This is a genomic window from Caballeronia sp. LZ032, from assembly GCF_031451315.1.
Classification (GTDB): Bacteria; Pseudomonadota; Gammaproteobacteria; order Burkholderiales; family Burkholderiaceae; genus Caballeronia.
The window spans coordinates 448,127-563,020 of the sequence record NZ_JARUXP010000001.1 but is presented as its reverse complement, the minus strand read 5'-3'; the positions used below and the strand labels follow the sequence as shown (position 1 = coordinate 563,020).

99 protein-coding genes, 1 tRNA gene and 1 pseudogene (2 of these 101 only partly in view) are annotated in these 114,894 nt (G+C 65.9%); 47 read left to right on the top strand and 54 right to left on the bottom strand.

Annotated features, from left to right (window positions below; genetic code table 11):
- The 4 genes in view from QCE69_RS02605 to pdeM are tightly spaced (each overlapping or abutting the next) and all read left to right on the top strand, a layout consistent with a single transcriptional unit that may run on beyond the window.
- Positions 1–387, top strand: the final stretch of a protein-coding gene (locus QCE69_RS02605; RefSeq protein ID WP_309914155.1) for a ligase-associated DNA damage response exonuclease. 669 nt of this gene lie to the left of the window's left edge; the window shows 387 of its 1,056 coding nt (coding positions 670–1,056); its start codon lies beyond the left edge, outside the window; the stop codon is at positions 385–387.
- On the top strand, positions 384–2,051 hold the full coding sequence (locus QCE69_RS02600; protein ID WP_309929326.1) for an ATP-dependent DNA ligase: 1,668 nt from the start codon (positions 384–386) through the stop codon (positions 2,049–2,051). Before QCE69_RS02605 ends, QCE69_RS02600 begins: the two co-directional genes overlap by 4 nt.
- Complete coding sequence (locus tag QCE69_RS02595) at positions 2,048–4,666, top strand: ligase-associated DNA damage response DEXH box helicase (protein WP_309929323.1); 2,619 nt, start codon at positions 2,048–2,050, stop codon at positions 4,664–4,666. The genes QCE69_RS02600 and QCE69_RS02595 overlap by 4 nt, the downstream gene beginning before the upstream one ends.
- Positions 4,667–5,356 carry a ligase-associated DNA damage response endonuclease PdeM gene (gene pdeM / locus QCE69_RS02590; protein WP_309929321.1) on the top strand — a complete coding sequence of 230 codons (690 nt, stop codon included), beginning with the start codon at positions 4,667–4,669 and terminating at the stop codon, positions 5,354–5,356.
- On the opposite strand, the gene QCE69_RS02585 is transcribed toward pdeM, so the two are convergent.
- Positions 5,319–5,762, bottom strand: a complete 444-nt coding sequence (locus QCE69_RS02585; protein WP_309929319.1) for a hypothetical protein — start codon at positions 5,760–5,762, stop codon at positions 5,319–5,321. The two genes, pdeM and QCE69_RS02585, sit on opposite strands and share 38 nt — an antisense overlap.
- 310 nt (positions 5,763–6,072) lie before the next feature.
- On the opposite strand from QCE69_RS02585, the gene QCE69_RS02580 reads away from it, so the two are divergent.
- Positions 6,073–7,245, top strand: coding sequence for an MFS transporter (locus QCE69_RS02580; protein ID WP_309914141.1), 1,173 nt, complete (start codon positions 6,073–6,075; stop codon positions 7,243–7,245).
- 19 nt (positions 7,246–7,264) lie between these two features.
- The gene (locus tag QCE69_RS02575) at positions 7,265–8,431 is read left to right on the top strand and encodes an MFS transporter (protein WP_309929317.1); all 1,167 of its coding nucleotides are present in this window, start codon (positions 7,265–7,267) and stop codon (positions 8,429–8,431) included.
- Positions 8,432–8,462: 31 nt separating this feature from the next.
- Here the strand turns inward: QCE69_RS02575 and QCE69_RS02570 are convergent, their stop codons facing one another.
- The 4 genes from QCE69_RS02570 to hmgA all read right to left on the bottom strand — a co-directional run bounded on the left by QCE69_RS02570 (position 8,463) and on the right by hmgA (position 12,816).
- The gene (locus QCE69_RS02570) at positions 8,463–8,744 is read right to left on the bottom strand and encodes a hypothetical protein (RefSeq protein ID WP_309914135.1); all 282 of its coding nucleotides are present in this window, start codon (positions 8,742–8,744) and stop codon (positions 8,463–8,465) included.
- Positions 8,745–8,844: 100 nt separating this feature from the next.
- A complete protein-coding gene (locus tag QCE69_RS02565; RefSeq protein WP_309914132.1) occupies positions 8,845–10,182 on the bottom strand; it encodes an MFS transporter in 1,338 nt (445 codons plus the stop codon).
- A 25-nt stretch (positions 10,183–10,207) separates the two neighbouring features.
- Positions 10,208–11,494, bottom strand: coding sequence for a fumarylacetoacetase (gene fahA / locus QCE69_RS02560; RefSeq protein ID WP_309929315.1), 1,287 nt, complete (start codon positions 11,492–11,494; stop codon positions 10,208–10,210).
- The gene (gene hmgA / locus QCE69_RS02555; protein WP_309929314.1) at positions 11,491–12,816 is read right to left on the bottom strand and encodes a homogentisate 1,2-dioxygenase; all 1,326 of its coding nucleotides are present in this window, start codon (positions 12,814–12,816) and stop codon (positions 11,491–11,493) included. Before hmgA ends, fahA begins: the two co-directional genes overlap by 4 nt.
- A gap of 272 nt (positions 12,817–13,088) precedes the next feature.
- On the opposite strand from hmgA, the gene QCE69_RS02550 reads away from it, so the two are divergent.
- On the top strand, positions 13,089–13,910 hold the full coding sequence (locus tag QCE69_RS02550) for an EAL domain-containing protein (protein ID WP_309914123.1): 822 nt from the start codon (positions 13,089–13,091) through the stop codon (positions 13,908–13,910).
- Positions 13,911–13,933: 23 nt separating this feature from the next.
- Here the strand turns inward: QCE69_RS02550 and QCE69_RS02545 are convergent, their stop codons facing one another.
- Positions 13,934–15,478 carry an FGGY-family carbohydrate kinase gene (locus QCE69_RS02545; protein ID WP_309929313.1) on the bottom strand — a complete coding sequence of 515 codons (1,545 nt, stop codon included), beginning with the start codon at positions 15,476–15,478 and terminating at the stop codon, positions 13,934–13,936.
- Between the two features lie 393 nt (positions 15,479–15,871).
- Between QCE69_RS02545 and dalD the strand changes: the two genes are divergently transcribed.
- From dalD to QCE69_RS02530, 3 genes are all read left to right on the top strand, one after another.
- Positions 15,872–17,260: a D-arabinitol 4-dehydrogenase gene (dalD, locus tag QCE69_RS02540; protein WP_309929311.1), complete on the top strand. Its 1,389-nt coding sequence runs from the start codon at positions 15,872–15,874 to the stop codon at positions 17,258–17,260.
- Between the two features lie 195 nt (positions 17,261–17,455).
- Entirely contained in the window at positions 17,456–18,937 is a 1,482-nt protein-coding gene (xylB, locus tag QCE69_RS02535) for a xylulokinase (RefSeq protein WP_309807410.1), read from the top strand.
- A gap of 115 nt (positions 18,938–19,052) precedes the next feature.
- The gene (locus tag QCE69_RS02530; protein ID WP_309807407.1) at positions 19,053–20,000 is read left to right on the top strand and encodes a sugar-binding transcriptional regulator; all 948 of its coding nucleotides are present in this window, start codon (positions 19,053–19,055) and stop codon (positions 19,998–20,000) included.
- Positions 20,001–20,004: 4 nt separating this feature from the next.
- On the opposite strand, the gene QCE69_RS02525 is transcribed toward QCE69_RS02530, so the two are convergent.
- From QCE69_RS02525 to QCE69_RS02495, 7 genes are all read right to left on the bottom strand, one after another.
- The gene (locus QCE69_RS02525) at positions 20,005–20,856 is read right to left on the bottom strand and encodes an MOSC N-terminal beta barrel domain-containing protein (protein WP_309929309.1); all 852 of its coding nucleotides are present in this window, start codon (positions 20,854–20,856) and stop codon (positions 20,005–20,007) included.
- A 139-nt stretch (positions 20,857–20,995) separates the two neighbouring features.
- The gene (locus tag QCE69_RS02520; protein WP_309929307.1) at positions 20,996–22,132 is read right to left on the bottom strand and encodes a sn-glycerol-3-phosphate ABC transporter ATP-binding protein UgpC; all 1,137 of its coding nucleotides are present in this window, start codon (positions 22,130–22,132) and stop codon (positions 20,996–20,998) included.
- On the bottom strand, positions 22,125–22,853 hold the full coding sequence (locus QCE69_RS02515) for an HAD-IA family hydrolase (RefSeq protein WP_309929305.1): 729 nt from the start codon (positions 22,851–22,853) through the stop codon (positions 22,125–22,127). Before QCE69_RS02515 ends, QCE69_RS02520 begins: the two co-directional genes overlap by 8 nt.
- A gap of 10 nt (positions 22,854–22,863) precedes the next feature.
- Positions 22,864–23,727: a carbohydrate ABC transporter permease gene (locus QCE69_RS02510; RefSeq protein ID WP_404987219.1), complete on the bottom strand. Its 864-nt coding sequence runs from the start codon at positions 23,725–23,727 to the stop codon at positions 22,864–22,866.
- On the bottom strand, positions 23,724–24,662 hold the full coding sequence (locus QCE69_RS02505; protein WP_309807402.1) for a sugar ABC transporter permease: 939 nt from the start codon (positions 24,660–24,662) through the stop codon (positions 23,724–23,726). The genes QCE69_RS02510 and QCE69_RS02505 overlap by 4 nt, the downstream gene beginning before the upstream one ends.
- Before the next feature lie 101 nt (positions 24,663–24,763).
- Entirely contained in the window at positions 24,764–26,128 is a 1,365-nt protein-coding gene (locus QCE69_RS02500) for a sugar ABC transporter substrate-binding protein (RefSeq protein ID WP_309914099.1), read from the bottom strand.
- Between the two features lie 288 nt (positions 26,129–26,416).
- Complete coding sequence (locus QCE69_RS02495; RefSeq protein WP_309929302.1) at positions 26,417–27,190, bottom strand: L-iditol 2-dehydrogenase; 774 nt, start codon at positions 27,188–27,190, stop codon at positions 26,417–26,419.
- 455 nt (positions 27,191–27,645) lie between these two features.
- Here QCE69_RS02495 and QCE69_RS02490 point away from each other — a divergent pair, with 455 nt between their 5' ends.
- The 13 genes from QCE69_RS02490 (at position 27,646) to QCE69_RS02430 (ending at position 38,715) form a co-directional block, all read left to right on the top strand.
- Positions 27,646–28,149 (top strand): DUF1566 domain-containing protein, encoded by a 504-nt coding sequence (locus QCE69_RS02490; protein ID WP_309929300.1) that lies wholly within the window; start codon positions 27,646–27,648, stop codon positions 28,147–28,149.
- A gap of 274 nt (positions 28,150–28,423) precedes the next feature.
- The gene (locus QCE69_RS02485) at positions 28,424–29,905 is read left to right on the top strand and encodes an asparagine synthetase B family protein (RefSeq protein ID WP_309929297.1); all 1,482 of its coding nucleotides are present in this window, start codon (positions 28,424–28,426) and stop codon (positions 29,903–29,905) included.
- A 69-nt stretch (positions 29,906–29,974) separates the two neighbouring features.
- Positions 29,975–30,751, top strand: coding sequence for an enoyl-CoA hydratase/isomerase family protein (locus tag QCE69_RS02480; protein ID WP_309929294.1), 777 nt, complete (start codon positions 29,975–29,977; stop codon positions 30,749–30,751).
- Between the two features lie 8 nt (positions 30,752–30,759).
- A complete protein-coding gene (argJ, locus tag QCE69_RS02475) occupies positions 30,760–31,956 on the top strand; it encodes a bifunctional glutamate N-acetyltransferase/amino-acid acetyltransferase ArgJ (RefSeq protein ID WP_309929292.1) in 1,197 nt (398 codons plus the stop codon).
- A gap of 44 nt (positions 31,957–32,000) precedes the next feature.
- Complete coding sequence (locus tag QCE69_RS02470; protein WP_309914081.1) at positions 32,001–32,867, top strand: TauD/TfdA family dioxygenase; 867 nt, start codon at positions 32,001–32,003, stop codon at positions 32,865–32,867.
- Positions 32,868–32,973: 106 nt separating this feature from the next.
- Positions 32,974–33,729: an enoyl-CoA hydratase/isomerase family protein gene (locus QCE69_RS02465; RefSeq protein ID WP_309929289.1), complete on the top strand. Its 756-nt coding sequence runs from the start codon at positions 32,974–32,976 to the stop codon at positions 33,727–33,729.
- Entirely contained in the window at positions 33,720–34,181 is a 462-nt protein-coding gene (locus QCE69_RS02460; RefSeq protein ID WP_309929286.1) for a hypothetical protein, read from the top strand. The genes QCE69_RS02465 and QCE69_RS02460 overlap by 10 nt, the downstream gene beginning before the upstream one ends.
- Before the next feature lie 57 nt (positions 34,182–34,238).
- Complete coding sequence (locus QCE69_RS02455) at positions 34,239–35,039, top strand: hypothetical protein (RefSeq protein ID WP_309929284.1); 801 nt, start codon at positions 34,239–34,241, stop codon at positions 35,037–35,039.
- 3 nt (positions 35,040–35,042) lie between these two features.
- The gene (locus QCE69_RS02450; protein WP_309929283.1) at positions 35,043–35,459 is read left to right on the top strand and encodes a hypothetical protein; all 417 of its coding nucleotides are present in this window, start codon (positions 35,043–35,045) and stop codon (positions 35,457–35,459) included.
- A 147-nt stretch (positions 35,460–35,606) separates the two neighbouring features.
- Entirely contained in the window at positions 35,607–36,083 is a 477-nt protein-coding gene (locus QCE69_RS02445; RefSeq protein WP_309914068.1) for a Fur family transcriptional regulator, read from the top strand.
- Positions 36,084–36,141: 58 nt separating this feature from the next.
- Positions 36,142–37,023: a metal ABC transporter solute-binding protein gene (locus QCE69_RS02440; protein ID WP_309929282.1), complete on the top strand. Its 882-nt coding sequence runs from the start codon at positions 36,142–36,144 to the stop codon at positions 37,021–37,023.
- Positions 37,020–37,934 carry an ABC transporter ATP-binding protein gene (locus QCE69_RS02435; RefSeq protein WP_309914065.1) on the top strand — a complete coding sequence of 305 codons (915 nt, stop codon included), beginning with the start codon at positions 37,020–37,022 and terminating at the stop codon, positions 37,932–37,934. The genes QCE69_RS02440 and QCE69_RS02435 overlap by 4 nt, the downstream gene beginning before the upstream one ends.
- Positions 37,927–38,715 (top strand): metal ABC transporter permease, encoded by a 789-nt coding sequence (locus tag QCE69_RS02430; protein WP_309914062.1) that lies wholly within the window; start codon positions 37,927–37,929, stop codon positions 38,713–38,715. Before QCE69_RS02435 ends, QCE69_RS02430 begins: the two co-directional genes overlap by 8 nt.
- Positions 38,716–38,743: 28 nt before the next feature.
- Here the strand turns inward: QCE69_RS02430 and fghA are convergent, their stop codons facing one another.
- The 3 genes from fghA to QCE69_RS02415 are packed head-to-tail and all read right to left on the bottom strand — an operon-like array spanning position 38,744 to position 41,963.
- Positions 38,744–39,592 carry an S-formylglutathione hydrolase gene (gene fghA / locus QCE69_RS02425; RefSeq protein WP_309929280.1) on the bottom strand — a complete coding sequence of 283 codons (849 nt, stop codon included), beginning with the start codon at positions 39,590–39,592 and terminating at the stop codon, positions 38,744–38,746.
- Positions 39,593–39,606: 14 nt separating this feature from the next.
- Entirely contained in the window at positions 39,607–40,713 is a 1,107-nt protein-coding gene (locus QCE69_RS02420; protein WP_309929278.1) for an S-(hydroxymethyl)glutathione dehydrogenase/class III alcohol dehydrogenase, read from the bottom strand.
- A 35-nt stretch (positions 40,714–40,748) separates the two neighbouring features.
- A complete protein-coding gene (locus QCE69_RS02415; protein ID WP_309929276.1) occupies positions 40,749–41,963 on the bottom strand; it encodes an AGE family epimerase/isomerase in 1,215 nt (404 codons plus the stop codon).
- A 571-nt stretch (positions 41,964–42,534) separates the two neighbouring features.
- Between QCE69_RS02415 and QCE69_RS02410 the strand changes: the two genes are divergently transcribed.
- Positions 42,535–43,926 (top strand): nucleobase:cation symporter-2 family protein, encoded by a 1,392-nt coding sequence (locus QCE69_RS02410; protein WP_309807377.1) that lies wholly within the window; start codon positions 42,535–42,537, stop codon positions 43,924–43,926.
- 134 nt (positions 43,927–44,060) lie between these two features.
- On the opposite strand, the gene QCE69_RS02405 is transcribed toward QCE69_RS02410, so the two are convergent.
- From QCE69_RS02405 to QCE69_RS02380, 6 genes are all read right to left on the bottom strand, one after another.
- Positions 44,061–45,512 (bottom strand): efflux transporter outer membrane subunit, encoded by a 1,452-nt coding sequence (locus tag QCE69_RS02405; protein ID WP_309929274.1) that lies wholly within the window; start codon positions 45,510–45,512, stop codon positions 44,061–44,063.
- The gene (locus QCE69_RS02400) at positions 45,506–48,694 is read right to left on the bottom strand and encodes an efflux RND transporter permease subunit (protein WP_309929271.1); all 3,189 of its coding nucleotides are present in this window, start codon (positions 48,692–48,694) and stop codon (positions 45,506–45,508) included. Before QCE69_RS02400 ends, QCE69_RS02405 begins: the two co-directional genes overlap by 7 nt.
- An 18-nt stretch (positions 48,695–48,712) precedes the next feature.
- Entirely contained in the window at positions 48,713–49,909 is a 1,197-nt protein-coding gene (locus QCE69_RS02395) for an efflux RND transporter periplasmic adaptor subunit (RefSeq protein ID WP_309929269.1), read from the bottom strand.
- Positions 49,910–50,487: 578 nt separating this feature from the next.
- A complete protein-coding gene (locus tag QCE69_RS02390) occupies positions 50,488–52,011 on the bottom strand; it encodes an efflux transporter outer membrane subunit (protein ID WP_309914039.1) in 1,524 nt (507 codons plus the stop codon).
- Position 52,012: 1 nt separating this feature from the next.
- A complete protein-coding gene (locus QCE69_RS02385; RefSeq protein WP_309914036.1) occupies positions 52,013–55,201 on the bottom strand; it encodes an efflux RND transporter permease subunit in 3,189 nt (1,062 codons plus the stop codon).
- 15 nt (positions 55,202–55,216) lie between these two features.
- Complete coding sequence (locus tag QCE69_RS02380; protein ID WP_309929267.1) at positions 55,217–56,515, bottom strand: efflux RND transporter periplasmic adaptor subunit; 1,299 nt, start codon at positions 56,513–56,515, stop codon at positions 55,217–55,219.
- 448 nt (positions 56,516–56,963) lie between these two features.
- Between QCE69_RS02380 and QCE69_RS02375 the strand changes: the two genes are divergently transcribed.
- The gene (locus QCE69_RS02375) at positions 56,964–57,608 is read left to right on the top strand and encodes a TetR family transcriptional regulator (protein ID WP_309914030.1); all 645 of its coding nucleotides are present in this window, start codon (positions 56,964–56,966) and stop codon (positions 57,606–57,608) included.
- Between the two features lie 7 nt (positions 57,609–57,615).
- On the opposite strand, the gene QCE69_RS02370 is transcribed toward QCE69_RS02375, so the two are convergent.
- From QCE69_RS02370 to QCE69_RS02335, 8 genes are all read right to left on the bottom strand, one after another.
- A complete protein-coding gene (locus QCE69_RS02370) occupies positions 57,616–58,233 on the bottom strand; it encodes a cysteine hydrolase family protein (protein ID WP_309914028.1) in 618 nt (205 codons plus the stop codon).
- Between the two features lie 81 nt (positions 58,234–58,314).
- The gene (locus QCE69_RS02365) at positions 58,315–59,115 is read right to left on the bottom strand and encodes an SRPBCC domain-containing protein (protein ID WP_309929264.1); all 801 of its coding nucleotides are present in this window, start codon (positions 59,113–59,115) and stop codon (positions 58,315–58,317) included.
- 75 nt (positions 59,116–59,190) lie between these two features.
- Positions 59,191–59,568 (bottom strand): DUF427 domain-containing protein, encoded by a 378-nt coding sequence (locus tag QCE69_RS02360; RefSeq protein WP_309914022.1) that lies wholly within the window; start codon positions 59,566–59,568, stop codon positions 59,191–59,193.
- 167 nt (positions 59,569–59,735) lie between these two features.
- Positions 59,736–60,230 carry a carboxypeptidase regulatory-like domain-containing protein gene (locus tag QCE69_RS02355; protein WP_309929262.1) on the bottom strand — a complete coding sequence of 165 codons (495 nt, stop codon included), beginning with the start codon at positions 60,228–60,230 and terminating at the stop codon, positions 59,736–59,738.
- 165 nt (positions 60,231–60,395) lie between these two features.
- On the bottom strand, positions 60,396–61,898 hold the full coding sequence (locus QCE69_RS02350; RefSeq protein WP_309914016.1) for a DegQ family serine endoprotease: 1,503 nt from the start codon (positions 61,896–61,898) through the stop codon (positions 60,396–60,398).
- A 245-nt stretch (positions 61,899–62,143) separates the two neighbouring features.
- Positions 62,144–65,491 carry a YadA-like family protein gene (locus tag QCE69_RS02345; RefSeq protein ID WP_309929259.1) on the bottom strand — a complete coding sequence of 1,116 codons (3,348 nt, stop codon included), beginning with the start codon at positions 65,489–65,491 and terminating at the stop codon, positions 62,144–62,146.
- Between the two features lie 457 nt (positions 65,492–65,948).
- A complete protein-coding gene (locus tag QCE69_RS02340) occupies positions 65,949–67,250 on the bottom strand; it encodes an ATP-binding protein (RefSeq protein WP_309807362.1) in 1,302 nt (433 codons plus the stop codon).
- On the bottom strand, positions 67,250–67,912 hold the full coding sequence (locus QCE69_RS02335; protein ID WP_309807361.1) for a response regulator: 663 nt from the start codon (positions 67,910–67,912) through the stop codon (positions 67,250–67,252). Before QCE69_RS02335 ends, QCE69_RS02340 begins: the two co-directional genes overlap by 1 nt.
- Before the next feature lie 247 nt (positions 67,913–68,159).
- Between QCE69_RS02335 and dacB the strand changes: the two genes are divergently transcribed.
- Both dacB and QCE69_RS02325 read left to right on the top strand, forming a co-directional pair.
- Positions 68,160–69,776 carry a D-alanyl-D-alanine carboxypeptidase/D-alanyl-D-alanine-endopeptidase gene (dacB, locus tag QCE69_RS02330; protein ID WP_309914012.1) on the top strand — a complete coding sequence of 539 codons (1,617 nt, stop codon included), beginning with the start codon at positions 68,160–68,162 and terminating at the stop codon, positions 69,774–69,776.
- 301 nt (positions 69,777–70,077) lie between these two features.
- Positions 70,078–71,181: an SGNH/GDSL hydrolase family protein gene (locus QCE69_RS02325; protein ID WP_309914010.1), complete on the top strand. Its 1,104-nt coding sequence runs from the start codon at positions 70,078–70,080 to the stop codon at positions 71,179–71,181.
- Between the two features lie 81 nt (positions 71,182–71,262).
- Here the strand turns inward: QCE69_RS02325 and QCE69_RS02320 are convergent, their stop codons facing one another.
- The 9 genes from QCE69_RS02320 to QCE69_RS02280 all read right to left on the bottom strand — a co-directional run bounded on the left by QCE69_RS02320 (position 71,263) and on the right by QCE69_RS02280 (position 80,929).
- A complete protein-coding gene (locus QCE69_RS02320; RefSeq protein WP_309914006.1) occupies positions 71,263–72,294 on the bottom strand; it encodes an L-threonylcarbamoyladenylate synthase in 1,032 nt (343 codons plus the stop codon).
- Positions 72,295–72,315: 21 nt separating this feature from the next.
- On the bottom strand, positions 72,316–73,503 hold the full coding sequence (locus QCE69_RS02315; RefSeq protein ID WP_309914004.1) for a 5-(carboxyamino)imidazole ribonucleotide synthase: 1,188 nt from the start codon (positions 73,501–73,503) through the stop codon (positions 72,316–72,318).
- Positions 73,504–73,603: 100 nt separating this feature from the next.
- A complete protein-coding gene (gene purE / locus QCE69_RS02310) occupies positions 73,604–74,125 on the bottom strand; it encodes a 5-(carboxyamino)imidazole ribonucleotide mutase (RefSeq protein WP_309914002.1) in 522 nt (173 codons plus the stop codon).
- Between the two features lie 83 nt (positions 74,126–74,208).
- On the bottom strand, positions 74,209–75,099 hold the full coding sequence (locus tag QCE69_RS02305; protein WP_309929257.1) for a phosphoribosylaminoimidazolesuccinocarboxamide synthase: 891 nt from the start codon (positions 75,097–75,099) through the stop codon (positions 74,209–74,211).
- 158 nt (positions 75,100–75,257) lie between these two features.
- On the bottom strand, positions 75,258–76,322 hold the full coding sequence (gene fba / locus QCE69_RS02300) for a class II fructose-bisphosphate aldolase (protein ID WP_309929254.1): 1,065 nt from the start codon (positions 76,320–76,322) through the stop codon (positions 75,258–75,260).
- Positions 76,323–76,454: 132 nt separating this feature from the next.
- The gene (gene pyk, locus QCE69_RS02295; RefSeq protein ID WP_309919567.1) at positions 76,455–77,891 is read right to left on the bottom strand and encodes a pyruvate kinase; all 1,437 of its coding nucleotides are present in this window, start codon (positions 77,889–77,891) and stop codon (positions 76,455–76,457) included.
- A gap of 355 nt (positions 77,892–78,246) precedes the next feature.
- Entirely contained in the window at positions 78,247–79,443 is a 1,197-nt protein-coding gene (locus QCE69_RS02290) for a phosphoglycerate kinase (RefSeq protein ID WP_309913992.1), read from the bottom strand.
- 389 nt (positions 79,444–79,832) lie between these two features.
- Positions 79,833–80,156, bottom strand: coding sequence for an AzlD domain-containing protein (locus QCE69_RS02285; RefSeq protein ID WP_309807350.1), 324 nt, complete (start codon positions 80,154–80,156; stop codon positions 79,833–79,835).
- Positions 80,153–80,929: an AzlC family ABC transporter permease gene (locus QCE69_RS02280; protein WP_309929252.1), complete on the bottom strand. Its 777-nt coding sequence runs from the start codon at positions 80,927–80,929 to the stop codon at positions 80,153–80,155. The genes QCE69_RS02285 and QCE69_RS02280 overlap by 4 nt, the downstream gene beginning before the upstream one ends.
- A 372-nt stretch (positions 80,930–81,301) precedes the next feature.
- On the opposite strand from QCE69_RS02280, the gene QCE69_RS02275 reads away from it, so the two are divergent.
- The 6 genes from QCE69_RS02275 to QCE69_RS02250 all read left to right on the top strand — a co-directional run bounded on the left by QCE69_RS02275 (position 81,302) and on the right by QCE69_RS02250 (position 86,059).
- Positions 81,302–82,222, top strand: a complete 921-nt coding sequence (locus QCE69_RS02275; RefSeq protein ID WP_309807347.1) for a branched-chain amino acid transaminase — start codon at positions 81,302–81,304, stop codon at positions 82,220–82,222.
- Between the two features lie 114 nt (positions 82,223–82,336).
- Positions 82,337–82,534 carry a zinc-finger domain-containing protein gene (locus QCE69_RS02270; RefSeq protein ID WP_309807346.1) on the top strand — a complete coding sequence of 66 codons (198 nt, stop codon included), beginning with the start codon at positions 82,337–82,339 and terminating at the stop codon, positions 82,532–82,534.
- Between the two features lie 116 nt (positions 82,535–82,650).
- Entirely contained in the window at positions 82,651–83,724 is a 1,074-nt protein-coding gene (gene waaF / locus QCE69_RS02265; RefSeq protein WP_309913984.1) for a lipopolysaccharide heptosyltransferase II, read from the top strand.
- A 184-nt stretch (positions 83,725–83,908) separates the two neighbouring features.
- On the top strand, positions 83,909–84,355 hold the full coding sequence (locus QCE69_RS02260) for a nuclear transport factor 2 family protein (RefSeq protein WP_309913981.1): 447 nt from the start codon (positions 83,909–83,911) through the stop codon (positions 84,353–84,355).
- A gap of 42 nt (positions 84,356–84,397) precedes the next feature.
- Positions 84,398–85,471 (top strand): YheT family hydrolase, encoded by a 1,074-nt coding sequence (locus tag QCE69_RS02255; protein WP_409017773.1) that lies wholly within the window; start codon positions 84,398–84,400, stop codon positions 85,469–85,471.
- 6 nt (positions 85,472–85,477) lie between these two features.
- Entirely contained in the window at positions 85,478–86,059 is a 582-nt protein-coding gene (locus QCE69_RS02250; protein WP_309929249.1) for a DUF2946 family protein, read from the top strand.
- On the opposite strand, the gene QCE69_RS02245 is transcribed toward QCE69_RS02250, so the two are convergent.
- Complete coding sequence (locus tag QCE69_RS02245; RefSeq protein ID WP_309929247.1) at positions 86,060–88,117, bottom strand: M48 family metalloprotease; 2,058 nt, start codon at positions 88,115–88,117, stop codon at positions 86,060–86,062.
- Positions 88,118–88,310: 193 nt separating this feature from the next.
- On the opposite strand from QCE69_RS02245, the gene moaC reads away from it, so the two are divergent.
- Positions 88,311–88,787, top strand: a complete 477-nt coding sequence (gene moaC, locus QCE69_RS02240) for a cyclic pyranopterin monophosphate synthase MoaC (RefSeq protein ID WP_309929244.1) — start codon at positions 88,311–88,313, stop codon at positions 88,785–88,787.
- Between the two features lie 64 nt (positions 88,788–88,851).
- Here moaC and QCE69_RS02235 read toward each other — a convergent pair whose 3' ends face one another.
- The 8 genes from QCE69_RS02235 to recA all read right to left on the bottom strand — a co-directional run bounded on the left by QCE69_RS02235 (position 88,852) and on the right by recA (position 97,672).
- Positions 88,852–90,663 carry a Wzy polymerase domain-containing protein gene (locus tag QCE69_RS02235; RefSeq protein ID WP_309929241.1) on the bottom strand — a complete coding sequence of 604 codons (1,812 nt, stop codon included), beginning with the start codon at positions 90,661–90,663 and terminating at the stop codon, positions 88,852–88,854.
- A gap of 202 nt (positions 90,664–90,865) precedes the next feature.
- The gene (locus QCE69_RS02230) at positions 90,866–91,435 is read right to left on the bottom strand and encodes a pilin (RefSeq protein WP_409021193.1); all 570 of its coding nucleotides are present in this window, start codon (positions 91,433–91,435) and stop codon (positions 90,866–90,868) included.
- Between the two features lie 143 nt (positions 91,436–91,578).
- Complete coding sequence (locus tag QCE69_RS02225; RefSeq protein ID WP_309913968.1) at positions 91,579–92,289, bottom strand: TerC family protein; 711 nt, start codon at positions 92,287–92,289, stop codon at positions 91,579–91,581.
- A gap of 130 nt (positions 92,290–92,419) precedes the next feature.
- Positions 92,420–93,301, bottom strand: a complete 882-nt coding sequence (sucD, locus tag QCE69_RS02220; protein WP_309807333.1) for a succinate--CoA ligase subunit alpha — start codon at positions 93,299–93,301, stop codon at positions 92,420–92,422.
- Positions 93,302–93,398: 97 nt separating this feature from the next.
- Positions 93,399–94,580: an ADP-forming succinate--CoA ligase subunit beta gene (sucC, locus tag QCE69_RS02215; protein ID WP_309919563.1), complete on the bottom strand. Its 1,182-nt coding sequence runs from the start codon at positions 94,578–94,580 to the stop codon at positions 93,399–93,401.
- Between the two features lie 106 nt (positions 94,581–94,686).
- Positions 94,687–95,361: a DUF2889 domain-containing protein gene (locus QCE69_RS02210; protein ID WP_309913967.1), complete on the bottom strand. Its 675-nt coding sequence runs from the start codon at positions 95,359–95,361 to the stop codon at positions 94,687–94,689.
- A 129-nt stretch (positions 95,362–95,490) separates the two neighbouring features.
- Complete coding sequence (recX, locus tag QCE69_RS02205; RefSeq protein WP_309929239.1) at positions 95,491–96,021, bottom strand: recombination regulator RecX; 531 nt, start codon at positions 96,019–96,021, stop codon at positions 95,491–95,493.
- Between the two features lie 580 nt (positions 96,022–96,601).
- Positions 96,602–97,672 (bottom strand): recombinase RecA, encoded by a 1,071-nt coding sequence (gene recA, locus QCE69_RS02200; RefSeq protein ID WP_309807330.1) that lies wholly within the window; start codon positions 97,670–97,672, stop codon positions 96,602–96,604.
- 291 nt (positions 97,673–97,963) lie between these two features.
- Here recA and QCE69_RS02195 point away from each other — a divergent pair, with 291 nt between their 5' ends.
- The 4 genes from QCE69_RS02195 to QCE69_RS02180 all read left to right on the top strand — a co-directional run bounded on the left by QCE69_RS02195 (position 97,964) and on the right by QCE69_RS02180 (position 102,338).
- Complete coding sequence (locus QCE69_RS02195; RefSeq protein WP_309929236.1) at positions 97,964–98,698, top strand: response regulator transcription factor; 735 nt, start codon at positions 97,964–97,966, stop codon at positions 98,696–98,698.
- A gap of 5 nt (positions 98,699–98,703) precedes the next feature.
- Positions 98,704–100,284: a sensor histidine kinase N-terminal domain-containing protein gene (locus tag QCE69_RS02190; protein ID WP_309929234.1), complete on the top strand. Its 1,581-nt coding sequence runs from the start codon at positions 98,704–98,706 to the stop codon at positions 100,282–100,284.
- A gap of 237 nt (positions 100,285–100,521) precedes the next feature.
- Complete coding sequence (locus QCE69_RS02185; protein WP_309913957.1) at positions 100,522–102,180, top strand: MFS transporter; 1,659 nt, start codon at positions 100,522–100,524, stop codon at positions 102,178–102,180.
- Positions 102,181–102,261: 81 nt separating this feature from the next.
- A tRNA-Met gene (locus tag QCE69_RS02180) sits at positions 102,262–102,338 on the top strand.
- Between the two features lie 288 nt (positions 102,339–102,626).
- Here QCE69_RS02180 and QCE69_RS02175 read toward each other — a convergent pair.
- Complete coding sequence (locus tag QCE69_RS02175; protein WP_309929232.1) at positions 102,627–102,953, bottom strand: hypothetical protein; 327 nt, start codon at positions 102,951–102,953, stop codon at positions 102,627–102,629.
- Between the two features lie 217 nt (positions 102,954–103,170).
- On the opposite strand from QCE69_RS02175, the gene QCE69_RS02170 reads away from it, so the two are divergent.
- Positions 103,171–103,839 (top strand): glycine zipper 2TM domain-containing protein, encoded by a 669-nt coding sequence (locus QCE69_RS02170; protein ID WP_309929229.1) that lies wholly within the window; start codon positions 103,171–103,173, stop codon positions 103,837–103,839.
- A 138-nt stretch (positions 103,840–103,977) separates the two neighbouring features.
- Positions 103,978–104,457, top strand: a complete 480-nt coding sequence (locus tag QCE69_RS02165) for a hypothetical protein (protein ID WP_309913948.1) — start codon at positions 103,978–103,980, stop codon at positions 104,455–104,457.
- Positions 104,458–104,835: 378 nt separating this feature from the next.
- Here QCE69_RS02165 and QCE69_RS02160 read toward each other — a convergent pair whose 3' ends face one another.
- The 4 genes from QCE69_RS02160 to QCE69_RS02145 form a co-directional block, all read right to left on the bottom strand.
- Positions 104,836–105,222, bottom strand: coding sequence for a hypothetical protein (locus QCE69_RS02160; protein ID WP_309929227.1), 387 nt, complete (start codon positions 105,220–105,222; stop codon positions 104,836–104,838).
- Between the two features lie 17 nt (positions 105,223–105,239).
- Positions 105,240–105,800: a hypothetical protein gene (locus QCE69_RS02155; protein ID WP_309913943.1), complete on the bottom strand. Its 561-nt coding sequence runs from the start codon at positions 105,798–105,800 to the stop codon at positions 105,240–105,242.
- Positions 105,801–105,835: 35 nt separating this feature from the next.
- Positions 105,836–106,795, bottom strand: a complete 960-nt coding sequence (locus QCE69_RS02150; RefSeq protein WP_309929225.1) for a peptidoglycan DD-metalloendopeptidase family protein — start codon at positions 106,793–106,795, stop codon at positions 105,836–105,838.
- A gap of 202 nt (positions 106,796–106,997) precedes the next feature.
- The gene (locus QCE69_RS02145; protein WP_309913937.1) at positions 106,998–107,660 is read right to left on the bottom strand and encodes a DedA family protein; all 663 of its coding nucleotides are present in this window, start codon (positions 107,658–107,660) and stop codon (positions 106,998–107,000) included.
- A gap of 190 nt (positions 107,661–107,850) precedes the next feature.
- Between QCE69_RS02145 and mutL the strand changes: the two genes are divergently transcribed.
- The 4 genes and pseudogenes from mutL to QCE69_RS02130 all read left to right on the top strand — a co-directional run bounded on the left by mutL (position 107,851) and on the right by QCE69_RS02130 (position 111,387).
- Positions 107,851–109,833, top strand: coding sequence for a DNA mismatch repair endonuclease MutL (gene mutL / locus QCE69_RS02140; RefSeq protein WP_309929222.1), 1,983 nt, complete (start codon positions 107,851–107,853; stop codon positions 109,831–109,833).
- Complete coding sequence (gene miaA, locus QCE69_RS02135; RefSeq protein WP_309929220.1) at positions 109,830–110,777, top strand: tRNA (adenosine(37)-N6)-dimethylallyltransferase MiaA; 948 nt, start codon at positions 109,830–109,832, stop codon at positions 110,775–110,777. The genes mutL and miaA overlap by 4 nt, the downstream gene beginning before the upstream one ends.
- A gap of 45 nt (positions 110,778–110,822) precedes the next feature.
- A pseudogene (locus QCE69_RS39475) lies at positions 110,823–111,066 on the top strand (nucleotidyltransferase family protein).
- A gap of 45 nt (positions 111,067–111,111) precedes the next feature.
- Positions 111,112–111,387, top strand: coding sequence for a DUF86 domain-containing protein (locus QCE69_RS02130; protein ID WP_409021192.1), 276 nt, complete (start codon positions 111,112–111,114; stop codon positions 111,385–111,387).
- Positions 111,388–111,472: 85 nt separating this feature from the next.
- Here the strand turns inward: QCE69_RS02130 and purM are convergent, their stop codons facing one another.
- Complete coding sequence (gene purM, locus QCE69_RS02125) at positions 111,473–112,528, bottom strand: phosphoribosylformylglycinamidine cyclo-ligase (protein ID WP_309929217.1); 1,056 nt, start codon at positions 112,526–112,528, stop codon at positions 111,473–111,475.
- Positions 112,529–112,802: 274 nt separating this feature from the next.
- On the opposite strand from purM, the gene hda reads away from it, so the two are divergent.
- The 3 genes in view from hda to pcnB are tightly spaced (at most 11 nt apart) and all read left to right on the top strand, a layout consistent with a single transcriptional unit that may run on beyond the window.
- Positions 112,803–113,582 carry a DnaA regulatory inactivator Hda gene (gene hda / locus QCE69_RS02120; protein WP_309931523.1) on the top strand — a complete coding sequence of 260 codons (780 nt, stop codon included), beginning with the start codon at positions 112,803–112,805 and terminating at the stop codon, positions 113,580–113,582.
- A gap of 11 nt (positions 113,583–113,593) precedes the next feature.
- Entirely contained in the window at positions 113,594–114,280 is a 687-nt protein-coding gene (locus QCE69_RS02115) for an HAD family hydrolase (protein WP_309807314.1), read from the top strand.
- Positions 114,273–114,894, top strand: the 5' portion of a protein-coding gene (gene pcnB / locus QCE69_RS02110) for a polynucleotide adenylyltransferase PcnB (RefSeq protein WP_309929214.1). Its footprint extends 971 nt past the window's final position; the window shows 622 of its 1,593 coding nt (coding positions 1–622); its start codon is at positions 114,273–114,275; its stop codon lies beyond the right edge, outside the window. The genes QCE69_RS02115 and pcnB overlap by 8 nt, the downstream gene beginning before the upstream one ends.

The following is a 114,894-nucleotide window of genomic DNA, read 5'->3' as shown; positions in this document are numbered from 1 at the left end:
GCCGCAAAGGACAAGGCCGCCTTCAAGGGCGCGCTGATCGTCGCGCCGCCGTCCGCGCAAGGCAGCACCTGGATGCGCCGCTTCGGCGACTACAGCGACGCCTTCGCGTCCGGCTGGATGCGCCTGCGCGGCACGCGGCGGCGCAAGGGCGTGGACCGCGGCTTCGTGCTGTCCGATCACGCCGACTGGCCGGGCCTGCAACTCGCGATCGGCGCGAGCCGGGCTGAACGCGTGATCGTCACGCACGGACAGATCGAGCCGATGGTCCGCTGGCTCACCGAGCAAGGCCTCGAAGCCGGCGCGTTCACGACCGAATACGGCGACGACGCCATCGAAGCCGACACCGCTCAACCCGAACCCGCTCCTGCCGGAGCCGACGCGTCATGAAGCGCTTCGCGACGCTCTACACCGCGCTCGACGCCACCACCTCGACCAACGAAAAGCTGGAAGCGCTGATTGCCTACTTTTCGGCAGCGGAGCCGGAAGATGCGGCATGGGCCGCATATTTCCTCGCGGGAGGCAAGCCGCGCCAGTCGGTGCCGGCGCGCCTGCTGGCCGAATTCGCCCGCGAGCGCGCGGGTCTGCCGGACTGGCTGTTCGAAGAGTCGTATCAGGCCGTGGGCGATCTCGCGGAAACCATCGCGCATGTGCTGCCGCCCGCGACGGGCGAATCGACGCTGGGGCTCGCGCAATGGATCGAGGAGCGCGTGCTGACATTGCGCGGCACGGATCCCGCGGAGCTGCGCGCGCGCCTGCTCGCCTACTGGGACGAACTCGACTGGAGCGAGCGCTTCCTGCTGACGAAGCTGATCGGCGGCGGTTTTCGGGTGGGCGTCGCGCGCCAGCTGGTCGTGCGCGCGCTGGCGCAAGTCGCGGGTGTCGATCACAAGCGCGTCGCGCAGCGCATGGTCGGCTGGACCGATTCGCGCCAGGCGCCGAGCGCCGCGCGCTATTTGCGGTTGATCGCGCCCGCCGCCGAGGGCGACGACGTCGATACGCCGCATGAAAGCGATCTCGGCCTGCCCTACCCGTTCTTTCTCGCGCATCCCTTGCAGGCCGATCCGGAGACGCTGGGGCCGCCCTCCGGCTGGCTCGCGGAATGGAAGTGGGACGGCATCCGCGCCCAGCTGGTGAAACGCGGAGGGCGTGTGTGGGTCTGGTCGCGCGGCGAGGATCTCGTCACGGACCGCTTCCCGGAACTCGCGTCGCTGGGCGCGGCGCTGCCCGACGGCACCGTGATCGACGGCGAAATCCTCGCATGGGAACCGGGCGCCGCCGCGCCCTTGCCATTCGCGCGCCTGCAGCCGCGCATCGCGCGCAAGTCGCTGACGAAGAAAGTGCTCGCGGATTCACCGGCCGCGCTGCTCGCCTACGACCTGCTCGAAGCGGACGGCCGCGATCTGCGCACCGAACCGCTGCACGCGCGGCGGGCGCGGCTCGACGCGCTTGCCCAGTCGATGTCCAGTACGCTAGCGGTCGACCTGCTGCGCGTGTCGCCGCTGGTGAGCGCGTCCGACTGGAGCGCGCTCGCTGCGTTGCGCGACGAGAGCCGTGCACGCGGCGTCGAAGGGCTGATGCTGAAGGAGCGCGAATCGATGTATGGCGTCGGGCGCACGAAGTCTTCGGGAACGTGGTGGAAATGGAAGATCGATCCGTATTCGATCGATGCGGTGCTGCTCTACGCGCAGCGCGGCCATGGACGGCGCGCGAGCCTCTACACGGATTTCACCTTCGCCGTCTGGGATGAAACCGGCGGCGTGCGCACGCTCGTGCCGTTCGCGAAGGCCTACTCGGGCCTCACCGACGAAGAGATGCGTCGCGTCGATGCCATCGTGCGCAGGACGACCATCGAGAAATTCGGCCCGGTGCGCAGCGTCACGCCCACCCTGGTCTTCGAGATCGGCTTCGAGGGCATCCAGGCGAGCCCGCGCCACAAGTCGGGCATCGCAGTGCGCTTTCCGCGCATGCTGCGCTGGCGCACCGACAAGGCGATCGAAGACGCCGACACGCTGGAGATGCTCAAGGGTTTCCTCAATGAGGTCACGGCATGAGCGAGACCGATGCAAGCGGCAAGGACCGCCGCCGCGCGCCCCGGCCGCGCCGGATTCCGCGCACGCGCGCCGCGCAGGCGAAGCTCGATGCCGCGGCCGAGCTGTTCGTTCCCGCGCCGTTTGCCGTCGACGAGAATGAGGCCGCGCAGCCCTTCGATGTCCGACTCGCGCGCTGGTTCGACGCACGTGGCTGGCAGCCCTTCCCCTTCCAGCGCGAAGCGTGGCGCGAGATCGCACGGGGCGCGAGCGGCCTGCTCCATGCGACGACCGGCGCGGGCAAGACCTGGGCCGTGTGGCTCGGCGCGCTGGCCGCCTTCGCGGACAAAGCGCCGAAACCGCAGCACAACCTGCAGCACAACCCGCAGCCCGCGCCGCTCACGGTGCTGTGGATCACGCCGATGCGCGCCCTCGCCGCCGACAGCGCCCGCGCGCTGCAAGCGGCGGTCACGGCGCTGGCGGTGCCGTGGAGCGTCGGCCTGCGCACCGGCGATACCACGTCAACCGAACGTGCGCGCCAGAACCGCCGCATGCCGTCGGCGCTCGTGACCACGCCCGAGAGCCTCACGCTGATGCTGACGCGCGCCAACGCGCAGGAAGAGCTCAGGCATCTGCGCATGATCGTCGTCGATGAATGGCACGAACTGCTCGGCAACAAGCGCGGCACGCAGACGCAACTGGCCATCGCGCGCCTCGCGCACTGGCGTCCGGACCTGCAGATCTGGGGACTTTCCGCGACGCTCGGCAACCTCGCGCTCGCGCACGATGCGCTGCTGCATCCCGTCAGGACGCCGCGCGTCGTCGTGCAAGGCGCGCAACCGAAGACGCTGGTCGTCGATACGCTGATTCCCGACACCATCGAACGCTTTCCGTGGGGCGGGCATCTCGGCGTGCGCCAGGTCGGGCCGGTGGCCGCCGAGATCGATCAGGCGCAAAGCTCGCTCGTCTTCACCAACACACGCTCGCAGGCGGAAATCTGGTATCGCGCGCTGCTGGAATTGCGCCCGGATTGGGCCGGCCTGCTCGCGCTGCATCACGGCTCGCTCGACAAGGAAGTACGCGACTGGGTCGAACTCGGCCTCAAGAACGGGCAACTGAAGGCGGTGGTGTGCACGTCGAGTCTCGATCTCGGCGTCGACTTCCTGCCGGTGGACCGCGTGTTCCAGATCGGCTCGCCGAAGGGCGTCGCGCGGCTGATGCAGCGCGCCGGGCGCTCGGGCCACGCGCCCGGACGCGTGTCGCGCGTGACCATCGTGCCGACTCACGCGCTCGAACTCGTCGAGGCCGCGGCGGCGCGCTGGGCGATCGGCGAGAAACGCATCGAGGGCCGCGACATGCCGCTCAAGCCACTCGACGTGCTGGTCCAGCATCTCGTGACGGTGGCGATCGGCGGCGGCTTCACGGCGGCCGAGATGTACGACGAAGTGCGCCGCGCCTACGCGTATCGCGATCTCACGCAGGCCGAGTTCGACTGGGCGCTCGCGTTCGTCGAGCGCGGCGGCACTTCGCTCGGCGCGTATCCGGATTTTCATCGCGTCGCACAGGGCGATGACGGCGTGTATCGCGTGCCGCGCGAAGACCTCGTGCGCCGCCATCGCAACAACGTCGGGACGATCGTTGCGAATGCAACCATCAACGTGGCGTACATGACGGGCGGACGGATCGGCGCGATGGAGGAGTCGTTCATCTCGCGCCTTAAACCCGGCGATGTCTTCACCTTCGGCGGACGCTCGCTCGAACTCGTGCGCGTGCGCGACATGACCGCTTACGTGAAGCGCGCAACCTCGTCACGCGGCGCGATGCCGCAATGGGCCGGCAGCAAGATGCCGCTGTCGTCGGAACTCGCGGAGGCCGCGCTCGTGATGCTCGCCCGCGCCAGCGACGGCATCCATGACGAGCCCGAGATGCGCGCCGTCGAACCGTTGCTCGACTTGCAGGCGAAGTGGTCGGCGCTGCCGGGACCGGGCGTGCTCGTGGTGGAATGCGTGCGTTCACGCGAAGGACATCACTTCTTCTGCTATCCGTTCGCGGGACGCATGGCGCACATTGGCCTGGGATCGCTGATCGGCTGGCGCGTCGCGCGCGACCAGCCGAGCACCTTCTCCATCTCGATGAACGACTATGGCTTCGAGTTGCTGTCCGCGCGGCCGTTCGACTGGGAGACGCTCATCGCCGAAGGGCTGTTTTCACCGGACAACCTGGAGCACGACATTCTCGCCAGCCTCAACGCATCAGAGTTGTCGTCGCGGCGATTCCGCGAGATCGCGCGGGTGTCGGGGCTCATTTATCAAGGGCATCCCGGACAGCAGAAGAGCGCGCGTCAGTTGCAGGCGTCGAGCGGCCTGTTCTATGAAGTCTTCCGCAAGCACGACAGCGGCAATCTGCTGCTCGCGCAGGCGGATCAGGAAGTCATGCTGCAGGAACTCGAACTCGGACGCATCCGCGCGGCGCTGCAGCGCATGAGCGAGAGCCGCCTCGCGCTGACCCATCCGAAGAAGCCGACGCCGTTCGCCTTCCCGTTGATCATCGCGCGGCTGCGGGAAAAGGTCAGCACGGAAAAGTTGTCGGATCGCGTGGAGCGTATGCTCGCGGATCTGGAGAAGGCAGCGGACAAGTAAATGGCAATTGAGGCACTGACCATCGATGTGAACGGCCACGCGCTTGTGCTCTCGGCAGACCGCGCGGCATTCGATCCCGTCCTCGGGAGTCTGTTCATCGCCGATGCGCATTTCGGCAAGGACGCCGTGTTTCGCGCGCGCGGCATTCCGGTGCCGGCCGGCACCACCGGCGAGAGCCTCGCGCGGCTCGACGCGCTCGTCGCGGCGCATCGGCCGGAATCCGTGGTGTTTCTCGGCGACCTGCTGCATGCGCGCGAATCGCACGCGCAGGAAACGCTCGAGGCGCTCGGCGCCTGGCGGGAGAGACATCGGGGCTTGCGGCTCGTGCTGGTCGAAGGCAATCACGACCGGCATGCGGGTGCGCTGCCCACGGCGTTCCGCGTCGAACTCGTGAAGGAACCGTACCGGCTCGGCCCATGGGCGCTGTGTCATCACCCGCAGACGGTGGACGGCGCGTACGCGCTCGCGGGCCATGAACATCCGGTGTACCGGCTCGCGACGCGCCTCGACCGCGCACGCCTGCCGTGCTTCCGGTTCGGCGCGCGCGCGGGCGTGCTGCCGGCGTTCGGCGCGTTCACCGGCGGCTTCGAGGTAAACCACGAGGTACGCCGCGAAGCGGTCTACGTGATCGCCGGCGAGCGGGTGCTGCAGGTCAGTGATAGATCCTCGTCGATGACTGGAGCTGCGTGAGCTTGCCGCGCGTGAAGCCGTACCAGCCGAGATTCGACTGCATCACCACTTCCTCGCCCTGCCAGAACACGCGCTTGACCGTCATGCGCTGGCCGGTGCGCTGCACCAGCGGCGGATTGCGGCGCAGGTCGTACAGAATCGGTCCGGTGTCGGTCTGCACCAGCATGCGCGCAACGGTAACGCCCGCGCCCGGCGTGTCATCGAAATGGACGATGCGCTTCGCGTCGTAGCGGTCGAACACCTGCGTGTCGATGAGCGCGGCCATGCCGGACTCGTCCTGCAGGAAATGCAGCGTGCCCGCCGGCGTGGGGATCGGCCCGGCGGCGTTGCTTTGAGCGAACGCCTGTGCGGCGACCATAAACGTGGCCGCCACGGCGGCGCCAATACAGAATTTTGTCGGTGACATCGTTATTCAGTAGTTGCTGCGTTTTTCCAACAGTGGCCGGGTCGTGCGATCCGCAACGAATGCGCGGCAGCGACACTGTTACCGGAAACATCTGACGCAAGCCGGCGCGACATTCGCAAGACTCATGCGCCGGGATGCTCGACAAAAGAATTTCCATGCGGCGCCAGGCTTCATCCGGGACAGCCGACCTAGGGTTTATACCAGCATCGCAAAAAGCCTTTCGGTACAATTCGAGCCTTCAAACCGCCCCGGCGCCGGCATCGCTCAGTCCGACGATGCGCGCGCGGCGTGACCCCGCTCCGTCTCCACCATGCCCCTGCCTCTTTTCGCTCTCGCCATTGCCGCGTTCGGCATCGGTACGACCGAGTTCGTCATCATGGGCCTGCTGCCCAACGTCGCACGCGATCTCGCCGTATCGATCCCCGCAGCCGGCATGCTCGTCTCCGGCTACGCGCTCGGCGTCACCATCGGCGCGCCGATCCTCGCCGTGGTCACCGCGAAAATGCCGCGCAAGAAAGCGCTGATGGGACTGATCGGCGTGTTCATCGTCGGCAACATGCTGTGCGCGCTGGCCCCGAACTACTGGGTGCTGATGGGCGCGCGCATCGTCACCGCGTTCTGCCATGGCGCATTCTTCGGCATCGGCTCGGTGGTCGCCGCCGATCTCGTCGCGCCGAACCGCCGTGCCCAGGCCATCGCGCTGATGTTCACCGGGCTCACGCTCGCCAACGTGCTCGGCGTGCCGCTCGGCACCGCGCTCGGCCAGGCGGCCGGCTGGCGCTCGACCTTCTGGGTCGTCACGCTGATCGGCATTGCGGCGGCCGGCGCCCTCGCCGTCTGCCTGCCGAAGCACATCGAGATGCGCGAAACCAGCATCCTGCGCGAATTCGACGTGCTCAAGAATCCGCAGGTGCTGATGGTGCTCGGCATCAGCGTGCTCGCCTCGGCCAGTCTCTTCTCGGTGTTCACGTATATCACGCCGATCCTCGAAGACGTAACCGGCTTTACGCCGCATGCGGTCACCTACGTGCTGCTGCTGTTCGGCCTCGGCCTCACGGTGGGCAGCACGCTGGGCGGCAAGCTGGCGGACTGGAAGCTGCTGCGCTCGCTGCTGTCGTTCCTGCTGGCCATCGTCGTGATCCTGACGATCTTCGCCGGCACGATGCACGAGCCCGTCCCGGCGATGGTGACGATTTTCTTCTGGGGCGTGCTCGCGTTCGCGATCGTGCCACCGCTGCAGATCCTCATCGTCAACCGCGCGAGCGACGCGCCCAATCTCGCCTCGACCCTGAACCAGGGCGCCTTCAACCTCGGCAACGCGACCGGCGCGTGGCTGGGCGGCTGCGTGATCGGCGCGGGCGCGCCGCTCACCGCGCTGCCCTGGGTCGGCATCCTGATGGCGGCGAGCGCGTTCGGCCTGACGCTCGTGTCGGCGACGCTCGACAAGCGCGCCCGCCGTCTGGCGATCGGCCAGGCGGCCTGAACGCCGCCCACGGCAATGCATGAAGGGCATCCTCTCGCGTGATTTTCTTGCGCTGATCCTGAGCGTCGCGGTCGTCGGACTGGGACTCGGCGCGACGCTGCCGCTGACCGCCCTCGCAATGACGCAGTCGGGTCACGGCAGCGGCGTCGTCGGCCTGATGACGGCGATGCAGGCAGGCGGCGGCCTGCTGATCGCGCCGTTCGCGGGCCGCGTGACGACGCGTTACGGCGCGCGCGAGATCATCGTCGTGACGGTACTGCTCGCGGCGTGCGCCACCATCGCGATGCAGTTCACCTCGAACCTGTGGCTGTGGGCCGCGCTGCGCCTCGTGTTCGGCGCGGCGCTGATGTTGCTGTTCACCATCGGCGAAGCCTGGGTCACGCAACTCGCCGACGATGCCACGCGCGGCCGCGTCGTCGCGATCTATGCGACGAACTTCACCCTCTTCCAGATGACGGGCCCGGTGCTGGTCAGCGTGATCGGCGGCTGGCCGGCGTGGCGCTTCGCGATCTGCGGCGCGATCTTCCTGCTGGCGCTGCCGGCGCTGGCGTCGATCCGCGGTCAGCCGCACGCGCTCGCGCCGGACCCGGACGAAAGCGGACACGGCGACTGGCGCGACGTGCTGCCGCGCATGCCGGCGCTCGTGATCGGCACGGGCTTTTTCGCGCTCTTCGATACGCTCGCGCTCTCCCTGATGCCGCTGTTCGCGATGGCGCACGGCGTGAGCCAGGATCTCGGCGTGCTGTTCGCGTCCGCGATCCTGCTGGGCGACACGACCATGCAGTTTCCGATCGGCTGGCTCGCCGACCGTTTCGGGCGCGCAAAGGTCCACGCCGGCGCGGGGGGCGTCGTCGTGGCGCTGCTGCCGGTGCTGCCGTGGGCGGTGGCGACGCCGTGGCTCTGCTGGCCGCTGCTGTCCGTGACCGGCGCGGCGGCGGGCAGTGTCTATACGCTTTCGCTGGTGGCCTGCGGCGAGCGCTTTCGCGGACCGTCGCTCGTGTCCGCGACGGCGATCGTCGGGGCGTCCTGGAGCGTCGCGAGCTTCGGCGGGCCGATCATCGCGGGAACGCTGATGCAGCGCGTCGGCGCGGATGCGCTGGTCGGCGTGCTGACGACGGCGGCGGGCGCGTTCCTGGTCGCGGCGTGGTGGGAAAGGCGGCGCGGGACGGAACGCGTGTCAGGTTGACGTCAGTTCAACACCGACAACCCGACGTTCGCTATTTTCGCGTTCGATAAGGCCGTTTGAACTCGACGTGATCCGCATATTTCCGCTTGGCTGCCACCGTCAGCGCGATCACGACGATCAGGCCTACGACCATGGCCGCAGGCGCATTGTTCGAGATTTTCCAGCCCAGGAAGACAGTGACCCCGGCGGCAAACAAGATCGCCAGGGACTGTTGCTTCGGCAAGCCGTAGTACACCTCGGCCTGACAGCCCCGACAGACGCGGGCTCCGCGGGGTACGCCGTAAAGACAGTGCGGACAAGTAAGGTCGCTCATTCGGTCTCCGGTTCGAGTATTTTGCGATGCATGTTTCTATCGCGACTCGAACCGCGGAGACCATACGATTCGTCCTAACTCGGCGCGGCGGAGTGAATCATCACACCGCCTGCACCGCCCCGCCCTTTTCCCGCCGCACGAACGCGAGCACCATCACCAGCCCCGCCGAGCACAACACCGGCAGCGCTGCCGCATGGAACAGCGCGACGTTGCTCCAGCCAAGCGCGATCATCTGGCCGCCGACGAGCGGTCCGATCACCGAGCCCACACGCCCGATACCCAGACTCCAGCCGATGCCGGTCGAGCGCAGCGCCGTCGGATAGTAATGGCCGGCGAGCGCATTGACCGCCGGCTGTCCGCCGACGATGCAAAACCCGCTCGCGAACACCGCCACGAACAGCCAGGTCTGCACATGCGCGACGCCGCCGATCATCCCGACGCACAGCGCGCCGAGCGCGAAGCACGCGAGCAGCACGCGCACGAATCCGAGCCGTTCGATGAACCAGCCGAGCGAAAGCGTCCCGATCACGCCGCCGGTCTGCAACAACGTGCCGACCAGCACCGCCATGCCGGGTGAATAGCCGGCGTCGCGCATCACGGTGGGCAGCCAGTTCGACAGAAAGTACAGGTCGATCAGATTCATGAAGCTGATGGCCCACAGGATCAGCGTGACCGGTCCGCGGCCAGCGCGGAACAGTTCGGCCACGGGCGCGCCGCCGCTGGCCTTCTCACGCACGACGAGGCGCGTCGAGGCGTCGATGCGCAGCGTCGGATCGAACTTGGCGAGCCAGTCCCGCGCACGCGCCTCGCGGCCCTTCAGCACGAGGAACTGGAGCGACTCCGGCAGCGCGGCGATCATCGCGAACGCGAGCAGCAGCGGCACTGCGCCGCCGACCCAGAACACCGCGCGCCAGCCGAACGCCGGAATCAGCGCGGCGCTGACGAAGCCGCCGAGCGCCGCGCCGAGCGTGAAGCCGCACGACACGAGCATCATCCGCTTGACGCGATGTTCGGGCGTCGAGAACTCGCCGACCAGCGCCATCGCGTTGGGCATGATGCAGCCGAGACCGAGCCCCGTGACGAAGCGCAGCACGGTCAGCACGGTCAGGTCGTTGGTGAACGCGGTGGCGATCATCGAGAGCCCGAAGAACAGCGTCGCGCCGATCAGCACCGGACGCCGCCCGATGCGGTCCGCCAGCACCGAGAGTCCGAGCGCGCCCAGCAGCATGCCGAACAGGCTCGCGCTGAACACCGGCCCGAGCGCCGCCTTCGATACATGCCAGTCCGCGATGACGGCGGGCGCGACATAGCCCATGGCCTGCGCGTCGAAGCCGTCGATGACGAGACACAGCCCGCACAGCGCAAGCAGCATCCACTGGAAACCGGGCCGGTGCGCGCTGCCCAGCGCGCGCTCGACGTCGATGGTCGTCTCACTCATGTCCTTGTCCTTGTTCATTCCGATATCAACCGCGCGCCGCCAGAATCCGGCCAGCGCATTCGCCAAAACCGACGCGATAGCCGTCGCCCTGACACCAGCCGGTGATCACGACTTCATCGCCGTCCTGCAGGAAAGCGCGTTCGCCGCCGCCTTCCAGCCGCAGCGGCCGCTGGCCGTTCCACGTGCTCTCCAGGAGGCTGCCGCAGGAGTCCGGCGTCGGGCCGCTGATCGTGCCCGAGCCCATCAGGTCGCCGACGCGCGTATTGCAGCCGCTCACCGTGTGATGCGCGAGCTGCTGCGCCATCGACCAGTACATCAGCCTGAAGTTGGTGCGCGAGATCGTCGTGGCCTCGCTCGCGCCTTCGGCTTGCAGCGTCACGCGCAGGTCGATATCGAAGGCGTGATCGCCGGCATGGCGCAGGTAGTCGAGCGGCTGCGGGTCCTGTGCCGGCGTCGCGGTGCGGAACGGTTCGAGCGCGTCCAGCGTGACGATCCACGGCGAGATGGTGGTCGCGAAGCCTTTCGAGTTGAACGGTCCGAGCGGCACGTATTCCCATTGCTGGATATCGCGGGCGCTCCAGTCGTTGAGCAGCACCATGCCGAAGATGTGCGCCTCGGCCTGCTCGCACGCGATGGGTTCGCCCAGCGCATTGCCGCGCCCGATGATGAAGCCCGTCTCCAGTTCGAAGTCGAGCTTGCGGCACGCGGCGAACACGGGCCGTTCCGCGTCGGGCAGCTTGATCTGGCCGTTCGGCCGGCGCACCGGCGCGCCGCTCACGATCACCGACGACGCGCGTCCGTTGTAGCCCACCGGCAGCTCCGACCAGTTCGGCAGCAGCGCGTTCTTCGGATCGCGGAACATCGAGCCGACGTTGGTCGCGTGCTCCTTCGACGAATAGAAGTCCGTGTAGCCCGGAATCTCGACCGGCAGATGCAGCGTCGCGTCCGCCCGCGGCACCAGCGCGCGGCGACGCAGCGCCGGATCGTCGCGCAGCGTAGCGTTGCCGTGCGCCAGCAGGCCGCTCAGCGCGATGCGCACCGCCCGCCAGTGCTCGCGGCCCAGCGCGATGAAATCGTTCAGGCGCGGTGCATGCAGCGTGCCGTGCGCGTCGAGCAGGCGCGCGTCCTCCAGCGCGGCGAGATCCACGATCCAGTCGCCGATCGCGACGCCCGCGCGCGGCTGCGTGTTCACGGCGTCGCTGAAAATGCCGAACGGCAGGTTCTGGATCGGGAAGTCGCTCGCCGGATCGTTCGCGGACTCGATCCAGCTCTTCAGCGAGGGCGCGAGGGTGGCTTGCAGCGCGTCGTTCATCGTTGCTCCGGGTTGAAATGTTTCGTGAGGCCTTGCCAGCACTCGTAGTAATGGGCCTGCAGCTGCGCGGTGTCGAGCGCGAACTGCGTCGGCCGGATCAGCGTGCGGGTCTCGAACATGAAGGCCATGGTTGCGCCGACCTTGGCCGGTTGCGTCGTGTCGCCGTGCGAGGCCTTCTCGAAGGTCTCGGCGTCCGGACCATGTCCCGACATGCAGTTGTGCAGGCTCGCGCCGCCCGGCACGAAGCCTTCGGCCTTCGCGTCGTAGACGCCCTGCACGAGGCCCATGAACTCGCTCGCCACGTTGCGGTGAAACCAGGGCGGACGGAACGTATCCTCGGCCGCGAGCCAGCGCGGCGGGAAGATGACGAAGTCGATGCTGTCGACGCCCGGCGTATCGCTCGGCGATTGCAGCACCAGGAAGATGGACGGATCCGGGTGGTCGAAGCTGATCGAGCCGATGGTGTTGAAGTGCCGCAGGTCGTACTTGTACGGCGCGTAGTTGCCGTGCCACGCGACGACATCCAGCGGCGAATGGCCGATCTCCGCGCGCCACAGCACGCCGTTCATCTTCGTGACCAGCTCGAAGCGTCCTTCGCGGTCTTCGTAGGCAGCGTGCGGCGTGAGGAAGTCGCGCGGATTCGCGAGACCGTTCGAGCCGATCGGACCCAGATCCGGCAGTTGCAACAGCGCGCCGAAGTTCTCGCAGATGTACCCGCGCGCCTCGCCATCCGGCAGCGCGACCGTGAAGCGCACGCCACGCGGAATCACGGCGATCTCGTTCGGCTCGACATCGACGTTGCCCAGTTCCGTGCGGATCGCGAGACGGCCTTGCTGCGGCACGATCAGCAACTCGCCGTCCGCGTTGTAGAAGAAGCGGTCCTGCATCGGGCGGTTGGCCGCGTAGACGTGGATGGCGCAACCGCTCATCGACTCGGCGGCGCCGTTGCCGGCCATCGTCACCCAGCCGTCGATGAAATCGGTCGGCGCGGACGGCATCGGCAGCGGATCCCAGCGCAGCTGGTTGGGCGGCGTCGGCGGCACCTCGGCGAAATTGGCGACCAGCCTGCCCCGGCCGATCTGCGTGAAAGGCAGGTGCACCGCCGCCGGCCGGATGCGGTACAGCCACGACCGGCGGTTGTGCGCGCGCGGCGCGGTGAACGCGGTGCCCGACAACTGCTCGGCGTACAGGCCATAGGCCACGCGCTGCGGCGAATTGCGGCCGATTGGCAGCGCACCGGGCAGCGCCTCGGTGGCGAAATCGTTGGCGAAACCCGACTGGTAGTGCCGGCTGGCGTCCGTGTGGGTGTCGAACGTTGACATGGTCGAAGTCCTCGGCGAATGAACGCGATCGAATACAGCAGGGCGAAACGGCACGGCGTAAAGCCCGCGCCCGTGACGCGATTTACGAATGGTAAAACCAATTACGTTTAGTGAAATTGATCGTAAACCCTAGGCACCGCACTTCATCCGGCATATCAATATGTGAATTTGGTGGTGGACGCGGCATGACGCGCTGATACCATCGACCATTCCATCGAAGCTATTGCGTATCTGCCTTCAGCCACGCCCTTATAAAAACCGACGCCGCTTTCATGATCTCCCCATCGCTGCCTGAACTCGTTGCCCGCGCCAAGGAACATCCCTTTCTCGGGGCGCATATCGTGCTGGGCGACGACGACAAGACGGAGGAGGCGTTCGCGCACTATCGGGACGTGTGCATTGCGAGCGCGTACGAGCCGATCTTCGATGTCGGCACGCACAGCTTTCCGCAGACGCTGAGTGCGTCGCCGGAGAGCGCCGAGCGTTTCGGCGACGAACTCGGCGTGCAGGCGCTGACGCTCATCCGCGGCGATGCGCCACGCGATCCCTTCGGGCAACTGGAAGACGATCAGGAGCTGGTGACGCTGGACCGGCTGTCACGGGCGCTGCACGCGTTCAATTTCTTCGGGCCGCATCGGCCGGGGCTGCTGTTCCTGCGCGTGCATGAACGGCTGCTCAAGAGCGTGAAGTACGACCACGGGCTGCACTTCTCGTCGGTGCTGATGGAGTTCGGCATGAGCCCGTCGCGCGTGGTGATCGAACTGCCGGCGGCCGCGGTCGCGCACAAGACCTTTCTCGGCTATCTCACCAAGAGCTATCAGCACTACGGCTTCAAGGTCGCGGGCAACCTGCCGAATGCCGGGCAGATCATGGCCGTGTCCGACATGGCGCGCCTCGACTTCATCAAGATGGATGCGGGCGCGGCCCTGCGCGATTCAGTGGTGAAGCATCTCGTCGCGTATGCGCATCGGCTGCGGATTCCGCTCATTTTCTCGAACGTCGCCGACGAGGCGCAGTTCGACGCCCTGCAGCAGTTCGATGTGCATTTCGTGCAGGGGCCCGTGTTCGATGCGCATCCGGTGCATGGGCGTTAAGAAGCGGCGCGCCCTGCACGGCGCTACGTGCTGCGCAACCGATGCATCAGCGGTTTCAGCGCCGGATACAGCTCGCGATACACCTCGAACCGGTCCGCATAGACCCGCTGTCTTTCGGCATCCGGCTGCGCCCGTTCGACGAGCGTGACCCAGCCGCCCTCGGCCGTTTCGCGCGACACCAGTCCTGCCCCGAGCGCCGCCAGCAACGCTGCACCCATCGCCGCTTCCACATCCTGTTCGATCGACAGCACCGGGTAGTTCGTCACATCCGCGATGATCTGCATCCACAGATCGGAATGCGCCGCGCCGCCCACGACGATCAGCCGGTCATCCAGCGACTGCGCCCCGCGCCGTCCCGCCTCCATGTTGTGCTTCAGCGCGAACGCGACGCCTTCGAGCACCGCGCGGTACAACGTGGCGCGCGTATGGAACAGGTTCAGCCCGACGAACGTGCCGCTCGCGCGCGCATCCCATACGGGACTGCGTTCGCCCATCAGGTAAGGCAGGAACACGACGCCGTCCGAACCCGCCGCGATCTTCGATGCCGCCTCTTCCAGCAGGCGGTGCGGGTCGCCATGCGGCAGCTGCTTCGCGGCTTCGATCTCGGCCTGGCAGAACTGGTCGCGATACCACGCGACGCATTGCCCCGCCGTGCTCGCCCCGCCGAATACGTAGAGATCGCGCGTGCCGTTGTAGACGTGCGGCATCGACACGAGGCCATGACGCGCATCCACCGTCTGGTTGATGTAGCCCCAGCACATGCTCGTGCCGATCATCGCGACGTGATGGCCCGCCTGCGTGACGCCCGCGGCGAAGGTCGCCACGGCGGCATCCACGCCGCCCGCGACGACCGGCGTGCCGGCCGCGAGTCCGAGCGCATCGGCCCACTGCGACGACAGGCCGCCCACGATCTCCGATGACTCCACCAGACGCTTCGGCATCATCGACGCTGGAATGCCGAGCATGTCGAGCGCCTGCGCCGACCATGCGCGCTGCGCGACGTCATACACGCCGCCGATATTGCCCGCCGAGCTGTGATCGACCGCGAGTTCGCCCGTCAGGCGCTGGATCACGAAGGCATTGGGCGGCAGGAACCAGCGCGTCTTCTGCCACACCTCCGGACGATGCTCGCGCAGCCAGAGCATCTTCGTGAAGCCGTAATAGCTGTCCACGCCGTTGCCCGTGATCTTCTCCAGGCGCTCGACGTCGACGTTCGCGCGCACCCAGTCCACTTCAGCCGTCGCGCGCCGGTCCATCCAGATGAGACAGGGATGCAGCGGCTCCATGTGCTCATCGACGGGAATGCCCGAACCGCCGTACAGGCTGCTCACGCAGAGCGACTTCACGTCGGCGGCGGTTACGCCCTTCTCGCGCGCCTTGGCCGTGACGCCCGCGATGCACGCGGTCACCGCATCGAACCAGACCGACGGCCATTGCTCCGCCCACAACGGCTTCGGCGTGTCCGGGTGATACGCGCTCGCATGCTGCGCGACGATCGCGCCGTGCGTATCGACGAGCAAGGCTTTCGTGCTCTGCGTGCCGATGTCGATGCCGATCACGTAATTCATCTCTGTCTCCTGCATGATGTTTTTTCGCCTATCGTCTGATGTGCCGCTCAGGGCCCGCGTCAGGCCCCGGCGAGGCGCTCACGCACCTTCGTCCAATGGCCGCCGGCTTGCCTATCCGGGTTATTCCGGAGACGCGTATGCGTGCCGTCTTGTTGCGGCGCAGCGTCGTCTCCGTTCATGCGTTGCCGCCTTCTCACCCATGCCGAGGCGCGCGAATTGCGCCGCGTTGCACGACACATCACGCCTTGACATTCCCTCGAGCGAATACGATTATTCGATCATTAGATCATCAAACGAGCAAATGCTCACTCCACCGCAATGTCTCGCGCACGCGCGCCGTTGCGACCAGCGTCCGCGAAGAACGGCGCGCAGCCCATCAGAGGAAGAGACAACATGACTAGCGAAGCCAACGTGATCCTGCACATCGGCGCCGGGTCTTTTCATCGCGCGCATCAGGCGTGGTACCTGCACCGCCTTATCGAGACCGGTGATGCGAACGACAGGCGCTGGTCGCTCGCGGTGGGCAACATCCGCGGCGACATGAACGCCGTGCTCGACGCGCTGGCGGCCCAGAATGGCGAATACACGCTCGAGACCGTGACGCCGAAAGGCGAGCGCGAATACGAGCGGATCAAGGCCATCAAGAAGGTTCTGCCGTGGTCGGCGGACCTCGATGCGCTGATCGCCACGGGCGCCGATCCGTCGTGCAAGATCGTGTCGTTCACGGTGACGGAAGGCGGCTATTACCTCGACGATCACGATCGGCTAGATCCTTCGAACCCGGATCTCGCCGCCGACCTGAAAGGCGGCCGGACGACCATCTATGGCGCGATCGCCGCGATTCTCGCCGCGCGCATGAAGAACGGCGCGGGCAAGGTGTCGCTGCAGAATTGCGACAACCTGCGCAGCAACGGCGATCGTTTCAAGAAAGGGATGCTCGAATTCCTGAGCCTGCGCGGCGAGACCGACCTGCGCGACTGGATGCTCGCGAACACGTCGTGCCCGAGCTCGACGGTCGACCGCATCACGCCGCGCCCGACGCCCGACGTCGCCGAGCGCGTCAAGGCCGCGACCGGCTTCGATGACCGCGCGCCGGTGATGGGCGAGAAGTTCATCCAGTGGGTGGTCGAGGACGACTTCATCGACGGCCGCCCTGCATGGGAGAAGGTTGGCGCGGAGATGGTCGACTCGGTGCATGCGTACGAGGAAGCGAAGATCCGCGTGCTCAATGCTCCGCACAGCTGCATTGCGTGGGCGGGGACGCTGGTCGGGTTGCAGTACATCCATGAAGGCACGCAGGACCTGGAGATTCGCGCGCTCGCGGAGGCGTATGTCACCGACGACGTGATTCCCTGCCTCACGCCGAGTCCGATCGATCTCGCGAAGTATCGCGACATCGTGCTCGACCGTTTCAGCAATCCGTATATCAAGGACACGAACCAGCGCGTCGCGGCCGACGGTTTCTCGAAACTGCCGGGCTTCATCGCGCCGACGCTGTCTGAGTGCTTCGCGCGCAACGTCGATCCCGCGTCCACCGCCATCCTGCCCGCGCTCTTCCTGCGCTTTCTCGAACGCTGGCACGAAGGCAAGCTGCCTTATGCCTATCAGGACGGCGTGATGGATCCGGCCGTCGCGCATGGCTATTTCACGTCGCCCGATCCGGTCACGGCCTTCGTCGCGGACAAGCAGCTCTGGGGCAAGATGGCCGGCAGCGAGGGACTCGAACGCGTGATGCGCGACGCCGTCGCCAAGGTCGACGCGTGGCTCGCCAACCGTCCGTGAGACGTTCCATCCGCGCGCGGTTATCGCGAACGTAATCGCAGCGTCAACTGCGCGCCGCGCCGCTCGGGTAATGTGCCCATGGCGCGGCGCCGCGCGTGGCGTTAAATTAGCGCCTCCCGCTGCGCGGGACTCACACGTCGCTCATTCCTCGTTTTCCGCCGGGCGCGAACCTGGCCACGACCCAAGGGTACGTTCATGTACTTAGGCATCGACCTCGGCACCTCCGAAGTGAAAGTCCTGCTGCTCGCCGCCGACGGCAGCGTGATCGGCACGGCGGGCACGCCCTTCACCGTGTCGCGTCCGAAGCCGCGCTGGTCAGAACAGAATCCGCTCGACTGGTGGGAAGGCACGCGCGCCGCACTGTTCAAGTTGCGCGAGAAATTCCCTGCCGAATTCGCCCAGGTGCGCGGCATCGGGCTCTCGGGTCAGATGCATGGGGCGGTGCTGCTCGATTCGCAAGACCGCGTGCTGCGCCCCGCGATTCTGTGGAACGACATGCGCAGCGACAAGGAGTGCGCCGAGTTGTACGAGCGCGCGCCCAATCTGCATGAAATCGCCGGCAATCTCGCGATGCCCGGCTTCACCGCGCCGAAGCTGCTCTGGGTCGCGCACAACGAACCCGACCTGTTCCGCCAGACCGCGTGCGTGCTGCTGCCGAAGGACTATCTGCGCATGCATCTGACCGGCACCAAGGTGTCCGATCCCTCCGATGCCGCCGGCACGCTCTGGCTCGATGTCGCGCGGCGCGACTGGTCGGACGAACTGCTCGCGGCCTGCGGCATGTCGCGCCAACAGATGCCCGCGCTGGCCGAAGGCAGCGCGCCGTCCGGCACCCTGCTGCCGGCGCTCGCGCGCGAACTCGGCCTGCCGGAAGGCGTGGTGGTCGCAGCGGGCGGCGGCGACAATGCCGCGAGCGCGGTGGGTATCGGCGCCACCGATCCGGGCGACGGCTTCCTGTCGCTCGGCACCTCGGGCGTGCTGTGCGTGATCGGCGACCGTTTCCGGCCCAATCCGGCGTCCGCCGTGCATGCGTTCTGCCATGCCATTCCGGATCGCTGGCACCAGATGAGCGTGGTGCTGTCGGCGGCGAGCTGCCTGCGCTGGGTCTGCAAGCTGACCTCGACCGACGAGCCCACGCTGCTCGCCGAGATCGAAGCCCTGCCCGCAGACATCCTGTCGTCCGCGCCGCTGTTCCTGCCGTATCTGAGCGGCGAGCGCACGCCGCACAATGATCCCTACGCGCAGGGCGTGTTCTTCGGCATGACGCACGCGACCGATCGTGCGCTGCTCGGCTATTCGGTGCTCGAAGGCGTCACGCTCTCGCTGACCGATGGTCTCGACGCGCTGCAGTCGGCGGGCACGCAGGCGCGCGCATTGTCGATGCTCGGTGGCGGTGCACGCAGCGCGTACTGGGCGCAGATGTTCGCCGACGCCTTCGATACCCCGACCCGCACTCACGGCGGCGGCGAAACCGGTGCGGCGCTGGGCGCGGCGCGGCTCGGCTGGCTCGCGGCGGGCGGCGACCCGGCAACGGTGCTCGCGAAACCCGAGATCAAGCAGGAGTTCACGCCGGATGCACAGCGCCATGCGCTGTTGAGGCAGCGGCTGAAGAGTTTCCGGGAGCTGTACCAGCACGTGCGGCCGCTGTTCGATCCGGCGCGGCCGAGGCTGGCATAACGTCGGCCCCAAGAGCGCTCGTGAGGGCGATCGAGTCCATGGGTGGTTCTGAATTTGGCATCACGTTGTCCAAAATAAGAACTAAAACTTAAGAGCAGACAGCCGCGCAACCACAGTGCCCAAATCCACCGAAAAACTCGACCTCGCCACGCGCGCAGCCTGGCTCTACTACGTCGCCGGCAATACCCAGAACGAGATCGCCGAGAAATTGCAGATCTCGCGCCCGGTGGCGCAACGGCTCGTCGCGTTTGCCGTCGAGAAAAACCTGATCCGCGTGCGGGTCGATCATCGCATCGCCGATTGCCTGTCGCTGGCGCGCGCGCTCAGCGACCGCTACGGCCTCGCGATGTGCGAAGTCGTGCCCGTCGACGGCGACGCGCCCGAGCAGGTCGACCGCAAGCTCGCCGTCGCGGGCGCGCAAGTGATGGAGCGCTATCTGCTCGACGAGAAACCGCTGGTCGTGTCGATCGGCAGCGGGCGCACGTTGAAGGCCTGCGTCGCGCAGATCGGGCAGATCGAGCGGCCGCAGCATCGCTTCGTGTCGATGGTCGGCGCCATCGCGCAGGACGGTTCGTCGAACCGCTATGACGTGGCCCAGCAGCTCTCGGAGAAGACCGGCGGCAAGCACTTCATGCTGCCCGCGCCGCTCATGGCCGACAGCGAATCCGAGCGCGCCCAGTGGGTCAATCACCGGCTGTATCGCATCGTCGATGAACTCGCGCAAGGCGCGGACGTGGCCTTCGTCGGCATCGGCAACGTGGCCGTGAACTGTCCGCTGCATGAAGACGGCTTCATCACGCGCGCGGAAGTGGAGGAGATGATCGAGGCCGGCGCGGTGGCCGAATGGCTCGGGCTGCCGATCGACGCCGCCGGCAAGCGCGTGCAGTCGAGCACCGGCGCGCGCGTGACGAGCCTCAAGCTCGACTCGCCGCCGCGGCGTCCCACGATCGGCTTCGCGGGCGGCCAGCGCAAGCTCGATGCGTTGATCGCAGCGTTGCAGGGGCAATGGCTGTCGGGTCTCGTCACCGACGAACTCTGCGCGAAGGCCGCGCTGGAAGCGTAACGCCTCAGAAGTCGATCTCGGCCTCGACGTCCTGACCCACGTGCAGCGCCATGCCCTCGCCCGCGAGGACAATCGCGTTCTTGCCGAAGGTGAGCTTGCCGCCCATCTGCTCGCTGGCGCGGTAGGCGCTCATCGTGTCGAGCGGCTCGTGCGGCCACGCGGGGTCCGCCGCGCCCGTGTCCTGGTCGATGGTCGGCATCGGGCAACGCGAGCAGAGCTTGACGAGCTTCAGTTGCGCCTCGCCGATCCGCATCTCGCCGACGAAGTCTTCCTCATACGCATCGAGTCCGCCGACCACCAGGTTCGGCCTGAAGCGGTTCGCGGGAATCGCGGGCGCGCCCTTCGCGACGAGACGCGCGTTCAGATCATCGAGCGAGGCCTGGCTCATCACCAGCAGCGGAAAGCCGTCAGCGAAGCGCGTATGCGTGCTGAGCGGCGCGGTCCAGGTTTCATCGACGACGCGGCGCACCTGCGGCGCAAAGCGGGTCAGCCGCGCCGGCATGTCGAGGAACGTGCTGCACCATTGCGCCGTTTCCTCGCCGGTATCGAGCGCATCGAAGGTGTCGCGCCAGACGGTCGTGCGCAGCGGCTTCGGATCGACGAGCGCTTCGGCGCGCAAGGGCGTGCGCAGCGTCGGCATGCCGGGCGCGTCGAGCACGAGTGAATCGTCGGCGAAGGCTGTCCGGATCAGCGCCATGCGCGGATGCGCGCGCTGCGTGAGCATGGCGCCGGACGGCTCGGTGATCATCCAGTGGCGGTCGTATTCGAGACCGGTTTCGAGCAGCGTCGCGCGCTTCAGGGCGATGCCCGCGCAGGACTTGACCGGATAGACAAAGAGTTCATTCAGGACGGGCATGGCGATGTCGGTGGGAGCGCGCCGGCCGTCGGACGCGGCCGGTCGTACACGCGATTATCCTACGTCGGCTAAAAAAATACGGCGCCGTTCCTGCGAACGGCGCCGTCGTCATGCCCCTGTGCCGCGATGGTGCGACGCTTCAGGCGGCCGTCGCGTGCTCGCGCTGCCAGCCATCCACGACCTTGCGCGTGAACGCCTGCCCTTCCGCGTTGAACAGATGGCAGTGTTCCGGCGCGGCGCCGAGCTTGAGCTTCTCGCCGCGCGCATGCTTTTCTAGCGGCGGAATGCGCGAGATCAGCCCATCCGGCGCGACATCGGTTTCGGCGTAGAGATAGGCCGCGTCGCCGAGCGTCTCGACCGTCATCGCCGAAGCCGACACGCCGTAGTCGCCCGCTTCGGGCGAATTCGGCTGCAAGTGCTCGGGGCGGACGCCGACCGTCACGGTATCGCCCGGCTTGGCATTGCCCGGCAGCACGCCGGCCAGTTGCGTCTCGCCCGTCGCGTACTTGACCAGCACGCCGTCGTTCTGCACGGCGGCCACCGTGCCGGACATGAAGTTCATCTTCGGCGAGCCGATGAAGCCCGCGACAAAGCGGTTCGCCGGCGCGTGATACAGCGTGTTCGGCGTGCCCACCTGCTCGATGTTCCCCGCCGACAGCACGACGATCTTGTCGGCGAGCGTCATCGCCTCGACCTGATCGTGCGTCACGTAGATCATCGTCGTCTTGAGGTCGTCGTGCAGGCGCGCGAACTCGAGCCGCATCTTCACCCGCAGCGCGGCGTCCAGGTTCGACAGCGGTTCATCGAACAGGAACACCTTCGGCTTGCGCGTAATGGCGCGGCCAATCGCGACGCGCTGCCGCTGGCCGCCCGAGAGCGCCTTCGGCTTGCGGTCGAGCAGATGATCGATGTGCAGGATCTTCGCGGCGTTCTTCACGGCGGCGTCGATGGCGGGCTTCTTCTCGCCCGCCAGCTTGAGGCCGAACGCCATGTTGTCGTACAGCGTCATGTGCGGATAGAGCGCATACGACTGAAACACCATCGCGATGCCGCGCTTGGCGGGCGCGAGTTCGTTGACGCGCGTGTTGTCGATCATCAGCTCGCCGCCGCTGATGTCCTCCAGCCCGGCGATCATGCGCATCAGGGTGGACTTGCCGCAGCCCGACGGACCCACGAACACGACGAACTCGCCGTCGTTGATGTCGAGGTTGATGTTGCGCATCACCTCGGTTTCTTCATAACGCTTGCTGATGTTGCGCAGGGTCAGGCTAGCCATGATGTGTGTCTCCCATGTCGAACGACGCGTCTTGCAGCCAGTGCGCCACGAGCGCCGGCAAGCGCGTCATGTCGTCGAATACCACGTGTGCGCCCGCTTGCTGGAGCGCGCCAATCTGTCCTTCAGTCGCATGTCCGCCGCCGATGAAACCGAGCACCGGCATGCCCGCCGCGCGCGCCGCCGTCACGCCCGTCACGCTGTCCTCGACCACCAGGCAGCGCAGCGGATCGATGCGCATCGCGCGGGCCGCCGCGAGATACACGTCGGGCGCGGGCTTCGGGTTCTCGACCATGTCCGCGCAGAAGCGCCGCGCGCCGAAGAAGCGCACGAGGCCGGTGCGTTGCAGCACCGCATCGACATAGGTCGAAAAGCTGTTGCTCGCGCAGGCCTTCATGAACGGCACGGCCGCGAGCGCCTCGGCGATGCCCGGCACCGCGGGCGCCTGGATCGCCGCCGCCTCGACCGCGCGCCGGATCGTGACCACCTGATCGTGCGTCAGCGTGCGGCCGACCGTGTCGGCGGCGCTCGCGAGCACCGCCTCGATGCGCAGCCCGAGCAGCGGCATCACGACCGGTTCGACATCGACGCCCGGCCACAGCGCCTGCAGCTCGGTGACGAGCATGCGCGCGGCGACGGCCTCGCTGTCGATGAGTACGCCGTCGCAGTCGCAGATCAGCAGGCGATCGTCGAGATTGGCTTCGTTGGAGGGTGTGAGATTCACGAGCGCGCCCTCACTTCACCGCGCCAAACGTGAGACCGCGCACGAGTTGCTTCTGCGACAGCCAGCCGACGATCAGGATCGGCGCGACCGCCAGCAGCGAAGCCGCCGAGAGCTTGGCCCAGAACAGCCCTTCCGGACTCGAATACGACGCGATGAACACCGTGAGCGGCGCCGCGTTCGAGCTCGACAGGTTGATGCTCCAGAACGCCTCGTTCCACGACAGGATGATGAGCAGCAGGCCGGTCGAGGCCAGTCCGGGAAGCGACATCGGCATCAGCAGGAAGACGATTTCCTGCCAGGTCGACGCGCCGTCGATGCGACCCGCTTCGAGAATGTCCTTCGGCACTTCGTTGAAGTACGTGTAGGCCATCCAGACGGCGATCGGCAGGTTGATCAGCGTGTAGACGATGATGAGGCCGGACACCGTGTCCAGCAGGCCCGTGTTCTTCCACAGCAGGTAGATGGGCACGAGCACGCCGACCGACGGCATCATCTTGGTCGAGAGCATCCACAGCAGCACTTTCTGCGTCTTCCTGGTCGGGAAAAAGGCCATCGCGTAGGCGCAGGGCACGGCGAGCAGCAGGCAGATCACCGTGACGCCGACCGAGATCAGCACCGAATTCCACGCGAAGCCGAAGTAATTGCTGCGCGCGAACACTTCGCGGAAGCTGTCCAGCGTCGGCGTGAAGAACAGCGACGACGAATACGCCTGCTGCTCGGTCTTGAACGCCGTGATCGTCATCCAGAAGATCGGGAAGAACAGCAGGATCGACGCGATCCACGCCACGATGCCGGGCACGATGTTCTTCACATGCTCGAGCGCGGACGTGCGCGGCGCGCCGCTCATGGCTTGAGTGCGGACGGGTGTGCTCATGACTCGTACTCCCCCTTGAGGTTCTTCGCGAGCATTCTCACGAGGAAGAACGCAACGATGTTGGCGAGAATGACCGCGAGGATGCCGCCCGCCGAAGCCAGGCCGACGTCGAACTGCTGCAGGCCGAGTGCGTAGATCAGGTAGGACAGGTTGGTCGTCGCGGTGCCGGGGCCGCCGCCCGTGGTCGTGTAGATTTCCGCGAAGATCGACAGCAGGAAAATGGTTTCCATCATCACGACGACCGCAATCGCCCTTTTCAGGTGCGGCAGCGTGATGAAGAAGAACATGGCGAACGGACCCGCGCCGTCGATGCGCGCCGCTTCCTTCTGTTCCTGATCGAGCGACTGGATCGCCGTGAAGAGGATCAGGAACGCGAACGGCAGCCATTGCCACGAGACGATCACGATCACCGCGAAGAGCGGATATTCGGCGAACCAGTCGATCGGCTGCATGCCCAGCGAGCGCATCAGTCCCGCGATCAGGCCGTACACCGGATGCAGGATCATGTTCTTCCAGATGAGCGCCGAAACGGTCGGCATCACGAAGAACGGCGCGATCACCAGCAGCCGCGCAATGCCTTGCCCCCAGAACTTGCGGTCGAACAGCACCGCGAGCAGCACGCCGCCGACCACGGTGATGACGAGCGTCGAGATGATCAGCGTGAGCGTGTGGGCGATGGACGGGCCGAACGCCGGATCGGTGACCAGGAACTCGAAGTTGTCGAGACCGGCGAAGCCCTTGACGTCGGGATTCAGCAGGTTGTAGCGCGAGAACGAAAACCAGATCGTCATCGCGAGGGGGATCGCCATCCACAGGAACAGCAATCCGGTGGACGGCGAGATCAGCCAGCGCACCGACTTCGCGCGCCGCTTGTCGCGCTCGGCGGCGGACTCCTCCAGATGATGATCGGTGATGGGGGGATTCAGTTGACTCATCGTGTCACCTCTCGATGATTGACGCCGGCGGACCGCCCCGTGACGGGACGGTCCGTGTACCGCGATGGATGAAGCGCGTTACCGCATGCAGCGTGCTTCTCTTACTTCTGATACCCGGCCTGCTTCACCGCGCGATCGGCGGCGGCGTTGCCGGCCTTCAGCGCGGCATCGACGCTCGTCTGGCCCGCGACCACGCCTGCAATCGACTGGCCGACCACCGTGCCGAACGACTGGAACTCCGGAATGCCGACGAACTGGATGCCGGTGTAAGGCACCTTGTGCAGCGTGGCGTCGTTCGGATCGGCGGTTTCGATCGCCTTCAGCACGAAGTCGCCGAACGGCGCGGCCTGCTTGTACTCGGGCCGTGCGTAGGTGGACTTGCGCGTGCCCGGCGGCACCGAGGCCCAGCCTTCATCCTTGCCGACCATCTCGATGTATTCCTTCGACGTCGCCCATGCGGCGAACTTCTTGGCGGCGTCCTGCTGCTTCGAGGTCTTCGGAATGGCGAGCGACCACGACCACAGCCAGTGCGAACCCTTCGGCGTGACGGCCACCGGCGCCGCCGCGAAGCCGATCTTGTCCGACACCTGCGACTGCGCCTTGTTGTAGAGCATGCCGGCGGCGACCGTGGCGTCGATCCACATCGCGCACTTGCCCGACGACATCAGCGTGAGGTTCTCGTTGAAGCCGTTCGAGCTGGCTCCGGGAGGGCCGTCGTTCTTCAGCAGGTCCGCGTAGAAGCCGACCGCCTTCTTCCATTCCGGCGTGTCGAGCTGCGCCTGCCACTTCTCGTTGAACCACTCGCCGCCGTAGGTGTTCACCACCGTCGACACATACGCCATGTTCTCGCCCCAGCCCGCCTTGCCGCGCAGGCAGATGCCGTACTGGCCCTTCGACTTGTCGGTGAGCTTGTCGGCGAACTGCTTGATCTGGTCGTAGGTCGGCTGGTCCGGCATCTTGAGGCCGGCGGCCTGGAACAGGTCCTTGCGGTAGTACGTCATCGAGCTTTCGACGTAGAACGGCAGCGCGAACAGCGTGCCGTTGTAGGAGAGGCCGTCGCGGGCCGTCTTCACGACATCGTCGAGATCGTAGTTGGCGGGCAGGTTCGTCATCGGCGAGAGCCAGCCGCGCTTGCCCCACTGCGGCGCCTCGTATGTGCCGATGGTCACCACGTCGAACTGGCCGCTGTTGGTCGTGATGTCGGTCGTGGCGCGCTGGCGCAGCACGTTTTCCTCGAGGATCACCCAGTTCAGCTTGATGTCGGGATTGGCTTTCTCGAACGCCGGCGAGAGCTTCTTCAACTCGATGATGTCCGGATTGTTGAGCGTCGCGATCGTGATGGTCGCGGCATGCGCCGACAGCGGCACGAGCGCGGCGGCAGCCAGCGCCGCCGACAGCGCCCCGCTCGCGAACGGTGCGCGGCGCGCGCGCGGTTGGGTTCGAACGATGCGTTGAGTGCGTTTCATGAGGTTCGTCTCCTTTTTGTTGGCACGGACGCCGTGGAGGGTCCCGCTGCAATGACCGCGGGCGCCGTGGTTGCCGCTGACTGCTTTTGAGGGTGCGCGACCGGAATCGCGCGTTTGTCGTTGCGTTTTTTCGTTGCGTTTTTTCGTTGCGTTTTTTCGTTGCGTTTTTCGTTGCGTGTGCTATCGGGTGTGCAGTTGCGTGTGCCGCGCTTCGTGTCTGCTGTGACGCCGTTTCACTATAGACGGTGCTTCCTGTGCTTCAAGCCGCATGCAGCGCGCCGCGCCGCGTCAACTCATCCAGTTGCCGCCATCGACGTTGAGCGTCTGCGCCGTGATGTAGTCCGCATCCGCCGAGGCCAGGAACAGCGCCGCGCCCGTCAGGTCGGCGGGCAGGCCCATGCGCCCGAGCGGCACTTCTTCGCCGACGAGCCGCTTCTTCTCGCCGATCGGCCGGTTCTCGTAGCGCGCGAACAGCGCGTCGACGTCCTTCCACATCGGGGTATCGACGACGCCCGGCGCGATGCCGTTCACGTTGATGCGCTCTTTTGCGAGCGCGAGCGCCGCCGATTGCGTATAGCTGATCACCGCCGCCTTGGTCGCGCAGTAATGCGACACGAGCGCCTCGCCGCGCCGTCCGGCCTGCGATGACATGTTGATGATCTTGCCGCCCCGGCCCTGTTCGACCATGCGCTGGGCGACGGCCTGCATCAGGAAGAACATGCCCTTGACGTTGACCGCGAAGAGGCGGTCGTAGATGTCCCAGGATTCGTCGAGCAGCGGGCGCATGTCGAACAGCGCCGCGTTGTTGAAGAGAATGTCGATGCCGCCGAAGCGCTCCACCGTGCGCCCGACGATCTGCGCGATGTCCTCGCGGCGCGTGACGTCGGCCTTGAGCGCGAGCACGCGCGTGGCGTCTTCCGTGAAGCGCCGGGCGAGTTCGCTCTCGTCCCGCACGTCGACGACGACAACCCGTGCGCCTTCTTCCAGATAGCGCTGCGCGACCGCCTCGCCGATGCCACCGCCGGCGCCTGTGATGATCGCGACCTTGTCTCTCAGTTTCACCGATGTCTCCGATTTCTTCCGCTTCACTCACGCGGGTGAGCGAACGCTCCACGAGTGAGCAATTGCTCTTAGTTTGATCGAATGATCGGCGCTGCGCGGGATCGTGTCAAGGCATCCGGCACAGGTTTCGATGCTGCGACGCGCAATCAGCCGGTTTGCTCGGGGAAACCCCATCTGGCATGGCGCGAAACGAGCAACGCACGTTCCCGTACGAGCATTTTTCGCTTGCTTGTGCGGGACGGTTCGGTTCAGCCGTTTGTTGATTTGTGACTCTTGAATGCTTCCAAAACAAGATTGATGTCGCTTAGGCTGGTTTGCTTGGATTTGGCCTTAACTCGAACCGACAGCTTAGCTTCCTGTTGGCAGTCATTTGCCAAGACAAGGCAAATGATCTCTTTGATCCGTTAATCAACAGCAGCAACTTCAATCATACGACAATGACATTATCCAGCAGCATGAAACGAAATATCGGATTAGTGTGCACGACACTCCCATTGGCGCTCCATTCCGTTTTAACTTCCGCATCTTGCGTTCAGGCAACCGACAGTTCATGGAGCATCAACGCGAGTGAAGCAACCGATCCCGGAAGGCGGCTGGTCTGGAAGCGTTGCGCCGTGGGGATGGAATGGGACCAGCGCAGCGGACGTTGCACGGGAGATCCGTTGGGCCTGAGTCATGACGAAGCGAAAAAGGCCGCGAAACGAACCGGACCCGGCTGGCGCCTGCCGACAGCCGAAGAACTGGGCAGTCTGAGACGCAGGACCTGCAGCGGTCCGAAGATCGACGCCAAGGTGTTCCCCGCCGTCGCCGCCTCGGATTTCGGCGAGGGCGCGAATTTCTGGAGCGCCACCGCCGCGGAGATTCCGGGCACGCTCTATTACGTCAATTTCACCGATGGCGCCTACGACTTTCACAGCGCTGGTTTCTCGCTATCGGTTTTCCTCGTCAAGAACTTATAGCTGACCATTTGCAGTCGTTAGCTCGGTCGAATGCATTAGTAGCAGTCAAATCCTGACATACCTTCGTTAAGGCTAATTAACTGCTATTTCCAGCAGTGAATTTGTTTGTCTGAAAACAAAACTTTACGAACACTTAGCGAGAAATCAGGATTGCCTCGTGATTTAATTTTTACGGACAAGGTGCTTGCCCCGTCATTTTCGGCGCAGCAGTTTTTCATCGATGTTCAAACAATCGCGGCGGACATCACGCCCCCCCTTTTCTTGGCGACCGTTCATGACCTTCTCATTCATCGCGGTACCTCATTCAGGACGCAAGCCTTCACCTTCTCTCGCGAATCTGCAGAGCGAAGGCGAATGCTTCGAAATTGCAGGCTGGCAACTCTGGCTGAAGACCTGGCGCGCCGAATCGTTTGCGGCGCTCTCGCATGTGGAACGCCACCAGACGCATGTGCTGATCGGAAGCGTCACGAACATCGACGAACTGCGCGTGCTCGCCGCCACGATTACCGCGGAGGCGCTCACCGCGAACGACGCCGCGGTCCTGCACACCCTGCACCAGGTGTACGGAGACGCCGTCTTCGCCATGGTCGAAGGGCCGTACACGTTCCTGACCTTCGGCTCGCGCGGAACGCTGGCGGTGAAAACCGACGCCCACGGCCTGCAACCGGTGCATGCGGTGAGCGGGCGCAGCGCGTTCTGGCTGACCTCGGAACTGAAGAACGTCGCGCGTTGCCGGCGCGATGAACTGGACTTCCTCCCCGAGGATGACGTGCTCGCCCATGACAACCGGGCAGACACCTTCCTGCCGCTGCGCAACGGCGCACGCCTGCGGCCGGGCTCGGCGTATTCGTTCGGGTCCGATGGCCGCGAACATCCCGTCATGCATTCCGTCAGCTATCTGGGCCATCGGCTGGCCGCGCCGCAGCGCTTGCGCCGCGAGCACGCCCGCGAACTGACCTGTTCGCTGCTGTCCGACTCCATCCGGTCGCTGTCGCGCTGTTCCGGGCCGCTGTCCATTCCGCTGTCCGGCGGGCTCGATTCGAGCATGGTCACGGCCATCGCGGCACGCCACCGGGACGACGTCCGAACCCTGGCGATCGGCACCGGGACAAGCAACGAATTTCCGTTTGCCCGCACCGTCTCGCGCCACGTCCGGACCACGCACAGCGAACAAACCTTCACGGACCAGGAAATCCTGCGCGGCGCGCACGAGGCCATCTACTACAACGAGATCTTCGACGGCCTTTCCGCCGAGATCCAGGCCAGCCTGCTGTGCCTCTATCGAACGCTTGAGGGCATCGGCGGACGCGTCATCACCGGCTATGGCTCCGACCTGCTGTTCGGCGGCGTTCTGAAGCCAGGCAGCGCGCCGGCCGACGTGAACCCCGAACTCTGGCGGCAGATCTATCGCACGCGCTGGACCGGCGAGTTCTCGCCGTTCGGGGCGAATCGCTACGGACTGGACGTGCATCACCCGTTCTGGACGCCGCGGCTTGTCGCGTTCGCACTGAACCTCGCGCCCGACATGAAGGTGGCCACCGATGAAGTCAAGGTGATGTTGCGCGAGTGCGCCGCGGAGCACGCGCTGCTGCCGGACGAGATCGTGTGGCGCAAGAAGATCGGCATTCATGAGGGCTCGTCGGTCAATCAGATCTACGCGTCCCATATCGGCGTCGAGACCGGCGACTACGTCGGCAAGACCCGCTACACCTATCGCCGTTATCGCGCGTTGCTCAGCGGAGAAGACGCGCTTTGAGGCATGCGCCGTGACGCGAGTCACTTCAAGGAAGCTCAAGGAACCGCAAGGAAGCGAAGGAGGACAGGCATGGCAGCAGTTTCCGAAGCAGACGAAGGCAGCATCCGCGTCATCACGTTGCGGCACGCCAATCGCAACAACCCGTTCAGCGCGGAACTCGAAGACAGCGTCAAGGCCGCGCTCGCCCGCGCCGACCGCGACCCGAAGGTCGGCGCGGTCGTCGTGACCGGCGGCCAGGACCGCTCGTTCAGCGCCGGCGGCGACTTCAACGAAGTGCGCCTGCTCAAGGGCGGCACGGATGTCGACGACTGGATCGATCGCGTCACAGAGCTGTACCTCAGCGTGCTGAACGTAGAGAAGCCCACGGTAGCGGCCATCGACGGCTACGCCATCGGCATGGGCTTCCAGTTCGCGCTGATGTTCGACTGGCGTCAGGCCGCGACCACGGCGGAGTTCCGCATGCCCGAACTGCGTCATGGCATCGGCTGCTCGATGGGCGTCGCCATTCTGCGGCATGCCATCGGCCATGCGGCCATGCAGGACATCGTCTTCGCCTGCGAGCCGATTTCCGCCGAACACGCCGTGGACTACCGGATCGTCAACCGCCTCTCGCGGCCCGATGCGCTGCTGCGTGATGCCATCGCCCGCGCGGAAACGCTCGCGAGCTACCCGCAAGTGCCGTATCGCGCGACCAAGGCCACCATCGTCGCCGGCATGCGGGCGGTGCTGGAGCAATCGGCCGAATCGTCCCGGCGCGTGCATCGCGCCGCCTTCGCCGCGCGCAGTCCTCACGCGCACTTTGCCCGCGTACTGGGCGACGAACACGTCGAGGCCGCCAAACGATGAGCCACGCGATGAAACCCGGCGCCTTCCTGTCGCGTCCGCTGGATGCCCGCTCACCCGTTCCGCAAGGCTTCGCGACCTTCGTCGCGAGCGCCGGCATCCGGAATCACGCGCGCGACATCGCCGTGGTGCATGCCGATGCGCCGTGCGCCGTGGCCGGCGTCTATACGCGCAGTCACTTTGCCGGCGCGGCCGTGCGGGCGTCCCGCACGCAACTGGCGAAGGGCAGCGCCCGCGCGTTGCTGGTCATCTCCAAGAACGCGAACGTCGCGACCGGCGTCCAGGGCGAGGCGGATCTCGATGTCTTGCTGGAGACGCTGTCGCAGCAGCTTTCCATCTCGCGCGATGACATCCAGACGGCGGCGACCGGCGTGATCGGCAAGCGGCTGCCCGTCGGGCGCATCGCCGCCTGTCTCGCGCAGACGCGGGAACGCCTGTCGCGGCCACCCGACTTCCTGTCCTTCGCCGAAGCGATCATGACCACCGACACCACGCGCAAGGCCGTCGCGATGCGCGTGGGCAAGAGCGTGCTGGTGGGCATCGCGAAGGGTGTCGGCATGATCGAGCCGGACATGGCCACGCTGCTCGTCTACTTCTTCACCGACGCGCGCATCCCCCAGCCCGCCCTCCAGTCGATGCTGACCCAGGTGGCGGACCGCACGTTCAACTGCATCACGATCGACTCCGACACCTCGACGAGCGACAGTTGCGTCGCGTTTTCGAGCGGGCTTGCCGGACCCGTCGAAACGAACGCTTTCGCCGACGCGCTGCTGGACGTCGCCTCGCACCTGGCCATGCTCGTGCTGCGCGACGGCGAAGGTGTCACCAAGGTATTCACCACGATCGTCGAGCATGCCGAGTCGGATGCCGTCGCGCGCGCCGTCGCGAAATCCATCGCCAATTCGCCGCTCGTCAAGACGGCCATCCACGGCGCGGACCCGAACTGGGGCCGCGTCGCGATGGCCATCGGCAAGTGCGACCGGAAGTACCAGATTGATCCGCAGCGCACCCGCATATCGATCTGCGGCACGTGCGTGTATCCCGCCGTCATCGACGAAGCCACGCTCTCGGCGTTGCGCGAGACGATGGCGGCGGCAGAGCACATCGATATCCGCGTCGACCTCGCGGCCGGACACGGCCGCGCCGAGGCATGGGGCTGCGACCTGTCGCCGGCCTATGTCGCACTGAACAGCCACTACACCACCTAGTGCGTCAAGACATCCCGTTGTTTGTCATCAGCATGGAGCATTGAATGGATACACGCGTACGGCTTTACGAAAGGGAATCGGTGCTGGCGTCCGGTTTCGGAGCGATCCTCAACCGCGAGGCGTTCCTTGCGGCCGACCCGGAAGACATCAAGTCGATCCTGATGGAGAAGGGCTTCGTGCTCGTCCGCGATCTCGACTTCGAACGACAGGACTTCCTGAACCTGTATGCGCGTTACGGCAACATCGTCGCGTATGTGAACGAGCGGGAAAAGGTCGGCTATGGCTATCGGGACACGCTGGAACTCGACGGCGATCAACGCAAGATCGTCACCGGCCGCGGTCAACTGCCGTTTCATGCGGACGGCGGCCTGCTGCTGAGTCAGGTCGACCTCGTGTTCCTGTACGGCGCGCGCATCGAGAACATGCGGTTTCGCGGCGCCACACTGGTCACGGATCACGTCCTCGCGTGCGAGGAACTGCCGCTCCATTTGCGCAACGTGCTGGAGGAGGAAACGTTTGAAGTGCGGGTGACCGAGCGCGGCTATTACGTCGACGTCTCGCCCGAGGGCTGGTTCAAGGTGCCGGTCTTCACGGATCTCGGCTGGGTCAGGAAGATGCTGCTCTACTTCCCGTTCGACGAGGGACAGCCCGCCAGCTGGGAACCGCGCATCGTCGGCTTCACCCCTCACGAGACGAAGAGGTTCTTCACCGAGCTTTCGCAATTCTTCAAAAACCCGCGCTACACCTATACGCATTTCTGGCGCCGCGGCGACCTGCTCATTACCGACAATCGCCGCAGCATTCATGAGCGCGAGGAATTCAACGACCCCGCCATCGAACGCGTGCTCTGGCGCGGACAGACAGCGGAGACAGGTGCATCCGGCCCGGTGCGCGATATCGGTCTGGGCTGATTTGCACGCTTCTCAGCGTGACTTTTGCCGCACTTCGCGCCATGCCCCGGCCCATCGATGATCGGCCGGCGCGTGGCGCTTTCTGGCTCACCTGTTCAGAGGACGCATGGAAACACTTGGCACAATCGACATGACGCAGCGCCTGGTTCCGCTGGATGACTCGCGTTCGGGCATCGTGCAGTTGACGCTGCACGGCGCGACACCGGCCAATGTTCTCGATACGGCGGTGCGGCGGCGCATCGTCGCGACGCTGGAAGCGGCGGCCACGGACCCGGAGATAGCCGCATTAATTCTGTCAGGTCCGACGGGCGGCGCATTTTGCGGCGGCGGCGATGGGCAGGAAGTGTCGAACCTGAACAGCGAGTCGGACGTCGATGCCTGGCTCGACAGCATCATGGCGCTGTATCACGCCGTCCTGAGGTTTCCGAAGCCGGTGATCGCCGCCATCGACGGTCAGGTGAAAGGACAAGGCCTGCAACTCGCGCTGCTGTGCGACATCCGCATCGCGGCTTACGGCGCGCGCTTTTCCGAGCCAGAACTCGCGCAGGGCGTGAGTTGTGCTGTCGGCGCGGCGATGTTGCGGCACTTCGTGCCCCATGGCGTGGTGTCGGAAATGGTCTATGGCTGCAAGGAGTTTGGCGCCATCACCGCGCTCGAACACAGTCTGGTCAACTTCGCGGTGCGCGAACACGAACTGATGCCCATGGCCCTGCATTGGGCTCGCCGGCTGGCGGATCATGCACCGGCCGCGTTCGCGCACACCAAGGGCATCATCGCGCACACCCTGCTGCAGGCGCTGACTGCTTGCCTGCCCGCTGCCCGCGCGACCCATCGGCAACTGCTGGTGCGTCCATGCGCATGACACTGCACGCGATCCTGTGCGGCCTGTGTCTCCTCGCGACAGCGACCGCGAACGCGGCGCTTTCGCAGGCAGCGGCTCCCTGCGCATCGGAAGGCAAGTTCCTGCGCTCCGTCGCGACTTGGCCGGACGTCAGAAGCGCCATCGATGCACGCCTTCCGTATGAATCGAACGCGTCGCAGGCATCGCCGACGCCCTCGCCATTCATGGAAAGCACCCGGGCGCTGCTGAGCGAATCCAGCCAGGGCGAAGTGCAGGACGCTTTTCGCTCACTCTCGCAGCTTGCGCGGGACGGTGATCCGGAGGCGGCGTTGCTCGTCGGCTTCATGCATGCCCAGGGCATGGGCACGCCCACCAACTACTGCGCCGCCCAGGCGTGGTTCTGCCGGGCGGGCGACGGCGGTATCGAGGAAATCAAGCACGCGATGCGAAACCGCTGCCCCGAATCTCAATGACGTTTTTCCACTACCGCGCCGAGCGATGTCCGCTCGCCCCACTTGCCTGACCAGAACATGAAATCGCTGTTATCGAGTTTCGGTGCCATCGCCGTCGGTGTCTTCCTGAGCCTTTCGTCGCCGCTGCATGCAACGGCGCCCGGCCGCTGGATCGAATCCTCCAATCCACCCTACGTGGCGCGTGTCTCAGATGGCACGCTGCTGTCGATCCAGCTTCAGCCCATGCGCCTGAAGCTCGACATGAACGCGCACAACTCGGTCCGATCCGAAACCGACGACTTCAAGCCCGCCCGCTATTCGTTCCCGCGCGCACACGTTCCGCAAGCCGTGCTGCATCGCCTGACGGACATCTATCGCTACGAGCGCCGCAGGGACGTCCCGATCGTCTCCTCCGGCGGCAACTGGGTCATTGCCGAATACTTCCCCGCTCGTTCGCACATTCCGGTCGCGCGCTTCCAGTTGCTGGGCGGGCGCGTGCAGCGTCAGGAACGGCTTGATTCAACCGGCCGCACGACGCAGATCGTCGTCATCGGCTGGGCGCGTGTTGCCGCGTCCGCCGACGAGGAAGCCAGCGATCTCACCGCGCTCGGCGAGCGTCCCGCGTGGATCCGGGTCTTCCGTGTGTCGCCCTCCGGAGCGAAAACCCTGGTGGCGGTCGCCAGGCGCAAGCGCAGTTTCACCGCACCGCCCGACCCCGACCACGTCCCGCAAGACGACGATCTGACGTTCGGCTCGCCGAAGGGCATGCCCGAATGGCGTTCGATGGCCGAGTTCGTCGCCGCCCAGGAAATCGACCTCGACGCCGCCACCCTGTCCGGGAAGTCCGGCACGGCGCAGCGCGCGGGTTCGCGCGTCTGACGCATGTCTCATAAGAACGCCATGCGCGCGTCCGGATCGAGACTTCGCTGGCTGGCCGCCGCGCTCGTCCTGCTGGGCGCGGACGCCCGCAGTGCGGACGACGCCGCGCAAGCTCACTACTACATCGGACGCCAGGGCGACGCGTTCGAATACGCCCGGATGTCCGCCGGCGAAGGCGCGGCCGAACGTCGCGTGCTCGTCTGGTATCTGGGCAACCGGACCGGCAGGACGCCGTCGGTCCGCTATCAGGACGGCGCGAGCGGCGGAACCCTGACCTGCTATGACGATTGCCAGTTCGTTCGCGGCGTGACGACCGTCGCGGGAAAAGTCGTGCATGTGGGACGCATCCGCGTGACGAACGACCCGCTCATCTACGCCATCATGCACGACGCACTCGCCGGGCATCTGTCGAAACGTTGACGGCGGAGGGCCGCGGAGCACGGTCGCTCTTGACCCCGCGTGCATCTTCCGTTGATACGTTATATCATCGCCGGATTGCATTGCGAGCGGCTGGTCCGCTCCGCATTCACCCCTTGCCTGGCTCACGCTCCGCGTGGCCCGAATGTCATGACTGATTCCGTCGAAACCAAGCTCGCGCGCGCCGAGGTGCTGGCCACCGAGCGCGGCGTCGCGCTGACGCCGCTGCGCCGCCACGTGTACGAACTCGTCCTTCAGGCGCACAAGCCGATCGGCGCCTACGATCTCATCGACGCCATGCAGCCCCAGCGCGGCTCGCGCGTGCCGCCCACGACCGTGTACCGGGCGCTTGAATTCCTGGTCGAGAACGGTTTCGTGCATCGCATCGAATCGAAGAACGCGTTTGTCGCCTGCTGCGATGCGGGCAAGCCGCACGAAAGCCAGTTTCTGATCTGCGACGAATGCGGCGCGACGCTCGAAATCCAGGGCCGCGAACTCGCGTCGTCGCTGTCGGCGAGTCCGCCCGCGCATGGCTTCAAGGTGCATCACCAGGTCGTCGAACTGAGCGGCCTGTGCGCCGACTGCCAGAAGAAACATCGGGCGCAGCATCGCCCGCAAGGCGCCTGAAGCGCCCGCCAGCAACGACACCCATCCCGGCTCTGACCGCCACCACACGAGGAAATCGATGAAATTCGCGCACGTCCTGACCTGCTTCGCGCTCGCGCTCGGCTTTTGCAATACCGCTTCCGCGCAGGCGGCGCGCGTGCCGGTCGTCGCGGCAGAAAACTTCTACGGCGACGTGATCCGCCAGCTCGGCGGCGACCACGTTCAGGTGACGAGCATCCTCAGCAATCCGGACGAAGACCCGCACTTGTTCGAGGCCAGCCCGAAAACCGCACGCGCGTTGCAGCATGCGTCGCTCGTCGTGTACAACGGCGCGGACTACGATCCATGGATGGACAAGCTGCTCGCGGCATCGAAGAGCAACGACAAGCGCACGGTGATCGTCGCGGCGCAACTCGTCGGCAAGAAGGCCGGCGACAATCCGCACCTCTGGTATGACCCGGCGACCATGCCGGTCGTCGCGCGCGCGGTGAGCGCCTATCTCGTGAGCGCCGATCCGTCGCACAAGAGCGACTACGACGCCCGTCTCGCGACCTTCCTCGACTCGCTGAAGCCGATCGACGCCAGCGTCGCGCAACTGAAGGCGCACTACAAGGGCGTGCCCGTGACGGCCACGGAACCGGTGTTCGGCTATATGGCCGATGCCATCGGCTTCGAGATGCGTAACCTGCGCTTCCAGATGGCGTCGATGAACGAGACCGAACCGAGCCCCGCCGACATCGCCGCCTTCGAGAAGGACTTGCGCGAACGCCGCGTGCACGTGCTGATCTACAACAGCCAGGCCACCGGCGCGCTGACGAAGCGCCTGCTGGGCGTCGCCAAGGACGCGCACGTGCCGAGCATCAGCGTGACGGAAACGCTGCCGGCGAAGAAGACCTACCAGCAATGGATGCAGTCGCAACTCAACGCACTCGCGGGCGCGCTGCAAGGATGGCAGCAATGAATGCAGCACGACCCGCGCTCGAAGTCGAACACGTCACGCTGGAACTCGGCGGTCGCGAGATCCTGAACGACGCGAGCTTCACGGTCCACAACGGCGAGTTCATCGGCGTGCTCGGACCGAACGGCGCGGGCAAGACCACGTTGATGCGCGCGCTGCTCGGCCTCGTGCCGTTGAAGAGCGGTGCGATCCGCGTCAACGGCGAGGCCGTGGTGCGCGGCAATGCGTCGATCGGCTATATGCCGCAGATCCGCAGCGGTCTCGCCAACCGCCGCGTGCTGGGCCGCGATTTCGTCGCGATGGCCGCGGACGGGCATCGCTGGGGCCTGCCGCATCGCGATGCGCGCGTGCGTGCCGAAGTCGAGCGCGTGCTCGACCTGGTCGGCGCACGGCAGCTTGCGTCGCGGCCGCTGTCGGAACTGTCGGGCGGCGAGCGGCAGCGCCTGCTGCTCGCGCAATGCCTGCTCGGCAATCCGCGTCTCCTGCTGCTCGACGAACCGCTCATCAGCCTCGATCCACGGCATCAGACCGGCGTGGTGGAACTGGTGCGGCGCGTGCAGCGCGAACTGAACATCACGGTGCTGTTTTCGGCGCACGAACTCAATCCGCTGCTGAACTCGCTTGACCGCGTGCTCTATCTCGGCAGCGGCCGCGCGGCGCTCGGCACCGTCGACGAGGTCATCTCGAAGCCGGTGCTGTCACGGCTGTACGGCTCGCCGATCGACGTGATGCGGGTGAACGGGCGCATCTTCGTGATGTCGGGCGATGTCGAGATCGACAAGCTCGATCACGCCCACGAGGAAGACGGCGAACACACGCACGATCATGACCACGGGCACGGGCATGGCCATGCGCATCATCATGAGCACGCCGGCGCTCAGGGCAAGAAGGGAAGCCACACGCACAATGTTTGAATACGACTTCATGGTGAATGCATTCGCGGCGTCGGGAATCGTCGCGGTGCTGGCGGGCATCGTCGGCTATTTTCTGGTGATGCGCGGGCAGACCTTCGCGGGCCACGCGCTCTCGCACGTCGGCTTCACCGGCGCGACCGGCGCGGTGCTGATCGGCATGCCGCCGCTCTGGGGCATGGTCGGCTTCACGCTCGCGGCAGGCATCGGCATGGGCGCGCTCGGCGAAAAGCTCTCCGGCCGCGACGTGGCGATCGGCGTGATTCTCTCGTTGTCGCTGGGCTTCGGCCTGCTGTTCCTGCACTTCTTCACCGCCTATGCCACCCAGGCCACCGCGCTTCTGTTCGGCAACGTGCTCGGCGTCAGCCATGACACGCTGATCGTACTGCTCGGTCTCGCGCTGGTGAGTCTCGCGGCGCTGGCGTTCATCATGCGGCCGCTGATGTTCGCGTCGCTGCAACCGGAACTGGCCGAGGCCAAGGGCGTGTCGCTGCGGCTCGTGTCGGTGCTGTTTCTTGCGATCACCGCGCTCGCAGTGGCAGCGTGTACGCAGATCGTGGGCGTGTTGCTGGTATTCGCGCTGATGGTCGGTCCGGCCGCTGCCGCGCAGAACGTCACGACGCGGCTGTCGTCAGGGCTGTTGCTGGCCGCCGCGTTCGCGCTCGGGCAGGCGTGGCTCGGGCTGACGCTCGCCTACTACACCGACTGGCCGACGAGCTTCTGGATCACCATGCTCGCCGCCGTCGTCTATGGCGCGAGTCTGATCGGACGGCGCGGCGACTGAGTTCTCTCGCCGGCGCCGTCCTGCAAACTCACTTGCACAACACCCGCGCGTGATGCGCGACATGCTCGCCAACGAAGGTCGAGATGAAGAAGTAGCCGTGATCGTAGCCTTCGTGCCGCCGGACGTTCACCGTGTGTCCGGCTTCACGCGCATTGCGCTCGAACACGTCGGGATGCAACTGTTCGGCGAGGAACTGATCCGCCAGCCCCTGATCGATCAGGATGCCGCCCTCGAAGCGCGCGGCCGCATCGCCCTTGATGAGCTCGCTCGCGTCATACTGCTTCCACGCCTCGCGATCGTCGCCGAGGTAGCCGGAAAACGCCTTCACGCCCCACGGACACTGCGACGGCGCCGCGATGGGCGCGAACGCCGACACGCTGCGATAGATGTCCGGATTGCGCAACGCCAGCACGAGCGCGCCGTGCCCGCCCATCGAATGACCGAAGATGCCGATGCGGTCCTCGCGCACCGGCAGTTCCGCGATCACCGTCTTGCGCAATTCCTGCGTCACATACGAGTCCATCCGGTAGTGCTTCGACCATGGCTCGCGCGTCGCATCGACATAGAAGCCCGCTCCCGCGCCGAAGTCCCACGCGTCCTTCTCGCCGGGAATGTCGGCGCCGCGCGGCGACGTATCCGGCGCGATCAGCGCAATGCCGTGCTCCGCGGCGTAACGCTGCGCGCCCGCCTTGATCGGAAAGGTTTCTTCGGTGCAGGTCAGGCCGGCGAGGTAGAACAGCGCCGGCACCTTGCCCGACGCGGCCTGCTTCGGCAGGAAGACCGAGAAGCGCATCGGCAGGCCGATGCTTCGGGCGTCGTGCTTGTAGATGCGCTGCACGCCGTCGAAACAGCGGTGCTCTTCCACGAGTTCCAGCATGAAGGCCTCCGGGTTCAGTAGACCACGACCGAGCGGATCGACTCGCCTTTCTTCATCAGGTCGAAGCCGTCGTTGATCTGCTCGAGCTTGAGATGGTGGGTGATCAGGTCGTCGATATTGATCTTGCCTTCCATGTACCAGTCGACGATCTTCGGCACGTCGGTACGCCCGCGTGCGCCGCCGAACGCCGAACCTTTCCACTCGCGGCCCGTGACCAGCTGGAACGGCCGCGTGCTGATTTCCTGCCCGGCCGCCGCCACGCCGATGATGAACGACTGGCCCCAGCCCTTGTGCGTGCATTCGAGCGCCTGGCGCATCAACGTCGTGTTGCCGACGCATTCGAACGAATAGTCCGCGCCGCCGTCGGTCAACTGCATGATGTGATCGACGACGTTCTCCACTTCCTTCGGGTTGATGAAGTGCGTCATGCCGAACTTCTTCGCCAGCTCGATGCGGCCCGGATTGATATCGACGCCGATGATCTTGTCCGCGCCGACCATCTTCGCGCCCTGGATCACGTTCAGTCCGATGCCGCCCAGCCCGAACACGACGACGTTCGCGCCCGCCTCGACCTTCGCCGAATACACCACCGCGCCGACGCCCGTGGTCACACCGCAGCCGATGTAGCAGATCTTGTCGAACGGCGCGTCTTCACGCACCTTGGCCACCGCGATTTCTGGCACGACGATGTAGTTCGAGAACGTCGACGTGCCCATGTAGTGGAACAGCGGCTTGCCGTCGAGCGAGAAACGCGAAGTGGCATCGGGCATCAGGCCCTTGCCCTGGGTCGCGCGGATCTTCTGGCAGAGATTGGTCTTGCGCGACAGGCAGAATTTGCACTCGCGGCATTCCGGCGTGTAGAGGGGAATGACGTGATCGCCCTTGCGCAGCGTGCCGACGCCCGGTCCGACATCGACGACCACGCCCGCGCCCTCGTGCCCGAGGATCGCCGGGAAAATGCCTTCCGGGTCCGCGCCCGACAGCGTGTAGTAGTCGGTATGGCAGATGCCGGTTGCCTTCACTTCGATCAGCACCTCACCGGCGCGCGGACCTTCGAGATCGACCTCTTCGATCGTCAGCGGCTTGCCTGCTTCCCATGCGATTGCGGCTTTCGTCTTCATCGTTCAGCTCCTCGGTTTTGATTGGCGGATTCGGTTCAGCGCACGACGTTCAAGACTTCGTAGCATGCGCCCATCGTGTGATAGTCGGTCTTGCCGGCGGGACTCTTTTCGTCGCTGTACTGGCGGTTGTCGCGCGTCAGGATGCGATACCACGCGCCCCACTTGTGATCGACGAAATGCTCCCAGGAATAGGCCCACAGGCGGTCGTAATCGTTCCAGTAGCGCGCGGCGAGCGTCGTGTCGCCCGCGCTGCGCGCGTGCTCCGCGAGCAGCGCCGCCGCCGCGAGCGATTCCGCCTGCACCCAGAAATACTTGTCCTCGTCGTAGAACTGGCCTTCGGGGTCGAAGCCATAGACCATGCCGCCGTGCTCGTGATCCCACGAGCGCTCCAGCGCCCGGTCGAACAGGTCGCGCGCGCGCACGGCATGCCAGGCTTCCGGACGATGCCGGTCGAGGATCAGCAGCAGCTTCGCCCATTCGGTCTGGTGTCCCGGCTGGAAACCCCACGGCCGGAAGATGTTGCTGCGGTCGCCCTTGTTGTAGTCCCAGTCGACGGACCAGTCCGGCTTGTAGTGCTCCCACACGAGCCCGCCCGCGAGCGCCGCCTGACGGTTCACCATGTTGTCGGCGAGCAGCGCGGCGCGGTCGAGATAGCGCGCGGCGCCGGTGGCCTCGAACGCGGCGAGCAGCGCCTCGCAGGTGTGCATGTTGGCGTTCTGGCCGCGATACTCCGACACTTCCCAGTCCGCGCTCGCCTCGTCCTTGTAGAGACCATGCGGCGCGTCCCAGAAGCGGGCTTCCATCAGGTCCCAGGTTTCGTCGAGATAGGCGCGCGCCTCGTCGACGCCGGCTTCGACCGCCTTCGCATACGCGAGCATGACGAACGCCAGTCCGTAGCAATGATTGGTCGCGTCCGTCACCTCACGGCCGTTCAGCGTCCACGCGTAGCCGCCCGTCTGCGGATTGCGGTGAAACTCGCGCAGATAGTCGATGCCATGCACCACGCCGCCGCGATATTCGTCCATGCCCCAATGCTTCCAGGCCATCGCGTAGTTGAAGACGAAGCGCGTGCTCGACACCAGATGCCGCGAGGTGCGGTCGTAGATCGTGCCGTCGTTCTTGTAGTAGTGGAAAAAGCCGCCCGCCGGGTCCATGCAGTGCGGGTGATAGAAGGTCATCGTGCGCAGCACGTGGTCCAGCAGGAAGGCGCGCGAACGGAAGTCAGGATGGGACGGCGAAGGTGCGGGCATGGCGGATTCCGGAGTGAGCTGGACGATAGCGGGCATCATGCGCCGCTCATATGAAGCGTCGCTTCATGATGCGCGGCGCGCGTTGCATCGGCTTCGAGGGTACGCAAGTTTAAGCGCTCTCGCGGCGGACCGTGAACCCGCCGTCGGACCGCGTGTCCGGATCGAGGACGCGCAGGAAGCGTTCGTCGAGCGACAAACCGGCGATGTAAAGCGCATCGATTCCAGGAAAAACCATGGGACGGCGGAGCGAAAAAAGGCCTTAGGGAAAACGCGCAAAACGGGGGTTTACCCCTGCGCCGCGCGACCCGCGTCAAAAATCGACTATACGCACGGGGTAATGCACATCATAACGAGCACCGCAGGAAGTGCGCCTTGCACGACCCGACGAATTTCCCTTGCAATGCGCCAAACCCCTTGTAGCCGGGACCTGCGCACGTTTGCGTCCGCGCCGCCGCGCCCGATCCATATCGGCGGGCGAACGCGACGTATAGCGCCGCGTGGTCTTGTTCATGCATTTTGATGCACTTAACGTGGAGGCCATTCTTGTTAGAAGGCAATAAAGGAGAGAGACATGGCATCAAGTTCGGTGAATCCGTCCGTGCATCCGTGCGACGAGCGGCTGCCTGCCGGTCAGTTGCTGACCCTCGGCATCCAGCACGTGCTCGTCATGTACGCCGGCGCGGTCGCGGTGCCGCTGATCCTCGGCGCCGCAATGGGCTTGCCGAAGGACCAGGTCGCGTTCCTCATCAGCGCTGACCTGTTCTCCTGCGGCGTCGCGACGCTGATCCAGACGCTCGGCCTGTGGATCTTCGGCATCCGCCTGCCGGTCATCATGGGCTGCACCTTCGCCGCGGTCGGCCCGATGGTCGCCATCGGCACGAATCCCTCGCTCGGCATTCTCGATGTCTTCGGCTCGACCATCGCGGCCGGCGTGATCGGCATCCTGCTCGCGCCGATGATCGGCAAGCTGCTGCGCTTCTTCCCGCCGGTCGTGGTGGGCACGGTCATCGCGGTGATCGGGCTCTCGCTGATGGGCGTCGGCATCAACTGGGCGGCGGGCGGCGTCGGCAATCCCGACTACGGCAACCCGGTGTTCCTGCTGCTCTCGCTCGTCGTGCTCTCGCTGATCCTGCTCATCAACAAGTTCGCGCGCGGCTTCATCGCCAATATCTCGGTGCTGCTCGGGATCGTCGCGGGCTTCGTCATCGCCGCGCTGCTCGGCCGCGTCAACATGGACGGCGTGGCCCATGCGCCGTGGGTCGGCATCGTGCTGCCGTTCCACTTCGGCCTGCCGCATTTCGATCCGCTCTCCGTCGCGACGATGGTCATCGTCATGTTCGTCACGTTCATCGAGTCGACCGGCATGTTTCTCGCGGTCGGCGATCTGGTCGAACGTCCCGTCGATCAGAAGTCGCTGGTGCGCGGACTGCGCGTCGATGGCCTGGGCACGCTGATCGGCGGCATCTTCAACTCGTTCCCGCATACGTCGTTTTCGCAGAATGTCGGGCTGATCGGCGTGACCGGCGTGAAGAGCCGCTTCGTCTGCGCGACCGGCGGCGTCATCCTGGTCGTGCTCGGCCTGTTCCCGAAGATGGCACAGGTCGTGGCTTCCGTGCCGCCGTTCGTGCTGGGCGGCGCGGGCATCGTGATGTTCGGCATGGTCGCGGCAAACGGCATCAAGACGCTGTCGCGCGTGGACTTCTCGACCAATCATCACAACCTGTTCATCGTCGCGGTCAGCGTGGGCATGGGCATGGTGCCGGTCGTCGCGCCGAAGTTCTTTACCCAACTGCCGCACGCGCTCGAACCGATCCTCCACAGCGGCATTCTGCTGGCCTCGGTGACGGCGGTGATTCTGAACATCGTGTTCAATGGCGTGCGCAAGGAACGCGAGGCGCGGCGCGAGATCCGCGAAGCCGCGCACGATTTCGATGGCGCGGCGCACGCAGGCGACGCGCATTGATGATGGAGTAGTCCCAGGAAGTGCTTGCGTTGAGCGCCGCGACGAAAGTTGCGGCGTTTTTTTTTGTGTGCTCGCGTGACCCGCAGGCGTAGCGCGGCGTGTAAGCGGCAGGCGCCTCACGACGCCTGCGCCCATCACGAACTCGCGTCCGCCGGACGCGGCGCGTCTCCCGTCTTCTCAATCCACCCGCCGCCGAGCGCCTGATACAAACTCACCAGATTCGCCAGCCGCTGTGTGCGCGCGGAAACGAGCGTCTGCTGCGCGGCATAGAGATCCTGCTGCGCCGTCAGCACGTTCAGATAGCCATCGACACCTTGCCGGAAGCGCAGCGTCGAAAGATCCAGACGACGCTGCTGCGCAGCCGTATCGCGCTCGAGCGCCGCGATCTGCTGATCGAAGGTGCCGCGCGCGGCCAGACCGTCGGCGACGTCGCGGAACGCCGACTGGATGGTTTTCTCGTAGCGCGCCACCTCGATGCGCTTGCTGACGTTCGCCAGGTCCAGGTTCGCGACGTTCTGGCCGCCCGAGAAGATCGGCAGGGTGATGGTCGGCGCAAAGCTCCACGCCGCCGAGCCCGGCTTGAACAGCCCGCCGAGCGACGGACTCAGCGTACCGAAGCTGCCGGTCAGCGAGATGCTCGGAAAGAACGCCGCGCGCGCCGCGCCGATGTTCGCATTGGCGGCAACCAGGTTCTGCTCCGCCTCCATGATGTCCGGACGTCGCAGCAACAGGTCCGACGGCAGTCCCGCCGGCAGGTCGGTCAGCATCGGCTGGCGAGCGAGCGGCTGACCTTCCGGAAGATCGTCCGGCACGGGTTCGCCGAGCAGCAGCGCGAGCGCGTTCACCGCCTGGGCCCGCGCGCGTTCCTGCGCCTGCAGATTGGCCGCCGCGGTTTCCATCACGGTTTGCGACTGGCTCAAATCCAGCTCAGACGCCGTGCCGTTGTCGAACTGCAGCTTGACGATGCCGAACGAATCGCCCGCGCTCTTCAGTGTCTGGCGCGTGACGGCGAGGAGATCGTCGGCTTGCAGCACTTGCAGGTATTGCGTCGCCACCTGTCCGACCAGCGAAATCTCGGCCGCCTTGCGTGCATAGGCAGTCGCGAAATAGGTGGCGAGCGCCTGGTCCTTCAGGCTCTGCACGCGGCCGAACAGGTCAATTTCCCACGACGCGTTCAGGCCCACGGAGTAGCTGTTCTGGATCGTCTGGTTGGCGAACGCGAGATCCTGCGGCGTGCGCTGCTTCGTCTGTCCGCCCTGCGCGCTCACCGACGGCAGCAGCCCGGCGCGGGCGATGCGGTATTGCGCCTGCGCCGCCTGCACGTTCAGCACCGCGACGCGCAGATCGCGGTTGTTGCGCAAGGCGATGTCGATGAGTTGCTGCAAGCGGACATCGATGAAGAAATCGCGCCAGCCGACATCGGCGGCGGGCGTGGCGGACGCGTTTTGTGCAGCCTGCGCCGCATATACGCCATCGGCGGGATAGCCCGCGGGCACCGGCGACGCCGGCTGCGCGTACTTGGGCGCGAGCGTGCAGCCGCCGGCAAGCCACGCGATGGCGGCGGCAATCAAGGTCAGTCTCAGCATGTCAGTGTCCCTCCTTTGCCGGCTTCCGCGCGGCGCTTCTGGTCGTAGTGCGCGAGCGCGGCTTGCGGGTCCTCCTTGTCGCCGCCGAAGCGCGAACGCACGACGACGAAGAACATCGGCACCATGAAAATGGCCAGGAAGGTCGCGGTGAGCATGCCGCCGATCACGCCCGTGCCGATCGCGTGCTGGCTGCCCGAGCCCGCGCCGTTGCTGATGGCGAGCGGCAGCGTGCCGAGAATGAAGGCCAGCGAGGTCATCAGGATGGGCCGCAGACGCAGGCGCGCCGCTTCCATCGCTGCTTCGACCGGACCCATCTTCTGGGTGAGCTGCAGGTCGCGCGCGAATTCCACAATCAGGATGGCGTTCTTCGCCGACAGCCCCACCGTGGTCAGCAGGCCGACCTGGAAGAACACGTCGTTTTCCAGACCGCGCAGCGACACGGCAAACAACGCGCCGATCACGCCGAGCGGCACGACCATGATCACGGCGAACGGCACCGACCAGCTCTCGTACAGCGCCGCGAGACACAGGAACACGACGAGGATCGAGATGCCGTACAGCACGGGCGCCTGCGAGCCCGACTGGATCTGCTGATAGGACAGCCCGGTCCATTCGAAGCCGATGCCCGCCGGCAGCTTCGCCGCGAGCGCTTCCATGGCGGTCATGGCCTGCCCGGTGGATTTGCCGGGCGCGGCAACGCCCTGGATCTCGATCGACGAACGGCCGTTGTAGCGTTCGAGCTTCGGCGAGCCGTAGCTCCAGTTGCCGGTTGCGAACGACGAGAACGGCACCATCGCGCCCGACGCATTGCGCACGTACCAGCTGTCGATGTTCTCCGGCGCCATGCGGAACGGCGCATCGCCTTGCAGGTAGACCTTCTTGATGCGGCTGTCGGTATCGAGGAAGTTATTGACGTACTTCGACGCCCACGCAATCGAGAAGGTCTGGTCGATCGCCGACGGATCCACGCCCTGCGAAAGCGCCTTCTGGCGGTCGATGTTGACGCGGAACTGCGCGGTATCGTTGAGGCCATTCGGACGCACCTGCGCCAGCGACGGATCCTTCGCCGCCATGCCGAGCAACATCGCGCGCGCCTGCATCAGCTTCTCGTGACCGAGACCCGCGCGATCCTGCAACTCGAAGTCGAAGCCCGCCGCCGTGCCGAGTTCCGGAATGGACGGCGGATTCACCGGGAACACCAGCGCATTCTTGTAGCCGGCGAAGTGCCCGAAGGTCCGGCCGACCAGCGCCTGCACCTTCTCCTTCGCGCCGGTGCGCTTGGCGAAGTCCTTCAGGCGCACGAACACGAGGCCCGCATTCTGGCCGCGGCCCGCGAAGCTGTAGCCGTTCACGGTGAAGGCTGATTCGACGATCGCGCCTTCCTGCTTGAGCAGATAGCCCGAGACGTCGTCGAGCGCGCGCTGCGTCAGTTCCTGCGTGGAGCCGGCTGGCGTCGCGACGAGCACGAACATCGTTCCCTGGTCCTCGTCGGGCAGGAAGGCTTTCGGCAGCCGCGCGAACAGCAGCGCGACCGCCGCGATGATCACCAGATAGACGATCATGAAGCGGCCCGAGCGGCGGATCACCTGATACACGCCGTCGTGATACTTCTCCTGGCTGCGAGCGAACACGCGGTTGAACCAGCCGAAGAAGCCGGTGGTCTTCGGCCCGTGTCCCGGCGGCAGCGGCTTCAGGAGCGTGGCGCACAGCGCCGGCGTGAGGATCATCGCCGTGAGCACGGAGAGGCCCATGGAGGCCACGATCGTCAGCGAGAACTGCCGGTAGATGGCGCCCACCGAGCCGCCCGAGAACGCCACCGGCACGAACACCGCCGCCAGCACCAGCGCCACGCCGACCAGCGCGCCGGTGATCTGGCTCATCGCGCGGCGCGTGGCCTCCTTCGGTCCGAGACCCTCCTCGGTCATCACCCGCTCGACGTTCTCCACCACGACGATCGCGTCATCCACCAGCAGGCCGATGGCGAGCACCATGCCGAACATCGACAGCGTGTTGATCGAGAAGCCCGCCGCCGACATGATCGCGAAGGTGCCGAGCAGCACCACCGGCACGGCAAGCGTGGGGATCAGCGTGGCGCGCAGGTTCTGCAGGAACAGGTACATCACGAGGAACACCAGCACGATGGCCTCGAACAGCGTCTTCACCACCTCGCTGATGGACTGTCTGACGAACGGCGTCATGTCGTAGGGATACTCGACGACCAGCCCCGGCGGGAAGAACTTCGAGAGCTCGTCGATCTTCGCGCGCACGGCGTTGGCGGTGGCCAGCGCGTTCGCGCCGGTCGCCAACTGGATGCCGAAGCCGGCGGCCGGCTTGCCGTTGTAGCGCGTCTCGAAGATGTAGTTCTCACCGCCCAGGCCCACGCGCGCGACGTCCTTGATGCGCACCTGCGAGCCGTCCTGGTTCACCTTCAGCAGCACGTTGCCGAACTGCTCGGGCGTGCGCAGCAGCGTGGCTTCCGTGATGGTCGCCTGCATCGCCTGGCCGGGCACGGCGGGCGTGCCGCCCAGTTGCCCCGCCGCGACCTGCACGTTCTGCGTCTGCAGCGCGTTCTGCACATCGACCGGCGTGAGGCTGTACTGCGTCAGCTTGTTCGGGTCGAGCCAGATGCGCATCGCGTATTGCGTGCCGAACAGCGTCACCGTGCCGACGCCGTTGAGACGGCTCACCGGGTCCTGCACGTTCGACGCCACGTAGTTCGCGAGGTCCTCGCGGCTCATGCTGCCGTCCTTCGACACGAACGCGAGCACCAGCAGGAAGCTGCTGCTCGACTTCGACACGCTGGTGCCCAGTTGCTGCACGACCTGCGGCAGGTTAGGCGTAGCCAGTTGCAAGCGGTTCTGCACCTGCACCTGTGCGATGTCGGCATTGGTGCCGGCGGCGAAGGTCAGCGTCACGGTGGCGGTGCCGCTGTCGTCGGAGGTGGAGGACAGGTACAGCAGATGGTCGAGACCGCTCATCTGCTGCTCGATCACCTGTGTCACCGTGTTTTCAACGGTCTGGGCCGAGGCGCCCGGATAGGTGGCGGAAATCTGGATGGCGGGCGGTGCGATCGTCGGATACTGCGCGACCGGCAAGGTCGCGACCGACGCCGCGCCCGCCAGCATCAGGATGATGGAGATCACCCACGCGAAAATCGGGCGATCGATGAAGAAATTGGCCATGGCGCGTGTCTCCCTTCCTTACGCACCACCGGCGCCGGAACCGCCGGAAGCGGCAACCGGCGTTGCGGCGGACGCGCCCGGCAGATGCGCCGGCTGCGTCTTCACCGTCATGCCGGGACGCACCTTGTCGATGCCCTCGACGATCACGCGCTCACCCGGCTGCAGCCCGCTGTCGACGATCCAGTTCTGTCCGTAGGTGCCGCCGGTGACGAGCGGACGCAGCGTGACCTTCTCGTCGCGGCCGACGACCAGCGCCTGCGCCCCGCCCTTCTGGTCGTGCGACACGCCCTGCACGGGCACGACCAGCGCGTTCGGATTCACGCCTTCCTCGATGCGCGCGCGCACGAACATGCCCGGCAGCAGCACGCGGTCCTTGTTCTCGAACATCGCGCGCACGGTCACGGAGCCGGTGGACGGGTCCACGGTGACGTCGCTGAATTGCAGCTTGCCCTGCTCGGGGTACACGCAGCCGTCTTCCAGGATCAAGCTCACTTTCGCCGCGTTCGGGCCATGGGTGGCGAGCCGCCCTTCCTGGATCTGCCGGCGCAGCCTGAGACCGTCGATGCTCGACTGGGTCAGGTCCACGTACATGGGGTCGAGCTGCTGGACCGTCACCATCAACGTGGCTTGGGCGGCCTGCACATAGGCGCCCGGCGTGACCTGCGAGATGCCGGCCTGGCCCGTGACGGGCGCGACGACATCGGTATAGCCGAGGTTGATCTGCGCGGCGTCGATCGCGGCCCGTGCCGATGCGACATCCGCCGCGGCCTGCGACTGCGCGGCGACGGCGTTGTCGTAGTCCTGCCGGCTGACCGCGTTCGATGCAACCAGCACCTTGTAGCGCGTGGCCTGCGCGGTGGTCGAGTCGAGATTGGCGCGCGCCTTCGCGAGCGACGCCCGGGCGTTGTTCAACTGCACGATGTATGGCGCCGGATCGATCTTGTACAGACGCTGCCCGGCCTTGACGACGCTGCCTTCGGTGAACTCGCGGCGCAGCACGATGCCGTCGACGCGCGCCCGCACCTGGGCGTCGAGGTAGGCGCTGGTGCGCCCGGTCAGTTCGGTCGAGACGGGCACCGTGACGGGCGCCAGCGTGACGACGCCGACTTCCGGCGTGTGCGGCGTCATCGCGGGACGCTTTTCCCCGCAGGCGGCGGTCAGCATGGCGACCGTCGCGACACCGATGAAGCGATATGGAATCCGTGTGAGACGCATGGAACGCGAACCTCTTTGATGACTGAAATTGAAATGACGCAGGGCACCCAGGGGCACCCGCGGGCACCCGCGAGGACCCGCGCGTGCGCAGCCACGCGCGCCGGACACGATGGCCGTGCGCACGCTGTGCAAGATGCGATGCGAGGGCCGCTCAGGCAGCCCCGATGGTGGGAATCACTGGCACTTCGGACTGGACCTCGCGCTGGAAAGGCGCCGTGCAGAGCGCCGCGCGTCGTGTCGGAAAGCGGATCGGAATATTTCGGGATGACTAATCTTTTTGCTTGCTCGCATCGCGGGATTTCAGCGTTTCGATACAGCCCGCCGCGTTGTTTCGACTGGCGCTCAACACACGCCGACGACCCCACGGACAGGCCACAGAGACTGACGCAGTAGTTGCTGCGGCAAGCAATTGATTATAGTGAGCGCGCGCGTTCAGTCCGCCCGATCATCGGGCAGATCCGTCAACGTTTGTCGTTGCTTGTTGAATTTCAACAAACGCTGTCATCGCCGGCCCGTTATGGGCGAAAAAAAGCCCGGCGCAAGGCCGGGCTTCATTGCATCGAGCGGAACGGAAGGCGTCAGCCCGCCGGCGCCGAGGCCGGCTGCGGCGCGCTCTGCGAACCGTAGTCCACGGGCGCGTCCGCGGGGCGCGGGGCATCGCCGGAATGCTCGATCCAGCCGCCGCCGAGATACTGATACAGATCGACGAGGTTGGTCAGGCGATTCAAACGCGCCGTAATCAGCAGCTGTTGCGCCGAGTAAAGGTCGGTCTGCGCCGTCAGCACCGTCAAATAGCTGTCCACGCCGTTGCGGTAACGCAGGTCGGACAACTCCAGCCGGCGGCTTTGCGATTGCACGAAACGCTCGAGCGACTTGATCTGCTCGTCGTAGGTGCCGCGCGCCGCCAGACCGTCCGCCACTTCGCGGAAGGCCGTCTGGATCGCCTTTTCGTAGTTCGCGATCTCGACACGCTTCTGGATGTTCGCCAGATCCAGGTTCGCCACGTTCTGACCGCCTTCGAAGATCGGCAGATCGATCGTCGGCGCGAACGACCACGCGGCGGAGCCCGGCTTGAACAGACCGCCGAGGCTCGGCGAGAGCGTGCCGAAACTGCCCGTCAGCGACACCTTCGGGAAGAACGCCGCGCGCGCCGCGCCGATGTTCGCGTTCGCCGCGAGCAGCGACTGCTCGGCGGCCGCGATATCCGGACGACGCGTCAGCAGATCCGACGGCAAGCCCGCCGGGATGTCCGAGAGCAGGTTCTGCGTGTCGAGCGGCATGCCCTTCGGCAGCCCTTCCGGCAGCGGTTCGCCGACCAGCAGCACGAGCGCGTTCTCGGCCTGGGCGCGCAGACGCGCCTGGGCCTGCAGATTCGCCTGCGCCTGCTGCACGACGCCTTCCGACTGGCGCAGGTCGAGTTCCGAACCCGTGCCGTTGTCGAACTGCAGCTTCGTGATGCGATACGACTCCTGCGCCGTCTTCAGCGTGTTCTGCGTGACAACGAGCTGATCGTCGTAGGCGAGCATCGTCAGATACTGGTCCGCCACCGAGGACACCAGCGAGATCTCCGCCGCCTTGCGCGATTCCGCCGTCGACAGATACTGCGCCAGCGCCTGGTCCTTCAGGCTCTGTATGCGGCCGAAGAAGTCGATTTCCCACGAGGCGTTCAGACCCACGCTGTAGGTATTCGAGATCGTCTGGTCGAAGAACGACAGGTTCCTCGGCGTGCGCTGCTTGCTTTGCGACGCAGCCGCATCGAGCGTCGGGAACAGGCCCGCGCGCGTGATGCGGTATTGCGCCTGCGCGGCCTGCACGTTCAGCACCGACACGCGCAGGTCACGGTTGTTCTTCAGCGCGAGCGCGACGATCTGCTGCAGTCGTGCGTCGGCGAAGAAGTCGCGCCAGCCGATCTCCGGCGCGCTCTGGCCGTTGGCCGTGCGGCCGTTGCTCGCCGTGGAGTTCGCGTCGGGCTGGGTCGCATAGACGCCGCCCTGCGGGAACTCCTGCGTGACCGGCGCGGCCGGGCGCTCGTATTTCGGCGCCATGGTGCAGCCGGCGGCGAACAGCGCCACGGCGGCCGCGATCAAGGAATGTTTAAGCATCTCAATGTCCTTCCTTATTCGATGCATCCGGGCCGTGCGAGTCGCCATGCGGACCATCGAAACCGCCCGAACCCGGCGAGGCCACATCCTTGCTCTTGCTGAACTTCGAGATCACGACGAAGAACATCGGGATCATGAAGATGGCAAGGAAGGTCGCGGTCAGCATCCCGCCGATCACGCCCGTGCCGATCGCGTGCTGGCTCGCCGAACCCGCGCCGTTGCTGATCGCGAGCGGCATCACGCCGAGAATGAACGCGAGCGAGGTCATCAGGATCGGGCGCAGCCGCAGCCGTGCCGCTTCCATCGCCGCTTCCACGGTCGACATGCCCTGCATGCGCAACTCCCGCGCGAATTCCACGATCAGAATCGCGTTCTTCGCCGACAGACCCACCGTCGTCAACAGGCCGACCTGGAAGAACACGTCGTTCTCCAGCCCGCGCAGCGTCGCGGCAAGCAGCGCGCCGAGCACGCCCAGCGGCACCACCATGATGACCGAGAACGGGATCGACCAGCTTTCATACAGCGCCGCGAGACACAGGAACACGACGAGGATCGAGATGCCGTACAGGATCGGCGCCTGCGAACCCGACTGGCGTTCCTGATACGACAGGCCCGTCCACTCGTAGCCGATACCCGCCGGCAGCTTCGCCGCGATCGCTTCCATCGCCGTCATGGCCTGGCCGGTCGACTTGCCCGCCGCGGCCGCGCCCTGGATTTCCATCGCCGAGATACCGTTGTAACGCTCGAGCTTCGGCGAACCGTAGATCCATTCGCCGGTCCCGAATGCGCCGAACGGCACCATGGTTCCGGAGGCATTGCGCACGTACCACTTGTTCAGGTCGTCCGGCGTCATGCGGAACTGGGCATCGCCCTGCACGTAGACCTTCTTGATCCGGTTGTCGACGTCGAGGAAGTTGTTCACGTACTGCGACGCCCAGGCAATCGAGAAAGTCTGGTCGATGTCCGTCACCGCCACGCCCAGCGCGTTCGCCTTCTCCCGGTCGACGTTCACCTTGAACTGCGGCGTGTCGTTCAGGCCGTTCGGACGCACCTGCGCGAGCATCGGGTCCTTCGCCGCCATGCCGAGCAGCATGTTGCGCGCTTCCATCAGCTTCGCGTGCCCCATCCCCGCGCGATCCTGCAGCTCGAAGTCGAAGCCCGCCGCCGTGCCGAGTTCGGGAATCGAAGGCGGATTGACCGGGAAGATCATCGCGTCCTTGTAGGGCGCGAAGTGCATGAACATCCGCCCGACCAGCGCCTGCACCTTCTGGTCGCTGTGCTGGCGGTCCGCGTAGTCCTTCATCCGCACGAACACGAGACCGGAGTTCTGGCCGCGGCCCGCGAACGAGAAGCCGTTCACCGTGAACACCGACTCGACGATCGACTTCTCGTCCTTCAGCAGATAGTCCTGCACGTCCTTCAGCACGTGCGCGGTGTACTCCTGCGTGGAACCGGCCGGCGCCTGCACGAGCACGAACATCGTGCCCTGGTCTTCATCGGGCAGGAACGACTTCGGCAGACGCAGGAACAGCATGCCCACCGCGACGATCACCACGATATAGATGATCAGCCAGCGGCCCGAGCGCCGGATCACGTGCTGCACGCCCTTGTGATACTTGTCCTGGCTCTTGTTGAAGTTGCGGTTGAACCAGCCGAAGAAACCCTTCTTCTCGCCCGTGTGCCCTTCCGGATGCGGCTTCAGGATCGTCGCGCACAGCGCCGGCGTCAGCACCAGCGCGACCATCACGGACAGCACCATCGCGGCCACGATCGTCAGCGAGAACTGCCGGTAGATCGCGCCCACCGAGCCGCCCGAGAACGCCACCGGCACGAACACCGCCGACAGCACCAGCGCCACGCCGATCAGCGCGCCGGTGATCTGGTCCATCGCCTTGCGGGTGGCCTCGCGTGGAGACAAGTGCTCCTCGGACATCACCCGCTCGACGTTCTCCACGACCACGATCGCATCGTCCACCAGCAGGCCGATGGCGAGCACGAGGCCGAACATCGACAGCACATTGATGGAGAAGCCCACCGCCGACATGATCGCGAAGGTGCCGAGCAGCACCACCGGCACGGCGATGGTCGGGATGATCGTGGCCCGCAGGTTCTGCAGGAACAGATACATCACGAGGAACACCAGCACGATGCCTTCGATCAGCGTCTTGACCACTTCCTCGATCGACAGGCGCACGAACGGCGTCGTGTCATACGGATACTTGACGACGAGACCGTGCGGGAAGTACTTCGACAGCTCGTCGACCTTCGCGCGGACCGCCTTCGCCGTGGCCAGCGCGTTCGCGCCGGTGGCGAGCTGGATACCGAAGCCCGCCGTCGGCTGACCGTTGTACTTGGTGTCGAAGTTGTAGTTTTCGCCGCCGAGCTCGATGTGCGACACGTCCTTCAGGCGCACCTGCGAGCCGTCCTGGTTCACCTTCAGCAGGATGTCGCCGAACTGCTCGGGCGTGCGCAGCAGCGTGGCTTCCGTGATGGTTGCCTGCAACATCTGCCCCGGCACCGACGGCGTGCCGCCGAGCGCGCCCGCCGCCACCTGCACGTTCTGGTTGGTGATGGCGTTCTTCACGTCCACCGGCGTGAGCGAGTAGTTCGTGAGCTTGGTTGCATCGAGCCAGACGCGCATCGCGTACTGCGAGCCGAACAGCGTGGTGGTGCCGACGCCGTCGAGACGCGAGAGCGGATCCGCTATGTTCGACGCCACGTAGTTCGCGAGGTCGTACTTGTTCATGCTGCCGTCTTCGGACACGAAGGCGAGCACCAGCAGGAACGAAGAACTTGACTTCGTGACCTTGGTGCCGAGCTGCTGCACGACCTGCGGCAGGAGCGGCGTCGCGAGCTGCAGCTTGTTCTGCACCTGCACCTGCGCGATGTCGGGGTTGGTGCCCGCCGCGAAGGTCAGCGTGACGGTGGCCGTGCCCGAGTCATCGGAAGTCGACGACAGATACAGCAAGTGGTCGAGGCCGGTCATCTGCTGCTCGATCACCTGCGTCACGGTGTTTTCCACCGTGCTCGCCGATGCGCCCGGATACGACGCGCTGATCTGGATCGCGGGCGGCGCGATGGTCGGGTACTGTGCGACCGGCAGCGTGAAGATCGAGGCCATCCCCGCCAGCATCAGGATGATCGCGATCACCCACGCGAAGATAGGTCGATCGATAAAAAACTTTGCCATGTAACAGGCTCCCTTTTATTGCGCGCCTGACGCAGCGGAGGCGGCCGAGGCCGAAGCCGGCTGTGCGCCGCTGCCGTTTGCCGGAGCCGACGCGCCCTGCGTGCCTTGTGCGCCTTTTGCGCCTTGTGCATCGGACGCCGCCGGCGCCGATGCCGCCTGCGCACCGGATGCCGGATACGGGAACTGGGCGGCGACCGGCTTCACCTGCATGCCCGGCTTGGCCTTCTCGACACCGTTCACGATCACGCGGTCGCCCGGGTTCAGGCCGCTGTCGACCACCCAGTTGTTGCCGCTGGTGCCGCCGGTGACGAGCTGGCGCAGTTCGACCTTGTCGTCCTTGTTGACGACGAGCGCGGTCGGCGTGCCCTTCTGGTCATGCGTGATGCCGATCTGCGGCACGACCAGCGCGTGGTCGTTCATGCCTTCCTGGATGCGCGCGCGCACGAACATGCCCGGCAGCAGCACGCGGTCCTTGTTCTGGAAGATCGCGCGGATCGTGACCGAACCGGTGCTCTGGTCGACGCTCACGTCGGAGAACTGCAGCTTGCCCTGCTCGGTGTAGTTGCGGCCGTCCTCGAGCACCAGCGTGACCTTCGCGGCGTGGATGCCCTCGGTCTGCAGACGCCCTTCCTGGATCTGCCTGCGCAGCTTGAGACCCTCGACGCTCGACTGCGTCAGATCGACGTAGATCGGATCGAGTTGCTGCACGGTCGTGAGCAGCGTCGCGGCGCTCGCCTGCACGTACGCGCCCGGCGTCACCTGCGACAGGCCGGTGCGGCCGGAGATCGGCGAAAGCACGTCGGTGTAGCCGAGGTTGATCTGCGCGGTATCGACGGCCGCCTTGCCCGCCGCGACATCCGCGACGGCCTGGCCTTGGGTCGCCACGGCGTTGTCGTAGTCCTGCTTCGACACCGCGTTGGCCGCGACCAGCACCTTGTAGCGCTGCACCAGCGCGTTCTGCGTCGCGACGTTCGCCTGCGCCTTTGCAAGCGTGGCCTTGGCGTTGTTCAGCGCGGCGATGTAAGGCGCCGGATCGATCTTGTAGAGACGCTGGCCGGCCTTGACGTCGGAGCCTTCGGTGAATTCACGGCGCAGCACGATGCCGTCGACCCGCGCGCGCACTTGCGCGACCAGGAAAGCGCTGGTGCGGCCCGGCAGGTCGGCGACGACCGGCACGCTCGTCGGCTGGACGGTGACGATGCCGACTTCCGGCGTCTGCGGAGGAGGGGCTGACTGTTTTTGCCCGCACGCTGCCAGGAACATGGCAGCCGTCGCGGCGGTGATTAAGCGGAGTGGTACCCGTTCGACACGCATGGAGCGACCTCTGTCTAAGACTGAGAGTGAAGTGGGTGCGCGGCGGCCTTCCCCGGGCAATGCCGCGCACGAGCGTCGCAAGACGCTGACCAATAACCAACCAGTGAGACCAGTGAGCGCAACCGCCGGCCAGCGGCCGGGCTTTCACAATTCCGTGCGCGACGCTCGTGGAGCGCCGCCTCGAGGCCATGGACGGCCAGAACGGCAATCGAAATGAAAGCTAGGTTCGGATACTACTCGCGGTCTGCTACTTGGGCTATCGGTCGACGGGTGGTATTGTATATACATTCACGAATGAATGTAAAAAACTGTACGTGTTTCTCCTGATAAGCCGCGAGAGAAATCCGCTCGGGGAATCGATTACGTACGACAAACCTTCGACATCGCCGCGTTTCGTGCGCGGCTTTCATGGCAGCATCAGGAGCACACGGTCCACGGACCGGACGATATGGTCAGACGAACCAAGGAAGAAGCGCAGGCCACGCGCAATCGCGTTCTGGACGCGGCCGAGCGGGTCTTCTACGAAAAAGGCGTGTCGCGTACGACGCTCGCGGACATCGCGCAGGCGGCGGGCGTCACGCGCGGCGCAATCTACTGGCACTTCGCCAACAAGGGCGACCTCTTCAACGCGATGTTCGACCGCAGCCTGCTGCCGCTCGACGAACTCATCGAAGCCACGCTGGACGGCAAGGAAGAAGATCCGCTCGAGCGCCTGCGGGCTTTGTTCGTCTGGTGCATGCACAACATCACGACGGACGCGCAGCGCCGCCGCGTCTTCGACATCCTGTTCATGAAGTGTGAATTCGTCGAGGAGATGGGGCCGGTGCGCGAGCGCCATCAGAACAACATGCGCGACGGCATGGAGCGCATCGAGCGGGCGCTGCGCAATGCCGTCGACAAGCAGCAGTTGCCCGCCCGGCTCGACACCCGCCGCGCCACGACCATGCTGCACTGCCTCTTCACGGGCATCCTGCACGACTCGCTGATGTTGCCCGACCTCGTCGATCCGGAGCGCGATGCCGAAGCGCTCATCGACGCCAGCTTCGACGCTTTGCGCTCCAGCGCGGCCCTGCTGCTGCCGGCCAGCGCCTGAGGTCGCGTTACCTCGCGGCGCGCGCCCGCTGGTTCGACGCGTAGATGTTGTCGCGCGCGGGCGGCTCGCCGCTTTCCAGCGCGGCGAGCCACTCGGCGGTATCGAGCACGGCGGCGAAACGCGACTGCATCACCACCGTGAAGACCCGATGGATCTCCTCCGCGCTCGCCCTTCCCGCGCGGTTTTCGTAGGGCACGGCGCCGGTGGCGTCAGCGAGAAACTCCACGGCAAGGCCTGCATGCACCGCGTGCTTGACGGTGGAATCGTCGCAATTGTGGGTCATGTAGCCCGCGATCACGAGCGTGTCGATCTCACGGGCGCTCAGCCAGTCGGCGAGATCGGTGCCGGCGAATGCGCTCGGCAGCGACTTCTCGACGTAATGCGCGCGCGGCCGCGACGCCACCGTCTCGTGCAGGTCGGCCAGCGCGGAACCGCGCGCGAAGATGGGCGCGCTGGCAGGCGCAAAGTTCTGCACGACGACGACCGGCACGCCGTGCTTTTCGGCGGCATCCATCGCCCGGCCGATGTTGGCGAGCGACACGTTCACATCGGGATATTCGATCGGCAGATTGCCGGTGACGTACTCGTTCTGCACGTCGATGACGATCAGGGCGCGGCGCGGCATGTTCGGCTCCTCGGCGGATAAGCGCGGGTTGGACCGGCGCATTGTCGCCGATGCGTCCGATCGGCGCTCATGCGGCCTGCCTTACTGCAGCCCGACATACTGCGCCACGAACGCGAACAGCGCGACGCACACGAGCATCGCCGCCCAGGCCCAGGCAGGCAGGCCGAGCGGATGCGGATCATGCGAATGGTCGCGCTCGCGATGCCCGAACGCCTGACCATGCAGACGATGCCGCAGCACGCCGCTCGCGTGCGGGTCCGCGGCGAGGCTGCGTGTCGCGCCGGGGCGTCGCGACAATACCGTCGACATCGCGCCCGGGCGCAGGAACACGTGGCGTCGCGGCGTATCGCCGTCCGCCGCGCGCAGCGACGCAAAGCCGTGCTTCGCCCGCACCACTTCGCAGAATTCAGCGAAGAAATCGTCGGCGCCTTCGCGCAGCGCATTCTCGATCTGCCGCGGCGGCAGGCCCGCGAGCGGACCCGAAATCGTCGCCCAGACCGTGTATTCGATCCAGGTCGAACGGCCCTCGTCCTCCGGATTCAGCGTCACCGCGATCTGTCCGCGCAGCGAGCCCACGCCCTCTCCGCGCGCCTTGAAGCTCAGCGTGCGCGCGTAGCCGGCGCCCGCGTCTTCGTTGCCGCCGGTGGGCGCGCCTTCCTCGTGAGCCGCTTCACGCGTGCGCCCGGCCAGGTGCGCGCGAATCGCGTAACGCGCACGCAACGCGCCAAGCGGCACGATCAGCGTCAGCGCGTACTCGCCGCCCGGAGTGCGCGTGAAGGATTCGCAATTGTCGAGACTGGCGCGGACCAGCGCGAGATCGCCCAGCGCCTCCCGGACGTGATCCGGGTCGAGCGGAACGCGAAACGCATCGGTGACTTCCATGCAAGCCTCCGGGCCGGGAAACGCATGCGTCCGTTATCGCCGAGTGGATGGAAAGCTGTCTGTACGGATGCCCGCCTAGGACGTTTCGTCGATGCGATCGACACGTCCGTGATAGAACGCAAGATAGCCCTTGATCTTCGCTGCGGCGTCGAGCGGCGCCTCGTAACTCCAGGCGGCGTTTTCGACCGGACCGTCTTCTGTCAGCAGATGATAGTGCGTGGCCTCGCCCTTGAACGGGCAATGCGTCACGTGAATCGAGCGCTCCAGCCGCGCCATGTTCACGTCGGCGCGCGGGAAATAATGCACTTTGTCAGTGCCGCCTTCATGGAGCGTGAAAGAAGCGTGCGTATCGGCGTACGTGACGCCCTGATGGATCACGCGACAGCGCCGGCTGTTCGGCGTGATCTCGATGCGATGCGCCGCGTCATGTGCGTCGTTCAGTTCCGTGCCCATCGTGATGCGCCTCCTGCGTGGCGTCCGAAAACGAAAAAGCCACGAGCGCCCGCCTGCTGACCGACGCTCGTGACTTCATTATGGGACAAACTGCCCCGGCCGGGTGGCGCGCGTTTTCGACGGCCTGTCTCCCTCCTGCAGCTATCCCGGGCAGCTGTCCTGATCGCTTACTGAATGCTCCAGTGGAAGGCCGCCTTGGCCTTGCCCGGACCCGCCACGCTGACGGACTGCTTCTTTTCCTGATCCTTGTACTTCGCGTACACCGTATAGCTGCCCGGCGGCAGTTTTACGAGCATGTAAGGGCCCATCGATTCGGTGTTCAGCACCTCGCCGCCCTTCCCGCCGACGATGCGCACACGCACGCCCGAAAGGTAATCGGCGGTCGGTCCGGTGAAGCGCAGCGACAGCGGCCAGTGCGCCTGCTCGCGGATCAACGCGTGCGATTCGTCGAGCCCGACGCCGCCTGACGTGTAGGACACGTCGCCCTGCTGCTGGACTTGCGGCAGGCCGCCGCCGTTGGTATTGCCGGCGCTCGATTGATCGGCCGTGGTGCCGCCCGTGGTTGCGCCCGGAGTTTGCGCCCACGCGCCACCTGTCATGCCTGCGCCCAAGGCCGCCGTGAGCAGCGCAGCGGTGAGTTTGCCCGTGATTTTGCTCGTCATGTCTTGCTCCTTTTTGTCGATGTCGCGACGCCCGAAGACTGCACTGGTGTCATGGCGACGTCACGCCCGATGCGCCGGTTTCAACCGGTTTCACGCGATAGGGCACCGGGGAACAGGTGAGCATGCATCGTGCCCGCGGCGCGGACACGATGCTGGAGCGCGGGCTCAGCCGAGGTCGACCGGCACGAAGATCTGCGCGTTGTCGCGCTGGATCAGGAGCGCGATGCTGTCGCCGGCGTGCGACACCATGGTCTTCAACTGCTGCACCGACGTCACCGGCTGGCCGTTGACGGCCAGGATCACGTCGCCGGCCTGAATGCCCGCATTGGCCGCCGCGCCGTTCGATTGCTGCACGAGCAGCCCGCGCGAGAGCGAATCGCTCTGCTTTTCGTCCGGCGTGAGCGGCCGCACCGCGACGCCCAGGCGGGCATCCTGCGCACCGGCGTCGTCGTCGCCCTTGGTGTCCGCGCTGGCGGTCTTGGCGTCCTTCAGCGCGCCGATCGTGACGCTCAGGTCCTTCGATCCCTTGTCGCGCCACACCGTGACCTTCGCGGACGTGCCCGGCGCAAGGCCTGCGACCTGCGACGGCAGCGACGTCGAATCCGAGACGGCCACGCCGTTCAGCGCGGTGATCACGTCGCCCGGTTGCAGGCCGCCCTTCGCGGCCGGGCCGCCCGGTTCCACCGAGCTCACCAAGGCGCCTTGCGGCGACTTCATGCCGAACGAATTGGCCAGGGTCTGGTTCATGCCCTGCACCGTCACGCCGAGCCGGCCGCGATCGACGTGACCCGTCTTGATGAGCGCGTCCTTCACCTTGATGGCTTCGTTGATCGGGATCGCGAACGAAAGGCCCTGGAAGCCGCCGGTCTGCGAGTAGATCATCGAGTTGATGCCGATGACTTCGCCCTGCAAATTGAAGAGCGGTCCGCCCGAGTTGCCCGGGTTCACCGGCACGTCGGTCTGGATGAACGGCGTGTAGTTCTCGTTGGGCAACGCGCGCGACTTCGCGCTGATGATGCCCGAGGTCACGGTGTTGTCGAAACCGTACGGCGAGCCGATCGCCACGACCCACTGGCCGACCTTGCTGCCGTTCGGATCGCCGATCTTGACGGTGGGAAGGTTCTTCGCGTCGATCTTCAGCACGGCGACATCGGACTGCTTGTCCGCGCCGATGACTTTCGCGCGGTACTCGCGCTTGTCCGTGAGCTTGACGGTGACAATGTTGGCGTTGTCGACGACGTGCGCGTTCGTCAGGATGTAGCCGTCGCTCGACACGATGAAGCCGGATCCCAGTCCTTCGCTCGGACGATCGGCGCCCTGGCCGCCGTCGCCGCCGCCCATGCCGGGCACGCCGCCGAAGCGCTTGAAGAACTGATAGAAAGGATCGTCGGGATCCATCGGCACCTGGTTCATGTTGCGACGATTGGACGTCTGCTTCACGACATGCTTGGCGCTGATGTTCACGACGGCCGGGCCGTAAGTCTCCACGAGACCCGAGAAGTCGGGAATGCCGGTCTTGGCGGCGGCTTCGGCGGGCATCATGGCCGCGGAAGCCGGCGAAATCACCTGCGGAGCAGGCACGTTGTTATGGCCGGCCACATAGCCCGCTGACAAGGCGACGGCAACCGCCGCTGCAACGGCGCTACGGGTGAGGATCTTTGCGTTCATCGTGTGCTCCTGACGAGGGATGCGCTCTTCTGGAGCGCGCTATTTCGATGGAGCAAGATTACGGGGTGTCGCTTAAAGCTTTCTTAAAGTTCATGAGGGGCTGGGCGTGGTTGTGTCCGGCTTGGAATTGCATCAGAAAAGGTTCGGACGGCAGCCCGTCAAGGCTGCCGTCCTTCGCACCGCCGACCGTTTGCTTCGAACTGCTTTACTGTCTGATTACAGCCGACTGTTTCATGCAACGATGCTCAGAACTCATAGCCCACCTGCCCCCGTACGCCGGTGTCGCCGTGCGGTGTGATCGACGCGGCGCCGTTCACGAGCCAGCGATTGTTTTCCGAACGATACGTGCCGCCGAGCCCGACTGCCGTGTAGCCCTTGTAGTTGCCCACGCCCACTGCAACGACGGTCTTGCCTGGCGCGCTCGGCGTCAGGTTCGGCATGGCCATCGCGGCGGCGACGCCGGCGAAAGCCTGACGCGCCACGGTGTTGACGCTGTTCTGCACTGCGCCCAACTGGTTCATGTTGACGGCATCGGTTCCGTTCACGCCCGGCGCCACGTTGGTCACACGGCGTTCCTTGCCCTGTGCGCCGATCGACACGGTGTTGTCCTGATCGGCAACCGAACCGCTGCCCAGTGCGACCGCATTGTTGCCGGAAGCATTGGCGCCGTTGCCGATTGCGGTGGAATCCGTGCCGCTGGCGACAGCGGGTGTGTCGTTGGTCTGCGCGGCGATCACCGTGCCGCTGCCGCCGCCCGCAAAGTTTTGCACTCGCGACGTGATGTCGGCGATTTGCTGGTTCGTCGTCCACAACTGGGAGCCGTTCACGGCCTCGGTGCTGTCGGCGGAAAGCGTGCCTGCCGATACGCCCGTGACCGTGCGCGTGCCTTCGCTACCGGTCACGTCGACGACCGTGCCGTTGGCGTTCTGCGCCACCGTGATCTTGCGCGAAACCGGATCCTGCTGGACAAGACCGACGGTGCCGCTGTTGATCTGAGTGGTGATGTCGGCGATATCGGTCGTGTTTTTCTCGATGGCGGCGGTGTTGTTCGCGACGTTCACCTGCAAGTTTGAAATGTTCGACGTGTTTTGCGACGTGCGGCCGTCGAGGTTGGTGAATGCGGCTTCTACGCCTTGCACGGATTGGCCACTGAGGGTGTAGGCTGGCTGACTGACCGCGCCGTTGGCGTCCACGGAGGAGCCTCCGCCCAGCGCTGCGGCCGTGGAATTCGCGAGACCGTGGAGTTGCGAACCGTTCACGGCTTGCTTGCTCGCGCTGTCCACTGCACCGTTCGCCACGCCCGTCAGCGTGCGCGCCCCGCCCATACCCGTGAAATCGACCACGGTGCCATCGGTGCTTTTCGCCACCGTGATGACGCGCGAGACGGCGTCCTGCTGCACCAGTCCGATCGTTCCGTTGCTGATCTGCGTGTTGATCGTGCTGATGTCCGTGGTGTTTTGCGTCGTGCGTCCGTCGAGGTTCGTGAATGCCGCCTCCACGCCTTGCACGGATTGACCGTTGAGGGTGTAGGTCGGCATCGTGACCAGGCCGTTGGCGTCTACAGATGCGCCGCCGCCCAGCGCGGCTGCGGCCGAATTGGCAGTTGCGAAGAGTTGCGACCCGTTCACGGCTTCCGTGCTTCCGCCATTCACCGAGCCGTTCGCCACGCCCATCAGTGTGCGCGCACCTCCCGATCCACTGAAATCGACCACCGAGCCGTGCGCGTCCTTGCCAACCGTGATCGTGCGCGTTGCCGGGTCTTGTTGAACCAGGCCCACCGTGCCGTTGTTGATCTGATTCGTGATGTTGTTGATCGCGGCCGTGTTGTTCGTGATGTCGCCGGTGTTTTGTATCGTGCGGCCGTCGAGGTTGGTGAATGCTGCCTCTACCCCTTGCACAGGTTGACCGTTAAGGGTGTAGGTCGGCATCGTGACCAGGCCGTTTATGTCTACGGATGACCCGCCGCCCAACGCGGCTGCGGCTGAAGCCGAAGCCGCAAAGAGTTGCGAGCCGTTGACGGCTTCATTGCTTCCACCGTTCACCGCACCGTTCGCCACCCCCATCAGCGTACGCGCGCCCGCCGATCCAGTGAAATCGACCACCGCGCCGTCAGTGTCTTTCGCCACGGTAATGACGCGCGAAGCAACGTCCTGCTGCACCAGTCCGATCGTGCCGTCGCTGATCTGCGTGTTGATCGTGCTGATGTCCGTGGTGTTCTGCGTCGTGCGCCCATCAATGTTGGCGAACGCCGCCTCAACCCCTTGCACGGACTGACCGCCAAGCGAATAAGCCGGCATCGTCACCAGCCCGTTCGCATCCACGGACGAGCCACCACCCAACGCCGCCGCCGCCGAACTTGAAACCGCAAAAAGCTGCGACCCGTTCACTGCTTCCGTGCTTCCGCCGTTCACCGCGCCATCGGCCAATCCCATCAGCGTACGCGCGCCCGCGAGGCCAGTGAAATCAACCGTCGCACCATCGGAGGCGCCTGCAACGGTGATCTTGCGCGTCAGCGGATCCTGCCGCACCAGCCCAATTGCACCGATGTTGATCTGCGCACTGATGTCGCCAATGTCCACCAGGTTCTGGGTCGTGCGTGCGTCGATGTTCGACAGCGCGTCACCGACATTGTTGACCGGCAGACCGCCAACCGTAAACGTAGGCAGCGCGATCGTCCCGTCGATGCCCACCGCCGCGCCGCCGCCCAGCGCCGCCGCAGCCGACCCTGACAGCGCGAACAACTGCGAGCCGTTCACGGCCTGCGTGCTCGCGCCGTTCACCAGGCCGTTGGTCAAGCCCGCCAGCGTCCGGGTGCCCGTGATGCCGGAAATGTCGACCGTCGCGCCGACAGAGTTCTTGGCCACCGTCACGGTGCCCAATACCCCGTCCAGCTGCACCAGTCCCACGCCCCCGTTGTTGAGCTGATTGGTGATATTGGCGACGGAAGTCGTGTTGTTCGCCACGGACGTGTTGAGCGCGCCCAGCGCCGCATCGACCTTGGAGAATCCCGTGCCGATGTCGCCCGCCGCGCCGCTCGTGCCGGCAATCAGGTTAGTGCTGGCGAGCGTATAGGAAGGCCCGGTGACAGCACCCGTCGTTGCATTGAGTGAAGCGCCGCCTCCGAGCGCGGCCACCATCGGACTGAATTGACCGACGTTGATGGCGTCCCGTCCGCTCAAGCCCGCCGCAATGCCCGACAGCAAAACGCCGCCGTTCACGCTGTCAGTCATCGTGGCGATATACGTACCTGGCGAGAACGCCAGCTTTTTCTGCGTCGTCGAAGCAACGATTTGCGTGGTGCCGCTGCCCATCGCGTTCCAGATGCCGACGGCAGGCAGGTCGCCGATGATGTCCCCGCTCCCCCATAATCCGCAGTTCGACAGGACGTTCCCTGACGTGTAATTGAAGTTGGCCGATCCACTATTTGCACACATATCCGCCCATGCGCTTCCCGACAGCAAGAACGTGACCGCTCCCGCTCCACACGTGACCCGCCTGATGCGCCCTGGCCTGCCCTCGCCACGCGCCTCGACACATGCCTGCACGGCACGCCGGAAGGTGCCGTCCCACAACGCTCCAAACTTCGAATTCATTTCTTTTCCCAGGAATCTTTTTGTTATGAACACCCCGGCCTCTCCGGGGCGCCTCGACGGCATGAATCGGCGACACGCTCAATGTCGAAACAGAGGGAAGATTCGAAATGAAGCCGGGCAGTCAGACGAGCGCGCGCTCGCCCACGCCGATCACTCGTCGGACGACCTTCTCTGGAACAGACGGGAGTGGTGTCAGGAATTCCGGTGGATCTCGGATGGATCTTTAGGAATCCGTCGATTGCCGCTTTTTTAATTCTAAGAATCGGGATGCCGGCGGCGTATGAGTAAAGTCTCAAAATCGCCGGTGAGATATGAAATTCGTCTTTCTCTGATGGAGGCAGCATTCATGAATGCTGCCAAAAGAAACCATTCAAGCGCTGACGGTCAGAAGATAAAACACGCCAACTGCTGGTCAGCAGCAAGAACCGCTGTCCGGCAGACCCGGTCAATCCAATGCTCAGAACCGGATCGATACCTTCAACCCGCCGGCCTGCGATTCCCCGAGTTCCACACGCGTGCCATGCTGAGCGGCGATCCTGCGCACGATCGCCAGGCCCAGCCCGCTGCCGGCCACATCGGTACGCGCCCGGTCCGCGCCTTCGCCGACGCGATAAAAGCGGTCGAACACCCTTTCTCGTTCTTCTTGAGGGATGCCCGGTCCCGTATCCGAAATCTCGACCAGCGGCCGCCCGTCCCGCACCTTCAGGCAGACATCCACGCGGCCGCCGCGCGGCGTGTATTTGGTCGCGTTGTCGATGAGATTGTTGAACATCACGCGCAGCGCGTCCGGGTTGCCCTCGACGCTCGCCGGCTCGCTCGCCTCGATGCCCAGATCGACGCCGCGCTCCTGCGCCACCAGCACATAACCGCGCACGCAGCCTTCCAGCAGCGCGCACAGGTCGACCGTCACGCCCGCACCCTGGCCATCCGGCTCCGACCGCGCCAGCGCGAGCAGCTGCTCGGCAAGCCGCGTCGCGCGCGCGATGCCTTCGTTGAGGTCCGCGAGCGCCTCGCGCCGCGCGTCATCGTCCTGGGCACGCCCGACCAGCTGCGCCTGGATCTGCACCGCGGCAAGCGGCGTGCGCAACTCGTGCGCGGCGTCGGCGACGAAGGCTTTCTGGGTGTCCAGCGCCGCCGACAGCCGCGACAGCAGCGCATTGAGCGCACGCACGACCGGCCGCACTTCCTGCGGCAGACGCCGGTCGGAGAGCGGATCGAGCGCCTCGGGATGACGCGTGTCGAGCGCATGCGTCACGCGTCGCAGCGGCGCGAGCCCGCGTCCGACGATGACCCAGATCGCGACGCCCAGCAGCGGCAACAGCAGTACCAGCGGCCACAGCGTGCGCCAGGCGACGCCGGCCGCGACGCGGTTGCGGATCGACAGCGGCTGCGCGAGCTGCACCACGTTGTCGCCGACGATCGCGCTATACACGCGCCATTCGCCGCGCGGCGTGGTTTCGGTGGAGAAGCCGAGTTCCGCATGCGGCGCGAGCGGGACGCGCGGATGCGAGTAGTACATCAGCACGCCATTGCGATTCCAGATCTGGATCACGACGCCTTCGTCGCTTTCGCTGCGTGAACTGAGCACCGACGAAAACGGCTCCGACGGCAAAGCCGCCGCGATCTGCTGCAGCTGGTAATCGAAGAGTTCGTTGGCTTCGGCGAGCGCCTGCCGGTAGATCAGCCAGCCCGCGAAACCGACGCCGAAAATCACCAGCGCGAGCAGCCAGATGAGCAGCGTGCGGCGGATCGACCGCATCAGGCGTCCTTCGCGACCATGTAGCCCAGGCCGCGCACGTTGCGGATCAGATCGGCGCCGAGCTTCTTGCGCAGCGAGTGGATGTACACCTCGACCGTATTGCTGCCGATCTCCTCGCCCCAGCCGTAGATCTTTTCCTCGAGCTGGCTCTTGGAGAGCACCGCGCCGGGACGCGCCATCAAGGCTTCGAGCAGCGCGAACTCGCGCGCCGACAGCGCCACCGGATTGCCCGCGAGCGTCACCTGGTGCCCGACGGGATCGAGCGCCAGCTCGCCGTGCCGCACGAGCGACTCGCCGCGGCCCGCGTGACGCCGGATCAGCGCGCGCATGCGGGCGCCGAGTTCGTCGAGATCGAACGGCTTGACGAGGTAGTCGTCCGCACCGGCGTCGAGCCCCTTGACGCGGTCCGCGATGGCGTCGCGCGCCGTCACGACCAGCACCGGCAAGCCGTTGCCGCGCGCGCGCAATGTCTTCAGCACGTCGAGGCCGTCGCGCCTGGGCAGGCCGAGGTCGAGCAGCATCAGGTCGTAGGGCTCGCCCGCGACTGCCGTGAGCGCGGCCTCGCCGTCCTGCACCCAGTCGACTGCGAAGCCGTCCGCGCGCAGCGCCTTGCGCACGCCTTCGGCGATCATCCGGTCATCTTCGACAAGCAGGATTCGCATGGCACATGTCTATCGGTGGTTACGTGGAGCGGTCCTCTCGGCCGCGGTTCATTGTAGCCGCGCGGCTCCGGCGCAGGCTTAAGCGGGTCTTAACAGCGTGTCATGCATGCGCTGCGGCCCGGCGCTGCCCCATGTCGCGCGCATGCCGAAACCCTCCGCAACTCAAGCCCATTCGTACGATTTTCGCAAGCCAGCTTGTCTACAATAGCCGCTGCCCGCCAACCCGCTTCGAATCGATCGTTCGTCCATGCCGCTCGCTTTCCGCTCCGTGTACCGCCGTCTTGCCCCGTTCACTCTCGCTGTCATGGCCGGCGCCGTGGCCCTCGGCGCGATGCCCGATGCCTATGCACGCGGCGGCACGAAAGCCGAAGCCCAGGCTCATGCGCCGGAACGGGCGGCCAGGGGCGGCAAAGGCACGAAGGGCGCCGCGTCTTCGAAGCAGGCAGCAAAGGCCGGACGCGCAGCGAAGATCAGCGTGCCCGCCGGCCCGCTGCCCGCCTCGGTCATGACCGCGCTCGCGCGCGCGCATGTGCCGCTGTCGTCGATGAGCGTCGTCGTGCAGCGGGTCGGCGCGCCGGTGCCGCTCGTGGCGATCAACGCGAACGAGCCGATGCTGCCCGCCTCCACGATGAAGCTCGTCACGACCTTTTCGGGCCTGTCGATCCTGGGCCCCGACTACCGCTGGAAGACCACCGCCTACGCCGACGGCGAACTCGATGCGCAAGGCGTGCTGCACGGCAATCTGTATATCCAGGGCACGGGCGATCCGAAGCTCGTGCCCGAGGAACTGATCGATCTCGTCGAGCAGATCCGCAAGAGCGGCATTAACGGCATCGACGGCGCGCTGGTGCTGGACAAGCGTTACTTCGACGTCTCCACGCGCGATCTGCCCGCCTTCGACAACGAGGATTCCGCGCCCTATAACGTCGGCCCGGATCCGCTGCTGTACGCGTTCAAGTCGCTGTCCTTCACGCTCACGCCGGGCACGGACGGACAGGTGGCCATCGACGTGCTGCCGCAGCTCGCGCAACTGCAGATCGACAACGAACTGCGCGTGACGCGCGGCGCCTGCGTCGGCTCGTTGCAGGCGGCGTCGCCTTCGGTGGCGCAGGTCCAGGGCGGCTTCGTGCAGGCGTCATTCGTCGGCGACTATCCGCTGCGCTGCGGCCCGCGCACCGTCAACGTCGCGGCGCTCGATCACTCGACCTTCTTCGCGGGCGGCTTCCTCGCGTTGTGGAAGCAGGCGGGCGGCACCTTCCAGGGCACGACGCGCGAAGGTCCGACGCCGTCGAATGCACGGCTGGTCGGCACGCATCGGAGTCCGGTGCTGTCGGATGTGGTGCGTGACATCAACAAGTTCAGCAACAACGTGATGGCGCGCAACCTGTTCCTGACGATCGGCGCGGCGCAACTCAAGCCGCCCGCGACTACCGCTAAATCCTCCCAGGCCATCCAGGCGTTCCTGCGCCGCAGCGCGCTGCCGATGAACGGTCTCGTGCTCGACAACGGCTCGGGTCTGTCGCGCGACGAGCACATCAGCGCGGCCTCGCTCGCCGACCTGCTGCTGGCCGCGAATGCAAGCCCGGTGGCGCAGGTGTACATCGAATCGCTGCCGATTGCAGGCGTCGACGGCACGATGCGCAACCGCCTCACCAACGCGGGCGCGCTCGGCAATGCCCACATCAAGACCGGCACGCTACGCGACGTGCGCGCCATCGCGGGCTATGTCGGCGCGGAGAATGGCGAGAGCTATGTGGTCGTGAGCTTCATCAACGATCCGCGCGCCGAGGCCGCGCGCGCCGCGCACGATGCGCTGCTCGAATGGGTCTACGAGGGCGCGCGCAAGGCGGGCGTCGAGGACTGAGAGCGGCCGCATATACGGCGCGCGGGTACGTCCTCAGGCACGTCCTCAGGCACGTCCTCAGGCACGTCCTCAGGCACGTCCTCAGGCACGGCCAAAGCACGGGCTACCGAAGATTTCTTCTACGAAGTCGAGTCCGGAACAATGCGTGCGGCGTGTACGCTGTCGGGCACGGCGTTCGGCCGCCTGGGCCGGATCCGCTGCATCACTTAAACTCGCGGTAGCGAGGCGAGGCGAAAGGGCCGGAAAGAAAGCCCGAACGCCGCGATCGAACTATAAACACCAGAAGACGGAGACGAGGTCCATGAAGAAGCAACGCTCGATGCGCGCCGCCCTGACGCGCCTGACCCAAGCCGCGACGGCCTGCGCCGCGATTGCCGCACTCGCCGCATGCGGCGGCGGCGGTGACGACAACAACTCCACGCCCGCGGGCGGCGTCAAGCTGCAGGTGGTGTCGTTCGGCGACAGCCTGTCGGACGTCGGCACCTACGCGCCGGTCGCGGCGGCCAATTTCGGCGGCGGACGCTTCACGACGAATCCGGGCCAGGTCTGGGTCCAGAACGTCGCGCAATACTACGGCGGCACGCTGACCCCGGCCATGACCGGCGGCTTCGGCGTCGCGCCGGTGAATCAGACCGGCCTGGGCTACGCGCAGGGCGGCTCGCGCGTCACGAACGCGATGGGCATCGGCCACGCCACCGACCCGAACAGCTACGCCGGCGCGCTGACCGTGCCGGTCTCGGCGCAGGTGCAGAACTACCTGGCCGCGCATGGCAGCTTCAACGCGAACCAGCTTGTCATCGTCAACGGCGGCGCCAACGACATCCTCTATAACCTGCAGGCGCTCAAGGCCGGCGCGATCAGCCAGACCGACGCCTTCGCCGCGATCGGACTGGCCGCGCAGCAGCTGGGCGGCATCGTCGCGTCGATCCTGAGTCACGGCGCGACCCACGTGCTGGTGTCGAACGTGCCGGATATCGGTACGACGCCGCAGGGCGCCTTGAGCGATGCCGTCACGCGCGGCGCGCTCACCGCGGCATCGCAGGGCTTCAACAACGCGCTCGACCTGACGCTGCAAGGGCTGCAGATCAAGTCGAAGGTCATCTATCTGGACGTGCCGCCGAAGCTCGCGCAGATCACCGCGAACTACCAGCAACTCGGCTTCAAGGTGTCGAACACGGGCACCGCGTGCAACCTGCAGGCGATGGCCGCGGCCGCCGCGAAATACGGCGAGCCTGACCCGCAGGACTTCGCGACTTCGCTGTTCTGCTCGCCGCAGGTGCAGACCGAGGCCGGCGCGGACCAGACCTACATGTACGCCGACACCGTGCATCCGACCACGCACCTGCATGCGCTCTATGCGCAACAGGCCGAGCAGACGATCGCGGCATCGGGACTCGGGAAGTAAGCCCGCCGCGAGGCCACGCTCAAAGACAAACCGCCCGGTCGATTTCGACCGGGCGGTTTTGTTTGGAAGCTTCGGATGTGGTCAGGCGTCCGCTTCGAAGGCCGCCGCCGCCCGGCCCAGCCGGTCGTTGACCGCAATCCATTCCATCGATTCAGGCAGCTTCTCGATCAGGATACGTTCCACGTTCGCCCGGTCGAGCGCGCGCAGCAGGCCGTACAGATCGCGCGCATAGCTTTGCGGATCCTCGGGCGCGGCGACAAAGTGCACGTTCGGCGCATGGGCCCACTCGCCCGCGCTCGACGCCCGCGCCACCAGTGCGATCTTCCTGCCGCTCGACCGGTCCTGCGCGGCGAGCAAGGGCGCGAGCGCCGCGAACGGCAACAGCGCGAGCGGCGTGCGCGGCGCGTAGTGCGCCTTCAGCGTGCCGGATGCGCGCGGCGCGGTGGCGTCCGAACCGTCGGGCAGGCGCGGCGCCACGCCCAGCACGTCCGCGATCTGTTGCGGACTGACGTGCCCCGGGCGCAACAACGCCGCGAAACCGCGCGACAGATCCAGAATCGTCGATTCGATCCCGACCTCCGCCGCACCGCCGTCGACCACATGCACCGCGCCGCCGAACTCGTCGCGCACGTGCTGCGCGGTGGTCGGGCTGACGTGTCCGAAGCGGTTCGCCGACGGCCCCGCCACGCCGCCCTGCCGCCCGGTGCCGAGACGCCGCCGGTGAAACGCCGACAGCAGCTGCTGCGCCACCGGATGCGACGGACACCGCACGCCCACCGAATCCTGTCCGCCGCTCACCGCAGCCGGAATATGCGCTGCGCGCTTGAGGATCAGCGTCAACGGGCCGGGCCAGAATGCATCGATGAGCTTGCGGGCATCGGCGGGAAGCTCGCGCACCCAGTAGCCGGGATCGGCCTCGGGCGCCAGGTGCACGATCACCGGATGATTCGCCGGGCGGCCCTTCGCCGCATAGATGCGCGCGATGGCGTCCGGATTCTCGGCGTCGCCGCCGAGGCCATAGACCGTTTCGGTCGGGAACGCGACGAGCTCGCCGGCATCGAGCAAGGCGGCCGCCTCGTCGATCTGCGCGGCGCTCGGGAAATGGAGGGTCATGGCCTGCTGCTTCGGTGAGGCTCAGTCGAGCGGAATGTGCAGCATGCGCGCGCAGTCGCGCGCCGCCGTGCGCGCTTCCTCGAGCGTCGCCGCCGTGAAGTTGATGTGCCCCATCTTGCGCCCGCGCCGCGCCTCTTCCTTGCCGTACAGATGCAGCCGCGCCGCCGGCATCGCCGCGACCTCGGTCCAGGCCGGCGGACGCGACTTGTCGCCATCGAACCAGATGTCGCCGAGCAGGTTCAGCATCGCGGCCGGCGAATGCTGGCGCGTGTCGCCGAGCGGCATGCCGGTCATCGCGCGGACCTGCTGCTCGAACTGGCTCGTCGCGCAGGCATCGACCGTGTAGTGCCCGGAATTGTGCGGACGCGGCGCCATTTCATTGGCGATGAGCGAGCCGTCTTCCAGCACGAAGAACTCCACGCACAGCACGCCCACATAACCGAGCTTCGCCGCGATGGTCAGCGCCGCGTCCTGCGCCTGCGCGACCAGCGCGTCGGACGCATCGGGCGCGGGCACGACCGTCTTTGCGAGAATGCCGTTGACGTGCACGTTCTGCGCGAGCGGGAACACGGCCGATTTGCCGTCGCCGCCGCGCGCGATCAGCACGGACACCTCGTACTTGAGCGGCATGCGCTTTTCCAGCACGCACGGCACGCCCGCCAGCGACGCATGCGCCTCGCGCACTTCCTGCACGTTGCGCACGTTCACCTGCCCCTTGCCGTCGTAGCCGAGACGCGCCGTCTTCAGGATGCCGGGCAGCACGGCGACGAGTTGCTCGTCGGACAGCGCGGCGAGCGCTTCGGTCGATTCGATCACCACGTGCGGCGCTACCGGCACGCTCGCCTGCGCGATGAAGCGCTTTTCCGCCACGCGATCCTGCGCGATCGCCACGCAGCTCGCGGCCGGACTGACGAAGGTGCGGGACGCGAGAAATTCGAGGCTCGCGGACGGCACGTTCTCGAATTCCGTCGAGACCGCCGCGCACAGGCGGCCGAGCTCGGTGAGCGCGTTCGGGTCGTCATAGGCGGCGCGGATGTGACGGTCCGCGACGGCGCCGGCGGGACTCGTCGCGTCCGGATCGAGGACGGCGACGCGATAGCCCATCGACTGCGCGGCAAAGCAGAACATGCGGCCGAGCTGGCCGCCGCCCACCATGCCGAGCCAGGCGCCCGGCAGGATGGGGGAGATCGGGGAGTTGTGTGGGTTCATCGTGGGGGCTGGGGGGCTGGCGAGCGGTTCAGGAAAGCGTCGTCGGGATGATAAGTGGGAGCGCGGCCCGTTTTCGACATGCAGGCCGCGCGCACAGTCCTTACAGCGGCGGCAGCGCCATGTCCCGCGCCGCCTGATTCTGCTTCACGCGGAACGCCGCGAGCGCATCGGCGAATTTCGCCTCGGTGGCGCTCAGGAGCGAGACCGCGAACAGCGCCGCGTTCGCCGCGCCCGCCTCGCCGATGGCGAAGGTCGCGACCGGTACGCCCTTGGGCATCTGCACGATCGAGTGCAGCGAGTCCACGCCCTTCAGATACTTGCTCGCCACCGGCACGCCCAGCACCGGCAGCGTGGTCTTGGCGGCCAGCATGCCCGGCAGATGCGCCGCGCCGCCCGCACCCGCGATGATCGCGCGCAGGCCGCGCTCGCGCGCCTGCTCCGCGTAGACGAACATCTCGTCCGGCATGCGGTGCGCGGACACCACCTTTGCCTCGTAAGGCACGCCGAATTCCTGCAGGATTGCCACGGCGTGCTTCATCACGTCCCAGTCGGAACTGGAACCCATCAACACACCGACGAGCGGCGCGTCATGCACATGCGCGCCGGTCTGTACTTCGCTCATTCCGTTTCCCTTGAAATGCATGCGCCGCCGCCTGAGGATTCCGGCAAGCGGCGCCAGTCAAACTCGACCTGTTCCCGCCGGCCTCAGGAGAGCGTCTGGCCGGTCAGGCGCTGCAACGCTTCCTGATACTTCTCGGAGGTCTTCGCGATCACGTCGTCCGGCAGCTTCGGCGCGGGCGGTTCCTTCTTCCACGGCTGGGTTTCGAGCCAGTCGCGCACGAACTGCTTGTCGAAGGACGGCGGATTGGTGCCGACCTGATAGTCGTCGGCGGGCCAGAAGCGCGACGAATCGGCGGTCAGCACTTCGTCCATCAGGAACAGTTCGCCCTTGTTGTCGAGGCCGAACTCGAACTTGGTGTCCGCGATGATGATGCCGCGCGTCGCCGCGTATTCCGCCGCTTCCTGGTACAGCTGGATGGAAATGCGCCGGATGGTCGCCGACAGTTCCGTGCCGATGCGCCGTTCCATCTCGTCGTAGGTGATGTTTTCGTCGTGATGGCCCATTTCGGCCTTGGCTGCCGGCGTGAAGATGGGCTCGGGCAGCTTCTGCGCGTTCTGCAGGCCCGGCGGCAGTTCGACGCCGCACACCGCGCCCGTCGCCTGATAGTCCTTCCAGCCGCTGCCGGCGAGATAGCCGCGCACCACCGCCTCGACGAGAATCGGCTCCAGGCGCTTCACCACGACCGCGCGGCCTTCGAGCTGGGCGGCTTCGTCCGCCGTCACGACCGTCGCGGGGTCGATGCCCGTGTTGTGGTTCGGCACGATGTGGCCGAGCTTGTCGAACCAGAAATCGGCCATCGTGTTCAGCACGCGGCCCTTGTTCGGGATCGGCTCGCCCATCACGACGTCGAATGCGGAAAGGCGGTCGGTCGTGACGATCAGGAGCTTGTCCTGACCGACGGCGTAGTTGTCGCGGACCTTGCCGCGGCCGAGCAGCGGCAACGATTTGATCGTGGATTCGTATAGCGTGGACATCGTCGTGTACCGAAGAGTGCTGGAAAGGTGGGCTGCCGCCCCGGACCCTGGCGGGCCGGAAGCCGGGACGGCGGGGCAAAGCGAACGGGTCCCGTCGCCGGAACCCGTTGATTTTACTTTACAAAGACCGCGACGCTCAGCGGGCGCTCAATTCGCCGTCATTTGACGATCTGCGCGAGCTCGCCGGACTTGTACTTCTCGGCGATCTTCTCGAGCGGCACCGGCTTGATCCTGCCCGCCATGCCTTCGCAGCCGAACTGCATGTAGCGCTGGCGGACGATTTCCCTGGTCGCCTCGCGAGCCGGCTTCAGGTAGTCGCGCGGGTCGAACTTCGACGGATTTTCGATCAGGAAGCGGCGGATCGCGCCGGTGATCGCGAGACGCAGGTCGGTGTCGATATTCACCTTGCGCACGCCGTGCTTGATGCCTTCCTGGATTTCCTCGACCGGCACGCCATAGGTTTCCTTCATGTCGCCGCCGAATTCGCGGATCTGCGCGAGCAGTTCCTGCGGCACCGACGACGATCCGTGCATCACCAGGTGCGTGTTCGGGATGCGCTGATGGATTTCCTTGATGCGGTCGATGGCGAGGATATCGCCCGTCGGCTTCTTGGAGAACTTGTACGCGCCGTGCGACGTGCCGATGGCGATCGCCAGCGCATCGCACTGGGTCTGCCTGACGAAGTCGGCGGCCTGCTCGACGTCGGTGAGCAGCTGTTCGCGCGTCATCGTGCCTTCGGCGCCGTGGCCGTCTTCCTTGCCGCCCTTCATGGTCTCGAGCGAGCCCAGCACGCCCAGCTCGGCTTCGACGGTGACGCCGATCGCGTGCGAGAAGTCCACGACCTGCTTCGACACCGCGACGTTGTACTCGTAGGACGCGACGCTCTTGCCGTCGGCTTCGAGCGAGCCGTCCATCATGACGCTGGTGAAGCCGGAGCGGATCGCGGCCATGCACACCGCCGGCGACTGGCCGTGATCCTGGTGCATCACGACCGGAATCTGCGGATACGACTCGACGGCCGCTTCGATCAGATGGCGCAGGAAGGCTTCGCCCGCATACTTCCGCGCGCCGGCCGACGCCTGCATGATGACGGGCGCGTTCACTTCGCTGGCGGCGGCCATGATGGCCTGGACCTGCTCCAGATTGTTGACGTTGAACGCCGGGAGTCCGTAGCCGTTTTCGGCTGCGTGATCCAGCAGTTGACGCATTGATACGAGAGGCATTGTGGTGAGACTCCAAAGGTGAAACGAATTCTGTGCGCACGATTCCGCTCTGGGGCGTTTTCGGTTTTTTGAACGACAGACGGAGGCATGAGCCTCCGTCTGTTCTGCGCGTTTATTTCCTGCGCATGCTGCCTAGATGTGATCGCCCACGCGCACGATCTTCAGCGTGTTGGTGCCGCCCGCCGCGCCCATCGGCTCGCCGACCGTCAGCACGACCATGTCGCCGCGCGCCGCATAGCCCTTCGACACCACCACTTCCAGCGCCTGATTGAGCGCGGCGTCGCGGTCCATGTTGGTGTCGACGTGCAGCGAGGTCACGTTGCGGTACAGCGCCATCGTGCGTTCGCTGGACACGCGCGGCGTCAGCGCGAAGATCGGCACGTGGGTCCAGTGACGCGACATCCACAGCGCCGTGGAGCCCGATTCGGTCAGCGCCACGACCGCCTTCGCGCCCAGGTGGAACGCGGTGAACAGCGCGCCCATCGCAATGGACTGGTCGATGCGCGTGAACGTGCGGTCCAGGAAATCGCGGTCCAGCTGTGACTCCTCCGACTTTTCCGCCTCGATACACACGGCCGCCATCGTCTCGATGGTCGTCACCGGATACTTGCCCGCCGCGGTTTCGGCGGACAGCATCACGGCGTCGGTGCCGTCGAGCACGGCGTTCGCCACGTCGGACACTTCGGCGCGTGTCGGCACCGGCGCGTGGATCATCGACTCCATCATCTGCGTGGCGGTGATCACGAGCTTGTTCGACTCGCGCGCCATGCGGATCATGCGCTTCTGCAGCGCCGGCACGGCCGCGTTGCCGACTTCCACCGCCAGATCGCCGCGCGCGACCATGATGCCGTCGGACGCGTCGAGAATGCCCTGCAGCGCCGGAATGGCCTCGGCACGCTCGATCTTCGCGATCATCTTCGGCTTGATGCCGTAGGGCGCGCCCGCGATGTTCGCGAGCTGGCGGGCCATTTCCATGTCGGTCGCGTTCTTCGGGAACGACACCGCGACGAAGTCCGCGCCGAGCGACATCGCCGTCTTGATGTCCTCCATGTCCTTCTCGGTCAGCGCGGGCGCCGTGAGGCCGCCGCCCTGGCGGTTGATGCCCTTGTTGTTGGACAGCTCGCCGCCCACTTTCACGACCGTGTGCACTTCCTCGCCGATCACGCGCGTCACGTCGAGCACGATCAGGCCGTCGTTGAGCAGCAGCGTGTCGCCGGCGCGCAGGTCGCGCGGCAGGTCCTTGTAGTCGAGGCCCACGCGCTCGTTGCTGCCGAGCGGGCAATTGGCGTCGAGGATGAACGGCTCGCCCGCGACGAGCATGGTCTTGCCGTTCTCGAACTTGCCGACGCGGATCTTCGGGCCCTGCAGGTCCGCCATGATCGCGACTTCGCGGCCAACCTGGCGCGCTGCTTCGCGCACGATCTCGGCGCGCTGGCGATGGTCGTCGGCGGTGCCGTGCGAGAAGTTGAAACGAACGACGTCGAGGCCGGCCTGCAGCATTTGCAGGAGGATGTCCGGACTTGTCGAAGCCGGACCGATGGTGGCAACAATCTTGGTGGCGCGATGCATGTCTTTCCTCGTCTCTGTAGGAACGCCTGTGTTGAGGCTGCGAGCACGTTGCGCTTGCGATGAGGTGTTGCTCACCGGTTGCGCGCGCGCGCCGGTTCGTGCCGGCGTCGCTTTGTCGATGTCCTTCAATGCGTGAGCGGGCATGCCGCCGATGATGACCGGCGGCGTCGCGGGAATGACGCCCTCCGCGCCCGGTTCGGCCTGCTCCGGCCGCGCCGCATCGGCGATGACCTGGGCGGCCTCCGCGGCGGCGTCGATGGCGCCGCCCGCTTCCTGTACCTCTGCCTGCGCGCCGCCGGCTTCCTGCGCGCCCTTCTTTCCTGCCTTCGCCGGACTATTGCGGGCCGCCAACGCCTCAGGCTCCGGCGCGCGATTCGAGCACTTCGACCGCCGGCAGCGTCTTGCCTTCCAGGAATTCGAGGAAGGCGCCGCCGCCTGTCGAGATGTAGCTCACCTTGTCGGCGATGTCGTACTTCGCGATGGCCGCGAGCGTGTCGCCGCCGCCCGCGATCGAGAACGCCGACGAACTGGCGATGGCCTGCGCGAGCGTCTTCGTGCCGTTGCCGAACTGGTCGAACTCGAACACGCCGACCGGGCCGTTCCAGACGATCGTGCCCGCCGTTTCCAGCTGGGCCGCGAGCGCCTTGGCCGTGTCCGGGCCGATGTCGAGAATCATGTCGTCGTCGGTGACGGCGGCGACCGGCTTGGTTTCGGCCTTCGCGGTGGGCGCGAATTCCTTCGCGGTGACGACGTCGCTCGGAATCGGCACCGAGGCGCCGCGCGTGCGCGCCTGCTCGATGATGTCCTTCGCCTCGCCGACGAGATCCTTCTCCGCGAGCGACTTGCCGATGTTGAGGCCGGACGCGACCATGAACGTGTTGGCGATGCCGCCGCCGACGATCAGCTGGTCCACCTTCTCCGCCAGCGACTTGAGAATCGTGAGCTTGGTCGAGACCTTCGAGCCGGCAACGATCGCCACCAGCGGGCGCTTCGGGTTGCCGAGCGCGCGGCCGAGCGCGTCGAGTTCGGCGGCCAGCAGCGGACCCGCGCACGCCACGGCCGCGTACTTCGCGATGCCGTGCGTGGTGGCTTCGGCGCGGTGCGCGGTGCCGAAGGCGTCGTTGACGTAGATGTCGCAGAGCTTCGCCATCTTCTGCGCGAGGCCGTCGTCGTTCTTTTTCTCGCCCTTGTTGCAGCGGCAGTTTTCCAGCAGCACGACCTGGCCGGGCTGCACCTGCACGCCGTCGACCCAGTCGGCGACCAGCGGCACATCCGCGCCCAGCAGTTCTGACAGGCGCTGCGCGACCGGCGCCAGCGAATCTTCCGGCTTGAACTGGCCTTCCGTCGGACGGCCGAGGTGCGAGGTGACCATCACGGCCGCGCCGGCGTCGAGCGCCGCGCGGATCGCCGGGACCGACGCACGCACGCGCGTATCTTCGGTGATGTTGCCGGCGTCGTCTTGCGGCACGTTGAGATCCGCGCGGATGAAGACACGCTTGCCGGAGACTTTGCCTTCGGCGATCAGATCGGTGAAACGCAGTACTTTCGTCATGGGAGTCAACGTAGGTAGAGAAGCGGTTCGGGCGAGAAGACCGGTGGGGAAGCCGGCCGGTTCGTGGAGTCGCCGCGCACGGGCCGCCGGGCAGGACGGCTCGCGCGCGGATCAGGCTGGCGGCGAGGGCCGCGCGTCGAAACCGAAGGCGCGGACCATGGGCGGGAGGAAGGAGTCGGACAGGGGCATTTGGCGCGGGCCGCCGTCATGCGGACACGGCAGCCGGTGCGGCCGAAGCGTGCGCGACGAGGTGGACAACCGTAGCGGGGTGACTGCCGGACACACTTTCGACCTCGCTCACTCGGAAAAGACGCACATTTTAACCGATCACCCTGAATGCTTTTAGCTGGCAATCGATGATGACCCGTATTTGGCGAGGCCGGTTCGCGTCAGGCGACGAGCCGCAGCAGCGTGAACACGAGCATGCCGACGGCGATCGTGCCCATCATGCCGCGCCGCCACAGGTAGTACGCGAGCGCGGCCACCGACGCCCACAGCGCATGGTTCGACAACGCCAGCGAAATGCCGGTGGACGTTTCCAGCAGATCCGGCACGACCACGCCGGTGAGCGCCGCGGCCGGCGCGTAGCGCAGCGCGCGCTGCACGGCGGGCGGCAGCACCATGCGCTCGCCGCCGATCAGGAACAGCGTGCGCGTCAGCGCGGTGACGATGCACATCGCGATGATCGCCAGCCAGATTTGCAGCGCGCTCATCGGACGGTCCTCGTGGGGTCGGCTTTCGGGGCTTTCGGGGCTTGCGGGGTTTCCGGCGCTTTCGGGCGCGCGCGGTCGGCGATCAGGTCCGCCAGCGTCCCGGCGATCAGCGCGGCGAACACCGCCAGCGGCAGGCCCAGACGGTACGGCAGGTCGAACGACAGCAGCGCCACCACGCTCGCCACGGCCACTGCCGCGAAAGTCGAGCGCGTGGCGATCGCCGAGACGATCAGCGGCAGCAGCGCCAGCGTGCCGGCCAGTTCCAGGCCCCAGTTGTCGGGAATCAGGCTCGCCAGCAGGATGCCGAGCACCGAGGAAATCTGCCAGGAACCCCAGCTGCACGCGACCAGCCCCCAGAAGAACGCTTCCTTGCCGGGCTGCCAGCCGGTCGCGAAGTTTCGCTTCGAGAACATCAGGTAGACGATGTCACCGTTGAAGTAGCCGAGCATCAGGCGGCGCTTCAGCGGCAGATAGGCGAAATGCGGTGCGAGCCCGGCGCTGAAGATCACGAAGCGCAGATTGACCATCCCGGCGGTCAGCAGAATGGTCCAGAGCGGCAGCTTCGCGGCGAAAAGCGGCAGCACGGCCAGTTGCGAGGAGCCCGCGTACACCATCACGGTCATGCCGAGCGCCTGGGGCACCGTCAGGACGGACTTGGTCATCGCGATGCCGGTCACGAGGCCCCAGGAGAGCGTCGCCAGGACGGCGGGAGAGAACGTGCGCATGCCCTCGAAGAAGGCGCGGCGATTGGTGTCGGACAGCCGGTCGAACATGGATCGGGGCAAGGCCTGGAGGAAAAGCCGGACGGCGGGCCTCGAATCCCGAGGCTCGGGTTGCAGGCGCGGGCCCGGACAAGCCGCCGGAGGTTTTCGACCGCGTGGTTCGGCTGCGGCGATCGACGAGGCGGGCAAGCCGCGGCGAAAGGCAAATTATAGCGTCGTGAAAGACGCGCCCAGATCGGTTTCGTTGCGAAAAGACGCTAAAATGACGCTCTTTCGCCGCCTTTGCGCCTCGGGCGCGCGTTCCTCCCGCAGGCATGTCCAACTCTGCGACACAGGAACCGCACGCAAACCCGCGCACGAGCGCCGTCCCACATCCCCGGGCGGCCTGCCCGACCCCACTTGAACGAGAGCTAGGAGAACCGTATGTCAATGGCCGACCGCGACGGCAAGATCTGGATGGATGGCAAGCTGATCGACTGGCGTGATGCCAAGATCCACGTGCTGACCCACACGTTGCACTACGGCATGGGCGTATTCGAAGGCGTGCGCGCGTACAAGACAGCGCAGGGCACCGCCATTTTCCGCCTGAAGGAACACACGAAGCGCCTGCTCAACTCGGCCAAGATCTTCCAGATGGACGTGCCGTTCGACCAGGCCACGCTCGAAGCCGCGCAGCTCGAAGTCGTCAAGGAAAACAACCTGGAGTCGTGCTACCTGCGCCCGATCATCTGGGTCGGTTCGGAAAAACTCGGCGTCTCGGCCAAGGGCAACACCATCCATGTGGCCATCGCGGCGTGGCCGTGGGGCGCGTATCTCGGCGAAGACGGCCTGGCCAAGGGCATTCGCGTGAAGACGTCGTCGTTCACGCGCCATCACGTCAACGTGTCGATGGTGCGCGCCAAGGCCTCCGGCTGGTACGTGAACTCGATCCTCGCCAACCAGGAAGCCGTCACGGACGGTTACGACGAAGCGCTGCTGCTCGACGTCGACGGCTACGTCTCCGAAGGCTCGGGCGAGAACTTCTTCCTCGTGAACAACGGCAAGATCTATACGCCCGACCTGGCCTCGTGCCTGGACGGCATCACGCGCGACACGGTCATCACGCTGGCGCGCGACTTCGGCATTCCGGTGATCGAGAAGCGCATCACGCGCGACGAGGTCTACACCTGCGACGAAGCCTTCTTCACCGGCACGGCCGCCGAAGTGACGCCCATCCGCGAACTGGACAACCGCACCATCGGCGCCGGCAAGCGCGGCCCGATTACCGAGAAGCTGCAAAGCGCCTTCTTCGACGTGGTCGGCGGCAAGAACGAGAAGTACGCGAGCTGGCTCTCGAAGGTCTGAGCGAGGCTTGCACCGAAACGGCGGGCGCGCGTCCGCCGTGTACTTCCGGCTCCGGCCCGCAAACGCACGCAAACGCACGCAAACGCAACGCACGACACCTGACACGAGATAGCAATGAGCGACCTGAAGGAAATGCCGCTGGTGGAACTGACCGCCAAGGACCTGCCCGCTTTCTGCCCGAACCCGAAGATGCAGCGCTGGAGCACGCATCCGCGCGTGTTCATCGACGTGACGCACGGCGAAGCACGCTGCCCCTACTGCGGCACGCGCTACAAGCTGAAAGACGGCGAAGTGATCAAGGGCGGCCACTGACGCCTTCGACAGCCTCCGCGCGGGCACATGCCCGCGCTCCCACGCAATCCACGACACCCGACGACCCGCCCCAAGACGACGGGCCGCGTTTCTTTTTTGAGATCGGATAAAGACAGATGCGCCGCGCGCTGGTTATAGCACCGAACTGGATCGGTGACGCATTGATGGCGCAGCCGCTTTTCACGCTCCTGCGAAAGCTGCATCCACGCATCGCGATCGATGCCGTCGCGCCGACGTGGGTCGCGCCCGTGCTCGAGCGCATGCCCGAGATCCGCGACGTCTACGCCACTGACCTCGCGCACGGCAAGCTGCAGCTGCTGCGCCGCTGGCAGCTGGCGAGCGACCTGCGCGACGTCGGCTATGACGCCGCCTACGTGCTGCCCAACTCCGTGAAGTCCGCGCTGATTCCGTGGATGGCGGGCATCAACCTGCGCATCGGCTACAAGGGCGAGAGCCGCTACGGCTTGCTGAACGTGCGCCACGCGAATCCGCCGAAGACCGAGCGGCCGCCGATGACCGCGCATTACGCGGCCCTCGCCTACGCGCCCGGCGCGAAGCTGCCGTTCGTCGACCGCTTCGCACAGCCCGAGGCCGCCGCCCGCCCCGACGCGCAGACGCTGCCGGTGCCGCGTCTCGAAGCCGATCCGAACGAGGCCGCGCGCGTCTCGGCGCGCTTCAATCTCGATACGCGCACGCCGCTCGTCGTGTTCTGCCCGGGCGCCGAGTACGGCCCGGCCAAGCGCTGGCCGCCCGAGCACTTTGCCTCGCTCGCGCAGTTCATCGCGCAGTCGTTCCCGTATGCCCGCATCGTCGCGCTGGGCTCGAAGAAGGACGCGCCGATCGCGCAGGCCATCGCGGACCGCGCGCCCAACGTGCGCAACCTGTGCGGCCAGACCTCGCTCGGCGAGGCCTGCGCACTGATTTCGCGGGCAAGCGCGGTCGTCACCAACGATTCCGGGCTGATGCACGTCGCAGCGGCATCGCGACGGCCGCTGGTCGCGGTCTACGGCTCGACCGACCCGCGCCATACGCCGCCCTTGTCCGATCTCGCAAAGGTACAATGGCTGCATCTTGAATGCAGTCCGTGCTTTGCCCGCGAGTGTCCGCTCGGCCATCTGAACTGCCTTCGCGAACTCACCGCCGAACAGGTTTTCGGCGACTTGCGCGGCATGCTGCTCGCGCATCGCTGAAATTCCTCCATAACGGCGGGTTCAGGCGGTTAGCCGCCGTGTGTGTGCGGGCGCGGACACGCGAATGTCTCCGAACGGGGGCATGCTTTGACCAATGACCGATGCAGCGCGCCGCCCTGCCGCTACCCGCGGCAGCACGGCAACACGGACGGCGCCCGCATCGAATGCCAGAGACCCACGAGCCATGCCACGTTTCGCCCGCCTCTTCGAAGCCGCCGCCGATACTCTCAATGCTTACTATCAGGCCGTCGCGGACAACAGCATCGACGCGGTCATGTCGTTGTGGCTCGACGAGGAATTCGCCACGTGCGTCTGCCCGGACGGGACGCACCTGCACGGGCTGGAGAGCATCCGCGCGGGTCTCGGCAAGCAGTTCGAAGCGCAGCCGGTGACCATCGAGCCGCTCGACATCCGCGTGTACGACAGCCTCGGCACGGTCGTCTACGCGATTGCGGAGGCGCATCAGCCGGCGGCGTCGAATGGCGTGCCGCGCATGGTCTACGCGACCTACGTGATGGTTCATGAGCGCGGCGAATGGCGCATCGCGCACATCCACGCGAGCGCCATGCCGATGGAAACAGCGGGACAGTACGCGGCCAGGCTGCGGCACGGTCAGGGACCGCTGCATTAAGAAGAATGAAGCGCTGAACAAGACGTTTGTCGGGGAGGGGCCATGAAGCGCGATCCGTTGTTGACACACGACTCGTCGTTCGTGGACAAGGCGCCTGCGATGGCACTGCGCGATGCCGCACGGGCGCTCACGCCGGGCGCGGCGGACTGGCTCTACAGCGCGCCGCGCTGGCTGCCGACAAGCCATGCGCAGACCATCGTGCCCGCGCTGTTCGGCCGCAAACCCGCCGTGCGGTACCGGCGCGAACGCTGGGACACGCCGGACGGCGATTTCATCGACCTCGACTTCCTCGCGCACGACCCGGCCTCCGAACCCGCCGCGACCGCCCCGCTCTTCGTGCTGTTCCACGGTCTCGAAGGCAATTCCGACTCCCACTACGCCCGCACGATGATGGCGGCCGCCCAGGCGCGCGGCTGGCACGGCGTGGTGCCGCATTTCCGCAGTTGCAGCGGGCCGTTGAACCTGCTGCCGCGCTTTTATCATCTCGCCGACGGCGCCGAGGCCGACTGGATCCTGCGGCGACTCGCGCAGCGGCATCGCGGGCCGATCGTCGCGGCGGGGGTCTCGCTCGGCGGCAACGTACTGCTGCACTGGCTGTGCGAACGCGGCAGCGACGCATCGATCATCCGTGCGGCGGCTGCCATCTCCGCGCCGCTCGATGTCCACGCGGGCGGCGAAGCGATCTCGAGCGGCTTCGGCATGGTGTACACGCGCAGCTTCCTCAAGTCGCTGAAGAAGAAGGCGCTCGCGAAGCTCGGCCAGTATCCCGGGCTGTACGACCGCGAGGCCGTGCTCGCCGCCCGCACGCTGTACGAGTTCGACAACGTGGTCACGGCGCCGGTGCACGGCTTCCGCGACACCAACCACTACTGGTCGACGGCGACCGTCCGCGCCCATCTGAAGCATGTGGACGTGCCCGCGTTGCTGCTGAACGCGCGCAATGACCCGTTCCTGCCGGAATTCGCGCTGCCGTCGCAGGCGGAAGTGTCGGCGCGCGTCACGCTCGATCAGCCGAATCATGGCGGACACGTCGGCTTCATGACCGGGCCGTTTCCGGGCCGCATCGACTGGCTGTCGCTGCGCGTGTTCGGCTATCTGGAGCAATTCGTTTCGTGACCGATCATGGATGACATCGTCAGGCAGGCGCTCGCCAAATGGCCCAACGTCCCGCATTGCACGGGCTGGCTGATGCTGGACCGGCGCGGCCAGTGGCGCATGCGCGATGACGCGGCGCAAGCTGCCGGAGAACCCGGCACGCCGATCCGCCACGACGCGCTGCTCGGCTTCATCAACCGCAACTACGAATGCGATGCCGACGGCCAGTGGTTCTTCCAGAACGGGCCGCAGCGGGTGTATGTCGAGCTGGGCTATACGCCGTGGATCGTGCGACTGCTGGACGTGGACGGGCGCCTGCGCCTGACGGATCAGGCCGGCGCCGACTTCGAGCCGGCGCGCGCGTGGCTCGACGATCAAGGCAACATCCTGTTCTCGGACGACGCCACGCCCTCGCGCATCGCGGCGCTGCACGACCATGATCTCGAACTCTTCGCGAACCATGCTTCACTCGATGAAGCCGGCGCGAGCGGCGTGTTCCACTGGCGCGAGGGCGCTGATCTCGCCGTCAGCCCGATCGCGCGCGCCCAGGTCACGGAACGCTTCGGCTTCGTGGCGAGTCCGGCGGCGCGGGCCGCGGCGGCGGGCTGACTAGCCGTTCTTCTCCTGTTCGCGCTCTTCCTTGTAGCGCGCCTCGAAGTCGTGCAGGCGCGCCGAGATCGCGGACAGATCGTAGAAGCTTGCGTTCTTCACGTCGCGCGCCTCCTTCAGCTGACGAATCGCGGACGGCCACGCGCCGTCCAGCGCGAGCTTTTCCGCCATGGCCTGATGCTGTTGCAGCGGGTCGTCGAGCCCCTTGCTCGCCTGGGCGAGATAGAGCCACCAGTCGGGGCGCGTCGGCTCCGCGCGGGTTTCCTGGCGCGCGAGCGTTTGCGCTTCGCCATAGCGGTGCGCGGCCAGCAGCGACTGCAACTGCACATCGAGCGCGGCGTGAGATTCGGGCCAGCGTTTCCTGGCGTTCGCCGCCAGCCGGATGGCATCGTCCAGCCGGCCGGCGCGCCGGGCGATGTCGGCGTCGAGCACGTCGAGGCTGGGCGAACTGCGAACGGCCGCTGGAGCAGCCGGCGTTTTCGCCACGGGCGCGGGACCGCCTTCGATGCGCACCGGCGCCAGCGCGATATCGCCGACGGAGTGCGCCTGAGGCACCGACGCGGCTTTCGGTTGGGCAGGAACGCGGCCGAGGTCAAGCGACGCGTGCGTGCGGTCGAGCGGTGTCGCGGTCGTCAGCGAGTCCGCATTGCGTAGCGATGAGCTCGCATCGGCGGCGGTTGCGGTACGCGGTGGCGGCGTCGCGGGCCTGACGCCCGATGCCGCCGTGCCCGTCCCCTTCGCGTTCTCCTGCCGAACCTGCGCCGACGCCGCCGCGCTGCTCGCTTCCTCTCCCTCGAAGAGCTTGCGCGCGCGGGCGAGCGCTTCGTCGGCGGCGGCGTAATCGCCGGTCAGGGTTTGCGCCAGCGCAATGCCATACCAGTTCGCGGCGGGATTGAGCGCGGTCTGATCGTCGATTTCGGCCTTCAGGCGGCTCGCCACCTCGCGATAGTCGCTCGCGAAATTCACTTGCAGCACCCGGGCGCGGGCGCGCACGAACGCATACTCGGCCGACTGGCGCGGCTGCCGGTACGGCACGCGCCGCGCGCGGCCTTCCATGTCGGCGATACGCTCGGTGGTCAGCGGGTGCGTGCGCACATAGGGCGGCACGCCGTTGTCGGCCATCGTCGAGCGGTCGAGGCGTTCGAAGAACGCGGCCATCGCATACGGATCGTAGCCGGCCGCCGCCAGCATCTGGAAGCCGACGCGATCGGCCTCGTGTTCGGCCGCGCGCGAGAAGCGCAACTGGTTGTCGACTGCCAGCGCCTGGCCGCCCATCGCGAGCCCCATGCCGAGATCGCCGCTGTGCGCGAGCAGGCCCGCGAGCAGTCCGGCCAGCATGCCGGCGAGCGCGGTGTAGCTGTTCTTTTCCTGTGCGCCGAGCATGCGCGCGATGTGCCGCTGGAGCACGTGTCCCATTTCATGACCGATGACCGACGCCAGCTCCGATTCGGTCTGGGTCGCCGCGATCAGCCCCGTATTCACGCCGATGAAACCGCCAGGCATCGAAAACGCGTTGATCTGGGCGTCGCGTACGGCGAACAGGTCGAAGTCGGGCCGATAGCCGCCGAGATACTGCGTCGCGGCCGCCGCGGACAGCTTGGAGGAGACGGAATCGAGGTAGTCGCGGATCAGCCAGTCGTCGAGATAGTCGGGGTCGGCGCGTACTTCGCGCATCGCCCGTTCGCCGACGCGGCGTTCGGCTTGCGGCGTCAGCGAGCCGCCGGAGCCGTCGCCGAGATCGGGCAGCTGCACCGACGAGAGCGGCGCGCGCAGGCCGGACATCGTGCCCGGCCGGTTGGCGAAGCGGCTTTCCGCGCCGCCATAGACGCCGAAGACGCCTTCCGCGACGTTGCCGGGCAGGTCGCCGGGGTTGCTGCCTTCCTGCGCCGAGCGGAGCTGCGACGCGGCCAGCGTCCCGGTGCCGCCGATCGTGTTCGCGGTGTTGGCGGTGTTCGCGCTCCCGACGGGCGCGGCCGATTGCGCCAGCACGGCGGGCGGCGCGGCGAGGGCTACGCACAGCAGGAAGACGAGCACGCGGCTCGGACGTGTCGAAGGCATGAGACGCGAAGGCGATGCGGGACCGGCAACCGGCTGGAAAAAGGGAACGGGCTTATCGTATCAAGTGTAGGGCGCGCGGCGGCCGGATTTGCTGCCTGCTTGCTGCATGAGTCTTGATGCAAACGGGGTCCGCGGGCCGGGAACCGCGCCTCTTCACGCTGTTATGATAGGCGCCCATTTCGAAGGAGACGCCATGTCCGGACTCACCCATTTCGATGCCGCCGGCGAGGCGCACATGGTCGATGTCGGCGCGAAGGACGAGACGCGCCGGGTCGCGGTTGCGCGCGGTTCGATCGTGATGCTCGATGCCACGCTCGCGCTGATTCTCGATGGCCGCGCGAAGAAAGGCGATGTTCTGGGCGTCGCGCGCATCGCCGCGATCCAGGGCGCGAAGCGCACCGCCGATCTGATTCCGCTATGCCATCCGCTCGCGCTCACGCGGGTTGCGGTGGATTTTGCCATCGATGAGACGCTGCCCGGCGTGCATTGCGAAGTACGCGTGGAGACGGTCGGGCGCACTGGGGTCGAGATGGAAGCGTTGACCGCCGTGCAGGTCGGATTGCTGACGATTTATGACATGTGCAAGGCGGTCGATCGCGGCATGACCATCAACAACGTTCGGGTCATGGAGAAGCATGGGGGGAAGTCGGGGGATTGGGTGGCGGCGTGAAGCCGCACGCTCACCGCGACAGCCCGCACACCTGCCCTTCCGAGCATCGCCTCAGCCGCGATGCTCAATCACTGTCTTCATCATCCCCATCCGCCGCAGCCGGCTCGTCCTTCGGCATCCCATACAGCCTGACCAGATCGGCCTTGAACGCGGTGAGCGGCGTGCCCGCCTCATCGATCAATCCATACACCGCCGCCAGTTGCTTCGGCCAGTCGTGCAACTCGGTCGCGAAGATCTTGAGACGGGCCATCGTATCGAGCGCCTCGGTCTTCTGTCCGGCGAGCGCCTGAAGCACCGCATAGCGGCGCAGGACCGTCTCGCCCGGCAACAGCGCGATGGCCTTCCGGTGCGCCGCAAGCTTCGCCTGCACGTTCTGCGCGTTGATGGGCAAGAGCGTCGCCGCCCCGTACTCGCCCCACGCCGTGAACAGGAACGACGGCGCGTCACGATATTGCTCCGCCGGCCGCGACCCGTAATACAGCACCTCGGCGCGGTTGTAGTCACGCAGTGTCGGATACAGCGCGGCCAGCCCGCCCAGCACCAGCACGACATAAACGCCGTACGACACCGGCCGCGCGACGAGCCGTAGCGGCCGCGTGTCCAGCAGGCCGATGACGAGCATCGCCGGCATCAGGAAGAACATGTACTGCTGCGGATATTCGACGAGCGCATGCATCATCAGCACGCCGAGCAGCGACAGCCCGAAGATACGCGCCGGCGTATGCGGCGCCCGCAGCACGCGAATCAGCCAGAACACGACGCCCGCCACGAGGATCGCCACGCCGAGCACACCGGTCTTCGCGAGCAGGTCGATGAAGATGTCGTGCGCATTGTTGGCAATCTCGACACCGCCGAGCTCGCGGACAATCTCAAACTGATAGCGCGGAAATTCACCCCAGCCGACGCCCAGCAGCGGATGCGTCCTGAACATCGTCCAGCCGTACTTCCACAGCGCAAGACGCGGCGCGATCTGGTTGGCGTCCTGCATGCGTTCCGCCGCCGACTGCGCGAGACCAAAGTCGTAACGGGTATTGGCCCAGCGCACCGCCGCATTGACCGCGAAGAACACGACGGCGAGCAGCAGCGGCACGAGCCACGCGCGCCGGTCGCGCTTGCCCGGCCCGTCGAAGCCGTCCGACGAGCGCGGCCTTCCCTGCACGAACGCCATCCACAAGCCGCCGACGACGATCACCGCCGTCTGCAGCCACGGCCCGCGGGACACGGTCAAGGCCAGTCCGAGCGAATACACCACCGACACCGCGACCCACACCACGAGCGGCAGCCGACGCGTCTGCACGAAGAACAGCGCGCCCGCCATGGCGAACGCAATGACCGTGGCCAGGTGATTCGCCTGCGCCATGTTGCCGAACGGACGCCGCTCGGTCATGACGTTGTAGGCCACCACGAAGGGCGTGAACTTCACCTCGAGATGAAACAGCTGCACGACCTGGCAGAACACCGCGAACAGCCCGCCGAGCATCAGCGCCGCCGCGCCGACGCGCAGCGCCTTCTCTCCAAGCCCCGCGCGCACGAGCCCGAAGCCCGTATGCACGGCGACGAACGACGCCAGCAGATAGGCGCCGCCCAGCCAGTTCATGGAGGGCTGCGCGATCGGCAGCAACACGGTCTGGGCGACCAGCAGCACGCCGAAGGCAAGCGGCATCAACGCGACGACCGGCGAGGCGAACGACACCTTCGGCTCCGCCACGCGCACCAGCAGCGCCACGGTCGCGCCGAGCGCCAGGTAGAGCGCGAGCGCACTGTATTCGGCGTAGAAAGTCGGGATCGGATACGTGTGGTTGACGACGGCGAAAGGGATCGTCAACGCCAGGCACAGGACCGCAAAACAAAGGTAACGCGCGAATTGGGAAGGCATGAGGGACTGGGAACGTCGGGAACCGGCGCACTATACAAAACTTTGTCCCTGCTGTCCGTCGAACCAACGGATTTACGACGAAAACCCCGCCTTTGCCGCAAAAACGACCCGCAAGGCGCGGTGGCCCCGTAAATGCTGCCACCGCGCCTTGATGCTTCACCTCAGCGGTATCCCGCGTCACGACGCTCCACTCATGTGCCCCTCACGCGCGGCACTCCGGTGGCGCAAGATTGGCCGGCAAGGTGGCCGGATCGACCGGCAACGGCCCCGAACCCGGCGCCGGCAGGGACGAAACCGTCTTGGCCGCCGCGAAGCATTCCCACGTGACCGAGCCCGCCTGCACCACGCCGCGATTCAGCGTCACGCGTGCGGTGGGCGTCTCGGCGTTGTCCGGCGTGGACGGAACCAGCACGAGCGTGTTCGAGCCCGCCGGCGCGACGCGGGTCGAATACGAGATGGTGATCTGCCCTGTGTCGCTATCGACGTGAATGGATTCGACATTGCGCGTACCCGGCGGCGACGCGTAGCCGCCCGCGAAGTCCGCGCCGCTGGCTGCGTTCTCGGCTACCGCCAGCCGCGCCGATGCCGCCAGCGCGATGCCCTCGCCCACCCGGCTGCGCGCCAGATAATCCTGATACGCAGGAATCGCATAGGCCGCGACCACGCCCACGATTGCCAGCACGATCATCAGCTCGATGAGCGTAAAGCCCCGCACCAGCATGTCCCTTGCCCGTCCCAACCACCACACGCGCGGCTCGCGCGGCGCGTGCATCACACCCAGCACCAACGTTGTCATCTCTGCTCCCGGGAAAACGAAAAAAGCGCCCTGCCGCGCAATGCGGACAGGACGCTTCGATCGTATTCAGTGCACGCCTCAGGCGACAGTCAGCCAGATGGCCTAGGTCCAACAGAGCCTCAGCCTGCCGCTCGCCTTCCCGCTTCGAGCGCGCGGCGCTTGAGCAGCCAGCCCAACGCCACCACTAGCACCGCCCCCGCCACTCGCGCCGCGTAGATCGCGAAATCGGTGTTGAGCGCGGGCCAGCGGTCGATGAACGGATCGTCGATGATCAGGCCGCCCGCGATCCAGCCCAGCAGCCCCGCACCGAGCAGCACGACCATCGGAAACCGGTCGATCAGCTTCAGCACCAGCGTGCTGCCCCACACGATCAGCGGGATGCTGACGACCAGCCCGAAGATCACCAGCGTCAGCCGGTGGCGCGGATCCGCCGCCTCCGCCGCGCCCGCGATGGCGATCACGTTGTCGAGGCTCATCACGGCATCCGCGACGATGATGGTCTTCACCGCGGCCCAGAGACGATCGGATGCGTTGATCTCGTGCTCGTCGTGATCCGGTTGCAGCAGCTTGATACCGATCCACAGCAGCAGCAACCCGCCCACGAACTTGAGGAAGGGAATGTCCAGCAGCAGCACCGCGAAGGCGATCAGCACGACGCGCAGGATGATGGCGCCGAGCGTGCCGAGCACGATGCCGCGCGTGCGCTGCCGGTCCGGCAGATTGCGGCACGCCAGCGCGATGACGACGGCGTTGTCGCCGCCGAGGAGGATGTCGATCACGATGATCTGGACGACCGCTCCCCAGTGAAGCGTGGAGAAGAATTCGAGCATGGTGCGGAGTGAAAGCGAAAACGGAAGCCGAAAAAAAAGCGAGGAAGCAACGCTCCCTCGCTTGGTATCGGCTCATACGAAAGGAATCAGTAAGAGTACCAAACCCTCGCGTAGTTTGTCCGCATCGGTCTTAGATGACCGACTTCAGCAGACGGCCCATCTCGGACGGGTTCTTCGTGACCTTGATGCCGCACGCGTCCATGATTTCGAGCTTGGCGTCCGCCGTGTCCGCCCCGCCCGAGATCAGCGCGCCTGCGTGGCCCATGCGCTTGCCCGGAGGCGCCGTGACGCCCGCGATGAAGCCGACCACCGGCTTCTTCATGTTGTCCTTGATCCAGTAAGCCGCGTTGGCTTCGTCCGGACCGCCGATCTCGCCGATCATGATGACGGCGTCCGTATCCGGATCGTCGTTGAACATCTTCATCACGTCGATGTGCTTCAGACCGTTGATCGGATCGCCGCCGATACCGACCGCCGACGACTGGCCAAGACCCAGCGCCGTCAGCTGACCGACTGCTTCATACGTCAGCGTGCCCGAGCGCGACACCACGCCGATGCGGCCCTTCTTGTGGATGTGACCCGGCATGATGCCGATTTTCAGCTCGTCCGGCGTGATCGTGCCGGGGCAGTTCGGTCCGAGCAGCAGCGTCTTGCGGTTTTCACGGCGCATGCGGTCCTTGATTTCGAGCATGTCGCGAACCGGAATGCCTTCCGTGATGCAGATCGCGAGATCGAGATCGGCTTCGACGGCTTCCCAGATCGCCGCGGCAGCGCCCGCGGGCGGCACGTAAATCACCGAAACCGTGGCGCCGGTCTCGGACTTTGCTTCCTTGACGGACGCATAGATGGGAATGCCTTCGAAATCCTCGCCCGCGCGCTTCGGGTTCACACCCGCGACGTAGGCTTCACGGCCATTCGCGTATTCGCGGCAGGCGCGCGTATGGAACTGACCGGTCTTGCCGGTGATGCCCTGCGTGATGACCTTCGTGTCTTTGTTGATCAGAATCGACATGTAGTGACCTCTGTTCGTTTGGCGTCGCCAAGGCTCAAGCCCCGCGCCGCCATTCGTATCTGGTGGAACGCTCTTCTGAGGCAGGCAGCGCGTGCGCTTACTTGCCTTCGGCCGCCGCGACGACCTTCTGCGCAGCTTCTTCCATGCTGTCGGCCGAGATGATCGGCAGGCCCGAGTCCGCCAGCATCTTCTTGCCGAGGTCCTCGTTCGTGCCCTTCATGCGCACGACCAGCGGCACCTTCAGGTCCACCGCCTTCGAAGCCGCCATCACGCCTTCCGCGATCACGTCGCAGCGCATGATGCCGCCGAAGATGTTCACGAGGATCGCCTTCAGGTTCGGGTTCTTCAGCATCAGCTTGAAGGCTTCCGTGACCTTCTCGGTCGTGGCGCCGCCGCCGACGTCGAGGAAGTTCGCCGGCTCGCCGCCGAACAGCTTGATGGTGTCCATCGTGGCCATTGCCAGGCCAGCACCGTTCACCAGACAGCCGATGTTGCCGTCGAGCGAGATGTACGCGAGGTCGAACTTCGACGCTTCGACTTCAGCCGGATCTTCTTCGTCCAGATCGCGGTACGCGACGATTTCCGGATGACGGAACAGCGCGTTCGCGTCGAAGTTGAACTTGGCGTCCAGTGCGATGACCTTGCCGTCGCCGGTCACGATCAGCGGGTTGATTTCCGCGAGCGATGCGTCGGTTTCGTAGAACGCCTTGTACAGGCCTTGCAGGATCGCGCGCGCTTGCGGGATCGATGCGTCCGGAATGCCGATCTTGCGGGCCAGGTCGTCCGCGTCCTTGTCCTGCAGGCCGGTCGACGGCTCGACGGCGAACTTGTGCAGCAGTTCCGGCGTCTTTTCCGCGACTTCCTCGATGTCCATGCCGCCTTCGCTCGACGCCATCACGACGATCTTCTGCGTCACGCGATCCAGCACGAGGCCGACGTACAGTTCCTTCTTGATGTCCGCGCCTTCTTCGATCAGCAGGCGGTTCACCTTCTGGCCTTCCGGGCCGGTCTGGTGCGTGACGAGCTGCATGCCGAGGATCTGGCTCGCGTACTCGCGGACCTGTTCGATCGACTTCGCGACCTTCACGCCGCCGCCCTTGCCGCGGCCGCCAGCGTGGATCTGCGCCTTCACGACCCAAACCGGGCCGCCCAGCGCTTCCGCGGCCTTGACCGCATCATCCACCGAGAACACGGGTGTGCCGCGCGGGACCGCGACGCCGAATTTCCGCAGGATTTCCTTACCCTGGTACTCGTGAATCTTCATGCGTGATTCCTTCAGTCTGAGAGTTGGAGTGAACTTCTATGTGTTTGAACCGCTGATTCTTTCGATTCTTCTTTTCAGATTGCCGTGCGTCCGCGTGAGCGGGTGTGCTGCACGAGGCGAACTATGTCTCCCGCCTGTCTTTCGGATCTGCTTGCTCGCTGGTTTGCGCGCTTGCGTCATGCGTGGCGACCGTGGGTTCTTTTGCGGCCGGCTCATGGCCGAACCAGCGCGGGTAATGTTCCTTGACCGCGGGACCGTCGAAGCGCAACGCATGACAGCGGCCGAGCTGGAACGGCGGCTCTTCGGGCGCGCTGCTGCCGGGCTGGCCGGCTTCGGACCGCTTGAAGGGGTTGCCGCTTTCGATCTTCCAGACGTCGCCCGCGAAGGCCTGGACAGCCGCGGTCGGCAGCACGCCGCACAGTTCCGTGAGATGCGTGCAGCCGACCGTGCCGCGCAGCACCTGATTGGCTTCGCGGCGAAAATTCTGCAGGAGGTTGAGGCCGATGAGCTTGCGATAGGCCGTGTTGGACTCGGCGCACAGACCGCCATAGGGCGCCCAGTCGGACGATGCTTCCGCGCCGACGATGGTGCAATTGCGGTCGATGGTGATGCGCAGCCAGAGTTCATGGATCGGCAGGCCGAGCGGCCGGACGCCCGTCGCGAGTGTGAAGTCGCGCGGCTTCTCGTCGGTTAGACAGGCTTCGATATCCCACAGACTATCTTCGCGCTCGAAGGCTTCCAGCCGAATTGCGCGTCGATGGCGCAAGTGTCGGGGAGCGGGAGGCGAGAGAGGCATGCTGGAAGTGAGCCGGTACGGAGAAAACCGTGCGATTTTAGCATATTGGGTATTTCCAGCCGGACATGCCCCTGAGGATTGGCGCATACGCGTTGCCGTGTGGCGTGATGCAGGTTCGAGCGGCTGTGCTCAGTCGTCGACGATCTCTTCGCTCCAGTCCTCGTCGCCGCCCTTCAGGATCTTGCCGATCGTGCCCCCGGAGAAGCCGCGCGCCGCCAGGAAGCGCGCCTGCCTGGCGCGTTCAGCGGGCGTGTCCGGCAAGGTGCCGTACTTCTTCTCCCAGACGGCCCGGGCGCGGTCGGTCTCGGTTTGCGCGAGCTTGTCGGCAGTCTCGCTGATGAGCGACTCGCCGACCGCATGGCGCTTCAGTTCGCTGATGATCCGGCTGCCGCCCATGCGCGCGGCCCGCCGATGCACGACGCTCTCCACGAAGCGTTCGTTCGACAGCCAGCCGTCGCGTTCCAGGTCGTCCAGCACGGTGTCCAGGGAATCGGTTCCGCTGACATACGGACTCAGCTTTCGCGACAACTCGGCCCGGCTGAACTCGCGACGCGACAGCGCCGCGAGCGCACGCCCTTTCAACGAGCGCTTTGGACGCCTTGGGTCGCTCGCTTCGGCAACCGAAGTCTTGCGAGTGCGCTGGCTCGTGCGGGTGAACACTGCTTCGTCCGCCGCGGCTGGTGGTGCTTCAGCCGGCGCGCATTGCTCGAATGGCTCGAAGGGGTCGGCGTCTTCGAAGGGATCTGTGAATGGCGGAGGCGCTGGCCGCGCGCGCCGGGGCGCGGACGTGGACGGGGACTCGAAGGACGCCGATGTGCGTTTGGCGCGCTGTGCCGGGGGCTGCTCGGTGGCCTGCTTCAGCAGGGCGCGAGCGTGTGCGAGGCGCGTTGAGCGGGGATTTGCGTGGCTTAGAGAGGCGTCCGATGCAGCCGCCAGGTCCGATGCCGTATCCGGCTCGTCCGACCGCCCGCCCATGCTTGCCCCGGAAACGCGACGCGCCGACGCGAAAGACCTCTTCGCGTCGGCGCGTTTCTTGTCACTGCGTGGGAATGCGCCTTTGGGCGAGACTCCGCGCCGTTCGCTGCTTCGTTCGTAGCGGTCGACGGATGCACAACCTTCCTCCGTTGCCTCATCAGCCGGACCGGGCTCCGAAGCAGGCTCCGAACCAGCCTCCGGATCAGCCTTCAAATCCGTCTTCGAACCGGGCCGGCGCCTGAGCATCGTCCTTCAGGCTCGACGCTTATTCGTCGTCGGCCACTTCGGCCTTGACGGCAACCACTTCACCCAGCGCAGCCACGCCCAGCGATTCACGGATCTTGTTCTCGATCTCGCGTGCGATGTCCGGATTCTCGCGCAGGAATTCACGCGCGTTGTCCTTGCCCTGACCGATCCGCTCGCCGTTGTAGCTGTACCAGGCGCCGGCCTTGTCGACCAGCTTCGCCTGCACGCCCAGGTCGATGATTTCGCCCTGACGCGAGATGCCTTCACCGTACAGGATGTCGAAGATGGCTTCGCGGAACGGCGGCGCGACCTTGTTCTTCACGACCTTGACGCGCGTTTCATTGCCGATGACTTCGTCGTTCTTCTTGATCGAGCCAATGCGGCGGATATCCAGACGCACAGACGAATAGAACTTGAGCGCATTACCGCCGGTAGTGGTTTCCGGGTTGCCGAACATCACGCCGATCTTCATGCGGATCTGGTTGATGAAGATGACCAGGCAGTTCGTGCGCTTGATGGTGCCAGTCAGCTTGCGCAGCGCCTGCGACATCAGACGCGCCTGCAAACCCGGCAGCGAGTCGCCCATTTCGCCTTCGATTTCCGCCTTCGGCACAAGGGCCGCCACGGAGTCGATGACGATCATGTCGATGGAGCCGGAGCGCACCAGCGCGTCCGCGATTTCGAGTGCCTGCTCGCCCGTGTCCGGCTGCGAGATCAGCAGTTCCGGCACGTTCACGCCGAGCTTGCCTGCGTACTGAACGTCGAGCGCGTGTTCCGCGTCGATGAAGGCCGCCGTGCCGCCGAGCTTCTGCATTTCGGCAACTACCTGCAGCGTGAGCGTGGTCTTGCCCGATGATTCCGGACCGTAGATTTCCACCACACGGCCGCGCGGCAAACCGCCGACGCCGAGTGCGATGTCCAGACCGAGCGAACCGGTGGACACCACCTGAATGTCTTCGACCGCCTCACCTGCGCCGAGCCGCATGATCGACCCTTTGCCGAATTGCTTTTCGATCTGCGAGAGCGCGGCGGCCAGGGCCTTGCTCTTCTCCGCAGTCATTCCAGCCGGGCCTTTCTTGCTTTCTTCCATGAATCGTCCTTTGCTATGATGAACGGCGTCTGAGGCAGTGTTCACGGGCATTTCCGCTACTCGAACGAGCTTCTCGAAAGGCCTTTTCACACGCACGCAGACACTGTATAAAAAAACAGTAGTTTTTGCAAGCAGGTAACGGTGCGACGCTGCTTTTTCCGCGTCGCCCAAGTTGCACGCCCTGCGCAAGAACCGCGATACACCTGGAGACCGCCGCGCCGGGCGACATTCGGTGCCGGCAATGCCGCTGCGCTTCGCCGCGCATGCGGGCGTACCAAGGCGCACACGACGATGCGAATCCTCATTGCCGAAGACGACAGCATACTCGCGGACGGTCTCGTCCGATCACTCCGCCAATCGGGCTATGCCGTCGACCATGTGAAGCATGGCGTCGAGGCCGATACCGCCCTCTCGCTACAGACTTTCGACCTCCTGATCCTCGATCTCGGCCTGCCGCTGATGCCCGGCCTGGAGGTGCTGCGCCGCCTGCGCGCACGCAATTCGCAGATGCCCGTGCTGATCCTCACCGCCGCCGACAGCGTCGACGAACGCGTGAAGGGACTGGACCTCGGCGCAGATGACTATATGGCCAAGCCCTTCGCGCTCAACGAGCTCGAAGCGCGCGTGCGCGCGCTGACGCGGCGCGGCGCGGGCGGCGGTCCGACGGTCGTGAAGCATGGCGCGCTGAGCTTCGACCAGGTCGGACGCATCGCGACGATCGGCGAGCAGGTCATCGACTTGTCCGCGCGCGAGCTCGGCGTGCTCGAAGTGCTGCTGCAGCGAAGCGGCCGGCTCGTGTCGAAGGAACAGCTCGTCAATCATCTGTGCGAGTGGGGCGAGGAAGTCAGCAATAACGCCATCGAGGTCTACGTGCACCGGCTGCGCAAGAAGATCGAGCCGAGCGGCGCGAAGATCATCACGGTACGCGGACTCGGTTACACGCTGGAGAAAGCGGGCGCGTCGTCGAACGGCGCGGGCCCGCAGCCGCCGGCCGACCCGATGCCCGCCAGCCATCACTACAAGTAGGCGGCATGGCGTCGTCGGCTTCCACCGAATCGCGCGCGCAGAAGCCATCCGCTGAAGCCTCCGCCGACTCCGACACCCAGCGCGACGCGCGCTACGCCAACCCGTTCGCGCCGCCCGACGAGCTCGAGCCCGATGCGCACGCGCATCCGCGCTCGCTCTTCGGTGAAATTCTCGACTGGATGCTGGCGCCGCTGCTGCTGCTCTGGCCGATGAGCATCGCAGTGACCTATCTCGTCGCCAAGTCGATCGCCAACGGGCCCTTCGATCGCGCGCTCGAAGCCGACGCCTACGTGCTGGCGCGGCAGATCCAGCCGGTCAACGGCGTCGCGGAACTGCGCCTCCCCGACGCTACCCGCGACTTCCTGCGCGCCGACAACATCGACAGCGTGTTCTTCCAGGTGCTCGGCACGCGCGGCGAGCTGGTCGGCGGCGACCGCGACATGCCGCTGCCGCACGACGACGACCGGCCGCAGCCCGGCATCGTCGAATTCCGCGACGATGTACTGCGCGGCAACGACATCCGCGTCGCCTACACGACGGTGGATCTGCCCGGACTCGCGCCCGGACGCGATCCGGCCAGCACCCAGCCGGTGCTGGTGCAGGTTGCCGAGACGCTCGACAAACGCAGCCAGCTCGCCAACGACATCATCAAGGGCGTGATCCTGCCGCAGTTCGTGATCCTGCCGCTCGCGATCATCCTGGTGTGGTTCGGACTGTCGCGCGGGCTTGCGCCGCTGCATGCGCTGCAATCGAATATCCGGGCGCGCCGTCCGGACGATCTCTCGCCGCTGGAGGCCGACCGCGCCCCGCCGGAGATCGCGCCGCTGGTCGCCTCGTTCAACGATCTGCTCACGCGGCTCGAACAGAACATGGAGTTCCAGAAGCGTTTCATCGCCGATGCCGCGCATCAGATGAAGACGCCGCTCGCCGGCTTGCGCATGCAGGCCGAGTTTGCGATGCGCCAGGAGGTGTCGGCGGAGGTGCAGCGCTCGCTGGAACAGATCGCGACGAGCTCCGAACATGCCGCCCGCCTCGTCACGCAATTGCTGGCGCTGGCGCGCGCCGAGAATCGCGCGGCGGGCGGCATCTTTGCGCGTATCGAGCTGACGGCGCTCGCGCGCCTCGCGGTGCGCGACTGGGTGCAGCCTGCGCTCGCCAAGGGCATGGACCTGGGCTATGAGGAGCCGCCTCATCCGGTGGAGGTGGAAGGCAATGTCGTGATGCTGCGGGAGATGCTCTCGAACCTGATCGACAACGCGATCCGCTACACGCCCGCGGGCGGGCGCATCACCGTGCGCGTGCGGACGGACGAGGACAACCTCGATCTCGTGCATCTCGAAGTAGAAGACTCGGGGCTCGGCATTCCGGCGGCGGAGCGCGAGCGCGTGGTGGAGCGCTTCTACCGGATTCTCGGGCGCGAAGGCGACGGCAGCGGGCTCGGACTTGCGATCGTCAAGGAGATCGCGACGATGCACGGCGGCACGCTCACGATCGAGGATCACGTGTATCAGGACAGCCCCCGGCTGGCCGGAACCCTTGTACGGGTCAGCCTCCAGCGGGTTTATCCTGCCCGGGACAAACCCTGAGCGTCCGGATCGATTTTTTCTCGCTTGGGCGTTGGAAGCCCGACGTTGCCCGAAATTAAACGATCGTTTGCACCACGATCCCGTCAAATCGCTGCGTTCTGCCAGCAAAGGCAGCGCTGAAGGCCTGACGCCGCGCGTCAGAACGCCGTAAGTTTTCGTTCCAATAATCGTTGCACCGGAACCGCCAGGTCGCGGACCGACGTATTCGAAAAATCAGATCAGGACAGGAGGCGGTACATGGCTACGGTTGAGGGGCGCGTTTCGCACGCACCGATGACGGCGGAGGAAAAGAAGGTCATTTTCGCTTCGTCGCTCGGGACGGTGTTCGAGTGGTACGACTTCTATCTGGCGGGCTCGCTCGCCGTCTACATCAGCAAGACCTTCTTCTCGGGCGTGAACCCGACGGCCGGCTTCATCTTCACCCTGCTCGGCTTCGCGGCGGGCTTTGCAGTGCGTCCGTTCGGCGCGATCGTGTTCGGGCGGCTCGGCGACATGGTCGGGCGCAAGTACACGTTCCTCGTGACGATCGTGATCATGGGCCTGTCGACGTTCCTGATCGGCTTCCTGCCGGGTTACGCGACCATCGGCATCGCGGCGCCGGTCATCTTCATCGCGATGCGTCTGTTGCAGGGCCTCGCGCTCGGCGGCGAGTACGGCGGCGCGGCCACCTATGTCGCGGAGCACGCGCCCTCGAACAAGCGTGGCGCGTGGACGGCGTGGATCCAGACCACGGCGACGCTCGGCCTGTTCATCTCGCTGATCGTGATTCTCGCGGTGCGCACGGCGGTCGGCGAGGAACAGTTCGGCGCATGGGCGTGGCGCATCCCGTTCCTCGTGTCGATCCTGCTGCTCGCGGTGTCGGTGTGGATCCGGATGAAGCTGCATGAATCGCCGGTGTTCGAGCGCATCAAGGCCGAAGGCAAGACCTCGAAGGCGCCGCTCACCGAGGCGTTCGGCGAGTGGAAGAACCTGAAGATCGTGCTGCTGGCGCTGTTCGGCCTGACGGCGGGCCAGGCGGTCGTGTGGTACACGGGCCAGTTCTATTCGCTGTTCTTCCTCACGCAGACGCTCAAGGTGGACGGCACCAGCGCGAACATCATGGTCGCCGTGGCGCTGCTGATCGGCACGCCGTTCTTCGTGTTCTTCGGGTCGCTGTCGGACCGCATCGGACGCAAGCCGATCATCATGGCCGGCTGCCTGATCGCCGCGCTCTCGTTCTTCCCGCTGTTCAAGGCACTCGCCCACTACACGAATCCGACGCTCGAGGCCGCGACGCTCAAGTCGCCGATCGTCGTGATCGCGAATCCGGACGAGTGCTCGTTCCAGTTCAATCCGGTGGGCACGTCGAAGTTCACGTCGTCGTGCGATATCGCGAAGGGCGCGCTGTCGAAGGCCGGCCTGAACTATGAGAACGTGGCGGCGCCGGCGGGCACGCTGGCGCAGATCAAGGTGGGCGAAACGGTCGTCAACACCTATGACGGCAAGGGCGCCGACGCCAAGGCCCAGGGCGCCGCGTTCGACAAGACGCTCGCCGGCACGCTGAAAAGCGCGGGCTATCCGGCGAAGGCCGATCCGGCGCTGATCAACTGGCCGATGGCGATCGTGGTGCTGACCATCCTCGTGATCTTCGTGACGATGGTGTACGGGCCGATCGCGGCGATGCTGGTCGAGATGTTCCCGGCGCGGATCCGCTATACGTCGATGTCGCTGCCGTATCACATCGGCAATGGCTGGTTCGGCGGCTTCCTGCCGGCGACGGCCTTCGCGATCGTCGCGGCCAAGGGCGACATCTACTCGGGGCTGTGGTATCCGATCGTGATTGCGCTGGCGACGTTCGTGATCGGCATGCTGTTCGTGAAGGACACGCGCAAGTCGAACGTGTATCACGAGGATTGAGGAGGCCGGGGCGGGCTGTTTTAATAAATCGCAGGGGAAGGCTTGACAGCCCGGACCGCCCTCTGCATAATCTCGTCTTTCGGCGAATTAGCTCAGTCGGTTAGAGCGACGGAATCATAATCCGCAGGTCCGGGGTTCGAATCCCTGATTCGCCACCAGCTTCAAGAAAAAGCCGCTGTTCCGAAAGGAACAGCGGCTTTTTTGCGTTCCGGCTGCGGAGATCCTCTGGTAGGGCGCGTGTGGCGTCCGTCTCAGGTGCCGGCAATTCCCGAAGACAGATTGCCACACGGCACCGCTACCCTTCCCGATAACACGTCCTGAACCACCCAAGCCGGTGCCCGCGCTATCTGTTCGGCTCGTTCTCCAGAGGTTCAAGCGTGCCGTCCGACGTCACTTCAAATGCATAGAGACTGCGCTGCGGCGTCTCGCCCAAGTTCACAAGCTCGCTAAGAATTTTTCTCATCCCACCAGACCACGGTCCAAGCGGGCAGCGCCTGCTTGATAGCGCGCGCAATCGCGACTCCCTCCGCATTGAATTTGGTCCAGTCCAACCGGTTCCGACGCTCCTCCGGCGGATTGAAATCATCGTTGATGTTGTACCAGTCGGCCCACTGCTCAAGCCGCGCCTTCAGATCATCTGACACCGGAAGTTCTTCCGGATCCATGTGCATGCCATCGAAATGCCATATGCCGTTCGACGTGTACTCCGGCATGACCCGGACGTAATCAGGGTTCTCGACAATCTCAAACTCGTCTTCTTCGTGCCTTGACATGTTTTGAAGCTCGGTGTCAGTCGTTCCAGTTGGCGGACATCAATGCCGCGCTCGATTCTCACACGCTGATACGAGCCAACGAATGACGGGCTCGCAAAGGCATCCCCACGACGTTTGCTTACAAATGTCACACCTCCCGCGTCCACCGCGCGCGCGGCATCGCGTTTATGGCAGACAGGCACCCGCGCTTCGCATGCCGACAACCGGAGTCACCGCCATGAACGCCCTTCCCCAGATCCAGTCCGACGTCCCGACGAAAGCGTCGCGCATTCATCCGCTGGTCGCGGCTGCGGCCGTGTCGGTGATCCTTGCGTGCGGCACCGGCATCGCGGCGATGACCGGGCTGCTGCCGTCGTCGAAAGCGACCGCGACCACCGTCACGGCCTCACCGCTCGTCGATGCGCAAGTTGCGGGAACCGCACCGTCGCAGCCAGCGAGCCAGAAGAACACCCCCCTGCCGCGCGCAGTACGCGGACATCACGTGAATCCCGCGCGCGCCGTCGAGCCGGTTCGCGAGACCGTCCAGCCTGCACAGAATCCCGTCCCCGCCTACGATCCCTACGCCGGCCAGGTGACCGCCGTCAACGCCGTGCAGACCGCGCAGCCGTCGACGGGCATCGGCGCGATCGGCGGCGCGGTGGTCGGCGGCCTCGCGGGCACGCAGATCGGCAATGGCCGCGGCCGCACGGCGGCGACGATTCTCGGCGCGATCGGCGGAGGCCTCGCGGGCAACCAGATCGAGCACGTCGTTCACAAGTCCACCACCTATCAGGTGCAAGTCCGCATGAACGACGGCAATGTGCGCAGCTTCAACTACGACGCCGCGCCGGGCGTGGCCGTCGGCCAGAAGGTGCGCGTGTCGGGCGAGACCTTGACGCCCGCCTGAAACAAAAGACTCAACGCTTAAGACAAGCCTAATTTTCCGGTGCGAAGATGCATTCATGTCGAATGCATCCGCGCAACCCGCGTCCCGGCGTCGCGCAACGCGCCGGCCTACGCGAGAAACTCTATCGGGAGTGCTTCTGTGAAGAAGAAATCGACCAGCATGAAATCCGGCCGTCCGGCCATGTCGCCGTTGCTCCGCTCGCTGACGTACAGCCGCGCGGCGCGCGAGCCGATGATCGACGGCATGCTGTTGCAGTGTTACGCCGCACTCGATGCATTCGATCGCGGCCACGGCTCGCAGACGCTCTTCATGACGCTGTGCCGTCACCTTCTGGTTGCCGAGGAACTGTGTCAGCTGGGCCACGCAGCCGATTGCGCCGACGCCATCACGGTCGCACACGAAGCGCTCGTCGCACTCGATACGCATCACTCAGCCGAAGGCGCGTGGATCCTCGATGCCGACGCCCACGCTCAACTCTGCACGGCGCTCGCGCTCTTCGGTCAGCAACTGGAGGAAGCGACGCTCGAGCACATCGCCCAGGCGGAAGCCCGGATGGTCACGCAATCGCTGCTCGCCGCGAGCATGCGCTCGGGCCTCAAGCGCGCTCAACCTGCGTGATGGAAAAAGAACGGTGGCGTGTTCGCAACACATGACATCCGTACTTTCCCGGAAAACATGCAGCAACCGGAACAAATGTTTGCGACCGAACAGTCAGACGAATGAACGCTCACGATACTTGTCCTTAGCGCACGGGGGGAAGCAGTACGGCGCGCTGAGAGACCGAGAAACAGGATGGGCGGCACTCGAACGGTTCGTTGATGGAAGCAAAGCGCACAAGCCGGATCACAACAACAACACGCGCATGCTTTTGACAACGGCCCTGTGAGTCGCGGGCAAACAAGCCGACGCTCCGACAAAACGATGTTCAAAAGCCGGCTCACGCCGGCTTTTTCTTTTGCTGTCACGCTGAAGTCAACGCTGAACAACCAAACAAATTCAGCGATACCGCGAAAACATCCGCCGCGCGCATTCCGTGCACCAGACACGCGGCGCAAGCTCCGCCCGGGCGCTCCAGACATGACCGAACGCGCACTGCCATTGAAGCGGCGTGGCGTCGTCGACATAGCACGGTGAAAGCAGCACGCCGCCGCGTGCCTGCGCCATGTCGCGCAGGCGCCGCGTGGCCGCATCGCGACGCTGCAATGCGCAGTTCATGCACCGCACGTTCTGCGCCGATTCGGGCGATGCATCCCACGCATGTCCGCACGTACACGTCCACAGCACGGAGGCATCCGGGTTCGCTCCACTCGCCGCGCGTTCCCGATAACGCGCCGCTGCCGCCATCGGCTGACGATACGCGTTGCGCTTGTCCAGGCGTGCCATGGGATGCAAGGCAGCGGTCAGTGCTGACCGCCGCGGATCGACTCGGAGCGCGAGGTCGTCACCACCGTGCCGTCCGGACCGAAGTGCGCATTGAACATCGCGTCCTGGTTCACGCCGTCCTCCAGCCAGTGCCAGCTCCACACGCGCTCCTTCTTGAGCGGATATTCGGCGATGGTCGTCGGCTTGCCCAGCAGCCTGCGGGCTTCGTCCATGGTCATGCCGGGACGAACCTTCGCGAAGTTCGCGGCCGTCAGGACCTGAGTGACGGACACGAAGCGGCCGTTGGCATCGAGGTCGACCATATAGGTATTCGTGCCGGCGGGACCGCGCGGATATTCGAGGCGCTTGCTGCCGTCGGTGAAATTCCGCTCGGTCTCGGGCTCGCCCATCTGGTCGCGGATCTGCGCCTCGGTCGTGACGCCCGGCTGCAGGTTCTTGAGCAGCAGCGTGTCCGGCTTCACCGCATTGAAGAACGCCTTGAGCTTGTTCACTGCATCCTCGCCAGATTGCTGATCGCAGCCCGACAGCAGCACCGCAGCCGATACCGCGACCAACACGCTGCACACGATCTTTCTCATCTCCGCTCCCCTCGCCCGCGTGTCCACGCGCGGAATCAGCCGCCGGCCGAGCCCAGCAGCGGCATCGGATCGATGGCGGCACCCGCCTTTCTCACTTCGAAGTGCAGCGCCGGCGTGCCGCTCGGGCCGGTACCCATGTCGGCGATGGTCGCGCCCTGCTTGACGGTATCGCCTTCCTTCACGAGCAGCTTTTCGTTGTAGGCGTAGGCGGTGAGATAGTCGTTGCCGTGCTTGACGATGATCATGCGGCCATACGAGCGCAAGCCGCTGCCCGCATACACGACCTTGCCGGCCGCCGCGGCCTTGACCGGCTGGCCGACCTTGCCTTCGATGTCGATACCCTTGTTGCCGCTCGCCCCGAACTTGCGGACGACGTCACCGTGCGCAGGCCACGCGAAAGTGCCCTTGCCTACGGGGGCGCTGCTGGTGCTCGCATGTTCCGTGGCCGGGGCAGGGGCCTGGGCAGGCTTCGCGGCCGCTGACTTGTCGGGCGTCGACAGGAGCGGCGGCTGCGCCGACTTCACCGTCGATGAAGACGCAGTTGCCGAAGCAACGCCTGTCGAGCCCGGCGGCATGACCCGCAACACCTGTCCGATGTTGACCTGCTTGCTCTCGGGCAGATGGTTCCACGTGATCAGATCGGCGGGTTGCTGCTTGAAAGTGCGCGAGATGCCATAGAGCGTGTCGCCCGGCTTGACCCGATAGAAGCCCGCTTCGACCGGCGCTGTCGGCGCAAGCGGCGCAACGACAGGCGCCGCGAGCGGCACGGCTGGCGCGGTCGTCACGCCCGCAGACGGGCTCTGCACGACCGGCGGCGCACTGCTCACCGAACTTTCGACGATCGGCGCCGGCGTGCGCGGCGTCGACGAACACGCGGCCAGACCGGCCGCCATCCCCGCTGCTAGCAGCGTTCTCATGATCGAACGATGCGTGTTCGATCCCCGCGCCGCCTGCATTCCGAACGCTTCCATGTGCATCACCACCTGCTTTCTCATGCTTTTAGTCTTGAACTTTTCTGACTTGCGACCGCGTCGGCACGCGGCTGCCTGCCGCGCGCCGCTCATGCCACCTGCGCCGCGCGGATCCCGATTGCTGGAACAGCACAAACTTCGCCAGCATAAAACATTGGCGGAGCGAATTCGTTCAAATGCGGCAAACGACACGCATCGTCCGGCTCCGTGAGCGCGTGCCGGGCCCTCAGGCCTTGGAGTTGCGCCGCCGGCTCATTTTCCACAATGCGCCGAGCAATACCGGCACGATCGCCGCGCCGATCCCCACCAGCACGATCACATTCAGATACTGCTTGATGAACGGAATGTTGCCGAAGAAGTAGCCGAGCAGTACGAGCAGCAGCACCCAGAACAGCGCGCCCAGCACGTTGAACAACTGGAAGCGCGCGTGGCTCATGCCGGACACACCCGCGACGAACGGCGCAAACGTCCGGACCACCGGCACGAAACGCGCAATGACGATGGTCTTGCCGCCATGACGCTCGTAGAAGTTGTGCGTCTTCTGCAGCGCGGCGCGGTCGAGGAAGCGTTCGAGCACGGGGATGTTGGTGTCGAAGACCTTCGGCCCGATGGCGCGGCCGATCCAGTAGTTCAGCGTGTTGCCGGTGACGGCGGCGATCAGCAGCAGCGCGATCAGCGCCAGCAGATTCATCTCGTGGGACGCGGCAAACGCGCCGCCGATGAACAGCAGCGAATCGCCCGGCAGGAACGGGAACACAACAAGCCCGGTCTCGCAGAATACGATCAGGAACAACACCGCGTAGACCCAGGCGCCGTAGCTCTGGATGAAGACCCCCAGCGACTTGTCGATGTGCAGGATGAGTCCCAGGAATTGCAGCAGCGTGTCCAAAAGCGTTCCTCGAAAGAAGTCCAGTGGCCGCGGCGAGCGGCGCATCCGGGGGTCGGAAAAGGGAGTCGCGCCATGATACCGAAGTGCCGCGTCGCGTCAGTTAAAAAGCACGCAGTGGGGCACGCGTTCAGGCGTCTGGGCGAAACGGCCGACGTCGGGGCGGCTACGGGCGAATCGCTATAATTTCGCCATGGCCGACCTCAACGAACCCTCCGCCGCCGCTTTGACCGCGGATGCCCCGCGCCGTTCGCGCGGCATCGCGCCGCTGCCCGACCAGCTCATCAGCCAGATCGCCGCGGGCGAAGTGGTGGAACGGCCGGCGTCGGTGGTCAAGGAACTGCTCGAAAATGCCCTCGATGCCGGCGCCCGGACGCTGCGCATCACGCTCGACGAAGGCGGCGTCAAGCGCATCGTCGTCGCCGATGACGGCTGCGGCATGCCACCCGGCGAACTGCCGCTCGCGCTGCTGCGCCATGCGACCAGCAAGATCCGCTCGCTTGCCGACCTCGAAGCGGTTGCCACGCTCGGGTTTCGCGGCGAAGCGATTGCGTCGATTGCCTCGGTGGCCGAGTTGTTCATCACGAGCCGCACCGACGCCTGCCCGCACGCCACCCGCATCGATGCCCAGACCGGCGTGCTGTCGCCCGCGGCGGGCACGACCGGCACGACCATGGAAGTGCGCGAGCTGTATTTCAACACGCCTGCGCGCCGCAAGTTTCTGAAAAGCGAACAGACCGAACTGGGCCATTGCCTGGACGTGATACGCCGCACGGCGCTGGCGCGCCCGGACGTGGCGATCTCGGTGATGCACAACGGCCGTGCCGTCGAACACTGGAACGCCACCGATCCGCAAACGCGCGTCGCGAAGATCCTGGGCGAGGTCTTCGAAACCGCGCACCTGCCGCTCGACGAACGCGCCGGGCCGCTCGCCGTCTACGGCTGCGCGGGCCTGCCCACCGCCAGCCGCGGCCGCGCCGACCAGCAATACTTCTTCGTCAACGGCCGCTTCGTGCGCGACAAGCTGCTGACCCACGCGGTGCGCGCCGCCTACGAAGACGTGCTGCACGGCAATCGTTACCCCGCCTACGTGCTGTTTCTGGATCTGCCGCCCGAATCCGTCGATGTGAACGTGCATCCCTCGAAGATCGAGGTGCGCTTCCGCGATTCACGCTCGATTCACCAGTACGTGTTCCATGCCGTGCAGCGGGCGCTGGCACGGCACGCGGGCGCATCGCCGGAAACGACTTCGGGCGGACACGCGGCGCAATTGCAGACAACCGGTCCGGCGTCGTTCAGCGCGAAGCCGTTTGCAGGCAACGATCCGCTCGCCACGCGAGGTACGGGGAGCACGAGTGAGAACGGCACGAACTGGCTGCGCCAGTCGCGCATGACGCAGGGCACCCTGCCGGTCGCGCAGCCGCTGGCGCTGTACGACGCGCTGTTCGGGCGCAAGGACGCGGGCACCTCGAGCGCAACGACGCCGCCGGAGAACCGTGACACGCCCTACCCGACCTCCGCGCAAGCGCCCGTATGGGCCAGCGACAGCGCTACGCCCGCCTACGGACCCGCCGCTTCCACGCAGGCCGACGACCAGCCGCTCGGCTTCGCGGTCGGGCAGATCCATGGCATCTATGTGCTGGCGCAGAACGCGCGCGGGCTTGTCCTCGTCGACATGCACGCGGCCCACGAACGCATTCTCTACGAACAGTTCAAGCATGCCCTCGCCGATCACACCGTCGCGGTGCAGCCGCTGCTGATTCCGGTGTCGATGACGGCGGAACCGGTGGAAATCGGCATCGTCGAGGAAGAGAAAGAGACGCTCGATGCGCTCGGCTTCGATCTTGCGGTGCTCTCGCCGACTTCCATCGCGATCCGCGCCGTGCCCGCGTTGCTGAAGGACGCCGATCTGCAGACGCTCGCGCACGCCGTGCTCGCCGACCTGCATGCCTACGGCGGCTCGCGCGTGCTGACCGAGCGCCAGCACGAACTGCTCGGCACGCTCGCGTGCCACAACGCGGTGCGGGCGAACCGCCGCCTGACGCTCGACGAAATGAACGCGCTGCTGCGCCAGATGGAAGCGACGGAGCGCGCGGATCAGTGCAACCACGGGCGGCCGACCTGGTTCCAGCTGACGCTCGCGGATCTCGACCGCCTCTTCATGCGCGGACAATGAGCGCTGCCGCCCTGCCCGTAGCCTGTCTGCTCGGACCGACGGCGTCCGGCAAGACTGCCGCCGCGCTCGCGTTCGCGGCGCGGCATCCGGTCGAGATCATCAGTGTGGATTCGGCGCTGGTGTATCGCGAGATGGATGTCGGTACGGCGAAGCCGAGCGCCGAAGAGCGCGTGGCGGCGCCGCATCATCTGATCGACATCATCGATCCGGCCGAGTCCTACTCCGCCGCGCAGTTTCGCGCCGATACGCTGCGGCTGGTCGAGGAAATCGTCGCGCGCGGCCGGCTGCCGTTGCTGGTCGGCGGCACGATGCTCTACTTCAAGGCGCTGACGCAGGGCCTCAACGATCTGCCGGGCGCCGATCCCGCGGTGCGCGCCGCCCTCGATGCCGACGCCGAACGCGACGGCTGGCCCGCGCTGCACGCACGTCTCGCGGCGCTCGATCCGGACACGGCAGCACGGCTCGCGCCGAACGATTCACAGCGCATCCAGCGCGCGCTCGAAATTCACATGCTGACCGGCCAGCCGATGTCCGCGTTGCTCGCCGCGCCGCGCGTGGTCGAGCGGGACATGCGCTGGCGCTTCGTGCCGGTGGCGCTGGAGCCATCGGACCGGGCGGTGCTGCACGCGCGCATCGAGGCGCGCTTCGATGCGATGCTGGCGCACGGTTTCATCGACGAAGTGAAGCGCCTGCGCGCGCGCGGCGATCTCGATCTGTCGATGCCGTCGATGCGCTGCGTCGGGTATCGGCAGGCGTGGGAATACCTCGATGGCGCGACGCCCTACGACGAGATGCGCGACAAGGGCGTGTTCGCGACGCGTCAACTGTGCAAGCGGCAGTTGACCTGGCTGCGCGGGATGCCGGAGCGGGTCGTGGTGGATTGTTGCGCGGCGGATGCGCCGGAAAGGGCGATGGAGGCGCTGGAGCGGGCGGCGGCACTCTGATCCGCTTGACTTGGTCTTGAGGCGCCGCGCGCACATCGACAGGACATTCTGCGCATCGTCACGACGAATCACGCCGCCAATGCTCGCGTATTCGGCTCGGTACTGCACGGCGACGAAAGCGATCTCGGCCTTCTCGTCGATGCGCTGCCAGGCGCCACATTGCTCGATCTCGGCGCCATTCAGGTTGAGCTGGAGGACTTGCTCGGCGTGTCGGTAGACGTTGTGACGCCCCCAGGACTCGCCGCCGAAATTCCGCCGCGACGTGCTCGACGAGGCGCTGTCTTTATGAACGCGAAACAGCGGCAATTGCGTCTCTCGAACGGCGCGCGAGTACATCGCGCGCATGGACAAGGCCGAGTTCATGGAAACGCCCATGATCCAGCAAGCCGTCATTTTGAATCTCATCGTGATCGGAGAGGCGGCGGTTCAGATCGAAACAGAATTCCCGGCGTTCGCGCAGGCCAATGCCGCGGTTCCGTGGAAGAAGCTGCGCGATATGCGGAACCGCATGACCCATGGGTACTTCGACACTAACCTGGACATCGTCTGGGAAACGGTACAGACAGCCTTGCCCGATCTGGAGCGCCGCTTGGCTCAGCCGCTCGAATAGTGCGAGGTATCTGAAACGGCAACGCACAAACAAAAAACCCTCGCAAAGCGCGAGGGTTTCTCTCGTTCTGACTGGGCAACCAGCCTCAAACCACCACCGTCTGCGCCTCGCCCGCCTGACTTTCGCGCACGACGCCGATCTTCCAGACCTGCTCGCCCGCGCCCGACAACAGACCGATGGCCGCTTCCGCATCTTCCGCCGCGACGATCACCGCCATGCCGATACCGCAGTTGAACACCCGATGCATCTCCGCATCCGCGACGCCGCCATGCTTCTGCAGCCACGCGAACAGCGGCGGCAACGGCCAGGCGCGGTGATCCAGTTCCGCCGTCAGCCCGTCGCGCAGCACGCGCGGAATGTTCTCCACCAGCCCGCCGCCGGTGATGTGCGCCATGCCCTTCACCGTGATGCTCTGCATCGCCTGCAACAGCGGCTTCACGTAGATGCGCGTGGGCGCCATCAGCGCGTCGGCGAGCGTGCGGCCGTCGAAGTCGGCGTTCAGGTCCGGATTCGCGCGCTCGATGATCTTGCGCACCAGCGAATAGCCGTTCGAATGGATGCCGCTCGACGCCAGCCCCAGCAACACGTCGCCCGGCTTGATCGTGCTGCCGTCGATGATCTTGCTCTTCTCCACCGCGCCCACCGCGAAACCCGCGAGGTCGTATTCGCCGTCGGGATACATGCCTGGCATTTCCGCCGTCTCGCCACCGATCAGCGCACAGCCCGCCAGTTCGCAACCCCGCGCGATGCCCTTCACGACGTCCGCTGCCGTGTCCACGTCCAGCTTGCCGCAGGCGAAGTAATCGAGGAAGAACAACGGCTCGGCGCCCTGCACGAGGATGTCGTTGACGCTCATCGCGACGAGATCCTGGCCCACGGTGTCGTGGCGGTTCAGCGTGAACGCGAGACGCAGCTTGGTGCCGACGCCGTCCGTGCCCGACACGAGCACCGGCTCCTTGTACTTCTTCGGCACCTCGAACAGCGCGCCGAATCCGCCGATGCCGCCCAGCACGCCATCACGCAACGTCTTCTTGGCAAAGGGCTTGATGCGATCGACGAGCGCGTCGCCGGCGTCGATGTCCACGCCCGCGTCGCGGTAAGACAAACCTTGGGTTTCCGGGGTGGATTTCGGCTGATTCATGGGGGAGGTGCGAGAAGGTCGGTAAAATGCGATTTTACCCGATGATGACCCGCCGACCGATTCTCACGCTGTTGCCACGCGCGAGCATCGCTGCGGCAACGGCGCCCCGGACTCCGGCGCGGCCGCGCGTCGTGCCCGTTACGGCGCGCGCACGGCCGGCGGCGGTTATCCTGCACCACCGCGTCGCTCATCCGCGCCGCCTGCCCGCGTCGCGCACCCGCGCGGCCTGGCCGCACGTTTCGAAACCTGCCCGACCCCAGGCCCGACGACTCCGATTCCCGTGCAACGCCAACTGACGCTCGATCTCGGCACGCCGCCGCCCGCCACCTTCGCCAACTTCTTCGCCGCCGGCAATCACGAACTGATTTCGCGGCTGCGCGACCTCGAAGGCGCGCTCGCGGCCGGACCGGTCGCCGACCGCACGTTCTATATCTGGGGCGAGCCGGGCAGCGGCCGCAGTCACCTGCTGCAGGCGCTGATCCACGAAGCCAGCGGCCACGCGCGCTATATGAGCCCGCAAAGCGCCCTCAACGCGTTCAACTTCGATCCGCGCGTGACGCTCTATGCCGTCGACGATTGCGATGTCCTTTCACCCGCCCAGCAGATCGCCCTCTTCAACCTGTTCAACGAAGTGCGCGCGCATCCGCTGAGCGCGCTGGTCGCAACCGGCAACGACGCGCCGCTCGCGCTCACGGTGCGCGAAGACCTGCGCACGCGGCTCGGCTGGGGTCTCGTGTTCCATCTCCAGCCGCTCTCCGACGACGCCAAGGCCGCCGTGCTGAAGCACGCGGCGCGCGAGCGCGGCATCGTGCTGGCGGACGACGTGCCGGGCTACCTGCTCACGCATTTTCGCCGCGACATGCCGAGCCTGATGGCGCTGCTCGACGAACTCGACCGCTTCTCGCTCGAACAGAAACGCGCGGTGACGCGCCCGCTGCTGCGCGCCATGCTGCAACAGGGCGGACGCGGCGCGCCGGCCGACCTGCCCGGCGAGCCGTCCGGTCCGGATGCGCCGCCCGCCGCCCCGGACAACGATCCGACCCGCTTCAAGTAAAATGCGCACCCATGAACCTCGCCCTCTTTGATCTCGACCACACGCTCATCCCCACCGACAGCGACCACGAATGGGGCCGCTTCATGGTGAAGCTGGGCATCGTCGACGCGGATTCCTTCGCGCGCCAGAACGATGCCTTCTACGCCGACTACAAGGCGGGCGTGCTCGACATCAACGCCTATCTGCATGCCATGCTCGCGCCGCTCGCGAAATATTCGCGCGCGCAGCTCACCGACTGGCACGCGCAGTTCATGCAGGAAGTGATCAACCCGCGCATCGTGCCGTCCGCCGTCACGCTGGTGCGCGAGCATCAGGACAACGGCGACCTCTGCTGTCTCGTCACCGCGACCAACGCGTTCATCACCGCGCCGATCGCCGAGGCCTTCGGCATCGAAACGCTGATCGCCTGCGAAGTCGAAACCGTCGACGATCATCCGCACGGCGCGCTCACCGGCAAGCCGACCGGCACGCCGAGCTATCGCGAGGGCAAGATCGTGCGCGTGGAGCAGTGGCTCGCCACGCTCGGCAAGACGCTCGACGACTTCAAGCACAGCTTCTTCTACAGCGACTCGCATAACGACATCCCGCTCCTCGAGCGCGTCACCGACCCCGTCGCCACCAATCCCGACGACACCCTGCGCGCGCATGCGCAAGCCCGAGGCTGGCGCATTCTGAATCTCTTCGACACACGTGATTAAAAAACTCATCCGCAAGCTGTTCGGGCAAGAAAGCGCCGAATCCATCGGGACCGCGCCCAACGACACGCCGACAGCTTCGCCCGACGCCCGCCCTGCCCGCCCCGCCAGCAGAAGCCCGCGCAAGAAAGCCGCCGCGCCGCCCCGGCGCGACCCGAGCGTGCCGGTCATCCTGTCGTCGGAGATCCACGGCATCGATCCGTCGCTGATCTCGAAGAACGCCGTGCGCGTCACCGACGGCCTGCAGCATGCGGGGCATCGCGCGTTCATCGTCGGCGGCGCGGTGCGCGACCTGTTGCTCGGCGTCGCGCCCAAGGACTTCGACGTCGCCACCGACGCGACCCCCGACCAGGTGCAGAAGCTGTTCCGCCGCGCGCGCATCATCGGCCGGCGCTTTCAGATCGTGCACGTGCAGTTCGGCCAGGACATCATCGAGACCTCGACCTTCCGCGCGCTGATGGACGCGCCGCCGGAACCCGCCGCCGAGCCGCCGCGCCGGCTGAAGCGCGGTGAACTCGACAGCCGCACGCACGCCGTGGATGCGAGCGGCCGCGTGCTGCGCGACAACGTCTGGGGCGAGCAGCACGAGGACGCCACGCGCCGCGACTTCACCATCA

Coding starts and splice junctions, on each gene's coding strand:
- QCE69_RS02600 (WP_309929326.1), top strand. CDS start 384: ATGAAGCGCTTCGCGACGCTCTACACCGCGCTCGACGCCACCACCTCG.
- QCE69_RS02595 (WP_309929323.1), top strand. CDS start 2,048: ATGAGCGAGACCGATGCAAGCGGCAAGGACCGCCGCCGCGCGCCCCGG.
- pdeM (WP_309929321.1), top strand. CDS start 4,667: ATGGCAATTGAGGCACTGACCATCGATGTGAACGGCCACGCGCTTGTG.
- QCE69_RS02585 (WP_309929319.1), bottom strand. CDS start 5,762: ATGTCACCGACAAAATTCTGTATTGGCGCCGCCGTGGCGGCCACGTTT.
- QCE69_RS02580 (WP_309914141.1), top strand. CDS start 6,073: ATGCCCCTGCCTCTTTTCGCTCTCGCCATTGCCGCGTTCGGCATCGGT.
- QCE69_RS02575 (WP_309929317.1), top strand. CDS start 7,265: ATGAAGGGCATCCTCTCGCGTGATTTTCTTGCGCTGATCCTGAGCGTC.
- QCE69_RS02570 (WP_309914135.1), bottom strand. CDS start 8,744: ATGAGCGACCTTACTTGTCCGCACTGTCTTTACGGCGTACCCCGCGGA.
- QCE69_RS02565 (WP_309914132.1), bottom strand. CDS start 10,182: ATGAGTGAGACGACCATCGACGTCGAGCGCGCGCTGGGCAGCGCGCAC.
- fahA (WP_309929315.1), bottom strand. CDS start 11,494: ATGAACGACGCGCTGCAAGCCACCCTCGCGCCCTCGCTGAAGAGCTGG.
- hmgA (WP_309929314.1), bottom strand. CDS start 12,816: ATGTCAACGTTCGACACCCACACGGACGCCAGCCGGCACTACCAGTCG.
- QCE69_RS02550 (WP_309914123.1), top strand. CDS start 13,089: ATGATCTCCCCATCGCTGCCTGAACTCGTTGCCCGCGCCAAGGAACAT.
- QCE69_RS02545 (WP_309929313.1), bottom strand. CDS start 15,478: ATGAATTACGTGATCGGCATCGACATCGGCACGCAGAGCACGAAAGCC.
- dalD (WP_309929311.1), top strand. CDS start 15,872: ATGACTAGCGAAGCCAACGTGATCCTGCACATCGGCGCCGGGTCTTTT.
- xylB (WP_309807410.1), top strand. CDS start 17,456: ATGTACTTAGGCATCGACCTCGGCACCTCCGAAGTGAAAGTCCTGCTG.
- QCE69_RS02525 (WP_309929309.1), bottom strand. CDS start 20,856: ATGCCCGTCCTGAATGAACTCTTTGTCTATCCGGTCAAGTCCTGCGCG.
- QCE69_RS02520 (WP_309929307.1), bottom strand. CDS start 22,132: ATGGCTAGCCTGACCCTGCGCAACATCAGCAAGCGTTATGAAGAAACC.
- QCE69_RS02510 (WP_404987219.1), bottom strand. CDS start 23,727: ATGAGCACACCCGTCCGCACTCAAGCCATGAGCGGCGCGCCGCGCACG.
- QCE69_RS02505 (WP_309807402.1), bottom strand. CDS start 24,662: ATGAGTCAACTGAATCCCCCCATCACCGATCATCATCTGGAGGAGTCC.
- QCE69_RS02500 (WP_309914099.1), bottom strand. CDS start 26,128: ATGAAACGCACTCAACGCATCGTTCGAACCCAACCGCGCGCGCGCCGC.
- QCE69_RS02490 (WP_309929300.1), top strand. CDS start 27,646: ATGAAACGAAATATCGGATTAGTGTGCACGACACTCCCATTGGCGCTC.
- QCE69_RS02485 (WP_309929297.1), top strand. CDS start 28,424: ATGACCTTCTCATTCATCGCGGTACCTCATTCAGGACGCAAGCCTTCA.
- QCE69_RS02480 (WP_309929294.1), top strand. CDS start 29,975: ATGGCAGCAGTTTCCGAAGCAGACGAAGGCAGCATCCGCGTCATCACG.
- argJ (WP_309929292.1), top strand. CDS start 30,760: ATGAAACCCGGCGCCTTCCTGTCGCGTCCGCTGGATGCCCGCTCACCC.
- QCE69_RS02470 (WP_309914081.1), top strand. CDS start 32,001: ATGGATACACGCGTACGGCTTTACGAAAGGGAATCGGTGCTGGCGTCC.
- QCE69_RS02465 (WP_309929289.1), top strand. CDS start 32,974: ATGGAAACACTTGGCACAATCGACATGACGCAGCGCCTGGTTCCGCTG.
- QCE69_RS02460 (WP_309929286.1), top strand. CDS start 33,720: ATGCGCATGACACTGCACGCGATCCTGTGCGGCCTGTGTCTCCTCGCG.
- QCE69_RS02455 (WP_309929284.1), top strand. CDS start 34,239: ATGAAATCGCTGTTATCGAGTTTCGGTGCCATCGCCGTCGGTGTCTTC.
- QCE69_RS02450 (WP_309929283.1), top strand. CDS start 35,043: ATGTCTCATAAGAACGCCATGCGCGCGTCCGGATCGAGACTTCGCTGG.
- QCE69_RS02445 (WP_309914068.1), top strand. CDS start 35,607: ATGACTGATTCCGTCGAAACCAAGCTCGCGCGCGCCGAGGTGCTGGCC.
- QCE69_RS02440 (WP_309929282.1), top strand. CDS start 36,142: ATGAAATTCGCGCACGTCCTGACCTGCTTCGCGCTCGCGCTCGGCTTT.
- QCE69_RS02435 (WP_309914065.1), top strand. CDS start 37,020: ATGAATGCAGCACGACCCGCGCTCGAAGTCGAACACGTCACGCTGGAA.
- QCE69_RS02430 (WP_309914062.1), top strand. CDS start 37,927: ATGTTTGAATACGACTTCATGGTGAATGCATTCGCGGCGTCGGGAATC.
- fghA (WP_309929280.1), bottom strand. CDS start 39,592: ATGCTGGAACTCGTGGAAGAGCACCGCTGTTTCGACGGCGTGCAGCGC.
- QCE69_RS02420 (WP_309929278.1), bottom strand. CDS start 40,713: ATGAAGACGAAAGCCGCAATCGCATGGGAAGCAGGCAAGCCGCTGACG.
- QCE69_RS02415 (WP_309929276.1), bottom strand. CDS start 41,963: ATGCCCGCACCTTCGCCGTCCCATCCTGACTTCCGTTCGCGCGCCTTC.
- QCE69_RS02410 (WP_309807377.1), top strand. CDS start 42,535: ATGGCATCAAGTTCGGTGAATCCGTCCGTGCATCCGTGCGACGAGCGG.
- QCE69_RS02405 (WP_309929274.1), bottom strand. CDS start 45,512: ATGCTGAGACTGACCTTGATTGCCGCCGCCATCGCGTGGCTTGCCGGC.
- QCE69_RS02400 (WP_309929271.1), bottom strand. CDS start 48,694: ATGGCCAATTTCTTCATCGATCGCCCGATTTTCGCGTGGGTGATCTCC.
- QCE69_RS02395 (WP_309929269.1), bottom strand. CDS start 49,909: ATGCGTCTCACACGGATTCCATATCGCTTCATCGGTGTCGCGACGGTC.
- QCE69_RS02390 (WP_309914039.1), bottom strand. CDS start 52,011: ATGCTTAAACATTCCTTGATCGCGGCCGCCGTGGCGCTGTTCGCCGCC.
- QCE69_RS02385 (WP_309914036.1), bottom strand. CDS start 55,201: ATGGCAAAGTTTTTTATCGATCGACCTATCTTCGCGTGGGTGATCGCG.
- QCE69_RS02380 (WP_309929267.1), bottom strand. CDS start 56,515: ATGCGTGTCGAACGGGTACCACTCCGCTTAATCACCGCCGCGACGGCT.
- QCE69_RS02375 (WP_309914030.1), top strand. CDS start 56,964: ATGGTCAGACGAACCAAGGAAGAAGCGCAGGCCACGCGCAATCGCGTT.
- QCE69_RS02370 (WP_309914028.1), bottom strand. CDS start 58,233: ATGCCGCGCCGCGCCCTGATCGTCATCGACGTGCAGAACGAGTACGTC.
- QCE69_RS02365 (WP_309929264.1), bottom strand. CDS start 59,115: ATGGAAGTCACCGATGCGTTTCGCGTTCCGCTCGACCCGGATCACGTC.
- QCE69_RS02360 (WP_309914022.1), bottom strand. CDS start 59,568: ATGGGCACGGAACTGAACGACGCACATGACGCGGCGCATCGCATCGAG.
- QCE69_RS02355 (WP_309929262.1), bottom strand. CDS start 60,230: ATGACGAGCAAAATCACGGGCAAACTCACCGCTGCGCTGCTCACGGCG.
- QCE69_RS02350 (WP_309914016.1), bottom strand. CDS start 61,898: ATGAACGCAAAGATCCTCACCCGTAGCGCCGTTGCAGCGGCGGTTGCC.
- QCE69_RS02345 (WP_309929259.1), bottom strand. CDS start 65,491: ATGAATTCGAAGTTTGGAGCGTTGTGGGACGGCACCTTCCGGCGTGCC.
- QCE69_RS02340 (WP_309807362.1), bottom strand. CDS start 67,250: ATGCGGTCGATCCGCCGCACGCTGCTCATCTGGCTGCTCGCGCTGGTG.
- QCE69_RS02335 (WP_309807361.1), bottom strand. CDS start 67,912: ATGCGAATCCTGCTTGTCGAAGATGACCGGATGATCGCCGAAGGCGTG.
- dacB (WP_309914012.1), top strand. CDS start 68,160: ATGCCGCTCGCTTTCCGCTCCGTGTACCGCCGTCTTGCCCCGTTCACT.
- QCE69_RS02325 (WP_309914010.1), top strand. CDS start 70,078: ATGAAGAAGCAACGCTCGATGCGCGCCGCCCTGACGCGCCTGACCCAA.
- QCE69_RS02320 (WP_309914006.1), bottom strand. CDS start 72,294: ATGACCCTCCATTTCCCGAGCGCCGCGCAGATCGACGAGGCGGCCGCC.
- QCE69_RS02315 (WP_309914004.1), bottom strand. CDS start 73,503: ATGAACCCACACAACTCCCCGATCTCCCCCATCCTGCCGGGCGCCTGG.
- purE (WP_309914002.1), bottom strand. CDS start 74,125: ATGAGCGAAGTACAGACCGGCGCGCATGTGCATGACGCGCCGCTCGTC.
- QCE69_RS02305 (WP_309929257.1), bottom strand. CDS start 75,099: ATGTCCACGCTATACGAATCCACGATCAAATCGTTGCCGCTGCTCGGC.
- fba (WP_309929254.1), bottom strand. CDS start 76,322: ATGCCTCTCGTATCAATGCGTCAACTGCTGGATCACGCAGCCGAAAAC.
- pyk (WP_309919567.1), bottom strand. CDS start 77,891: ATGCATCGCGCCACCAAGATTGTTGCCACCATCGGTCCGGCTTCGACA.
- QCE69_RS02290 (WP_309913992.1), bottom strand. CDS start 79,443: ATGACGAAAGTACTGCGTTTCACCGATCTGATCGCCGAAGGCAAAGTC.
- QCE69_RS02285 (WP_309807350.1), bottom strand. CDS start 80,156: ATGAGCGCGCTGCAAATCTGGCTGGCGATCATCGCGATGTGCATCGTC.
- QCE69_RS02280 (WP_309929252.1), bottom strand. CDS start 80,929: ATGTTCGACCGGCTGTCCGACACCAATCGCCGCGCCTTCTTCGAGGGC.
- QCE69_RS02275 (WP_309807347.1), top strand. CDS start 81,302: ATGTCAATGGCCGACCGCGACGGCAAGATCTGGATGGATGGCAAGCTG.
- QCE69_RS02270 (WP_309807346.1), top strand. CDS start 82,337: ATGAGCGACCTGAAGGAAATGCCGCTGGTGGAACTGACCGCCAAGGAC.
- waaF (WP_309913984.1), top strand. CDS start 82,651: ATGCGCCGCGCGCTGGTTATAGCACCGAACTGGATCGGTGACGCATTG.
- QCE69_RS02260 (WP_309913981.1), top strand. CDS start 83,909: ATGCCACGTTTCGCCCGCCTCTTCGAAGCCGCCGCCGATACTCTCAAT.
- QCE69_RS02255 (WP_409017773.1), top strand. CDS start 84,398: ATGAAGCGCGATCCGTTGTTGACACACGACTCGTCGTTCGTGGACAAG.
- QCE69_RS02250 (WP_309929249.1), top strand. CDS start 85,478: ATGGATGACATCGTCAGGCAGGCGCTCGCCAAATGGCCCAACGTCCCG.
- QCE69_RS02245 (WP_309929247.1), bottom strand. CDS start 88,117: ATGCCTTCGACACGTCCGAGCCGCGTGCTCGTCTTCCTGCTGTGCGTA.
- moaC (WP_309929244.1), top strand. CDS start 88,311: ATGTCCGGACTCACCCATTTCGATGCCGCCGGCGAGGCGCACATGGTC.
- QCE69_RS02235 (WP_309929241.1), bottom strand. CDS start 90,663: ATGCCTTCCCAATTCGCGCGTTACCTTTGTTTTGCGGTCCTGTGCCTG.
- QCE69_RS02230 (WP_409021193.1), bottom strand. CDS start 91,435: ATGCACGCGCCGCGCGAGCCGCGCGTGTGGTGGTTGGGACGGGCAAGG.
- QCE69_RS02225 (WP_309913968.1), bottom strand. CDS start 92,289: ATGCTCGAATTCTTCTCCACGCTTCACTGGGGAGCGGTCGTCCAGATC.
- sucD (WP_309807333.1), bottom strand. CDS start 93,301: ATGTCGATTCTGATCAACAAAGACACGAAGGTCATCACGCAGGGCATC.
- QCE69_RS02210 (WP_309913967.1), bottom strand. CDS start 95,361: ATGCCTCTCTCGCCTCCCGCTCCCCGACACTTGCGCCATCGACGCGCA.
- recA (WP_309807330.1), bottom strand. CDS start 97,672: ATGGAAGAAAGCAAGAAAGGCCCGGCTGGAATGACTGCGGAGAAGAGC.
- QCE69_RS02195 (WP_309929236.1), top strand. CDS start 97,964: ATGCGAATCCTCATTGCCGAAGACGACAGCATACTCGCGGACGGTCTC.
- QCE69_RS02190 (WP_309929234.1), top strand. CDS start 98,704: ATGGCGTCGTCGGCTTCCACCGAATCGCGCGCGCAGAAGCCATCCGCT.
- QCE69_RS02185 (WP_309913957.1), top strand. CDS start 100,522: ATGGCTACGGTTGAGGGGCGCGTTTCGCACGCACCGATGACGGCGGAG.
- QCE69_RS02175 (WP_309929232.1), bottom strand. CDS start 102,953: ATGTCAAGGCACGAAGAAGACGAGTTTGAGATTGTCGAGAACCCTGAT.
- QCE69_RS02170 (WP_309929229.1), top strand. CDS start 103,171: ATGAACGCCCTTCCCCAGATCCAGTCCGACGTCCCGACGAAAGCGTCG.
- QCE69_RS02160 (WP_309929227.1), bottom strand. CDS start 105,222: ATGGCACGCCTGGACAAGCGCAACGCGTATCGTCAGCCGATGGCGGCA.
- QCE69_RS02155 (WP_309913943.1), bottom strand. CDS start 105,800: ATGAGAAAGATCGTGTGCAGCGTGTTGGTCGCGGTATCGGCTGCGGTG.
- QCE69_RS02150 (WP_309929225.1), bottom strand. CDS start 106,795: ATGAGAAAGCAGGTGGTGATGCACATGGAAGCGTTCGGAATGCAGGCG.
- mutL (WP_309929222.1), top strand. CDS start 107,851: ATGGCCGACCTCAACGAACCCTCCGCCGCCGCTTTGACCGCGGATGCC.
- miaA (WP_309929220.1), top strand. CDS start 109,830: ATGAGCGCTGCCGCCCTGCCCGTAGCCTGTCTGCTCGGACCGACGGCG.
- purM (WP_309929217.1), bottom strand. CDS start 112,528: ATGAATCAGCCGAAATCCACCCCGGAAACCCAAGGTTTGTCTTACCGC.
- QCE69_RS02115 (WP_309807314.1), top strand. CDS start 113,594: ATGAACCTCGCCCTCTTTGATCTCGACCACACGCTCATCCCCACCGAC.